Here is a 115,343-nt window from a genome sequence, read left to right on the forward strand (position 1 = left end):
TGATTGCCTGGCAACAGGGGTTAATTTTAGCGTTAGCTCCCAACTTAGCTCTAATCATCATGCTCTACTCCATCACAACATCTTGGCAGTTACTGTCAGAAAATTACAACCGGCAGAAAATTACCCGATTATTTGGTCAATATGTTCCTCGTTCGTTAGTACCCCGGCTCACCGATATCAGTTCAGACCAGCTACTCAGGGGCGAAGAAAAAGAATTAACCGTCTTGTTTTCCGACGTTCGTGGCTTTACCGGCATTTCAGAATCATTGCGTCCTGAACAGCTGACCGATTTGATGAACCGATTGTTAACGCCATTAACGTCGGTCATCTATCACCATCAGGGCACCATCGACAAATACATGGGCGATGCCATCATGGCATTTTGGGGCGCACCGATTGCCATGAGCAACCACGCCAATCAAGCGGTCGAAGCCGCTTTGGAAATGCAGACTACGATAGAAGCTTTACAGGCTGACTTAAGCGATTTCCAGGTTAAGAACTTGGCCATGGGCATAGGTATAAACACCGGTGCTATGTGTGTTGGCAACATGGGTTCTGAATACCGAATGGCCTACACGGTGATGGGGGATGCGGTGAACCTCGGCTCCAGACTGGAAGCGTTAACCCGCCAGTACGGCTTACCGATATTGGTTTCTGAAAGTACCGCAAACGCGGCAAACGATTATCTTTTTTTACCGATAGATCGCGTTCGGGTTAAAGGCAAACAGGAACCCGTGACCATCTTAGCGCCGCTAATTAAACTGAAAAACAAGCATCCAACCGATGAGCTACTCGTACAGCAGATGACCCTATTCCTGGAGGCGTATCGGCAGCAACAATGGGGGCAAGCCAGTGAGATTCTCGAATCCATCCAGGCAAGGCCGCATCTACAAGGATTAGCGTTGCTCTATCGGGAACGTATGGATGTTTTGAGCGAACAAAACCTGCCAGAACAGTGGGATGGCGTCTTTACGTTCACGTCAAAATAAACACATCTATATCCGTAAAACCGCCCGATACAAGGCATCACTCACGACTGAGTGATGCCCATAAATTCAAACCCGATTGTTTCTGTACAACACGGTGGTCCGAAGGCAACATTGAAACCGCAGCGATGGCATCGGCGATTTTTTCTACCTGTTCTACGGTCATCGACGGATGCAGACTCACCCGCACCCAGCCAGGCTTGTTTTCCTGATGATCATCATCCAACTGCTCAGTAATGGAATGAGACGTACAGTAATCTATGCCCAACAAATGGTGCCCATAGGTACCCGCACAGGCACAACCGCCTCGGGTTTCAATATTAAATTCATCACTGAGGATGTTCACTGCACGGCGGTAATCGAGATTTCTAAAGACGATAGAAAAAATACTTAACCGGCGATCGTGCTGCGGTGACAAAATCTTGATATTGGGCATGGCCCTCAGTCGAGAAAACATCACGCGATTCAGTTCATTTTCACGAACCAACATGCGCTCGGTGCCCATTTCCTCCTTCAGTTGAATGGCCAACGCCGTTTTAATGGTTTGCAAAATACCGGGCGTTCCACCGGACTCACGTTGCTCAATGTCAGCGACAAATCTGTGCTCACCCCAGGGATTCGTCCACACAACCGTACCACCACCAGGCTGTTCTGGTACTTTATTTTTGTATAACGCGCTGTTAAAAACCAAGACACCTTGTGTGCCCGGTCCGCCCAGAAATTTGTGTGGCGAAAAATAAATCGCGTCCAACCATTCGTTTTCTGCTGGGTGCATATCAATATTCACATAAGGCGCTGAAGCAGCAAAATCGACAAAACACCAACCTTGATGGTCGTGCATGACTTTGGCTATTTCCCGATACGGGGAGACGATACCGGTGACGTTCGACGCTGCGGTCACTGACGCAAACTTCACGGTTCGGTCGTGCTCTTTTTCAAGATCCTCAGCCAACCATTTTAAATCGATTTCGTCGCCAGCCAAGGCTGGAATAATACGTACTTCGGCCAGGCTCTCTAACCACATGGTCTGATTACTGTGGTGTTCACGATGAGTAATGTAAATCAACGGTCGCTGGGGCAGAGAATGCAAGACCACAGAACGATGATTCTCATGCGTCCACAAACCCAACATACGTATGAACTTGGCCAGTGCTCCGGTCATGCCATTGCCGGCATGAATCAACACATCACCCGTATTCGCGTTAACATGCCTTTTTATAATGTTGTTCGCTTCATGGACCCAGCGCGTCATTTCCCGGCCTGTGAAACTGTCTTCCGTATGGGTATTGGCCATCAAAGATCCAGCGATTTCCGTTACTCGTTGTTCAATTGGTCGATATAAACGGCCGCTGGCCGTCCAATCAGCGTATATCCGATCCGCATCCTGATGAATGGTGTTACGTTGTATGCGTTGCCAAAATTGTTCGTCCCGGTTTAGAGCATCAAGGTTGAAGACAGTCATGAGGTGTTCCAATTAATCTTTAACGCACACAGTACACCCAACAGCCCCCTATTTATTTCCAATTATTTCCCCATATAGCTATTATTATGAAAAATATTACTAAGATTCATAAAAATGAAAGAAATTTCTCTCGACGCAACGGACAAACTAATACTGAACATCGTTCAGGAGGACGCAACCTTATCTGTTCAGGAAATAGCGGACAAAGTGCACCTTACTGTTAGCCCGTGTTGGCGGCGAATACAGAATCTGGAAGCCAATGGCTATATCCGAAAGCGTGTTGCATTGTTAAACCGTGAACGGCTGAACCTGGGTATTGATGTCTTTGTGTTTATCAAAACCAATGAACACAACGATCATTGGCTGGAAACGTTTCACGCGGCGATACAGTCCATTCCGGAAATCTGCGAAGCGTACCGCATGAGTGGCGATGTGGATTATCTGTTACGGGTGGTTGTTGCCAACATTCAAGATTACGACGCCTTTTACAAAAGACTGGTCTCAAAAGTCAAACTGTCGGATGTGAGTTCGAGCTTCGCAATGGAGCGCATGAAATATACGACCGCATTGCCGATTAGCTAGTCTACGCAGACTTTATGATTCAGCAACACGACTCTCGTTTGCGCTATTTAGTGGTAAAGGTAAACACACCATCCCAATCCGGCTCTACCGGGTTTTCGATAAAATGATTACAACGTTGCACGTAAACGTCTGCGGCATAATTGCCCGGTTTCAATTGCTGACATTGCTCAAACGCCTGTTTCGCCTCGGTAAACTGCCTGTTACGGTATAACGTTAAGGCGCTATGCCATGCCTGCAGAAAAACGCTTTCTGCCTCATCGACGTCTCTTCCAATGAGTTCATACAATCCCACCGGCTCTTGCTTGCCCTTCACCCTCACCAAGTCCAGTTCGCGACAGACGAAGTGCTCGCGCACCCTCGTATAGGTGGCCTCACTGATCATGACATCTACACCGTAATTTTTGGTGAGCCCTTCGATACGCGAGGCAAGATTAACCGAGTCACCAATGACCGTGTAATTGAAATGATGGCTGGATCCTAGGTTCCCAACCACAACCGTACCGGTATGCACACCAACGCCGATTCGCACCGGGAACAATCGTTTCAGATCCGGCACGGTATCAACGATAACATCCAAGGCCTTAATCATATCCAGGGCAGTTTGGCAGGCATCGACTGCGTGTGTGTTAAAAGGCACTGGCGCACCGAATATCGCCATGACGGCATCCCCAATATACTTATCGAGTGTGCCATTATTTTTCAAAACGCAATCGGTCATCGGGTCCATGTAGGCTTGTAAAAACCGAGAAAGCTCGGACGGTGTGACGGTTTCGGACAAGTTCGTGAAGCTCCGTATATCACTGAACAGTATGCTCAACTCTTTTTCTTCACCACCGAAATTCAACAAATCGGGGTTGGCGGTCAACTGGTCGACCAGTGCTGGCGAGAGATATGATTTAAAAGCAGTTCGCACATGCGAATAGCGGGCCTCGACCATAAAAGCCTGGTACAACATTAAAAAAACAAAACAAAAAAACAACGCCATGCCGGGGTACAGCAAATACAACCAAACATGAAGTTCACTGAATGCGTAATAATTTGCGAACAAAAGTACGCTGGTCAACATCAGGAAAAACAAAAATCGTGTGGGAGTTCGCTGAGTACGGGGAACAACAACGGCTAACAGCAGGCAAAGGACGTATATAATGACAATATCCAACAGCAGATAAAAATGATCACGGTGAATAGCATCTTCATTGACGATGGTTTCCAACACATTGGCTTGAATTTCCAACCCCGGAAACTCGGCACCAAACGGTGTAGCGTGTGAATCGAACACACCGACCGCAGTTGACCCCAACAACACAACCTTGCCCTGGAAATAACCGGGCGGTAATTGACCGTTCAACACATCCACCGCACTGTGCGTTGGAATGGTACCAGCTGGGCCACGATAGTTGATTGGAATCATGCCTTCTTCGTTGGTTGGGATAATCAAATCCCCCAAGGTTATGCGTTGAATAACAAACTCATCGGCATGAATAACAATCGGTGCATCGTCCAAAAAAAATGCCAATGATTTAAGCGCTAACGATGGATAAAAATGGTTGCCATATTCAGCCACCAACAGCGCATTGCGAACCACCCCATCCTCCGACGGCAGCTGATTAAAAAAGCCTGCGCCGTGTCCGGCTTGCGCCAGGTAAGGAATGTTATGCCGCACAGAGCGAAACGAGAAATGGCTGAAGTCTTCTGTTTTACTCTTAATGGCTTCCACGCGAGACGACAGTAAAACAGCATCGACATCGTCCTGCGACATCGAATTCCTTAAATCGACATTTTCATCCTGATAAAAGAAATGACCATTCACGACATTGTCAGCCATGAATATGCTGGTTGCCAGGGCCACGTCGGGATTAAGCTTCGTGGCCATCTGCTCCAGTTTTTCCCGCTCTGCTGCGGTCCATTCACTCCGCAGTAAAAGCTCATCCACCGGGGAGCGTTGTGGTTCTGAAAAAATAATATCTAAGCCGATGGTCGTAGCCCCAAGTGCACTGACCTCGTCAATCAGCACAGCCAGAACATCGCGTGACCAGGGCCAACGGCCAATCAAATCGATACTTTTCTCATCAATGGATACAAGTTCAACGATACCACTGGTAGCCACCGGACCGCGTATTTTAAACCGAGCATCCAATAGGTTACCTTCCAGATCACGGAACAGACCCGGACTGGTAACGGCCAACAACGAGAATATCGAACTGATCAGAAGCGCTATGCCGTAAGAGACCCACCGATTTGACCGAATACCGCCTTTTAGCAGGGTTCGATTAAAGCGACTTAAAATTCCGGCCATATATTAACAACCGCTGATCGCGTAATTAATAAATACTGATCCAACGCTTATCCCATTTGCATAAAAAAACAACGTTTCGTCGTAAGGCAAAGTGCAACTGTCAGGTGGTACGGTAACCGTAATCTTATATTTTCCGTCACCGATGTATCGCAGAACTGTATCGGCTTGAGATAAGCGCGAACTGAAGTCCATATAGACATCAGCAAAGGCCCCAAAAGACGCGCCGGCTAAACTCTTGGGTTCCACAATGATGTCCACGTCAACCGACGTAGCCAAATCTGAAGCCAAGGTTGCGGGAGTTATCTCACTTGTACTATTGCTCGCGATGATGGCGGGTGCATTGTGATGATAACCAATATCCACCTGTCCGGAATCCACAGTACCAGTACTGTCGGTGGTAGGGTTGGTCAGGCGGCTAAAATAGGCTGGCGGGGCGGCAGTATTAAAACTACCCGCGTCTACGGAAGGCTCACTGACCTGAGAAAGATACCAACCGTCGGTAAATGCAGGATAGATTCCGAATAAATTATTACCGACTGGCAATCTGCTGCTTTGGCCTTGAAAAGCATCTGTAACGTTATAGTCACTGGCTGTGTTCACGGCACCTGCAACACCTTCAACAATATCATCCACGCAACCATCCCCACAGTCGTCGTTATAGTTGAAAATATTGTCAGTCGCCAAAACAGTGTCCGTACCGGAAGCGACATAAACACCATTACCCCCAGCACCCGATACATTGTTGGCAATCGTATTGCCCAATAACGTTAATTTCGAATTGTCGCCTACATACACACCACCTCCATTATTGGTGGCTGTATTCTTGATGATCAGTGAGTTGGTGACACTCACTCCCGCTGTTAAGTCCGCTGCCAACCAAAGACCAGCACCATTACCGAGTGCATCACCCGTGGAATTATCCCGAACAACACTGTTGGTGATTTCCATATCCGCACCGAGCGAAAGTATCTCGACACCAAATGCATTGGCGGTGAACACGGAATCGGAAACAGATGGCGCACCGGTTGAAGTGTCCACACTCAAACCCGATTTTGCCGCCTGGGCAAATGTGGCGTCATCGACGATTGGACTGCCATCACCAATCAACAGTCCCTTGGTCGCATAATGGAACCCGGCGCCGTGTATCTGGCTCAACTCAACAGAGCCCAACAGGACCGTATCCCAATCGCCCGCGGTGGGGTTACCCGTTGCACCAGTCACCGGTTGCCGCTGTACATCCTCAAGTGACGTAAAACGCACATTTAAACTGTCGCTGAGACCACCCATCACAAACAACGACGCACCCGGGGTAATATTCAGCGAGGTACCGGCTTCAAATTTAACGTCAACCCCCTGCTCTATTCGCAATTCGGCGTTACTGGCGACTTGTATACCGGTACCCGAAACCACATAGGGTGACCCCATAATCGTCCAAACTGTATCGACATCAATCTGTCCGGTCACCACCGTTCCGCTAACATCCGCGGTGTCTACGGGTGTAAAGGCCTCGAAGAAATCTGAAAAACCGTCTCCGTCAACATCCGGATTAGCGTCGTCGGCATCAAGCACCGAAGACCCGTTGGTGAGCACGCTGGCGCTGAGCCCGTCCCCATCGCTGTCGGTATTCATCCAAACCAGAACCGACGCTGGACTGGTCAAACCAAAGGAGTCCTGAATGGTGTAGTTGATTGTTGTACCGTCGGTATCGCTGCGTTCACTTTTAAAAAACAGTTTCGTCCTGTCACGGGAGATACGTACTTCGCCAAACTCACTGGTGGCTGATGCGATTGAAAGAGTATCGCCCACGGTCTGGTCAGGATCACTGTCGTTGGCTAACACATCCAACACAATATGAGCACCGGGGGTTGATTGAACATCCGCTTCATCCACCGCGATAGGGGCGCGATTCACCAGCAGAGGGTTATCAACAATATTCACCGTCACCTGAAACGGAGTCGCCTGTTCAGTAAAATTAAAAGTTAAATCTCGGGCTTCGACGGAAAAGGTATCGGTACCGACAAAGTACAAATCTGGCGTGTAACGAATGTCGGTTCCGTTAACCACAACCGAACCGTTTGAGGGAGAAGCCGTCACAACATAGGTCACCTCATCGTTGACATCAGGATCTACAGACTCAGCCGGTAAACTCAAGGTCGTAGCCAGATTTTCGGACGTGGTTACCGTGACATCGGCAATAACCGGCAAGCGATTAGCCACGATGAACATTGGGTAACCGTTGTTGCTGGGTGTCGGGAAGCTGTAGTAATCGTGTGTTTTGTTGTCGTAAGAATCGTCGACGCCATCACCATCGGAATCCAAATCTTGCCGGTTCAGAGTGCCATCACCATCGATATCCGCAATACCGCTTGCATTCAAAAACAGATCTTCGTACACATCACACAGGTTATCACCGTCGGTATCCGTACAACTGGATTGCGTATCGGTGGACGATGTAAAATTCAACACGGGGATGGTGTCGTCAATATCCACTTCTATCGGAACTGCAACCGACACCTTTGGTTTAGCCAAATCGATAACAGAAACCTCTGCACGACCACTGAAAACTTTGTAACCGGCCTGATTAAAGGCTGTGATTTCAATCAATAATGTCTCGGTATTTGGAACGACAAGATCAACCACCGTGTCGGACAGCACGAAAGCTGTTTTAGCGGCGTTCAGGGTGAACTTGCCTCCATTGAATTGTGTGTTGATATCAGACGTGGTCAGAGACCTGGTACTGACCGCCAGTTCAATCAGCTTAAGTGCCGGATAGGCTTCACTGATGGCTGCCCGACTCAGCAGTCGCCCCTGTTTAATTTCCGTGGTATGCACACCTGCGAAGCCAACGGTCAGTTGCGTCGAAACCGGGGTATACCAACCGCAACTGGTAAGGGAGAGGAACACACCAGCAACCCATACCCGATTTAATAATTTCTGAAAAGAAAACATGCTTCACACCTTAGTTGGGTAGTGGAATATCTATTTCAAAATTTAATTTGGCACCGTTGTCCAACGGTTCCGTAATAACATCCAACTGCACATCGCGACCGTTGTCAGTTGTTTTGTTCAGTTCACTGGCGGTGGTCACTCGTGTAATTAACGTTTGAATATTCAGGTCGACCGAGGTATCCAGTTTAAGCAACAGAGCTTGCACCTGTTCAATATCCAAACGCTCATCGTTTGGCAGGTCGAGGTTTTGTTCATTAGACGTCGGCGCTTCAACACCTAATATCTCAAGCAACAATTGGCTACTGTTTATAGCCTTGGGTGGCGACGGAGGCGCCGTTTCTGTCGCCAACGAGTATTGATTCGGCAGAACAACGATTCCAGACGTTTGCGCCAGCAACCCCTGCGCACTGAAGGCCACGGCGCCAGCGAACGTACGTACACCGGTGACCCACTGGCCATCAACCAGAACATGAACCACTTCGAAATCCGTTCCGCGCACACCGGCAACCGCGACCGGCGTATTTACATTGAATTCTCGATTGGCACCCAACTTATTACCAATGACGCTGCGTATGCGGCCTTTAAGCAAATCGACGGTGCTGCGCCCGCCCTCACCAGGACCCGCAATCATGTCTGAAATCGCCAGTTCGCTGTTGGGTGATACCTTTAAAATGGATTCATCGCGCAACAACAGTTTGGCTAGACCGTCCGCGCCGGTTTGCACCACGTCGTATAAATACACCTCACCGTTGGGCTGTAATGCTTCAACGCGACCATCGTCAGCGCGCACCACAGACACAGTGCCCAACACAGCGACTGCATTACCCACTGCGTCAGCCGCCCAACTTAGGGTAAAAACTTGCAGTATCAGAACCAATAGCCATCGTTTGTTGTGCATCACTAAAATCTCCAAACGACAGCCGCCGAAGCAACCGTTCGTGCGTAATTCAAAGTGTCAGGTTTTATCGCAGCACCAATCACATCGATCTTGGTTGACGCGGTTAAGGACTGCGTAATTTGACGAGACGCCTGCAACGTCATTGCCGCATTTAACGCACTATCTTTGTTTCCATCTGGTGCGTAGATAACGTAATCGGTTTGCAGTTCCGCGGACAATTGCCACGGCCCAACGAACCGCATCGCTCGTGCGTTTACGCCAAAAGCCACAGATTGAAAGTCCAGGTTGGTGGCTGTTTGAAGCGTTACAAAAGGCTGCATGGAAATCTGCACCGCAGAGATACCACTCTTAGGTTGCCAATTGGACGCGACATCAAAAACGACATCGTCAGAGTCTGTATATTGTTGATAGGCAGCAGATACGCTGTGTGTGACTACTCCCGCCCGAAACCATGCCGACAGCGAATGCCGGGTTAGCCAAGGCTCTCCACTCAATTGATTTATAGCCAGCTGATATTCAGCGCCCACGGGTTTGTCGGCTACCATCCCCGTTGCCGCAAGCGCAAAGGTATTAATCAGCAGGTCGTAGTCGCTTGCCGTGACGTGTCGGCTCAGGAATAGCTGATATCTGGGTACCAACCAGGGTTGAACGCGATACGACATGTCCGCCTGCAGCGCTGCTCTGCCATCCAAACCGTCACTTTCAGCCAACAGAGCGACATTGGAATCAACCGCGGTTGTTAACTGGATGGACGCCGACAGTTTTTGAGATTGCTTTTGTTCAATGTCTATTGCGGACAACAAATCGCGAGCGGCAGCTTCATAACGGCTACCATTCGGCCAGGTCAACAAGCGATTCGCCTGACGGCTGGCCTCCTCGTAATCATTGAGGTTTCGCAAGGTTGCGGCGTATAAATAAATGGCCTGATCGAATTGAAAATTCTGATCTGCTTTGCCATCGAACCTAGCAACTGCATTTGCCAATAACGTTCGGGCACGGGTGAAGTTTTTCAGATCATATTCGGTTAACGCGAGATAATAGACCCCGTGCAATGATTCCGGATTCTCCGACACCCAGCGGGACAAAGGCTCACGAGCCGCAGCGTATTGCTTTTGCTTCAACCTAAACAGGCCATATTCCAAATCAAATAGCGGGTTCCGATACCCGGCTTTCGCTAACGTCTCAAACTTACTTTCTGCATCCGGCAAGTTCCCTGCCCGCGAAAAAGCAACCGCGGACCAGAACTGCCAATCGAACTCATATGCGGTATTCGAAAACGGATCGCCCACTTCGTTAATGTAAGCAAGGGACTCAGAGGTTTGCTGAGAAGACAGCAGATACAATAGTTTGGTTTTAGCGACTTCAAACTGATCGCCAGTGGAAGCCGCAAAGGCAGTAGACATCAGGCACCATAGCCCAACGAAAATCGGTCTAAACATCCCATTCACCTGATGACATCCTACACAAGAAATGACTCCTAGAGCCGCTAGTAATGTGAGTTTAATCACACTTTGCAAATAATGATAATAATCACTCGAGATTTCTTTATCGCGGGAGCAATGGAAAATGGTTAGTTTCACCTAAGAATGGCAGGAAATTTTCCGCAAAAAAGGCGCTATTTTCGGCGAAAATTGGATATTAGGACTAAAAAAACCGACTCATGGTCGGTTTTAGAAGAATAAACAGGACTCAGTGTGCTGCGGCCAATTTAGACACCGTTTTTGAAAACCGGACCACTTCGTTCCAATTCGTGTATTCAATGGTACTGCGGCCATCGGCACAACCACCGGTAATTGACATGATGAAACGGATCATCTGCTTATCCCAGAAGCGGTATTGCGGATACGCCAGCTTACCGGCAAACATCGCGATATGGTCCGGTAACCAGCCGGTTGCGTGCAAGAACTTCTGAATATAAGGGCTTTTCGCTGGATCATCTTTGCCCGGTTTCCGAGCAGTTAAGTTAACGGAAAAAAAAGCGCTTTGAATAGACGACAACCATTCTGTGTTGGCCGCTATTGTGTTGACTAGTTCACGGTTGAAGTGCCCGTACCGTATCGACGCGCCAATAACGACGGTTTCGATGCCGTCCAACCCAACAAACTCAGCTAATTGGGAAGCGGGCTGCACCTGCACGTCACCTTGCCATTCGCGGGCCATGGTTTCAGCAATTTTTTTGGTGTGACCATCGGTTGATGAGTAAAAGATGATTGCAGACATAGATCGATCTCCAGAATTCGATGGACAAAGTCTATTCAGTCTGTCGACTGATTTTTTGATCTGTGACAAACAAAAATGGCGCTGAATTTTTCATCAGCGCCACGACCTGTCACGAATTATTTACTCGGCGGAAAACCGCACTAAAGGCTCTTTGTCGGGATTAAATCCACTTGTTCAGCCAGTGCAACCGGCTTACCAATTTGCTTGATCAACCCAATGTAGACTGTCACCAGGCCTAACATACCCGCAATCCACAAAACCGAACTGACCGGGTGCAGCAACAAGGTACCTGCTTGGTAAAAGATGGTTGCCGTGGCGTAGGCTAATACCGTACTCCAGCTGATCACAATCCATGACCATTTACCGCCGGACTCACGCACTAGCGCGCCCATGGCAGCAACACAGGGCGTATACAACAAAATAAACACCAGATAACAGAACGCGGCAAAAGGCGACACAAATAATGTGGCCATGGTCAGCAAGGTACCGGTGCGCACGTCTTGCTCCAGTGCGGCCTGATCCAGAGACTCATAACTGCCGACCGTGATGCCCAGAGGGTCGGTCAAGGTGCTGGACAGCGCCGAAGCGTTATCCCAGATGCTCATAATCGCTGCTCCCGTCGAGGCCCACAATCCCGAGGTTTCACTGTCTTCATCGGCCAAACCGGCGACATCGGAATACAGAGAATCTAATGTTCCGACAACCGCTTCCTTGGCGAATATCCCGGTCACAATGCCCACTGTTGCCGGCCAATTATCAGCCTGTACTCCGATAGGGGCCAGCAACGGCGTCGCTTTCTGACTCACCACACTGAGCATCGATTTTTGGCTGTCCTCATTTCCGAAGGTGCCGTCTACACCCCATGAATTCAGGAACGATAACACCACCACCACACCCACGATGGTTTTACCCGCGCGGGCGATAAAACCGCGCAATCGATGCCAGGTGGTCATGAGCACATTGCGCATTGAAGGCACATGATAGACAGGCATTTCCATAATGGAGCTGCCCAGTTCATCCCGATACAGTGCTTTTCGGAATATCCAGCCTGTTAACACGGCCATCGCAATACCGAGCAGATATAAAGTAAACACGACATTTTGCCCACTGTTGCCAAAGAATGCCGACGCAAACAAGGCGTAAACGGTCAAGCGCGCACCGCAGGACATAAAGGGGGTCATGGCGATTGTCACCATACGATCCGACTCGCGATCTAAAGTACGGGTAGCCATGATCGACGGGACATTACAGCCGAATCCAACGATCAAAGGCACAAACGACTTACCAGGCAAACCGATGCTTTGCATCAACCGGTCCACCACAAACGCCGCACGTACGATATAACCGGAACCTTCCAGCAGAGACAAACCAAGATACAAAAAACCTATAACCGGAATAAACGTACCCACTAACTGGATGCCACCGCCCAGGCCATTGGCAATCAACACAGACAACCAAGCCGGCGCGTGCAAGAACGTTAACAGTTGATGCGCGCCATCCACCAACCAGGCACCTAATAAGATGTCAAAAAAGTCAATAAAGACAGCACCGACATTAATCGCGAACGTAAACAGCAGGTACATAGCCAACAAGAAAATGGGGAAACCGAGGTACTTGTTAAGCACAACGCGATCGATCCGATCACTGAGCGACATGGAAAGTTCCTGCTGCATTACGCTGGCGAATACCCAACGCTTTACATCACTTAAACGCGCCATCACTCTATCGCCATCGTGGCTCGGCAAGACCGCTTTGGCCTTTGGTTGGAAGCATTTGGCCAAGGCTAAGGATTCGCGGATTTTAACGGCGCCAGAATGCTTAGACGCAATAATTCCGACCACGGATAACTCAAGGCTTTTGGATAGTTGATCTAGATCGACATCAATTTTGTTGGCTTGGGCAACATCAAGCATATTCACAGCGACCAACATCGGGATACCGTAGTCCCGCAATTGGTGAGTCAGGAGTAATTGCCGATCCAGGCTATTGGCATCGACCAGATTGATAACCACATCAACCTCATTCTGGCTCAGAAAATCCTTTGCGATTTGCTCATCAAGGCCATACTCGTCTTGCTCCAGAGAATAAATGCCCGGTAAATCAACCAATTCAACGTTTTGACCATCCGCCAACGTTAGAAAACCGACCTTGCGCTCAATAGTTACACCCGGCCAGTTACCAACCTTCTGATGCGCCCCGGTTAAGCTATTAAAAAGTGTCGTTTTGCCGCAATTGGGGTTGCCGATTAAGGCGACTTTTAAAGCTGTCATACACTGACCTCCACTAATACTTCCAGCGCTTCGGTCTTGCGGATGCTTAACATGGTGGAACCCACTTTTATCTGCAGCGGGCAACCCAACGGCGCTACCCTCAAAACGCGAATCTTGTTACCTGGGATTAAACCCAGCGACAAGTAACGCGTGTGGTGACGCATCCCCGCGTCACTGAACCCAGAAACCGTAGCGGGTTGACCAACACTTAACTCATTAAGAAGCATTTCATATACTCAAATAAACGGACTAAGAGAATATTAAATGAAAATGAATCTCATTTATGAGTAAATCTCAGTTACTTTGATACAAATCAACAAAAATCTGCCAGTGTTTTTACGGCGATCACATGATAAGCCGGTTCTTCGTATGGATGGCTGTCAAGCATAGCCTGCAAGGCTTCTTTAACCTTTTCTTGTTCACATACCATCTCTACACGAACCTCTTCCACGACCTCCAAAATTCCTACATCGCCAATAAAAGGCTCTGCTCCAGCTTGTGGCTCAAACTGGCCCTGCCCTTTTACTTGAAATGAGCACGCTCGATAATTTCCAATTTCGCCCGCACCGGCATTGGCTAATGCCTGTACAACGTTCAACACATGATCGCTCGGAATATAAACAACAATGACGTACATGATTAACAACTCCCCAACTTAAAAAGTTTTTTGTTAATTTTCAGCAGCTTAGCAACTTTTTTTGTTGACACACAAAAACAAGCCGTTAAGATACGCACCACTCAACGGAGAGTTGGCAGAGTCCGGCTGAATGCACCTGACTTGAAATCAGACGTTGGAGAAATCCAACCGGGGGTTCGAATCCCTCACTCTCCGCCATATTCCAAAGTAGAAAGGCCACCCTATCGGGTGGCCTTTCTACTTTATATCAATTTAGTTTTGGGTTGGATGGGATCGTGGCTCCCGCCAGGGTTCGACCCGAAGAGCCGCGTAGCGTATCGCTCACTCTCCCGCCATACTCCTAGAAAGAGCCCGTCTTGTGCGGGCTTTCTTTGAAATATGATTTTGTAGGCTCAGTAGATTGGAATTTGGTTTTCGCAGGGTTCGACTTGTAGTGCCGCGAAGTGAATCCCTCACCTTCGCTATTTTCTCCTCAAAAGAATAACTACGCTAAAGAGATAACCTTTGCGCATTACCTCGTTTATTGGATGCGTTCTAATTATGGGTCTCGTAACGATTGCACCTGAAAACTGCGATTTGCCCGAAAGTTTTTTCTAACTGCCCACTTAAGAATTCCCATCGCAGATTTAACAACTTTTCTCACTACTTGTTCCCAATTTTTCGTCTGACAGAAATGCGTCAGTTCATCAGACAATTCATTCATAAACCAAAACTTGAACGCCTCTGACTCGAATTGCGAAACTGTCATTTTCGATAATGGCACTCAAAATTACTTTCCTGAAAAATGCAACTCGCAAATGCACCCGTCAACCATTACACAGTGTTCGGAAAGTTCCTTCAGAGATACATACCAAAGTCGAACACTTCAGTGGGCTACTTAAATCCTGCTGCTACCTAGAAAACACTCCGAAAATGTGACATGAATCACAAATACTCCTATGCAATCCATAAAATAGGTATAGTATTGACTATTAAATAATCAGATTTTAAGAATTACTGGTTATGGGTTAGGTATTAAAAGGAGTTTGCCATGAATACCCGTTTCGTCACTGCCCTTGCAGTCATGTTTTCCGTACTATCCTCTTGCACAGCACCATCGCTGCCCACGCCCGATATTTCAGTTACCGATCAATCTGTTAATGCTCCCTACACTATTGTGTCCACTACCCGGTCTGCGAACGTAGACGGTACCGTCTGTCCGGATGGAGGTGTGGTAATAGACACAGGCTTTGATGCGAACGGTAACGGGATACTCGATGATAGTGAGATTTCAGAAAGTTATACGTTATGCAATGGAGCAGATGCCATTGGCAACCGTGTTGAAATCAGCGATGAACTGGCTGGCAATAATTGTTTGTATGGCGGGAAAAAACTAAATGTCGGTACTGACATCAACGATAACGGTACGTTGGAGCCTGGCGAAATTACGGATACACAATACTTCTGCTCTATGATGATGACGTTGGTCGATATCACAACTGAAGCGCCTGGAGCCAACTGTACGTTTGGTGGCAGCAAACTCATTTCTGGCGTTGATCTGAATGGCAACGGAACATTGGACTCAGATACCGATGAGGTACAGTCGGTTGATTTTATTTGCTCTAAACCTAATCTCCTGGTCGCCAGTCATACCTGCCTGGTACAGTTAGGTGTTCAGGACGTTGTCACCGACATTACCGTGCAATATCGTTTGGATGAATATCGCAACGGGGAAATTGAGGTAACCGGGGAGGTTATGTCCCCATTATTGGGTGTAAGCCGCAGTGTAAAATGGAGCCCTTGGATACCAACTCATCAACCTTCATGGGAAGAAGGCGTCGTTAGAGTAAGCTATGACATCGTAAACTCAGGCCAGAATACTGCGAATGGTGGTTACTGGGTTTTCGATCTTGATAGAGACCCAGAAGCGACGTCCGCCTACATTGTTGAAGCCAATACAGACTTAAACATTACTTATACAGACGATGATTTAATTGAGCCATTGAACTGGGGACCCATAAATTTCGCCGCATGCATTGCGGCTATGTAAGCGAATGCTTTTGTAAACACGAAACACCCAAAATTTTTCTTTATCGAATGTTTTGGGTGTTCATGCTAGTAACATTTATTTTCTTTTCGTCCATAAATCTTCCACTTCTATGAAAAGGTTGCTCCATTTTCAGTTATACGAAACAAATCCAGTCAACAATTGCTCATCAGTAAATACTCGAATTACACTCATAATGCGAAACTGAAATATACTCATTTCAGTTAGCAAAACAAAAATGACAACAGCTGTCTTTGAACGATTCAGGCCCTGATTTTCTGAATAGGCACCAAGAAACGCTTAATAAAAAGACTAAAAACGCCCTCATGTCATATTTAAACTAGTACATGAAAATAAGTCTCTATGAAAAATCCGCCTGGTGCCTACAGAACCTAAAACCGGAGTTTCTACCTGTTCCTTTGAATGAATCAAACTGCACGCTTTCGATTATCTCAAAACGCAAAAACATGTGTATTGTATACGTTGACTTTCGATACTCTTCAATTAGGAAACCTTCCCATCTTTATAACATTCATTTCGACCAGCTTTATAAATACTGTTATTTCATGCACCTATTTTAAGTTTCTGAATAAGTTGATCATTGTCATATAAATATTAAAAAGCGCGCCACCTCTCCAACATTACTCACTTTTTATTCGATCCATAGCAATAAAGTATGAATTAGTAGCGATATGCTCCTGTCGACATTTGAACCTACTGGAGTAACGATGGCATGACTGAAGCCATAAAAAAAGACTTGGATGATCCCAACAACTACAAGCAAAAGAGAAAGCCTTCATCTTCTTTTAACAGTCGATCAGAATACCTGGATCACGAACTGACTATTGTCAATTTTAATCGCTGGGGGCGTTACCTTCCTTTTCGTGATTACTCAATCGAAGTAGAGGACTGGGTGCCCGCAATAGCGGCGACTATCGGAAAAGTCGTTATGGTCACCGCGATGGTTGCTGCGTTCGCATCTCAATTTGGCTTGTCTGCTGCATTCGTTGCCGAAAACGTCAGATATGAACTACTTATCGCTGGTGCTCTCTTTGTTATTTTATTTTCAGCCTTTCTCAACCCAAATGCGAACCTGGCAGGAACCCACGGACCAATGATTCCATTGATTCCGCTCATTGCATTGTCGGGAGGCCACCCTCTTGCTCTTGGGATCATGGTCGGCGTATTTGGACTCATGCTAAGCTTTTCAAAAGGTGGTTCGAAACTCGTTAATCTGACCGGTGTGGGAGTTCGTGCAGGTTTACTCATTTACTTGGGGGCCGTCGGCCTGATTGGACAAATAGGTAAACTCACTGCGTGGGCAGAAGCAGGCAATATTGGATCAGTGGCTTTTGTCACAATTTTTATTACCGTAATTGTTTACGCGTATCTAGCGAGGATCAAAAAACGCTGGTTAGCAATACCTCTTTGTTCTGCATTGGCAGGAATAGTGGCGTTTGCAATGGGCGCGGAATTTTCGTTTTCGACCACCCCAGGGTTACCACATTTCAGTCCAACATACTGGTGGGGTGAGAATACAGGTTGGCAAATGGGATGGCCAAATTTAGGACATTTCGTCGCAGTAATGCCTTTTGCGATTTTAGCTGTTGCTATGTGGTCACCTGATTTCTTGGGGCACAGAGTTTTTCAGGAACTTAACTACCCTTCAAAAGCAAAAAAAGCGTTGATGAATGTCGATGATACGATGACCGTTGCGTCTATTCGGCAAATTGTGGGATCGATTCTTGGAGGCGGAAATCTGTCTTCGTCTTGGGGAACCTATATGATACCGGCTGCAATTGCTAAACGTCCGATTCCAGGGGGCGCCTTGCTTACGGGTATACTGTGCATTCTTGCTGCAATTATCGGGTATCCAATGGATTTAGCCATGTGGGAACCTGTACTTCGTACAGCATTGATCGTAGGTGTATTTCTTCCATTGTTGGAAGCAGGCATGCAGATGATTCAAGATAGCGACGACGCTCAATCAGCTGGAATATGCATTTTCTCAAGTGCATTTGTTAATCCTGTATTCGGCTGGGCACTCACAATGCTGCTGGACAATCTCGGAGTCATTGGTAATGTTAAAAGAGCTCAAACCCTTACTTGGACAGATAAGCTCATCATTCCACTAGCCGCCTTTATCATTTGTGTAGGCGCTTTGGCAGCAGTAGGACAACTGCCTGGTATCCCTGCCCTGCTATAGAGTCCCACTATCTATATTTGAGCTAATCAAACTGCCTATTTCGTTTCCTGGAATAGGTAGTTTCGATTCTTTTGTCTGAAGTCGATCTGACTAATTAAAATCAACTCTGCCTTGTCAACACAACGACTATACGAAGCTTATGTCGCAGGGAATAGGACCCCTATTAAAAAACCCAAAATACTCAGCCATTAAACTAACTTTTTTAAAGAGAGGAGCTAACGTCGAGACTAAACCGACTTTGCCCTGAAACAATGCGACAATACGAAGTCACAGACGCTCCAGTACTTCGTTGAATCGCTGACGGCTACATTGCCCAAAACCGGGCAATTGTTTCACTTTAAACCGAGTGAACCACGGCGTTGTTAAACCTACCAAAAATTGAGCTTTCATCTCTGAGGTTAATTGCATCTGCACACCTCGCAAACTCAATTGCTCTCGAACAACAGCCGTGAATTCTTCTATATAGGCTTGCATCTGCTCATAGGACGGCCAAGGTGCTTCATCATAGCGTTTCAACTGTGCAACCTTTCCTCGGCAAACGGAGCAATGCCCACATTGATCCGGCGCTTGCTGGTCATCAAAATACCGCGCCAAGTTGCGGCTCAAACAGGAATCCAGTTCAAAGAAACGAATGAGCTGAGCAATGCGGCTAATTTCTTTCGTCTCTTTTTCACGAAAGTAACTCAGCAGCTCGTCTGCCAACCCGGGGCGGTTAAGTGCGAGCGTATTGACACCAAAAACGTCAACCATGCCTTTCGCCTGACACTCGATGAGTCCTTTGTCTTGCAAGAAATCCAGCGCGTTAACGACACGACCACGATCACAGGGGTACTGTTGGCACAGCGTCTCCATGTCGACGTCGGCCCAGGTTCTTTTAACGGGCGCATGATTCACAATAGTCTGAATAAAGTTCGCTCGCTCCCCTTCGAACATTCCGACAATGTTATCAACGGAACGCAGGTATTTAATTTTGTATTCCGCATAATAGGCGTATCGGGTCTCCAATACATCAAGTAGTTCGAGTTGAACCAAAAGGGTTTTAAGAGTTAACAACCGGATGTTGGTGTCAAAAGATACAGCATTGGCTTGCATTTCCCATTGCTTATTTTTTGTCTCTTTCGCGATTATTGCCAGCAACCGCTCAATACCCCACAACCCAGGAGTGTCGCCAAACACGAAGTTTTCCAATGTCGACAAACCGTCTAGATTGGCAAAGGTTACGCATTGCGCACCTAACCCATCTCGCCCTGCGCGACCAATTTCCTGACTGAAGTTTTCGATTGACTTCGGTAAGTCATAATGAACAACAAAACGAATATTCGCTTTATCGACGCCCATTCCAAAAGCAATAGTTGCCACAATAATGGGGACGTCACCGGTCATGAACGATTGCTGAATGTGTTGTCGCCGTTCGCTTTCCAGTCCAGCATGATAGGCATAGGCATTGAAGCCCTGCATTTGCAAAAACGAAGCAATGTCTTCAGCTTGTTGCTGTAAAGTGACATACACAATGCCACACCCCGGTTGCGAACTCAGAGTCTGAACCAACGCATTTTTCTTTTCACTGTCTGCAAGTGATTCTACGGCAATGTGTAAATTCTGACGATAAAACCCTGTCTGGATAACGTGCTGTGGTTGAATAGCAAATTTTTTGGCCATATCGCGCTTCACTTTTTTAGTAGCGGTGGCGGTCAATAGCAGAACAGTGGGTATCTTTAGCTGAGCACAATAATGCGGCAACTTGAGGTAATCGGGACGAAAATTATGCCCCCATTCTGAAATACAGTGTGCCTCATCCACGACCAACAGTGATATTGGAATGGTCTGAATCAGTTGCCGGAATCGCTCATTTTTGAAGCGTTCGACCGAAACCATCAATATTTTCAGCTGCCCTTGCCTTAATTGAGCAACAACCTGTTGGTATTCATCACCCGTCAGACTTGAATCGAGGCTGGCTGCAGCAAACCCTTTGCGTTGGAGAAAATCGACCTGATCTTTCATCAACGCCAACAACGGTGACACCACTAGAGTCAGGTGTGGAAGTTGTAATGCTGTAAACTGATAACACAGCGATTTCCCTGACCCGGTTGGAAAGATGGCCAATGAGGAATGGCCATCGAGCAGATTGCGGATGCAGGCTTCCTGCCCTGGGCGAAACTCGGAAAACCCAAAATTATGTTGCAGCTGTGCATTTAATGTTGACGAGGGCAAAACGTTATAACTCTTCAACAATGACAATGGCGTTATAAATAATGACGCGCTTGCCATCAACATCGAACAGCACTTTGTTACCAAATTCAGAACTCTGAACGTCAAATTTCCCTTCGTATTGCGCGATCAAATCGCCATCGCTGGAATACACTTTGGCCGTGCGCTTCAAGCCCCCCATGTATTCACTGGTCACATTCTTCATTTCGCGTTGAAAACTCTCGGTACAGCCACCTGTAACTAAAACCGCTGCGCTCAATGCTACTGCTGTTGCTAACTTCTTCATAACACACTCCTTTTACGTAGTAATGTGCGCATACTATACGACAAAGTGGCTCAAAGACGTGCGTCAATGGTCACCTTTTGAGTTTAATCGCAGTTCAACGTACCTCCTTAACAGCTGTTCTGCTCCATGCAGGCCGTAAAACAAAAAAATACCGCCGAAACGCAGATTTCGTCGCGACACCCACTAGTGCCAGTTAACGCTAATGTCCTGAGTTAGAAGTTCGTATGTGTTCAGCATGTCAATCAAGTTCTATAGCGAGGCGTGTCTTGCAGTCAATGGTTATTCCATTGGCAAGAGACAGAGCGACGCTAGAAAGCTTGAATGGCGCGCCCGTAGGGAGTTATTGGAAAACTCTACTACCGCGTTGCTCTTCTTGCAAAGATCCCGTCTACTAAGAGCGCCTTGTACTAGTGTGTTCCATTAGCTCTGAAACTATGCGAACTTCTGACTCAGGACACTAAGGCAACTCGATAAAATTGTCATCAACCTTAGCGGGTACAGAAATTCGCAAATGTCGAGGCAAGTTCTGCAGGCAATATTCGTTATTTTGGCAAAGGACTTAACAAAGAAATTTGTCATTTGCTCATGTAGCTAACTACATGTTGCGCACTCCGCCTTGCTGTCACTGAATTGATCGATGGCAACGCCGTTGAGACTAGTGTTAACAGGCCCAACTCGACATGATCATTCTTCTCCAATGAGTTTCCCCAGCATAGCATGATAAATTTCTCTATCACCAATAAACCCAACGATATTTTCACCATCGTGGACCAAAACCCCATGACCAGACTGATATCGTAACGCCATAATGGATTGCATTTTAGTGCTCAACGGCACCACCGAGACACTGGTTTTGTCAACATGCTCGGTTTCACCTTCGCGCCATTCAACCAACCCGTATCGGGTTTCGCCGTATCGGAAATAGCTGTCTTTTACGGTACGGCCTAAACTCACCCAACTGTCGTCCCGCCTACTCAAACACTGCTCACCTGTTTCAAGGCTGGATTGATCTAGTGGTCGCATCAATGCTCGCGCATTGACCACATTGATCGGGTTAGTGTGGGCAACAAACTCGCGCACATAGTCTGTAGCCGGGTGCATGACGATATTTTCAGGCGTGTCATGTTGGACAATCTCACCGTCTTTCATAATGGCAATGTGATTGCCAAGTTTAAGTGCTTCATCCAGGTCATGACTGACAAATAAGACTGTTTTATTAAGCTGTTTCTGTAGTCGCAGCAACTCATCTTGTAACTGAGTACGGATTAGTGGATCCAACGCTGAAAAGGGTTCATCCATTAGAATAATGTCGGTTTCCATCGCGAAAGCCCGTGCCAGACCAACCCTCTGTTGCATGCCCCCGGAAAGTTGGCTAGGTTTACTGTCCGCCCATTCAGCCAAGCCGACCAAATCAAGCTGCTCCAATGCTTTCGCCCTAACTGTACGCTTGTCCAAACCTTTTTGCTCCAAACCAAACGCAACATTTTCAGCAACCGTGAGCCATGGCATAAGCGCAAACTTTTGAAACACCATGGTGATTCGATTCATCCTCAAATCACGACGTTCATCTTCATTAAGCGCGTGAAAACTTTGTGCGCCTTGCTCGGTTTCTACGAACACTTCACCTCGACAGACCGGGTTCAGTCCGTTGGCCGTCCTGAGCAGACTAGACTTGCCCGAACCAGACAATCCCATCAAGACGCATATTTCGCCCTTACCCACTCTAAGGCTGGCATTACGAACAGCGGCGGTTAATCCAGTCTGATCCTGTATGGCTTGACGGTCTGCACCTTCATCCAACCATGACAGTGCTCGTTCAGGCTGACGACCAAAGACAACATCAACGTTTTTGAATTCTATCATTTTGATTTCGTCTCCTGATTATTCGGTTTTAAATAGGCGATCTAGCATGATTGCAACCAGCACAATCGCCAACCCGGCTTCAAAGCCAGTCGCAATATCAACGGTGTTCAACGCTCGAACAACAGGCTTGCCGAGCCCATCAGCACCCACTAATGCCGCAATGACCACCATGGATAGGCTCAACATGATGCATTGAGTAATACCAGCACGGATATTGGACATAGCCGCCGGAATTTCCACTTTCAACAACAGGCTTCGTTTAGTACAACCAAAAGCCCGACCAGCTTCCAACAACTCTTCCGGGACCTCAGATATGCCCAGATAAGTGAGTCGGATCGGCGCGGCAATAGCAAACACCAGGGTGGAAATCAAGCCTGGCACGACACCGAGGCCGAACAAGGTCAATGCAGGAATCAAGTAAACGAATGGCGGGATGGTTTGCATCAAGTCCAATAGTGGCCGCAGTACTCGATACAGCCATGGACGGTGCGCAGCGGCAATCCCAATGGGTACACCTATCAAAACACACAAACCCGTGGCGTAAATAATCAATGAAAAGGTCTCTATGGTTTCTTCCCAGTAGCCCAAGTTCCAAACCAACAAAAGTGACATAATAAAAAACGCAGTCACGCCTTTATTGCGCTGTCGCCAAAACACCAACGCGGCAACAATGCCAATAAATAGCCAAGGAGGAAGAAACGAAAGCACATTCACCAAGCTTTCGATCATAATTTCAAGCACAACGGACACGGCGTCGAAAAACGAACCACTGACATCAATCAGCCCATCCATCAGACTCTCGGCCCATTGGCCAATTGGTAATTTATGTTCCGTAATAAAACTCATAAGTTAGATATCTTTTTTGAAAATAAGAAAACTCCGGTTGGCGCTAATCACCAACCGGAACCGCAGATCACAAATTCAAGTGAGCTTTAACTGCCGGTAAAGCAGGCTGACCATCAATGGTGGTTACCCCGGCTAACCAGGACACCAAAACATCTTGGTTCTTCTTCAGCCAAGCTTCAGCAGCTTCTTCTGGTTTTTCACCGTCATTCAAGATTGCAGCCATGACTTCGTTTTCGGCTGCCAAGGTAAAGGTGAGATTGGTTAACAGTGCACCAACATTGCTACACTCTTCCGTGTAACCTTTGCGAACGTTGGTGTAAACGCTGGCGCCACCGTAATCTGGACCAAAGAAATCATCGCCACCGGTCAGGTAAGCCAGTTCAAAATTGGCGTTCATCGGGTGTGGCTCCCAGCCAAGGAAGACGATCCAGTTCTCGCGACGGGTTGCCCGCTTCACCTGCGACAACATACCGGCTTCGCTGGACTCGACTAATTCAAAACCCTGCAAACCAAATGCGTTTTGATCAATCATGTCCTGAATCAAGCGGTTACCATCATTACCAGGTTCAATACCGTAAATGCGTCCGTCAAACTCATCCGCAAACTTCGCTAAATCGGCAAAATCTTTAACACCCGCGTCATATACATACTTCGGAACCGCCAGCGTGTATTTCGCCCCCGATAGGTTCTTATGAATGGTTTCCACTGTACCCGCGTCACGATATGGCTTAATGTCCCCTTCCATGGTTGGCATCCAGTTCCCCAGGAAAACGTCAACATCACCATTTTCAATCGACTTATACGTCACAGGTACCGACAACAACTGGGTATCTGTTTTGTAGCCCATACCTTCCAGTAGCGTCGACGCTATCGCCGTTGTTGCAGTAATGTCAGTCCAACCGACATCGGAAAAGCGAACGGTTTCACACTGGTCCGCGTGAGCGGTTAATGTTGCAGACGCGGCGAGAATGGGAAGAATCAGTTTCAATTTCATTATCGTTCCTATCTTTTGAAGTTTTCGTTGTTACAGAGCGTTGGAAAAAAGTGCCTAAAAGCTTTATTTTTCGACGGTCTGATTGAAAGAATGCGCGTGCTTTTGCAAGCACTGACGCACTTCGTGCTGGTTAAATCTGCTGTTTTATGAGTTGGCACTACCGCGCCTCTGCCGCTGCTGCCATTTCGAATCGCCTTTGACCGGCACATTGGCAGGCGGCATAGCATGACCGCGCAATATTAAATCAGCCGCGCGCTCGGCAACCATAATCGTTGGGGCATTCAAATTACCATTGGGGATGGTGGGAAAAATGGATGAGTCTACAACCCGCAACCCGGTAATGCCACGTACTCTCGTGTGTGAGTCCACAACGGCCATATCGTCCTCGCCCATTTTGCAAGAACAGGATGGATGGTAAGCACTTTCCACATGGCTACGGATGAACGCATCAATCTGTTCATCACTTCGAACATGTTCACCAGGTTGAATTTCGCCATCGCGATAATCGTCAAAGGCCGGTTGGGCAATGATTTCACGCGTCAACCGTACACAATCTCGGAAGCCTTCACGATCAGCTGCCGCTTGCAAGTAATTAAATTGGATTAATGGTGCGTGCATAGGGTCAGAAGATTTTGCGCGAACAAAACCACGACTCTGTGGCTTGTTGTGACCAATGTGCACCTGAAAGCCATGGCCATTGAACGCCGCTCGTCCGTCATAACGCATCGCTGCCGGCAAAAAGTGGTATTGCAAATCTGGCCATGCCACTCCAGCTTTTGAACGGATAAATCCACAGCTTTCGAAGTGGTTGGTCGCGCCCAAACCGGTCTTAAACAGCAACCACTGCGCGCCGATCAAACCTTTACTGAATAAGTTTAATTTCCCATTCAAAGTGATGGGCTGTTTGCATTTAAATTGAAAATAGAACTCAAGATGGTCCTGCAGATTCTCACCAACTCCCGGAAGATCGTGCTTCACTTCGATACCGACTGCCGTGAGGTGTTCGGCATTCCCGATACCAGATAATTGCAACAAATGAGGGGACCCTATAGAGCCCGCACTCAAAATGATTTCCTTTGTGGCGGTTACACTGATCGCTTTTCCCTGATGTTCAAACACAATTCCAGTCGCTTTTTTCCCATCTAACATCACGCGATGCACAAGCGCATGGGTAACGACTGTCAAATTTCGACGTCGCATGGCGGGACGCAAATAAGCGTTTGCTGTCGACCAACGGCGCCCATCTTTTACCGTCATGTGCATGGCACCGAAGCCTTCCTGCTGCGCGCCATTATAATCTTTCGTAAATTCGTAACCGGCTTGCTGCCCCGCTTCTATGAACGCCTTATACAGTGGATTTTTCATTTGATTGCCATTATTGACGCCTAAAGGCCCCTGCGCACCACGGTAATCATCTCCACCAAAAGCCCAGCTTTCCGCTTTTTTAAAATAAGGTAGGCAATGCTGGTAGTCCCAGCCATTGGCTCCCTGCTCCGCCCATTGGTCGAAATCCTGAGCATGGCCACGAACGTAAACCATACCGTTAATGGACGAAGAGCCGCCCAACACTTTACCGCGTGGACAATGCATTTTCCGGTTATCCAGATAAGGCTCCGGTTCTGTTTCAAATTGCCAGGCATATTTTTTAGTATTCATCGGTATGGATAACGCTGTTGGCATCTGAATAAAAATGCTTTTATCGCTTCCACCGGTTTCGACTAGCAATACTTTGTTCTCGCTATCTTCACTAAGTCGGTTGGCTAAAACGCAACCTGCCGATCCAGCACCGACAATGATGTAATCGTATTGGGAATTCATAATTGTCCTGTTCATTCAAAATGGGCTTTCGATCGGGTTCATACCGACATACACCGCTTTCAGCTGGGTGTATTGATGCAAGGTCGACATGCCATTCTCGCGGCCGATGCCGGATTGCTTGTACCCACCGACCGCCATCTCTGCCGGACTGTTACCGTAGGCATTAATCCAGCAAATTCCTGCCTTGATCTGGTGAATAACCCGGTGTGCTCGCTGAATGTTGTTGGTGAACACGCCCGCGGCCAGCCCTAGGTGAGTGTTATTAGCGCGCGCTATGACCTCTTCCTCACCGTTGAACGACAGTACCGACATCACCGGTCCAAATATTTCTTCTCGTACGATAGTCATGTCGTCGTGACAATCGGTGAAAACAGTTGGTGCGACAAAATATCCATCGGGAACATCGGTCGGCGACAAGGCAGTGCCACCACATAACAATGTGGCACCTTCAGCTTTTCCTTTTTCGATATAGTTCAACACCAATGTCTGATGTTTTTTTGAAATCAGTGCACCAAAATTTACCGATGGATTCATTGGGTCGCCAATAACGATGTTCTCTTTTACCCGCTGAACAAGTCGTGATAAAAAAGCATCTTGAATGGACTCATGCACAAACACTCGAGTGCCATTGGTGCATATCTCGCCCTGCGTATAGAAGTTACCTAACATGGCTGCGGAAACAGCCTGATCAATATCTGCGTCTTCGAATACGATCAGTGGGGATTTACCACCCAACTCCATCGTGACATCTTTTAATGTTGATGCAGCGGCAGCCATAACCTTTTTCCCGGTGCCGACTTCACCGGTAAAAGACACCTTGGCGATATCCGGATGATGGGTTAACAGCTCACCCACACGATGGTTACCTTGTACCACATTAAATACGCCAGGGGGTAAACCTGCTTCACGAAATATTTCCGCCAATTTGAGTGCCCCCAATGGCGTTTCCTCCGAGGGTTTGAAAATCATTGCATTTCCGGCTGCCAGCGCGGGCGCGGCTTTCCAGCACGCGATCTGTAAAGGATAATTCCACGCACCAATGCCCGCACAGACACCTAATGGCTCACGCCGAGAGTAATAGAAATCGCCCCCTAAATCCTGCTGATTACCCTCTATCGACGCCGCCAATCCGGCAAAAAACTCGATAGAATCCGCTCCGGTTGCGACATCTACTACACTGGCTTCTTGCCAGGGTTTGCCCGTATCAATCACCTCAATCTTAGCTAACTCATCGTTACGATCCCGTAACAGGGCAACCGCTTTTAGTAAAATGCGACCACGTTCTGTGCCCGTCATCGCAGACCATCGTGCAAACCCTCGTAGTGCGCTTTCGACTGCTCGGTTAACAAGATCTTCACTGGCTTGCTCTACCTGATACGCCACATGACCGGTGGCAGGATTAATAACGTTAAAGACTTCTCCTGCTTCGCCGGCAACGTATTGCCCATCAATAAAGGACTGAAAAATGTCGTTAGTCATGTCGTCTTGTTCCTAGCGTTTTGTGAGTTACATTGGCCTGAGTTTGAGACTGTCGAATGACGCCTTGGACATAGGCCATGCAATAATTTCCGCTGTCTGCGACTGAAATGGGATGAGTGCTCAACGCCATCCGCAACCAAAGACCATCGATCAACGCGGCAGTGGTCTGTGCAGCTTCCTCCACCCGTTCTTTCGGCAACAACCGACGAAAGGAGAAGCGCAGATTAGAGAGTAAACGACGCTCATTAACTTGCTGAAGTGCGGAGAATTCCGGGTCATGCATGGCCTGGGACCAGAACGCCAACCAGGTTTTAGAGGCTTTATCAGAGGTTTGAATCTGGGCAAAATTTGCCTTGATAATCGCGCGCAATCGCGCAACTGAATCCTCAGGATTTATCTGGCGCAATTCTTTCATTAACTCATCGTGCAACGACTGCAGCAAAAATCGTACTGTTGCAGCCAACAACCCCTGCTTACCACCAAAGTAATGATTAATAATGCCAGTGGAAACACCTGCCAACTGAGCAATGGTACTAATTGTCGTACCCATCAGACCATGACGCTCAACAGACAGCAGCGTCGCTTCAATCAACTGATGTTGACGCAATGGCTTCATCCCCACTTTTGGCATGCACTTGCCTCCTCTCCGGTCTGATTTATTTTTAATTGATCGTTCAATTTAAAATAAATGATAACCAATATCATGTGGGAACCTCAAGTACACGAAAGAATTCTTCGCGTAATTCTGGCGATTTTTGCCTTATTTATTAGCATAAAAACAATCGAAACAGCCATAACAGGGGATTTCAGCACGATACCAAGAAGTCGATGTTTATTTTATTTTGCTCTCTAATATTTCGTTCTCTTTATATTTTAGAGCCCAATACAACCTAATTTGGTTGAAATGCGAACAACTGAAATAGAGAAGCCATGTCAAAAAGGTGAAGTCTGGTCGGCTGATGAACCACCAGAAATTGAGATACTCAGGGCGTCATATCCCGCCCTGATAAAATGCATTAAGAAGAAAAAGATACCGCAATAAGTGAGAAATGGATGTGATGACCGCAATTCAGGTCCGCGTTACGGCATGCTAATCATCCAGAGACGCGTCACTGTCAGTGTTTACTGCAAGTGATGAGTTTGGGCATCGATCGACTGCAATCGATACCCTAATAGCGAAACCGTGCCGCGATAGCGGTATTCACCGGTTGAGGTGAACTCAAAACAATAAGTCCGTTGTAAATTAATGGCTCCCCTGCTGTTGCGGGCAAACCACAGCTTACGCAATACCAGCGATTCATCCAACAATTGAATATCGTGATCATCACAGTAGCGCTTCACATGCTTCAAAGCTGAAGCTTTGACACCCTGACCGTGCCACCAAAGCCCGGCAATCACAATAAATACGGACAGCCAGACGACATCACTAAGCATTAGGTTCAAATAATCTCCAAAGCACCGTTTACGGTGGCCTGAGTTTCACTAAGTAAGTTGGCATAGGCGCCACCCTTGGCCACTAACGATTCATGATTACCCTGTTCTACGATGCGCCCCTGATCGAGCACGAGAATCGTATCGGAATGGCGAATGGTGCTTAATCGGTGGGCAATGGCGATCACTGTTTTTTCTGCAAAGAATCGACTAATGGCTTTTTGAATCAGGTTCTCGGTAATGGAGTCAACGGAACTGGTTGCTTCATCCAACATAATGACCTGCCCCCCTTGAGCGACTGCTCGCGCAAAGGATATGAGCTGCGTTTGGCCTGCCGACAAATTACTGCCGTTAGCATTCAGCTTAAGGTCATACCCTTGTTCGTGTCTATCAATAAATTCATTAGCGTAAACATACGCAGCTGCGTCGCGGACCTGTTGGTCATCAATCCCTTCTTTACCCAAGGAAATATTGAACCGAATACTTTGTTCAAAGAGAAAAACATCTTGTTGCATCAAGGAAAATAAATGCATGGAATCCTCAATGGCCAATGCAGACAGTTCCAGTCCGTTCAACAAAATGCTGCCTTCATAGTCCTGATATACCTTGGAGATCAATCGCAGAATCGTTGATTTGCCCGACCCCGTTGTGCCTACCAAGGCCAACTGATGCCCCTTTTCCAATTTAAACGACACATCCTTTAATACATACGGCGTTTGGCTGTTGTAGCGGAAAGAGACATTACGGAATTCCAGCGACTCAAAATCGCGCAAGCGGTTGGCTACATCCTCGGACTTCAGTAACTGTCGCCCATCTTCTTCCAGAGTTTCCGTAAACAATTCTTCAATATGATCAAACGCGGCAAAGGATCGCTGAATGGCTGCGATCTGCGACGTAAAATCGCGCAGCGGCACAAACACTTTCTCCATTGTATTGATAAACGCAATTAAAACCCCAAGGGACAATGCCTCTTGCAAGACCAACCCGGATCCATACCAAATGATTAAACCAATGGTAATAGAGGTTACGCCGGTAATGATGGAAAACAACGCGGCGTCGTATTTGTTGGTTTTTAATTGTGCATGTAGAAACTCTGACGTGTGTTCTTTGTATCGCGCTTCCACTTCCTGTTCAGCCCGGTAAAGTTGAACCGTTTTAATCCCGAGCAAACATTCCTGCAAATAACCTGTGCCTTTGGCTAAGGATGAACGGGTAATTTTAAACATAGCGCGCAGCTTATTACGCACGAAGTGCGTGAGGTAAAGTACTGGTGGAAACACAACAAGAACCACCAACGTTAACTGCCAGTCAATCACCAACATTAACACCAGCAAAGCAACGGTGTTGATGGAGTCCCGCACCAGAGATAGAAAACTCAAAACAAAGGAGTCGGATATGGCTTCCAGGTCGCTGGTTAACCGCGAGAGTGTCACACCGGTCGGTGTCCGATCAAAATAACTGCGCGGTAATTTCAAAATGCGACCAAACAAGGCCATGCGCATATCAAAGACGGTATACTGCCCCATTTTCCGCAAGAAATAAGAATAACTGCTTTCCGAAATGTAATTTAAAAGAGTAACGATCACCATCAGAAAAATTAAAACAGACAAACCCGTCAGTTCCCCGATGGCCAGGTGCTCATCGATCACTTTAATGGTTAACCAAGGAAACGCTAAACTGGTCGCAATAGATACAGGCAACATCGCAATACCAATAAACGCAGGTACTTTGTATTTGCGAGCGAACAGCAAAAAGTGCTTCAGATAGTTGAGGTCAATTACATTTATCATGCCACCGCCTCCGCTTCATTTTGCTGCAATAGCCAAGTTTGTCGGTAATAGTCTGATGATTCCAACAGAGAATGATGCGAGCCACGGGCGATTATTTCGCCATGATCGAGAACGAGAATTTCGTCCATAGACTCCAGTGCACTAACGCGATGCGATACAATCAATACCGACTGATCTTTTATTCTATCTAACATGCCGGCCAGAATTTTACGTTCCGTGTCGTAGTCCACCGCCGACAACACATTATCCATAATAATCAAGTCGCTCGGACTCAATAGCGCACGAGCGATACTCAGGCGTTGTTTTTGCCCGCCAGATAACATAATCCCCTTCTCACCGACTATGGTTTGGTCGCCTTTTTCAAACCGAGCCACATCGTCTGCGAATTGGCTCAATTGAATCACCTTTTCGATGTCGGCTTGCTTATAGCCCTGCTGACCACTGCCAAAGCGAATATTCTGTTCAATCGTATCGGAAAACAAATAAGGTTCTTGGGTGATGGTCCGGATTCTGGCTCGCCAATCCTGTCTCGGCATCGTTGCAACATCATCATCACCCCAAAATACCTGACCCTGTTCAATATCCAGATGATGATTAATGCAGTTCACCAGCGTACTTTTGCCCGAACCGATACTGCCCAGAACGCCTACCTTTTTACCGGGTTCTATAACGAAACTGATATTCTTTAATACGCTGTCGTCAGCATCCGAATACCGATAACTGAGATTTTCTACGCGCAGAGTTTGACTCTTTCTGGAACCACCCTCTGCAGATGCCTGTGCATCTTGTTCAGGTATTTCGCTGTTCAGGATGGTTAAAACACTGTCGATGCTGACCATCCCCATTTGGAAAACAACGGCGATACGACCCAACTGCATTAACGGCAGTGCCAACAACACGGAGTAAGACAGAAAGGCGGTAATTTCGCCCAAGGTCAGGTTCTGTTGTAACAGGTAAACACCACCGAGCCCCAGAATCACCACTTTCATCAGGTTATTGGCATGATCTAACACTGGCATGACAAAGGTTTGTATTCGGGTAATTCGCATGGTTGTTTCAAGTAGCGACTGGTTCACGCGATCAATCTCCTGGCTGACCCATGCACCCATTTGCTGGTTTTTAATGAGATCAATTCCGGCCAGATAGTTCATCAGCTGCTCGGATACATCTTGCAGGCGTTTTAATCGCTCCGTGTGCATAGAGCGCATCTTCTTGAAACCTTGGCTGAAAATCACAAAAGCAACCAAGATGGGGACAACAGAATACAGTGTTAGCGCGGGAGAGATGCGCCACATCCAGATCGGCGTTAACGACAATGCGAAAATAACGTTAACCAATTGAAGGAAGCCTATGCCATAAAACAACCGGATACCGTTCAGGTCGTTGTTGATGATGGAAATCAGTTTTCCGGACGCAAACTTTTTGTGGAAAGCGTTAGGCAAGCGGTTTAATTTGTAAAACAAGTCATTTTTTAATTCGGCTTCGGTGATACGCCCAGGGTTTAACGCATACATGCGTGACAGAATTCGTATACCTACCATCACAACCGCAAGCACAATCACAATCCAAACATTTCTGACCAATTCGGCGTGGGAATCACTGCTGTTTTCGCCCAACAAATCTATCGCCAGTTTAATGTAGTGCGGTATTTCGACCTGAAACCAGTTCACAGCAAAAATGCAGACAGTCGCAAACAGATACGAATATTTATTGAGCAAGAAATAATGAATAATAAATCGGGATTTAGTCATTGTTACCTTCAGAAGGGTTCGGGCATTTCAGGTTGAAGTGATGCACGCAGGCATGAACGATGGCATGGCGGGCATCGCCCTGCTCCTCTAACGCATCCAGTAGCCATTCCGGCAAGCGTACCGGACGGGTTTTAACGCCTGGTTTTCGACCACAACCGGGACGTGAGCCGCCTCGACCACAACATTCGTCTTTCTTTGAAAGGCTGTTCATTTGGGAACTCGGTGAAATTTTGATAAGTGTACACTTTTCAAAATATATGTATAGACGAGTTTGACGATTGTCAGGTGGGGCGACGGGAGAGGTAATGACTGGGTGTGTACATAAAACGAAGAGTGACGACAACTGCCATCACTCATTTGAATGTCTATCGGTGCCCTACATAAAGCTATTCGGCTAAAGCTTGTTCCGCCAGTTTGTCAGATCCAAACTGCAAATCCGCCAAACGCTTATACAAAGGCGATGTGGCGACCAGCGAGGCATGCGTGCCTTCAGCGACCACTTCACCATGATGCATCACTATCGTACGGTCGGCCCCCAGTACAGTGGCCAGACGGTGTGCAATAATTATAGTCGTACGGTTTTTCATCAGTTCCTCGAGCGCTTTCTGCACCTGGAACTCACTTTCAGCATCCAGCGCACTCGTGGCTTCGTCCAATAGGAGGATATCGGGATCATTCAATATCGCGCGCGCAATGACCACCCGCTGCTTCTGGCCTCCACTCAAACGGACACCGTTCTCACCCAAGTCACTGTCGAAACCGTTTGGTAAGTCCATGATAAAGTCATAAGCATGAGCAGCTTTGGCTGCGGCTATTACTTCTTCGTCACTGGCATCTGGGCGACCGTAACGAATGTTGTGCCAGACATTATTACTGAACAACACCGGTTGCTGAGGCACCAAAGCCATCGGCTTGCGCAGCTCATCGAGATTCAGTTCGCGAATATCAACATCGCCTATTTTTACTCGCCCCTGTTGAGGGTCGTAAAAACGCAGCATCAATTCAAAAAGAGTCGACTTACCGGCGCCGCTGGGTCCCACCAGCGCAACCGTTTCACCACGCTTTATGTGAATATTCAGGTCTTTCAACGCCGGCTTATCTGGCCGACTCGGGTAGAAAAAGCTTACGCCTTCCAAGCGGACATGATCCTCTGAATCTGCACGGGGTTGCTTTGCCACTGCAGGGCTTTGAATCAGCGACGTTTCATTGAGCAATTGCATCAAACGTTCAGTGGCTCCGGCGGCGCGTTGAATTTCACCGTAGACTTCAGAAACACCCGCTACGCCGAATGCCACCATGAGCGCATAGAAGACAAAGGCGGCCAGTTCGCCACCGGACATTTTACCGGTCATCACATCATAGCCGCCAACCCAAACCATGGCGGCAATGGCGCTGAATGCCAGCATCATCACGATACCCAGTAAAAAGGAACGCGTTCGAATGCGTTTTTTGGCCACATAAAAGGCTTTGTCCACTTCCCTGCCAAACGCCAAGGTTTCGAACCCTTCACGCGCATAAGACTGGACAGTTTTAACTTGGCGGATAATTTCCCCGGCGTAGGAACCAACGTCGGCGACCGTATCCTGACTCTCCCGGCTTAGGCGGCGAACTCGTCGCCCCATCCAGATCGCCGGAATCAACACGGCGGGCACCCCCAACATCACTACGGCGGATAGTTTCAAATTGGTCACGAACAGCATAATTAAGCCGCCCGTTACAGTTAATGCATTACGAAGGGCAAATGAAAGGCTTGAGCCGATGATGGATTGCAACAGAGTAGTGTCGGTGGTCAGACGCGACATGATTTCGCCACTTTGATTTTCTTCAAAGTAACTCGGGTGCATATGCACGAGATGATTGAAAACATCGTTACGCAAATCGGCCGAGATGCGCTCGCCCAACCAAGTCACAAGGTAGAAGCGAATGAAGGTTCCAATCGCCATTGCAATGACCAAGACCATGACAAACGCCAGCATTGAATTCAATGAAGACAGCGATTGCGACAGAATACCTTCGTCGATCACCAGTCGAACGCCCTGCCCGAGCGCGAGGGTGATCAACGAGGTAAAAATTAAAGCAGTGGCGGCACCAGCCATCACTTTTTTATACCGAGACAAATAAGGCCACAATTGCGCCAGAAACGAGATGGGTTTTACGGGTTTTGGCGAATTCGGTTCGGGTTCTGCTGTATTTGACACAGCTTCAGCTTCTGACATGACGGTTTCCTTTTTTGCGATTAGGCCATAATCGGGACTCCACTAGGTTTATCCAAGTTATTTTTCTGAATCAGTTACTAATGGCTAATGAATTTGCCGACGACATCCCTACTATTTAACTAATTAACAAAACGGTTAAATAGTTATGAACGAGGCGTACAAAGCGTTAAGCGATCCGACCCGCCGGAAAATTTTGCAGTTATTGCGTCGTTCAGATATGACCGCCGGTGAAATTGGCGAGCATTTTATGATCAGTGCGCCGGCGCTTTCGCGGCACTTTTCAATACTAAAAGCGGCCAACCTGATTACGAGCGAAAAACAAGCCAATTTTATTGCTTACCAACTGAATGTTAGTGTTTTGGAAGAAACGCTACTTGAACTAATGAGCTATTTCGACTTGGGGAAAAAAGATGACGAATAAACCCACTATCAGCCTGAACCTAACCCTTTTTACAGCGGCTTGGGTCATCATCGCAGTTACATCTTTTTATGTGTGTCTTTCTTTACCCTCTGATCTGCAATTACCCATTCACTGGAACATTAATTTAGAGCCTGACAGTTACGCAAATAAGTGGTTTGCCTTGCTCATGCTACCCGCCGTGTCGGTTCTAATTGCACTGGTCATGACAATATTGCCCATGTTTGAACCACGCAAGCAAAACCTGATGATGTCCAGTCGTGCTTACCAGGGGGTGTTTTGGGCAGTTCAGTTGTTCTTTCTGACATTGCAATTGTTCATATTGAGTGAAGCTTGGCAATGGCACTGGCCGCTCGCCCGATTTATCTCGCTCGGCATGGCCATGCTGCTATTGGTAATGGGCAATTATATTGGCAAAACCCGCTCTACTTTTCTGTTTGGCATCCGCACCCCCTGGACCCTAAGTTCGGAGCAGGTATGGCGCAAAACACATCGCTTGGCGGGTTTCGGGCTGGTTACAACCGGTTTGTTCAGCCTTTTCAGTACGCCTTGGGCAAATCAGCTCACACTAGGCATCAGCCTGATCATCATGGCAGCAGTGTTAATCAGTGCGACGGTGTATTCGTACGTACTGTGGCGTAAAGAGCCAGATCATAGGTTGAACTGAAACTGCAAATTACGGCCACCGCTCAGGGTAAAAAAATCACTCAGGGTTGCCGAGGTTAAGAGATGCTGCTGGTATACCCTGCAACCAGGCAAGCGACGAATATCGTTTAATCATGCGCTCCATTTCTTGAGGTTTTGCTGTGGTGCGCAGAGAAACCGTCACTGCATCTTTAGTCAGGAGTAACGGTGCCGCACGGCGAGCCACTTCCTGGGCTATGGCATCACTTGTGTCGACGATATTTATTGCCGCCGGTAAAACGCGCTTCAGCTCTTCGATGATTAATGGATAGTGGGTACAACCAAGCACGACCTGGTCAACACCTTCGGCCTCGAAGGCACTTGTGTATTTGTCCAACAACGCAGGGATTTCAGTAGGTCTGAATTCAATCGCATCCGCCAGGCCTGAACAGGCCTGGTTCAGCACGGTCACATTAGGCAGAAACCCAGCCATTAGCCGACGATAACGCTGTGAAGCCAAGGTGTTTTCAGTCGCTAAAATAGCCACTTTACCGGTTCGTGAGCTTAACGCAGCCGGTTTAACGCCCGGCTCGACCCCCACAATCGGAATAGAAAATAAGGACCGTAACTGATCGATGGCAATGGCCGTCGCCGTGTTGCAGGCGATCACGATGACCGCACAACCTTGTCCAATCAGCCATTGGGTAATCAAACGACTACGCTCAAAAACTTGGGCTTCACTAAGATCACCGTAAGGAGAATAGGCCTGATCAGCAACATACAACAATGCTGCATCGGGTACCCGCTGTCGGATCTGAGTTAATACGGTTAACCCACCAACACCGGAATCAAAGACACCTATCATAACCGCTCTACACCGATAAAAACGGCGAGTTTACCACGCGTCTCGCAATAAAAAATGCGTAAGCTTTGCAGCGTACGCATTTTTATGAAGAGCAAACCAGCTTACCGAGCATCTACCACAAGAAGCGACAACAATGATCTAATTACAGTCGCCTGCAACGCATTGAACTCGCGCGCTGTTTAGATCAATTCGAGTGCATCTGCTGGCGATACGTATGGTAGACCCTGATCGTCAGCGACACTCTTATAGGTCACTTTACCTCGACAGACATTCAAACCATTCAGCAGATGCGCATCATCCAGCATAGCTTGTTTTGCACCCTTGTTTGCCAGCGCCAGAACGAATGGCAAGGTTGCATTGTTCAGAGCTATCGTTGAGGTACGCGCCACGGCACCAGGCATATTTGCCACACAATAATGAACCACATCGTCGACGACATAGGTTGGTTCGGCGTGCGTAGTTGCTTTGGAGGTTTCAAAGCAACCACCCTGGTCAATGGCGACATCCACCAGAACAGCACCCTTCTTCATTCGGCCAATCATTTCACGAGTCACCAGTTTGGGCGCGGCTGCCCCAGGGATTAACACTGCTCCCACCACCAGATCAGCCTCAATCACATGACGATCCAACGCTTCTTTGGTTGAGTAAACCGTTTTAATTCGGTTGCCATATTGCTTGTCCATTTGACGCAATACGTCGGTGTTTTTATCGAGCACGACAACGTCAGCGCCGGTACCCACCGCCATCGCGACTGCGTTTTGACCAACAACACCCGCGCCGATCACGACGACCTTAGCCGGCTCCACACCGGGTACACCACCCAGCAGTAAGCCACGCCCACCCTGCGCTTTTTCAAGCGAATGCGCACCAGCCTGTATAGACATACGTCCTGCGACTTCAGACATTGGTGCCAACAGCGGCAGGTGGCCGTTGCGATCCGTTACCGTTTCATAAGCAATGCAGACCGCTTGAGAGTTAATCAGGTCTTGGGTTTGCGGGACATCCGGTGCCAGATGCAAATAGGTAAATAATGTGTGAGATGGCTTCAGCATCGCACGCTCAACAGCCTGCGGTTCTTTGACTTTCACGATCATGTCAGCCCAGTCAAAAACGGCACTTGCCGTACCTAAGATATCGGCACCGGCATCGATATATTGCTGATCACTGAAGCCAATTGCGTCGCCAGCCAACGTCTCCACGGCAACCTGATGTCCATTGTGAATGAGTTCCACTACAGCCATTGGCGTTAAGCCTACGCGGTATTCGTGGTTTTTAATTTCCTTAGGGACGCCTATTTTCATTGTTTTCTCCAGATTCAGTTCAATGGGTAGCGCTGTGCAAAACGATGTTACTAAACGGAGCCTGTTACTTAACGGAGCCCGTCACTCAGTATCGTTGTGCGGAATAGCCGTAAATACCCGGCTCTTTGTTGTGGAGAACAGTATAGGAAGAAAATGAAACCAATGGCCGCTGAAGTGCGGCCTAATTTCAGGACATTAAGAAGAAAATAAATGAAAATCCAGAATCAAACCCTGCAAAACCACGAACAAACAGAGCAATCGCCTGCGACAACGAATGGCCGTTATCTGGAATACACGGACTGACGCTCAATCAGCCTTGGCGTAAAGCGCAGAGGCTGATCGATTTTTTCATACTTATCGTCCAACGCGTGCAAAACCAATCCGGCCGCCAGTGCCCCCATTTCATTCACCGGGTAACGAATGGTCGTCAGGTGAGGCTTTAATATGCGTGCCAAAATAACATCGTCGAATCCGACTATAGAAATTTCTTCAGGGATCTGTCGCCCAGAATCCTGCAGCATGACCATTGCCCCAGCGGCCATAGCATCGTTGTATGCAAACAGCGCTGTAACACCGAGGTTTCGGGACATCACTTCCGCCATCGCATAATTACCGCCTTCTTCATCGGGAAAAGCTTTTACCAACTTGCGATCATCGAATTCAATTTCGGCTTCGGTCAATGCCCGACGATAACCGGCAATCCGACTTTCACCATCTTCAATAGCGATGTTGGTACCGATATATGCAATATTGCGGTGCCCTTTGCTGATCAGATGGCGGGTCGCGAGATAAGCGCCGTATTCATTGTCCAGATATACACAACGGTCTTCCCAACCAGGGATTAATCGATTGACCACCATCACAGGAGTATCACGCTGGAATAATTCAATGATCTCATCATCTGGAATGGCTTTAGAGTGAATAATCAAGCCGTCACAACGACGTTCCTGCAAAAACCGAATGGCGCCACGCTCCTGCTCGGACTGGTGATAACCTGCCGTAACAATGACATGCTTACCAGCGGCCATAACAACGCGGTGTACCCCAGCCATGAGCTGCCCAAAAAACGGGGCTTCAATTTCACCAACCAGCAAACCGATGCAATCACTGCGATTACTGACCAACGCTCTGGCTAAGGTATTGGGCTGATACTTCAACGTGTCCATTGCACTCAGCACGGCCTGCCGCTTTTCAGGCACCACGGACGCCGAATTGTTTATGACCCGCGATACTGTTGAAACCGAAACACCCGCCGCCCGAGCGACATCCTTAATGTTAGCCACGCTTATTTCTCTTTCTTGAAACAGGTTTCAGATACTGAATCATTTTTTGACATTAAACAAGAACTCAGGGCTTGAAAACGTTTTCAAATTCGCTAAACTCTGCTAAAAAAGACAATTCAGGATTACGCCGTGCCAAACGTCCGCTTCGACCCTTCTGTGCACCCACATAAACGTTTAAACCCTCTGACAGCAGAATGGGTTCTGGTGTCACCCCATCGCGCAAAACGACCTTGGCAGGGGCAACAGGAAACAGCTGAAACAGAGCAAATGCCAAGCTATGATGCCCATTGTTACCTGTGCCCAGGGAATGAGCGGATTTCGGGCGATATCAACCCTGACTACACGGCGACGTTTGTGTTCGAAAACGATTTCGCGGCATTGCAGAAAATCACCCCCGAAACCGAAAGTTCACCCGACCCTCTGTTCACGCTCAAAGCAGAACGAGGCGAAGCACACGTCATTTGTTTCAGCCCAGACCACAGCAAAACATTGCCCGAACTGTCACTGGAATCGATTCTTACGGTCATAGACACCTGGGCGTCAGAATTTACTCGGTTAAGCGCAAGCTACGAATGGGTACAGCTGTTTGAGAACAAAGGCGCGGTAATGGGTTGCTCCCAACCACATCCGCACGGTCAGATCTGGGCAAACTCGACGGTACCGACCTTGCCAGCCAAAGAGGACATTGAGCAGCGACGTTACTTCGATCAACATGAACGCCCTATGTTGCTCGACTATGCCTTTCGCGAAAGTAAAGATGGCACACGCACCGTGGTTGAAAATCAGCACTGGATAGCGGTCGTACCGTATTGGGCAGCCTGGCCATTTGAAACACTGTTGCTGCCGAAATTTGCCTGCCAACAAATAAATCAATTAGACGATACTCAGAAAGCCAGTCTGGCAGACGCATTACAACAGCTAACCACCCGCTACGATAACCTGTTTGCAACCTCGTTCCCTTATTCCATGGGTTGGCACGGTGCACCAACAAGCAAAGCCAACGACCCTGCTTGGCAGCTACACGCACATTTTTATCCGCCCCTGTTGCGCAATGCATCTGTACGGAAATTTATGGTTGGCTATGAAATGTTAGCAGAACCACAACGGGACCTTACGCCCGAACAGGCAGCGAAACGATTACAGGAAACCAGTAACATCCACTACAAGGTAGCGCAACGGTGACTTTACACGAACTGGCCACAGCAGCCTTTACCAAACGCTTCAACTACGCTCCCAGCCATCAATTTTATGCACCAGGCAGGGTTAACCTCATTGGTGAACACACGGATTACAACGACGGCTTCGTGCTTCCGGCAGCCATAAACTTTGGGACGGCGATCGTTGCTCATAAGCGAGAAGACACCATTGTTAGGGTCTGTGCCGTCAATTTTGACGAAGAAGTGGTTGAATTTGACTTTGGGCTGCCTCTATTCCCAAGCGCAGAATCCACGTGGGCAAACTATGTTCGCGGCGTTTACGACATTCTGCTAAAGCAGAATCATCGTGTCTGCGGGCTCGATATCGCCATTGCCGGGGACGTACCCTATGGCGCAGGACTCAGCTCTTCTGCTGCGCTGGAAATTGTATTGATTCGCACCGTGTCGGCCCTGGCGGAGGAATCCATTGACCCGACCCAAGCGGCACTTCTTGGCCAACAAACCGAGAATGAGTTTATCGGCGCGCATACCGGAATTATGGATCAGCTCATTTGCGCAAGGGGCGAACAGGATCATGCCTTACTGATTGACTGTCGGGACTTAACCAGCAAACCAGTCAGTCTGGACCCAACCTTCCGAATCGTCATTTTCAATTCCAACGTCAAACGTGGGTTGGTCGACAGTAAATACAATGAACGACGACAACAGTGCCTTCAGGCTGCTCATGTATTGGGTGTTGGCGCCCTCCGTGACGCTACCATGCCCTTACTCCAGTCCCACCAGGACAGCATGGATGACTTGCCCTTTCGACGAGCCCATCACGTCATTTCTGAAAACGATCGCACTTTGCGAGCAGCAGAAGCCCTGGGGAAGAAAGACTGGGTAACCATGGGTCAACTCATGGCCGAATCACATCAGTCCATGAAACAGGATTTCGACATTACAGTCGCGCCCATCGATGGTTTGGTTGGCCTGATCAACGAAGTTCTACCAGCTGGTGCTGGGGGCGCGCGAATGACCGGTGGTGGTTTCGGTGGTTGCGTGGTGGCCTTGATTGCAGAGCAATACGTTGACGCTGTTGTTGAGCATGTCGCCAAACACTATGAAGAAACTTTTGGGATACGCGAATCAGTTTATATTTGCCAAGCAGTAAATGGAGCGTTTGTGGCATAATACCAGCCACTCTATTCGTCGTATTGGTATGAGAAAGCCATGAGAGCAAGTATTTCGGAAGTCGAGTTCGGCACACTGGATGATGGATCCGTTATAAAGAAATTTTTACTGCGCAACAGTCATGGAACTGAAGCCAGCTTTCTGAACCTTGGCGCGTCCTGGATTGGCTTTAAACGTCAACGAGACAGTCAGAGTCTGGTTCTCGGCTGTGATGATGCGCAAACCTTTGCTCACCAGCACGCCTTTCTGGGCAGTACGGTCGGTCGTTGGGCCAACCGCATCGGACACGGACAAGCCCAGCTGAATGGTGAACGCATTCAAGTTGAAGTTAACCTACCTCCGCACCACCTGCATGGCGGCAGTCATGGTTTTTCCTTCAAATTGTGGGAAAGCAGAATTGAACTTGCCGATGATGCAACCCCAACGTTGACCTTCTCTCACTTTTCCCCCGATGGTGAAGGTGGCTTTCCCGGAAATCTGAAGACGACGGTCAAAATCACGCTCACAGATGATGACACCGTGCGGTTCGAGTATCACGCCAGCACCGACGCACCGACTCTTCTGAACTTGACGAATCATGCTTACTTCAACCTCGATGGCGAAACCTCAGGTTCTCTACGCGACCATGAATTTAAACTCGCCAGTCACCAGTACCTTGAAGCCGATGACGATGCGCTGCCTACCGGCCGCGTATTGAACAGCAGCGGCACTGTATTAGATTTCGCAAACTGGACAGATGTACTCACAAAGCTAACCCCACTGTGCGATGAGCAACTTATCCGCGCTGGCGGCATTGATCACTGTTTTTGTTACCCTGATGACCAGCAACTTAAGATACTGGCACAGGCCCGACATACAGGATCAAACACCCAATTAACCTGCCGTTCAACTCTTCCAGGCATGCAGTTCTACACCGGAAATTTTTTGGGGGGCACACCCAAGAGCGACGATACACGCTTCGCAACCCATGGCGCATTCTGTTTTGAACCGGGCTATTGGCCAGACTCGCCAAACCACGAACACTTTCCAGACTGCACAATTAGCCCTGAGAAAGATTTCTCCGCTATAATCGAATACTCGTTTGACTCAATGGAATAAAAATATGTTAAAGCGCTTTGCAATCGTATTATCTCTGATCACTGCAGCCTCCTCATTTTCGTTCGCCGGTGGCAAAGGCGGGACCGAATTGGCTTTAGCAAGTTATGGTGGCCTGGGAGTTGTCGCTTCTCGGGGTATCCCACTGAATATCAAATTTTTGAGCTCTAATGGCATCGGTACCTTTGGTGAAATCGAACTCGGCGCAGGTTTTGGTAATGAACTGGCGTTGGGTGCCGAATTGTCGGGTGGCATCTTGATCGGCGTCGCACAGGGAATCAGCGTCTATGGCAGCCTTGGTCCAGCGATTGGGGTTGGCAATGGTACTAATTTCGGACTTGGTGCGGAAATCGGCTTTAATATTGATGTAAACAGCAGTTCCATCATCATCGAAGCTGGCTCACACCCTTCGGCGGGTTACGTTGCCGTTGGTTTGCGATTCTAAGCAATGAGTAAAATCCTGATCGTCGAAGATTCAGCCTCCATGCGTCAGCTCGCAAGTTTCACGCTAAAAAGCGCAGGTCACGACGTAACGGAAGCAAAGGATGGCGTTGAAGGCTTGGCTATGGCATCAGCAACACAATTCGATGCGATTTTAACCGATAAAAATATGCCCAACAAAAACGGTTTGGACATGGTTAAAGAACTTAGGCAAAAGCCCAATTATCGAAGTACTCCGATCATCATGCTGACAACAGAGTCATCTGATAAAGAAAAACAAGAAGGGAAAGCGGCAGGCCTGACTGGCTGGATGGTGAAACCATTTCAACCGGATAAACTGCTCACCACCTTTAAGCGTATCTTATAAAAAGGGGCTAGAGCCCCTTTTTTTATTTTACCAACAGCGACCAGGCATCTATATCGGTATTCATCGGGTATTCCTCCCCCGTTGTCATTAACACCGTATTCTTGAAACCACCAAAGGCATCCGTTGATGTCCAGTAGAAACCGCTTTCGATCGCCTTCCAGCTTTTATGAACCGCAGGCTCACCACAGTCATACGCAACGATAGACAAAAGCTCAGTCAACGTCGGCAAACGATACCCCTGCCCTACTTTCTTTACATTTGCCGAGGTTTCGTCAAAGGTATACTTGGCACTGTTTCCCGTACATTGACTGCCTTGCCATTCCTGCCCCACATTGCACCTCGACCAGGTTAACCCTGTTTTGGTATCCGACACGGTTCCGTTCGCATTGAAAACCAATCGGTTATTCAGCTCCGAACAGGACTCGGCAGCGATAGCCATTGAACCAGCACCGGCGGCGGCAATAAAAAACAAACCCAAATATCGTTTCTGTGTCATACACCTATTCCATCAATTTTTAAAAAATCACTAGTTACGAACACACCTGTGATTGTTTTTATGGTGTATGTTGCGAAATAGAGTTTGTCCAAAACGGACTTATAAATTTTTCATGATCAAACCATAAGTTTGCGCATCTTTTGCCATTGATTCGGGTAGTCGGATCTTAACATCGTACCCGGCGCCGGGTACTTCCGTCATATCTTTGTTATTTTTTGCATTTTGCACATGTTCTAATGTGAACGTGTGATTGCCATTCGGTGTCATCAGTTCCACAGAATCGCCCACAGCAAACTTATTTTTTGCGCGCAGGTAAATTTCTTCACCATTCCGATCAAATACTTCTGCGACAAATTGCTGATGCACGCCCACCGAGCGGCCCGTTTCATAATTTTGATATTCATCGTGAACGTGTCGGCGGTAAAAACCTTCGGTATAACCGCGGTGTGCCAGATTCTCCAACGTATTCATGAGCCCCTTATCGAAGCTTTCTCCTGCCACCGCATCGTCGATCGCCTTGCGATACGCCTGTGCCGTACGCGCGACATAGTAATGACTCTTTGTACGGCCTTCAATTTTCAGGCTATGTACACCCATCTTGGTCAGACTCTCGACGTGCTGGATAGCGCGCAGATCTTTTGAGTTCATAATGTAAGTGCCATGCTCATCTTCATAGGCTGGCATAAAAGTACCGGGGCGCTGCTCTTCTTCCAAAAGAAAGATTTGATCTGTGGGCGCTCCCTCTCCCAACGTCGGCGCGTCTGAGGCAATCTTGTTTTCTGGTGGCGTCCAGATTTTAGGATCAGTCGGAACAAAATCACCGCTGGCGTCCTCTTTGGCTTCATGCGCGTTGTATTTCCAGCGGCAGGTGTTGGTACAGGTTCCCTGATTTGGATCGCGTTTGTTGATATAACCGCTCAATAAACAACGGCCCGAATAAGCAATACACAATGCGCCGTGAACAAAGGTTTCAATTTCCAGGCCAGGGCAATTCTGCCGAATCTCCGCGATTTCATCGAGTGATAATTCACGGGACAATATTATTCTTTTTATACCCTGACGGTACCAGAATTCCGCTGATGCATAATTCACCACATTGGCCTGTACCGACAAGTGGATTACCTGATCAGGAAAGCGATCACGTACCAGCATGATCAAGCCTGGATCAGACATGATCAATGCATCCGGTTTCATCTCAATCACCGGCTCAATATCACGCATGTAGGTTTTGATTTTTGCGTTGTGCGGTGCAATGTTACTGGCCACATAAAACTGCTTGCCTTGGGCATGCGCTTCATGAATTCCCGTTTCCAGGTTCGCAAGCGTAAAATCGTTATTTCTGACACGCAGAGAATACCGTGGCTGGCCGGCATAAACGGCATCGGCACCGTAAGCAAACGCATAACGCATGTTGCGGAGTGTTCCGGCCGGACTCAATAGTTCAGGTTTGAATGTCATGACGAAGCTTTCACCTTTTTTAAACTCTGCTGTCTTTGCTTGCGGCGTTGCTCCAATTTTTCACGACGACGCTGATCGTTTGTTTTTGCGGCATCTTTTCCGATATGGTGCTCACCCCGACTTCTTGCAATCTGCAGTTGCCGCTGACGCTCCGCGTATCGTTGTCGCTGTCTATCTGAAACCTGATCATGACAATGATGACAGCTGACACCTTCTTTAAAATACTCATGTTGACGATCGGCTGCGGACAGTGGCTTGCGACAGGCATGACACAACTCATAATCACCCACCGCTAACTCATGACCAACAGACACACGATTATCAAACACAAAGCATTCACCATCCCACATTGAGGCGTCCGCTTTTACTTCCTCGAGGTATTTCAGAATGCCACCTTCCAGATGATATACCTCATTAAAGCCCTGCTCTTTCAGATACGCAGTTGATTTTTCGCAGCGAATACCACCGGTACAAAACATAGCCACTTTCTTGTGTTTAGCAGGATCGAGATTTTCTTTTACGTAGTCCGGAAATTCGCGAAAGGTCTCGGTCTTAGGGTTAACGGCGCCTTTGAAACTACCTATCTGGTATTCGTAGTCGTTCCGCGTGTCGATCAACAAAACCTCAGGATCGGAAATCAGTTCGTTCCACTGCGTTGGCTTCACATAGGTGCCGACAACCTCTTTCGGGTCGACACCCTCAACGCCCATGGTGACAATTTCTTTTTTGATTTTGACTTTGGTTCGATAAAACGGCTGACTGTCGTGAAACGACTCTTTTGCTTTAACGCCCGCTAATTGGGGATGTTCTTTAAACCACTGGTAGAGTGCATCGATACTTTGGCGCGTACCTGACACCGTGCCATTGATACCTTCTTCGGCCAAGATTAACGTGCCACGAATATCGTGCTGATCCAGAAATTTTAAAAGGGGGTCGCGCTGTTCAAGCGGATTATCCAAGCGCACAAAGTGATATAGCGCCGATACGACGATAGTGTTCATAGAGACCTCTGCTGGCTGCATCGTAAGTGCAGTGCCGGGACATTTCTACCCCGTCTGAATTTTTAAGGTCGCGAATTTTAACAGAAGGCCGCAGGACTGCAACCGATCGTTTTTTAATCAGATCAAACGATATATTGCTTTAAAAAGGCGAGAATATCCTTCGTAAACTGCTCGGTTGCTTCGGGTCGAACGATATCGCCGGTCACCACGTGATTGTTGTCTGCGGGTTTGGGCGGTATAGCGATCCGATGCTTAATTTTAGAACCCCAGCGTCGAACGGCCGCATCCGTACGACGAGCACTGACAACCTTATCGTCGTCAGCATATAAAAACAGAGTTGGAGTCTCTATTGTCGTTAAATCGGATTTAACAACAGCCTTTACGGTTGCGGCCATGGTATGAATCGCTGAAATGGGATAACGGTATGTCCAATATTTTGCCCCACCCTCGTTAGCCGGTTCCCAGCCATAAGTCTTTCCTGCAATCAAAGGCATCCAATATTTTGCCCATGGCCATAAAAACAACGGCATTGCCCAATGGTAAGGTCGGAAGTTAGGTGACACCATAATCAACGCCGCCAAGTGCGGTTTGACATCGTCCTGTTGCGCCAACCAGGTGGTCAGCGTACCACCGGTGGAAGTCGAGATAACGATAACCTTTTCACCTAGCTGGCGGGCGACAGACCAAGCCTCAGCGAGGTCAAACAACCAATCACTGGGTTTCGCGGCGGCTAATCTTTCGCCATCAATCCCATGCCCAGTTAAGCGTGTTGCGTAGTAGTTAGCGTGAAGAGCTTGGGCAATATTTTCTGGTACGGGTGATATTTCCTGGCGGCATGCCGAATAACCATGAATATAAAGCACACAGAATTTCGTTCGTTTGGGGCGGGATTCAGATGAGAAGGCAATGTGCTTTTCGGCGCCATCAACAACATCAGGGACATACAACTCAGCCTGAGTAATTCGCTCTTTGAGCGCTTTTAAGTCGGCCGCGGTTAAATCCTCAAAATTTTTATCCGTATGCACCCGCTCGGTTCGGTGACTCCAAAACAGCTCTACTTTGGCGCGTGGGCCCATTAAAAAGACAATTACTGCCACGAAAACCAAACTGAATGCGACCAACGCTACTTACCTGTCTTCAAAAAAAGTGAACCTCAAGTATAAATAGCCCACCCGTTTGCAGCAATCCCTAAAGATAAGTCCATCATAAAGCTACCTTTCCACCAAAAAGTGACAATTTTCCACTTTTTGCTTCTTTCATTCATTCTTTTGACACAGAATGCAGTTTTACTTGGACTAATATGTGCTAATAACTCATCGGTGCCGAACATCGAATTGAGAACACTCTTTTTGCGGTATCAAAAGAGCGACATGGACATTTACCGTTAGGAGTCTAACTATGGCGATCAAAAAGAAATTTCTGAAATCCAAACCCGTCTGCAAATGTACCTTTACCCTACCTAAGGATGCTGCCCCAGATGCCGAAAAAGTCACCCTGGTCGGCGACTTTAATGACTGGGCACCTGAAAAACATGTGCTTAAAAAACTGAAATCCGGAGAGTTTAAAATCGATCTCGACTTAGAAACAGGCAAGTCCTATCAATACCGCTTTCTGATCGATGATGAAACCTGGGAAAATGATTGGCAAGCGGACGATTACATACCGGTACCGGAGTTCTCGACAGATAACTCAGTTGTTTGCTGCTGAAGTACGATAAGCATTTTTCGACGTAAACGCCTTTCCGGAGAAACATCGTTTTACTGTTTTGCTATTTTTGAAAAGGCAGCCAAGTCTGCGCTGCCTTTTTAATCCCACCAGCCTGCCAAAAGAATGACCCAGTTGTAAAAAACTCTAAGGGTTATTTGCCGAGCCAACTTAGTGCGCAAATACCCTAAACGCACCATTTTTTTGCATTTTTTATTTGCAGAGACAACCCAAAAGATACTCCGCACCATCAAGATAAGGCCTGACGCACCAGAAAATCGCACCAAGGCGACCAGCTGCACACATTCGGCACGATTCTCGCTACACCCCGTAAGCAATACTTAAAATTCAATTATCTAGCACCAATTTGGTGCCATCTCTAACGGCGGAGGCAAACTTGGACACCATTTCAAGCGCAGTGGAAACCTTAACCACGGGTACCAACACATTATTTATCTTATTAGGCGCCATTATGGTGCTGTTCATGCACGCAGGTTTTGCGTTTCTGGAAGTCGGCACGGTTCGGCACAAGAACCAAGTCAACGCGCTGGTTAAAATCATCACAGACTTTGGCGTTTCGACGATTGCGTATTTCTTTATTGGTTATTGGGTTGCCTACGGGTCGTCTTTTTTTGGCAGTGCGACAGAATTAACGCAAAACAACGGTTATGAGCTCGTTAAATTTTTCTTCCTACTGACCTTTGCGGCCGCTATACCAGCCATTATTTCAGGCGGTATTGCTGAGCGGGCACGCTTTAATCCTTTTCTACTCGCTTCGTTCCTAATAGTTGGGCTAGCCTACCCATTTTTTGAAGGACTCATCTGGAACGGAAACTACGGCTACCAAGCGTGGTTAGAAAATTCGTTTGGCGCGCCATTTCATGATTTTGCCGGTTCTATTGTGGTTCACGCGTTTGGCGGCTGGGTTGCCTTTGCAGCAATCTTGCTATTAGGTTCCCGAAACGGACGATTTCGCAACGGACGTTTGGTGGCCTTCGCCCCTTCCAGCATTCCATTTCTGGCTTTAGGCGCCTGGATCCTCACGGTAGGCTGGTTTGGTTTTAACGTTATGTCTGCGCAGACCATAGATTCCATTTCCGGATTAGTGGCGGTGAACAGCCTGATGGCCATGGTTGGCGGAACGCTGGTCGCTTTATTCGCTGGCAAAAACGATCCAGGCTTCATTCATAACGGCCCGCTCGCGGGATTGGTGGCGGTATGTGCAGGCTCCGACCTGATGCACCCCATCGGCGCGCTCGTCACCGGTGCTATTGCCGGTGGATTATTCGTGTTTGTATTTACCTGGGCACAAAACAACCTCAAAAAATTCGATGACGTACTCGGTGTCTGGCCACTGCACGGTCTGTGCGGTTTGTGGGGTGGTATCGCGGCTGGAATTTTTGGCTTACAGGGGTTAGGAGGTTTAGGTGGCGTTAGCTTTATTTCTCAAGTTATCGGTTCAGTGACCGGTGTATTGGTCGCCGTTATCGGTGGTTTTATAGCCTATGGCTTGATAAAACAGTTCACACCGTTACGTTTGGACCAGGAAGAAGAATATAAAGGTGCAGATTTGTCTATTCACAAAATTGGTTCAACCAGTGTTAGCATGGACGACTAACAAATCAAATCTGTGACACCAAAACTAAAAAAGGCGAACAAATGCTCGCCTTTTTTTGCTCAATGATAATTATTTATCCTTTGATGCATTCATTGCTTCAAACTGCCGCACCAAAAAGTCTTCTGTTGTCTTAAGCTGACTGATAAGTTTGTCATTAAATAAAAACTTCGCTCGCAAACGCTCTTCAAATGCTGCAATGCGCGAGTCAATCAGACTTCTCTCTTCTGTGATAGCGTCCTGATCGTCAATAAGGTTGTCTTCTTTTTCAGTCAATAACCCTGAATTCCCCAAAATACTGTCCAGTAGGGAATCAAACTTCGACATAATTCCTTGCACGTAAGAAACAGACCCACGATCTCCAATCCGGGTACCTGTGACTCTTAACAATAAGCCTGCTGCGTCATCAATGGATCCTACGGCATCTTTACCATTCACACCCGGTGTCGACGTGGTAAAGCCGAAGATATCAATCCCACCTGTGGTAATTTCGCTGACACTGACGGTAGATTCTTTACCTTTACTCACCGAAAAAATCCCGAATGTGTTTGTTGCCGGGTCAAATTGCACGTCCACTGACTTCTTAGCGGCTTTCAACTCGCTGTCTGCGTTAATCTTTGCTTTCAACTCAGCGGCCAGCGTCAAGCCACTGGAGTAGGCCCCAGTCGCCAACGTGATAGTGCCCGATTCGACGCCATCAATTTCGACCTTTAAGGTGTTATTAGTCCCTGTGATAACCGCAGCTGTTGAAAAATCCCAACCTGTTGCACCGAGCAGATAACCATTCGTGGCTGCCTGGCTACCCTCAGAGGCAGTTAAATACTGACCACGACCTGTTGCTTTCACACCATTGATTGTGCCTTCGACGTCTTTACCAGTCGTAACACTCGCTGGCGCGCCATTGCCATCCGCCAAACCAAGTTGGGTAATGGCTGTTAATGAAACATTCGAAAGAGTAACGTCCGTAGAGTTATCAAAGGCAATGACAAAACGTCCATTTCCGCTTTCGTTCTGCTCATAGGTAACCGTCGATTGAGAATCAAACCCGGTATATTGCCCCTTCGATAAACCAAAACCGTCAAATCCATTAATATTGATGGCGCCTGCGGTCAGGCCAAGAGCAGTGGTCGCGTTGGCGTCGGCTGCTGATATCTGAATGGATGCGTCGGCACCAAAAGTGGCTTCAGTTGCTAAACCATTTTTTGAAACAGTTTCAAAATATAACTGATTACTTCCATCTAATTTTGCAACGATATCGCCGGCTGCAAATTCACCACCTCCGTTAGCTGAAAGAAGTGCTGAATCCAGTGCTTGTTGAATGACAGTCAGATTAGACTCGCTATCGTTCGTGCCAAGAGTACCGTCACCTGTCACAGATACATCGATATCTATGCCATCAACTTTTAAGGTAAAGGTCGCAGGAGTCGCTGAGAAGTCAGTACCTGTTGACAGGTCGACAGATCCGGCGCTGGTCGTTGCCCCGATACCATCCCGTTTTATCTCCAATTCTTGGGTACTGCCCGAAGCAACAGTTTTAAGCACTAAACCATTGTTTTCCATACTCGCGGTAATGACACCAGCACCCACAACAGAATCTATGGCGGTTTGAATAGAATCAATGTTATCGACACCGTTTCCGACAACATCTATGGAGTATTCGGTACCATTCAAGTCGATAACAAACTGAGCTGCATCAGTCGTAAAATCGATTGCATTTGAAATATTGCGTGTTCCCCGCTCTGTTAATGCACCTTGTGCACTGGCGGCAATCGTTGGATCGGCATTAATCTGATTCTGGATCTCAAGCGCCAGGTCATCAGCCGTTTCGTAGGTTGCTGCAGTCAGCGTAATCGTGGAACTGTCTACCGTTCCATATCGATTTGTATATGAGATTTCGAACTCTGTGCCCGCGGCAATTGTGACACCACTGTTTGCCACGCTATCTGTCATACCAAGATAGTCGGCCCCGGTTGTGACGGTATTGGCTATCGTCAGAGTCTGAGAACCTGTGGCAGGTTCAGTACGAAACACCAAACGATCGCTGGCATTGAATTCTGCGGTAACAACACCCGCAAGTCCGGCATCATTCAATTCTGACTGAATGTAGGTCAGTACATCTGAACGGTCTCGATCGATCGTAACATTACCATCGGCGTCCAAGACGTCAGACCAGTCTTCATCAAAAGTAATGTTATATGTACCATCGGCACCTGTGCCTGCCAACGTAAGATCGAAATTAACCGGGTTTGCTGAAAAATCAAAACTGTCATCCTCGGTAACTGCCAACACACCAGGAGAAGATGTTGCTGCAAAGGCTGCATCGTTAAGCGTACTGAAATAACTGCCAACGGCCTGTCCGCTTCCCAGCGCCGTCAAACCTAACGTATTAGCAACCATCGTATCCGCAGATACCACGGAAACCTGAGACGTTGAACCAAATTTACTGGATGTAATATCAAAGCGCTGATTGGCCGCATCAAACGCGACAGACACACTTTGACCAACAAAGGTATTATTGATTGAATTTTGCAGCATCAACGCAAGATCGTCGCCACTATTGTAAGAGCCTTGCTCCAAAAACACAGACTTGGTGGTTCCATCTATATTGAATTTAATCTTATCATTAACATCACTGATAACGACATCGGTCGCAAAGTCTAGCGCTTGAGACGATAATCCCTGATACGTTCCCTGCGTCGCAACCTGAGTGACATTTACATCATAGGTACCCGGTTTTGTTTTGGGTCCAACACTTACAACTTTAATCTGAGCGTCGGAAGCGTCTGTATCGGTGGCTAATAAGCCGACGATCGAACGAGCATCTGCTGTCATTGCCGCTTCGAATTTACTGCGATTGAACGCAAGCTTGAAGTTATTGTTTTGATCGGTACTGATTCCCAGCTCAATCAAACTTGAGTATGTTGAGCCGGTTAATCCAGTGATGACTTCCGACAAACCTGAACGTAACTGGCTTTGAACAGATCGCAATACATTGTCACCCAACAAAATACCGCCTATCTCTTCAGCCGGATTGTACTTGCTCAGTTCGTCATAAATTGTTTTATAGTCATTATATTTTTCGATAAAGCCTTCTATTTTATCGGCAATATCAGAAACATCGCGGGCAACGGTTAAAGTTACTGCAGAATCACTCGTTTCGGTCAAGTTAATTGAGACACCTTTAACAACTTGATCCAGCGTGTTTTTTGAACTCGTTACCGAAAGGCCATTGATTCGTAACGCAGCGTCGGAACCCATTTGAGTTTCGGTCATATTATTCGCTGGGTCATTTTGAGCAGCGTTATACGCAAGCGTCTGCAAACCGGCATCGCCGGAAACGGTAATTTCCATTGAAGTTTCTTCGCCCGTTTCTTCACTGGTTAACAATAATCGATAACCCGTACCATCGTAGACTACCGATGCACTGACCCCGAAGTCGGCGTTATTAATGGCATCTCGAATACCACCGAGCGTATTGTTTTCAGTTGTGATTTCGATATCGGTACTGGTTGTGTCTTCGTTCTGCGCAAACGCCAGATAGTTATCGCTTCCATCGTAAGTCGTTGTACCGAACTTGAAGGTTAATGTCCCAGTGCCCACGGTATCGTCAACTGACGTATATTGCTTACTTGCTAGGGAATGCGCTTTGGCGACCTCATCAACTTCAATCCGATACGTACCAGGTTCTGCGGTACTGTTTGTTGTCGCCGTTAATACCGATTCATTGGATGACCGCGCAGAACTGCTCTGGATTGTCGACGCTAATGCTAGGGATGAGATAGACGACTGCATACCTTCAAGCACTGTACGAAGCTCTCCGTAGGCGGAAATCTTCGCCTCAACCCGGGCGGTTTTTCCGTCAAGGCGGAGATCACTTGCCGCTCTCTCAGCAGCCACCAGTTGATCAACCAACTCTGAAGTCAGCAATCCTGAGCCTACACCTAACGATTGAATACCCGCCATGTTCGCACCTAAGTTATTTCTAACACTATATCAAAGCAATGTTTGCGCCAGTGCCTATAAGATAGACCAACCGCTAAACTTTATATCGGCGGAATACCCAAAAACTTTAGGGATGTTGAACTGCAAGCTGCAAGTAACCAGCGTTAGTCTTGCAAATGTATCAAAGGAGTTAGCGGAACCTTGTGAACCTAGAGGTGCAAAAACGCTCCAAAAGGTTTCGCTCAGAACTATCTTTTTGAGTTACCAGACGTCAAAAGCTGTAGGTTTAGGGAACAAACTAACAGGTCGTATTTATCGCTACCGTTTATTTTTTACCGAGCGAATGAGATGAAGTGGCGGCTGCCCCAAAGTCCGATTGGTTAACATTACTCTTGGCTAAACTACAGAGATCAATACTCAATTCTGGACTGGGAGAAACTTCGGTTACATTGGCTCCGAATTAGGCACACGATGACAAGCGATATCAACGATATTTGTGCAATGCATATCGGTCTGCACCGAAGCCTCGAATAGTCAGGCTGATTGCTTTTTATCGCATGTGATTAGCTTAATACTCTCATCTCAAAAAAAAACCGCCCGAAGGCGGTTTTTCTATCAGACCTGTGCACTAAACAACATAAGTGGCTCTTCCTGATTCAACCTCTTCGCTAACTCTAAGGCTTCCTCGTTGGGTATTTGACGTATCAACTCTTCAGAGTGTTTGTCATAGACCCGAACCACGGTCTCTCCTGAATCATCGTCTATCTGAAATTCAAGTTTTCGTTGTGTGTTTTGTACATAATCGTTCAGTTTAGCAACGGCTTGCTCTACCTCACTATTATTTGCTTCTTGATCTTGTGCTTTTTCCAGCAACGAGCCAATAGGCGTGTTTTCGGTCTTGCGAGCTTCTGCCTGTGAAACCGTTGATACCAATGTTTTTCCAGTATCGTTTTCGTTTGCTTTAACAGCATCGCGAACCGGTGCGGAAGCTTTAGCATTCAGCTGTGGCTGCATACTAATTTCATTCATAAACACCTCCGTTCACCATTCAGTTATTCTCATTAAGAGAAACCTTTCGGTCAAGCCGCTAAGCGGCTCGACCGATTGAGGTTATTAACCGAGTAGTGACAACACCTGCTGTGGTCGCTGATTGGCCTGAGCCAAGATCGAGATACCAGCCTGCTGCAGTACCTGAGTTCGTGACAGTTCCGCAGTTTCTGCTGCAAAATCCGCATCTCGAATTCGAGAGTTCGCAGCTGCCAGGTTTTCAGATGTAATCTGAAGGTTGGCAGTTGTGGACTCGAATCGGTTCTGCAATGCACCTAACTCGGCACGCTGACTAGATACGGTCTTCAGCGCGTTATCGATTGCTGAAATTGCATCCTGAGCACCCTGGAAGGTCGAAATATCGATATCCTTCAAGAACGTACCGTCCGATGCACCGCCATATGCACCCTCTTGGAAGCCCAGTGCAGCCAACTCATCAACACCTTCAGTACCCAGAGCAACGGTGAACTCGCCTGCGGACTCAAGAGTTATTGTTCCGTAAGTTGTTTCATATGTTGCGCTCTCAGCGCTAATGCCATTGTTGGCAGCAGCTGGGGAATCACCAAAGGTTGACTCGCCAATACCATTTACATTGGCATCCATACCAAACATGGCACCGATGGAAGCGTCTGCACCAGAACGGTCATCAATAGCGATTGACACGTTACGACCATCCGCCGCAGACATGGTTAATGACACACCATTATCCACCGCTGTCACACCAGTCTTACCGGAGATACCATTGATCAGGTCGAGTGCATCGGCCTTTGCTCGGTCGGTATCGATAGCGCCCGCACCGTCATCTTGTAACGTTACGACACCAGCTGAATATCCGTTGATGAAGATTTCTGCTGTATCACCGATAGCGAACTGTCCAACGGTTGGAGATGAACCAGTAATCGCTGATCCGTCACCGCCCACCACTTCGGTCGCGTTTACTTTAGCGCTCACACCTGTCTCATCCGCAACTTCATTAATAGAAGCGGCTACGGCAATAGCAGACAACTCTTTAGAGCTTGACAAAATCCGGGTACCGTCGGACGCGTATTCTGCGCTGGCGGTATCTTCACCTACCTTCGCTGCACCGATGGATACACCGTTAATCAGAATATCGCCATCGTCTAAACCGTTTACACCACTATATGTGCTGTTCACTGCATTACCGGTATACAGATCACCTGATGATTCAGGATCTGAAATACTCAGACTAACAGCCTGCGTGCCAGTCGCTGCGTACGCCAATGTACCAGAGAGTTGTTGCTCAACACCTCCCACGATATCCCCACTGGTCAACTCAAGTGCCCGACCCTCTGCATCTGTTTGCATAGTGACTTCGTTACCAGAGAAGTTACGAATGGTCAGCGTCATTTCAGTACCGGCAGCGTTAAGCGTTGCGCTGACATCCATGTTTTCACCGCTGAAGTCAGTCGTATTAATGCTCTCAGCAATATCGGCAATGGTCACACTACCGCTGCTGTCCTGATCACTAATAGCAACCGCAATACCAGATGTGGCTCCCAAGGCATCCGAACTGATGTATAGCGAATCCCCAACTTCCAGATTGGTGTTATCAAAGGTGAGACTGATCTCTTCCCAAGCGTTAACGTCATCGTAAGTTGAGTTAATTGTGCTCGCGAGTTCCGCTACGGTTGAATCCGTTGCAATAGTGGTATCTGCCTGAGCGACACCGTCAACGGTAACACTTACAACGTTTTTGGTTGTCGTAGACAATTGCTGCGAGCCAGTAGAAGTTGCATCGCTAGAAACACCTACGAAGAAATCGTTCGATGCTGTAGATCCAGCAGTACCTTCCATTGCTTGAATGGTTAATGGGACCCCGGCAGTAGATACAAATGCGATCGCACCCATGATTACGTGCACGTCTGCAGGAGCACTGACTGACATATCCAAGCCCGCATTACCCAGTGCTGTTACGCCTGACCCTTGCGCCACTGTGCCTGTAATGGAGCCCGTGCCGTTAACAGAAGATCCAACACCCAAGGTAACAGTACCGGCGGTTCCACGGTTATCAATCTTAACCGTTAAGGAGTTACCGGACATATTCAATTCTGCGGTTAAGGTGATATTTGCACCATAAGTCGCATTATTCAACGCATCAGACAAATACTGTAATCGCTCGGTTTGTGTATCGTAGTTCGCACCAGAAACGTCGGGCAAATTAATAGTCTGCCCAGCGATGTACAGCTGGTTACCACCCGTAACGGCTGAATAATCCTGGATTGTAAACTCAACACGTTCAAATGCGTCAACACCTGCAATAGCATCCAGACCATCGATAGCTGAGGTCATAGTACCGCCAGCACCCATGGAGAAAATGCCTGCTGAGCCGCCAGCAGAAGTCACGCGGAAAGTAATCGCACTTTGAGCCGTCTGACCCGCCGCTGATGCCGCTGATGCAAAGACTGCATTCTGCAAGTCAGAACCGGCACCCAGAATGGTCGCCACGTCTCCGCTATCGGCGATAGTATTAGTCAAGCTACCGCCAGCAGACGCAAGACTGCTGGACGTCACAGTACTGGTTTGAACCTGGTTAACGCTGGTAGCGACACCTCGTTCATAAGTCCCCGCGGTCAAACCAGCATTTGCCAGGTCCCCTCGTCCAGTGCCATTACCACCAGTAATTTCGATACTGCCAACATCGGGGTCGGCAACCAAGGTGAAGCCACCGGTCTTGGTAATGCTATAGACATTTTCGCCGCCGGCACCGTCAACATCGGTTAAGCCTCCAGTCAAACCAGACGCAGCAAGGAATGCTTCGGTTGCCGCAGCTCGCTCAGCGTCTGTTGTTGTTGAACCGTATCCACTCAAATCACCCGTATCAAGCGACAATTGAATGTTACGACCATCTGCGGCCACCAACTGAACACCACCGGCATCAGTGTTGGTATTAATTGCCATAACACCGGTCTGATCAGAAACCGCGTTAATTGCTTCGATAACACCCGCACGAGTCTGTGCCGTGTCGCTGGACGTAGAAAGGTTAATTTCAACGCCATTCAATTCAATCTTAGCCGTACCAGCAGTAGCCGACATTTCTGAACCAGAAGCGACGTTTTTATCGACGTAAGCCGTTACACCAGTTTCGTCACTGACTTCGTTGATGGCGGCAGCTTTTGCGATGGCGGAAGCGCCTGCCAAACTGGTTGATGCAGTATCTGAACCTGCTTTTGAGGCTGAAATAGCGACGCCGTTAATGGTTAAGTCACCGTTGGCAATCGCCTGGTTTGTGCCGATTGCACTAACACCCGCGGTTGCGGATGAACCCAGCTTCTCGGCAGTCAGTTCTGAGATTTTCACATCTACAGTCTGGCCCGCGTCGGCACCAATTTGGAAGGTGCCTTGGAAGGTACCATCCAGAAGATTTCGGCCGTTAAAGTTCGTCTCAGAGGCTGTACGAGATACTTCAGACAGCAACTGGGTAACTTCCTGTTGCAATGCAACCCGGTCGTCATCAGAGTTCGTTGCGTTAGAGGACTGAACCGCCAACTCACGAATACGCTGCAGGTTTTCGGTCATCGCACCCAGTGCACCTTCAGCTGTCTGTGCTAACGAGATACCGTCACCCGCATTTCGTATAGCGACATTAAGGCCTTTTACCTGGGATTCGAACTTAGTGGAAATAGCCAAACCGGCTGCATCGTCTTTCGCGCTGTTAATCCGCAAACCAGATGACAAACGCTCAAGAGCCGTACTGTTAGCGCTTTGTGAACTGTTTAAGTTACGCTGCGCCGTCAGGGAGGCAATATTGGTATTAATAATTTGAGGCATGATTTTCATCTCCTTCGCTGGATTTCAGTAGCGCCCTATTGCGATCTGATAACAGCGATTTGCTCATCTACGAACCTTATGTCGGCCGCACTCATACAACCTTTAGATTTTTTTTTTAGTTTTTGACTATTCTTTGCTTACCACGTCATAAATAGACCACGGTGGGTTGGTAGCCAATATAGGCAAGCGAAAAGACAAAAGGCCCATATTTTGCTTTATGTAACAGGAAGATGAGATTTAGGCGGAAAAATGACGCAAAATAACAATAGAATAAATACCAAGCTGCAACGTGCGGAAGAGAAATATCAGCGAAATCTCCAGCTCTTTAAGGAAAGAGCCCCGGCTTTGTACCAGCAGATTTCAAAGTCAGCGCGGCCTCGCCTTTCTGTCGACCCTGAATCTCTAGAAATATGCCGTTTAACTGCGGATGGGCGTCAAATATATGGCACCACGCCAGTTAATCACGCGGTAAAGGAAGTCGAGTTCTTCCAAAAAGTGATGAGTGGTAAAATATATGCTCCGAAACCTTCTAATCTTGATCTTACCTTTTTAATTAAAGAAAAAGCTTTTTACGCAACAGCTAAAAAATATGCTGAATTCATCGGCAGCAGGCCGGAGAAAAGGAACAATTTATTACCTGCAAACCTTGACTTGGTTGTATTTGGAATAGGATTGGGCTTGCACTGTGAAATGCTGGTCAACAGCCGCCAATTCACTAACATTACCATTATTGAGAACGACATCGTAAACCTGATTGCAAGCATGTACGTTGTTGACTGGAACGCTATGTTGGCGGGCTTGGATGATAAATCCACTATCACTTTCCATATACACCAGGGTGAAGGTCACGATGCACAGTTTGAAAAGTCTCTTAGAGAGCACTTTTTAAGGCTCTATCCTTCGATTGGCGTTTCAACGCTGATTTATAACCACGAGCCATTTGCTCGCGAATACGATAAAGCAAAGCACATAATCGAAGAATACGCATCACACGTTAAAGTGTCCTCTGAGATGATAGGGCCTGAAGCCCAGCGACTATTCAATGCTAACGAAAATATTCTTCGCAATTTCCCGGCGATTAACTTCGAAAAAACCCGAGCATCTCATGATCGGATACTGGCTATTGTCGGTGCGGGTCCGTCTCTTGACAACTACGCGCCAATCATCAAAGAACAACGTGATAAATTCTATTTGATATCCGCGGGAAGCGGCTTGTCTTCCCTGGTAAGGATGGGTATCAAACCGGATCTCCATTTCGAATTGGAATTTCAACACCTGGCCACCTCACTGCTGACCCATCTAAATCAGGAAATTGATTTAAAAGAACTCGACCTCATTTGTACGTATGAAGCACACCCAGGATTCACAGGTTTATTCAGAAAAACGTACATGTTTATTCCTGAATCTTCAGAGCTCCAACCGACTATTGGAAACTCTCATACTTTGCGAAGAGGCGGTATAACCTGTACCAATGGAGCCACAGCCTTCGCTTCCACAGTTTCAAATCACGACATATACCTCATCGGCTTAGACTTTGCGCATACCGGAGGCGCGCATCACTCCAAAACCAACATATCGAATGATGAAACGTTACCTGACAATCTAATGAGGCTCAAAACGGTTTCTGAATCAAGGTCTGCAAATATAAAATTAAAGGACACCAGTGGTGGAGAAGTTTTCACTTCAGTGGGGCTTAATTCGGCTAGAATTACTATGGAAACATTGTTAACGGCAATTCCAAATAAAGTGTACAACTGTTCCAAAGGTGCACATATAGAAGGAACTGAGTATGTATCTGAACACAGTTTGCAAGACACAATTTTAAAACTACCGGATGTACCTGACTCGGATAGCACAATTGCCTTCGAATGTGACAGCATTGACATTGAAAGCGTCGTTCAGAGAACGAAGGATGTGTTGGAATCTTCATTAAATATAGCTGAAGAAATTTACCAGACAGTCTCCACATTCGAAAACAATGCCAAAAACAATGCCATCAAAGTCCGCGAAATATTCAACTCTATTGGCTACAAAGTAGGAGGCGATATCGGAAAATACAGAAATGCAATGAGTGTTTCCAAGTACCCTCTCTATCAACTTTTTGTCGTAAGCAACTTTACCAGTGATGATTACCAAAAGGAATTAGTGAATACTTGGCTAACAGACTATCGAAACTACTTAGAATTTCTAAAACCGCTTTTCTTCAATATGATCGAAAATAGAAACTTCGTTACAGATAAAGACTGGATGTTCTGACAACTATACAAGAGACCACATTATGGCAGGTACTGAACAGGAAAAATTTTGGACAAGCAATTTCGCAGAGGGCTATATCGAACGAAATCAAGACTATGCTTCAGATATACCTTCTCGAATTAAATTTTTTGGTGACATTCTACAACGAACGAACTTGGTTTCCAGTGTCACTGAATTCGGAGCCAATATTGGCTTAAACATTCATGCCATTAAAAAAACAAAAGCGAATCTGGTCTTGAATGCCATTGAAATCAACCCAGAAGCATGCCTGCACTTAACAGGTATCGATGGTCTAAATGTGATTAACAAAAGCATTTTGGATTTAGATAAGAAAGATATTCCCAATGCAGATTTAACATTTACTTCCGGTGTCCTTATTCATATCAACCCCGAGCATCTCAATACTGTCTACGATGCGTTATACAACTTTAGCAATCGCTATATTCTCGTTTCAGAGTACTACAACCCCACACCGGTCATGATCCCATATCATGGCAAGGATGACATGTTGTTTAAACGTGACTTTGCTGGTGAAATTCTTGATCGGTTTCAAGATCTGGTTCTGATAGATTATGGTTTTAAATACCGACGTGACAATAATTTCCCTCTGGGCGATGTCACCTGGTTTCTAATGGAAAAACGCCGCTGACTGCGGCGTACCCATTCATACGCCTTTCACACCAAACTGACTCATATAATCAGGCAATTCGTCTTTTGAAAAACTACTCACTTTTTTGCCAAAACTCGCCGCCATCGGCAATACCATCGACAGGTAGCCAATTACCCACTTTGATTCAGACAGATCTTGCGCTAAGGATGCTTCTGAAATAACCACGGTTTTGAATCGATTCCGTAACCACTTTAATTGCAGCTTTCCAAAATCGTCCAGCCCACTCGGATGCGGTCTAAAGCGTATTGTCTCAGAGTCACCTTGCAGAGCCAGGCAGCTTTCAAATCTTTGCAGCAGGCTCTCTTGTTTTTTTAACGAGCCCCTAACGGGTTCGTGAACCACTAGGATAGTTTTTTCTGTGGCCAAGGAAAGTTCACGACGAACCGAAGACCAATAATAGTTCCCGACAATTTTAACGGGCAATGCATTAAATTCCGTGCAGCGTCTAGCCTCACTTCGTGCCAACTCGTCCGCACACCAAATACCATCTGGCAAAACTAACGTATCAAGGGCTTTGAATCGGGCTACGTAGTTCACCCAATGGTCTAAATATGCGTATACCTTTACGCCCAACGTCTTTGCTTCTGCAATACAATCCAGTTCGAAGCTGCTTTGCCAACCGGTGCCGGTTAACACGGCGTCAACTTCTCGAATATCGTTATTAGATTTAAATTGGTTATTAAAAATCTTTATTGCTGGTCCAAAAACACGTTGCTCTACATTGATATGCTTAGCCGCATTGATCGCCCAATGGTACAACAGGTTTGCTCCACCCGCGTCGTGTGCACAGACCAATACCGTCCGTCTATTTGGTTGCATTTTTTCCATAGAGAGCGACATCCCGAAACTCACCTTCATGCCAAAGAGCCTGATTTAAAGTTCCTTCTCGCGTAAAACCAAGCTTTTCCGCTAATCGAATCATCCCGTGATTGACAGTCAAACACCCTAAGGTAAACCGACGAATCGCCAAGTACTTTTGAGCATGTTGCATCAAAGTTTCGGCAGCTTCGTATGCGATTCCTTGCCCCCATAATGCCTTGTCCCCGAACAAAAACGCGAGTTCGGCGCTGCGATTAAAGTGATCGATCTGCTGCAAACTAATATTGCCTACGTGACTATGTGTGGCCAACCAAAACACAGCGAGTACCAAGCGCGATTTATCATTTTTTAGACTACTCACAAAGGCACTGACTGCATCCGAACTGGAAGGCAGCCGAAAATGGCTGTTGTATTGATTCACTTCAGCATCAAGAAACCAACTGGGATAGGGCCCGTTTAACTCTTGAGAAGATAAGGGGCGTAGGCCCAGCCGCGTTGTTGTATATAGATACTCCGGCTCACTCATGTTGCACCTCAGCTGACAATTCTTGATAAGCAGCGATCATCTGGTTTGCAATCCAAGTGCATTCGTCTTCATTCAGGTCGAACATGCTTATCAACAAGCCTATAAACGTTTTGGTATGCAATGTCTCGGCTATAGGGAATTGTCCGATATCATAGTGATAATGGTCTGGTTCGCTGTGCGCCCAAGGAAAAGGACCAAACGCTATCTTTTGTTGGTACATTGGTAACCGATGAATATTGACATAACCGCAGACGATACCTGGCACTCCTCGTTCACGAAGTTTTTCTGCGAGTTGAGAATTAGTAATTCGATCATCCGTTAGCCGGAAAGGTAACACATAATAGGCATGTTCCCCTGGCTTGCCGACGGGAGTGGTGACCAACCAAGACTCACCCGCCAGTGTCTCGATAATACGACTGGCTTTCTTTTGATTTTGTTGCAGCAACATTGGAAGCTTTTTAAGCTGCTCCCGCCCTATTGCTGCTTCCATCTCACCCAGCCTAAAATTAAAGCCCACCATATTGGTAAGATCATCTATAGGGCTTCCAGATACCGCACTTTCAGCATGATTACGAATCAATCGCATTTTCATGGCAATATCGTCCCGATGACATATACAAAAACCACCCTCCCCAGTATGGATGTGTTTATGGTAGTTCAGACTAAATCCACCGACATCCCCCCACGTCCCCAGAAACTTTCCGTCCAATTGGATACCCGGAGCCTGTGCAACATCTTCGATTAAAAACAAATGATGCTGATCAGCCAGTGCTCTTAGCTCATCTAACCGAGCGCCATGGCCGAATATATCTGCGACGATAATACCTTTGGTTTTTCTTGTTATTTTTTCGACAATCCTATTTGGATCTATCCCATAAAAATCTGGTTCTATATCCACGAAAACCGGAATGCCACCCCAAATTAAAATTGCTGTCGCGGTGGCACTCATCGACCATGGAGTCACCAGAATTTCATCTCCAGGCTGAACTCCCATAGCCCCCATAGCCGCGATTAGTCCTGAAGTGAGGGAATTAAACACCACTGCATGGGGTACCCCGAAGTATTCCGCGAGCTCATGCTCAAACGCATTTACTTCAACACCGCCATTAAAGTCTTCATGCCAGGCCCCGATATATTTGGACAGAACCCCACTGTCCAACACTCTATTAACGGCGGCTTTCTCTTCAGCACCAATCGGATTGTATCTATTCCAATGTTTCATAGCGGAACCTGCTCCAGTACTTTATGTATAATTCGCTGTGCTTTAACGGTCAGTTTAAAACTGTCTTCGCGGGCACCATGAATACACTTAACTACTTGATGAATGACATTTTCTTGGTAATTTGCCAAACGATTAGACAGAAAGATTTCCGGTGTATTCTTCCGTTTAATGACCACGACCCGCCCTCCATCTTTGAAATTGAGACGACCGTCCGATGACAAAACAGTCAGTTCATTTTTCGTGTCTGTTTCACAAGGTTGAAACCGAGCTGTTCCTTGTGGAAAAGAAAATAAAACTGTTGGTTTTGTAACGTCGTATTTTTCCACATTAATTTCTGTAACGTCGCCATACACTTTTAACAACAGCGCCAAAAAGTGTATGCCGTTGTGAATCAAGGCTTTGCTATACGTCACCGTCACATTGAAAGTACTCGTTATTTGGGACAATAAGCTCAACGATAACGGATCAAAATTACGGATAACATTCGCCATCATATGTATCGAAGTTGCCTTAAGTAGACCTTCCACCTTGTTCAGTTGGGCGACTGTCGAGGAAATTGGTTTTTCAACCAGAACTACCTTAGGATTTTGGTCGACAGCCCATTTAATGTGTTCAAAATGGTATTCTGTGTTGCTGGCTATGATGACAGCATCAATTTCTCCTGGTGCATTGAACGCGTTCAAAGACGCAAGTCCCTTGAAGCCATAGGTCGATGTTGCCAGTTTTCGGCGATTCTCATCAGGGTCTATTGTCAACACCTCAGCGCCTATTAAGGCAAGAGCCTTAGCGTGTGTTTGCACACAATCAGGCTTGTCCACATCATACATCAGACCAATATTACCAAGTCCGATCAAAATAGCTTTCATGATAGTTTTCCGGATGCTTTAAGCACTTGAAACTGGATTTCAGCCACCTCCCAATCTTCTGGCGTGTCTATATCCACCACACGGTAACGCGGTAAAACCACGGCCATAGACCGATTACCAAAGAAGTTCATTTTCTGAGCAAAGGCCTCAACCCGCCCCCAATAAAATTGCCCGGCGTCATGAAAAATGGGTTCCAGATCTTGTGAGCGTTTCAACATGTTTTCTGGAAAACACGGCGTGACAAAACCATTATTTTGACGAACACTGCGTTGAATCGGAAATGGAAATTCGGTAATTGAATAAACATAATCGGCTTCCTGATGTTGACTTAATAAGTCATAACCTTGTTGCAAATCACCGACTTCAACAAAGGGAGCGGTAGCGTATAGACAACACATGACCTCCGATGAAACATCATTGGTCTGAATCCAACGAGCCGCGTGTTGTAATAGGTCAAAAGTATTAGCATGATCATCGGCCAACTCTGCAGGGCGCATAAAGGGGACTTCCGCCCCAAAACTAATGGCAACCTCGGCAATTTCTGAATCATCCGTACTGACTACGACACGGTTAAACAGGCCACTCGCTAGTGCATTCTCTATTGAATACCCAATCAAAGCTTTACCATGAAATGGTTTAATATTCTTTTTTGGTATTCGCTTTGACCCACCGCGGGCGGGAATAATACAAACAGTCATCAAAAGTATTCCTCTAACACTTTTACCACTTCATCCTGCTCAGCATTCGTCATCCGAGGAAACAGTGGCAACGAAATTATCTGCCGATAAAAGGCTTCGCAGCGTGGCCAATATTGCGAGGACTGCGCATGGTATGGCTGCTGATAAATAGGGATATAGTGAACCTGACAACCAATGTTGTGTTGACGTAACCAATAAAACAAGGGTCTGCGGTGGTCAGGCGACACTTTAATTACCGCAAGATGGTAACTGCAAAGACGTTGCTCATCGACAGTTAACCATTCTATTGGTAGCTTCTCGGTCATTCTCTGGTAGCGCGTAATCAGTTGATTACGACGCTCTACCCAATCCGCCAACTTTGTTAACTGTGAAATACCGAGGGCGGCTTGTATATCCGTCATGCGATAATTAAACCCTAAGCTATGTTGTTCATACCACCAAGGGTCAGCTTCGGTTTTGTTGAACTCATCTGCCGATTTAGTAATTCCATGCGACACCAATAACCGCGCCTTTTGCTCCAACTTTTGATCATTCGTACACAGACAACCGCCTTCGCCGGTCGTGATCATCTTAACCGGATGGAAACTGAAAACAGTGATTTCAGAATATGAACAATCACCGACGATAGTTTCACCGTATCGTGCTCCCAACGCATGAGAAGCATCCTCAATAACCGAGATTCCATAGCTGCGTGCCAACTGGGAAATCTCTCTCATATCACATGGCGCTCCTGCAAAGTGCACAGGAATAATGACTTTGGGCAACCGGTTTTGCGGCTTCGCCAACGCTAATTTTTGTTGCAGTGCATCGACAGACATGTTCCCGGTAGACGGTTCTATGTCGACAAAATCTACCGATGCACCACAATACAAAGCGCAATTAGCGGACGCCACAAAAGTCAAGGGTGACGTCCATACCAGATCGCCCGGACCAACTTCCAGCGCCAAACAGGCCACATGCAATGCCGAGGTTGCACTGTTGGTCACAACCGCGGCTCGACATTGAACCGCCGCAGCCAGCTTTTGCTCGAATTTCGGGGTTTGTGGTCCTTGAGTTAAAAAATCAGACCGCAATACCTCTACGACTGCGTCTATATCCTGATCGTTCAGCCATTGGCTGCCGTATGGAATCATTCCACTAACTCCCATGTCAGCGCTGTACCGGGTTCGGCATCTACTTTAAAACGCTTGCCGATCAACTGTTGATAATATTTAGGCGCTAACCCGAAACCAGGACGGATACGTCGAATGTTTTTTTCACTGATCAACTCCCCTTTCTTTACCGACGCCGAGACATATATGGAACGACGGAATTTCAGATTTCCCTGCTCGGCCGGTTTCAACTGAAAACTAGCTCTCCCCATACTTGCATGAACTTGCTTCACCAGTGTTGTCAGCTCCGACAGTTCATTGGGTTCCAAGCTGAAAGAAGCGTCTGGCCCGCCCATGCTCCGATCCGTAATAACATGTTTTTCAATCACGCAGGCACCTAACGCAACCGCAGCGCAGGCTGCAGCAGGGGATAGAGTATGATCGGATAAACCGGGGGTTACCTCAGGCCACAACCGCTGAATTTCAGTCAGCGTTTTAACATTCGCTTGGTCGACGGGTGTGGGATACCCACTGATACAATGTAAAACACAGAGTGCGGACGTACCCGCGTCTCGCAACGTGGAAATGGCCTCGCTGATTTCAGTTTGATTGGCCAGACCCGTCGACAAAATAACTGGCTTTCCAGTTCGACCAATCGCTTGCAATAATGGAATATCGATAGCCTCAAAAGAAGCCACCTTGTAGGCTGGTGTTTGTAATGACTCGAGTAATTCAATGGCTGTTTCGTCGAAAGGTGTACTAAATAAAGTAATGCCGATTTCACGCGCATAGCGGAACAACTCAGCGTGCCATTCATAGGGTGTATGAGCATCTTTGTACAGTTCATAAAGACTGTATCCATCCCAGAGACCACCCTCAATCATAAACTCGCCACGGGCAATATCCAGCGTCATGGTATCTGCGGTATAGGTCTGAATTTTAACGGCATCCGCACCACATTCTTTTGCCATCTTAATCGTTGCTTTTGCGATGTCGATATTGCCACCGTGGTTTGCAGAAACCTCTGCTATAACATAAGGCGGATGATCAAGCCCTATCCACCGGTCATCAATTTTAAAGTCGTTCATAAGTGATCTTCTTTAGCTGGCAACTCAGGCCAATAGAACCAGTTGTTTTTTTCCTTGAACCCGACACGCTCAAATAAACGTCGGGAAGCGGTGTTCTCAGGCATCACATATCCGGCTAATAACGGCGATTGCTCTTGAGCAAAACGTAATAATGCGTTCCCGATGCCCATGGCATGGAACTCTGGGTGAACAAGCAGGGATATTTCGCGAAAATCCGCCGCACCAGGAGCACTCAATCGTAACCACGCGACTGGTCTTTCTTGAAAATGGACCAACCAACCAGACTCTGCATTGTTGCTCAAAAATGACGCACACCAAGATTCGTGCTCAGCGAAAGTTGGAATTTGTGGATTCCTGGAAAATCTCCGAACACCCGGCACGCTTTGCAGGCTATAAAGCGAGTGAATGTGTTCTTGAGAAAAGGGTATAAACTGAAGGTTCTGATGAACACAAAACCTCTTTGGAATAATCGCTTGCCAGACTCGGTTTGCGCCATAAACATCCAAATGCTCCGACGATATTTGAGAGCCTTTGCGCAAGGAATGCAAAGCCTGCATCCATTGCGTAGTTGTTGTTTCTGGCAACCCTGGTTGTGCCCATATTCCAGGAAATTTGGAAGCATAACGAAAATTATCGGCCTGATTATCAGCAGCCTGAAAAACAATCGATGGTAAGCCAACGGCCTGCCGTTCCCAGACGGACACACCAGCGGCACCTATCGCACAGTCAACGGACAGATATAGTAAAGCCACATCCGCGCAGTGTTCCAGAACATCAACAGTCAGATCCTGGCGTTGCCAAAAATCAAGCAAATCTCGCTCACCCTGCAACCAGACGATTGTCCCGGTCAAGTTTGCGTCGGCGTGTAACGCCTGTAACACAGGTACATCGTAGGAATTTCGATCGGCCCCACCAAACTGAATTAGTATCTTTTTTAGACCAGGTTGCCGCGATGCAATTCTCTGTTGCCTGAATTCGGACCGCAGCAATAAATACCTCAGACCCAACAGGCAGCGCTCCTCATTCAGCGCATAGTCTAAAGAGCGCCGTCCCGGGAAGTAATCGATAAGCCAGACAGCCGGATCGTGTGTTCTGCAAATATCGTCAATCACTGCTACAGGGCATTGATTAAGGAGTTCACGCTCCCATTGCTGAGCCAATTCATAATGATCCAACCACACAACCGTTGGTTTGTGTGTCGCTGTGCACATTTCGAGGCTTTGGTTTGCGTCGTCTTGTTCCGTTTCCGATAATGCAATTAAATGGCGCCAAGTCAGCGCTGAGTGCTCGATGGGTAGATGCGGTAACGGATCATCCGTCACTACAACAACTTGCCACCCGTCGCGAAGTGCGCATTCGATAATAGACAAACTACGATATACATGACCAGCACCACTGGAGGCAGAAAAGGAAAGTCTGGCAAGTAAAACTGGCGTGGTCATACAGTCCCCAATTAAATTCCAGCCTCTTTGTTCATAGTCAGAATACCTTCAACATCCAGGAAGTCTTTGTTCGTTCCCGACTCATAACAGAATTCCGCGTCAACCGGAACTCCCTTCTCGGCCAAAAGATTGTGTGCGTAATCGACGGTTTGATCTGTAAATCGGATCGAGGGGGTAATGACATAATGATCGGAAAATTCAAACGTGCGGTAAGCGTCGTCTCTTGTCACCATCATTTCGTGTAGCTTTTCACCTGGTCGAATGCCCACAATCTTCTGAGGAATATCAGGCGCGATCGCGGTCGCCAAGTCGGTAATTCGGATAGACGGTATTTTAGGCACATAGATTTCACCGCCATACATTCTATAAAACCCTTTTAACACTAAGTCGACCCCATCTTGTAACGTAATCCAGAATCGGGTCATTCGATCGTCGGTAACCGGTATTTCGGCGGCGCCATCGGCTACCAACTTTTTAAAAAAAGGAACCACCGAACCTCGTGAACCAACAACGTTGCCATAACGAACCACTGAAAATCTCGGCTGACCACTGCCCACCATGTTGTTGGCAGCAACGAAGAGTTTGTCCGAGGCCAGTTTCGTAGCGCCGTACAGATTGATCGGCGCAGCTGCCTTGTCAGTCGACAAAGCAATGACTTTGCGAACATCATTTTTAATGGCCGCATGAATAACATTCTCAGCGCCATTGATATTCGTACGGATGCATTCTGTCGGATTGTATTCCGCTGCTGGAACCTGTTTCATCGCAGCTGCATGAATGACAAAGTCGACACCATTCATCGCCTGTACCATGCGATCACGATCGCGCACATCACCTATAAAATATCGCATGCAAGGCTCGTCGAAAACCTGCTGCATTTCGAATTGCTTTAACTCATCTCGAGAATAGATAATGATTTTACGAGGCTTATAACGCTGCAATAGGGTTTCGGTGTATTTTTTACCAAACGACCCGGTGCCGCCGGTAATTAATATGGTTTGGCCGTCAAACATTCTGCTTACCTCTGTTTTTTTTAATTAAATGCAAGCAATGCGCCAACTTAAACACAACTTATTACATTCAGTTACATAAAGGTAGCTGATTCCACGTGCCTTGCAAGGTACAGGCCCTAACCCGGAAATTTCACCATATTTCTGTATCGCTGCGTCACCATGACATCCGGACAAATAAACGGTGGCATCAATCATATGACCGCATTTCGCAGGGTTAGCGTTTGAATTTTTCTTGGATTTTCTGAGCAGATACCTTGGGTTGGCCTTTTCCCAACTTAGATTTCAAGCTTTTTTGATGTTCCAACAACAATTGTCGGTTTTCAGCAAGCACGGTTTCCCACTTGATCATATAGCGTTCAAACTCAACCAGGAATTCTGGGTTAGGTTCAGTTTGAGACAGGGTTTCGCTGACCAACTCTTGCCATTTTTCCAGCAACGTCGGCAGCTGTTCCGGATGCACCCAAAGCATTTGAAAAGCTTTATCCAGATCGGCAAGTGACGGCAATGATTTTCCTCCCAGGAAAGCTAGCGGATAAAGTCGAACAGATTGGTTTGTGTTACTTGAGCAAAGCTTTGTTGCGCGGCTTGTAAAACGAACCCTTCTAATTGCAACCGACTGATCGCTTCAGCATAGTCCAAGTCCCGAATATCTGCGCGGATATCCTGCGCCGCCAATTTATTGTCAGCGTGTTGATTCATGGTTGTTTCAGAGGTATTCAGACGAGCACCCAGTCGTGCTCTGATCTGTGATACGTTATCGATGGCAGCGTCCAGGTTCTCAAGCGTATTGAATATGGCATCGTCATATAAATCAGAAAATTCTGGCGCATCGCTGTAATTGTTCAGCGCGTATTCCAATTTTTCAGTCGTTGTCAGTACCCCCTGTTTCTGGCTGGATTCCACGACGAACTTATCACCCGGTGCGGGCGAACCGGTAATGGCTATTTCCATTCCCGCGAACTGAATTTTGGATCCAGGTGAATAAGGCTCATTTTGAAATCCTTCAATGATTCGGCCATCGGATTTCCGTCGTATCGTGAAGTTTGGACCTGCTGGATCAATGTCTAATTCATTTTCGAAGGTGATAACGGCGTTGTCAGGGAAAAAGTCATTCAACGCTTGTTGGTCCACCGTGATACCAGCAGAAATCACACCCATAGGACGGCCTCTGTTTTCTGGATTACCATACGTAAAAAATGACGGTTGATTGGCAGGAATATCCAAAAAAGCATCTTTTCCTGAGTCACTGGAGGCCAGGGTTATGGTTCGGCTGATCTGCAAATAGCGCACACCTTCGTCACCTTGATAACTGTAACCACCGCCCGGGCTTTCAACGAACGGTTGCGTGTTTCCGCTGAAGCCAGAGAAAATATATTCACCACTGCCATCCTGGCTGTTCATCAAATCGTAGAGTTCTTTTACCCGTTGTTTGACCTCTTGCCCTATCGCCTGACGTTCGGTGCTGGTGTACAGCGCGGCATTACCGGCCTGTACCGTTAATTCCCGTACCCGTTGCAACACTTCAGTCACACCTTGCAAAACGCCCTCTTCTGCTTCCAGACGGCTTTCGACCAATGAAATATTGCGCTCATATTGACTGAGCAAGGCAATTTCCTGATCCAATTGCAATACCCGCGCGGAACCAACCGGATCATCCGCTGGGCTAAGTATTTTTCGACCGGTACTGACTTGTTCCTGCGTTCGGTTCAGTGCCGACTGCAGGCTCAACATGTCATTGACCGGGCGCTGATATATCCAATAGGTTGATACGCGATCGACCATGGTGTCTCTCCTTCAGCGTTGCTGAAGCCTCCAAAAAGTTTCAACTCATTGACAGTTTTTAAACCATCAACTGAAATGCGATAAGGTTAAAAAGCTGCCAGTAAGGAATCGAATAGCTCCTGTGCAACGGCTATCACTTTTGCGTTAGCGTTATAGGCAACCTGAAATTCAATCAGTCGAGCGGCCTCTTCATCAAGGTTCACACCTCGGATATCGGTCAGTTCTTCCATGGTTCTATCGAGAACCGCTTTATTGGCATCGCTGCGGACCTGCGCGAGGCTCGTCATCGTACCGATACGCTCCACCGTTTGACTGTAACTCTCGGTAATGGTCATGCCACCATCTTGATTATTGACGGTATCTTTGGTTTCTATCGCCACCAGGTCCAGAGCATTGCGGTTATCGGATACACCGTTATTATTCCAGGTGATACTGAACTCATCGCCCGCGACAGGACGCCCGCTGATGTTAAACTGGAAGCCCTTGTAAGTATTCAACGCTTCTGGCGTACCATTGAAAATCCCTCCGGTTATTGGGTCTGTTTCCATGCGTATGCCACCGTCCATGGTTACATCCACCTGGCCACCAATATTCATGCGGGCGACGTCGAAATTGCCGGTTCCATTGACCTTGGTATACACCTGATACTCGATGGTACCGCGCTCAGTTATGAAGGCTTCCACCTGTCCAGGACTGTCGAGCAAACGCTGTATCTTACTGGCGATTTCCAACTTAACATCTTCCGCGGTTGCGTGGTTACCCGTCAGCTCGATCACTCCAGTTCGCCCGTCGGGTAAATACATTTCAAATTCATAAGGACCATCTTCGGTAAAGTCATAGCCGCTTAAATTGTTCAGCAAACCCTGTGTATTACCGCGCAGCGCATCAACGGGGTAACGAGTCCCGGTCGAAATCAGAAAGGTATCGCCTGGATCGATATAACTATTCACATTAGCGGGGTCGTTGACCGGCAAAGGCGGCATGCCGGTTATGATGGGCTGCGGTTTATCACCGCGCATCTCGATTAAAATGTCCCTTCCCTGCTCATCCACAATGGTTAACGTCACGCCATCGCTTTTGGCACGAATACCCATCTCCTGCAAATCGCGATGATGGTTAATTCGATCCGCCAGAAAATTTGGATCCAAGTCATTCGGCACTTCTTCGGGATAGCCATCCAGGTACACCGTTTGGTTCACGTTATTCAAGGTCTGGGTCAATTCAAAACCGTTAACCCAAATTTCAAAATCATTGTCCGGGTCATACGGAGTGCCAGAATTGGTGAAACGGGATAACTGAACCTCCGTGTAGGCTTTGGCTTCAACGCCATCAACCACATTCAGCGCTTGCGCAATTTCAGCGGCACTGGCACCCCGCGGCGTGCTGATTTTTGGTAATTCGGTCTCTTTACCGGTTGTTTCATCCATAACAAAAAAATGAAAGCGTTCGGAGTTGATGCCGTTATACAAAGATGCCGTTGAAGGACCGCCAGCACTGATATCTGCTTGACGGGGTAAGCGCGCCCGCCAGCTATTGACCAAGGTCTGCCCTGGGTCATCTGTAAAAATGGTGTTGCTTGCACCGGGAACAAACGTCATGTTCTCCAACGGTGGCTTCAAGGGAATCGGATTTCCCGGATCGGAATTATCGAGCACTGAGTAGCGATTTTCGCTTTCAAATTGAATCAGTAACGGTGGTGTGAGCTTTCCGTCAACAGAGAAAGAGGCCGAATCACGGCTCAGCATAACGCCTTGGTCGATAAATCCACTGCCCTGATTACTTAAACTAGTGGTTGCCTTCATGGGATACCCGAGCGCGATCTGTGTCGGCTGCGTCAGTTTCATCTCCATTTGCGACGCGGCATTGCGCAACGGTGCAATGGTAAAACTATCCCCCTGACTGAAGGTTCCCGCTTCCAACACAAGCTCCAAACCATCAAAGAAGTAGCTTTGAGGGTAATCGTTGCGCAACGCCCCTGAGCTGACGACTTCGCCGTCGTCTTTGCGAATAATTTCGTAGCGGCTGTTTTCCGGGCCCGGGACATTGAGAATATAGTCGCTGGTGGTAATTTCAGAGCTGTCAGCGAATTTAACCTGAAATAGATTGTCATTCGGCAGACTGTTACTTTGATAAGCAAACACCCGCTGACGCGTCAGCGATGGATCATTCAGATCTTGAAAGAAATCCTTTCCGAACCGGCCTTCAAGATCTATACCCAGTTTATGAGTTGCATTGGTTTGCTCGGTAAAAGCGACAGCAATGCGTCCAAGGCTGTTTATGGCAAGCGATAAGGCTTCATTGCGGAAATCCACCAGGCCTTTCAGACTGCCGCCATTAAACGCCTCCGTAATTTCAGCGGTTTCAGTTTTACTGACATAACGAATACCCAACCGGAAAGGATCGGTCAACCCTGGCGTTGCTTCCAGTCTGGCGGCATCGTACTTCAACACCAAAGGCTGGCCATTACCAATTGAGATGTTGTAGGTGTCATCAATCTTAAGAACATCGACATCGACATATTCTGCGAGCGCACGCACCAGCTCATCTCGCTTATCATAGAGATCGTTCGGTGGCTCTGAACTGGACGACCCTCTTGCAGTGACAATTTTTTCGTTCATTTCCGCGATGCTTTGTGCAAGCGCGTTTACCTGATCGATCGTCGTCTCTATTTTTCCATTTACGATTTTTTCCTGATCATCCAGATACTGAGCAATGGTGGCGAAACGATCCACCAGCCCTTGCGCCTCGCCTAAAACAACGTCTCGGGATGGGACATAGGCGGGGTTATCTGCAGCGCCTTGCATTGCAGCAAAATACCGGTCAAATTGGGGTTGCAAACCCGTTCGGTCATCCGCCAAGATACGATCAACCTGTTCGATCTGTTCGCGATAGGTTTGTAAATTGAAATAGTTGGACGAATCCGTATTCAACTGACTTTGCAGAAACTCATTTTCAATGCGACGTACGGTTGTTATGTCCACACCCTGGCCGATATAACCGAACCCGCGGTACAAAGGATTGGCCGAGTTCATCACCACTTCCTGACGAGAATAGCCAGGGGTGTTGGCATTGGAAATGTTGTGCCCGGTGGTATTAAGTGCCTGTTGATGCGCTTTTATACCGGTGATGGCGGTATCCAATAAACTCATTTACGTCACCTCAGACTTGTGAAAACCATTCGCTGTTGGCAATTCGGATTATCTTCTCTGCATAATCCGGATCTGTAGCATATCCGGCCTGCTGCAGCGCCTTCGCGTATTGTTCAGGTTGATCTGCCGATTGTGTAGCCGCAGCATAGCGTTGAGAATTCTGAATGAAATCCACATAGTCGGAAAAGGACTCTTCCGCACTGCGATAAGCGCGAAACGGTGCCGTCACAGTTAGGCGCTTACCTTCGATATATTCATGGGTTTTGGTCAGCGCAGAATCGCCTTGCCAACGGCTGTCTGCTTTGATGCCAAAAAAATTATTCGACGTTTTTCCGTTTTCATCGTGAATAACAAAGCGCCCCCAACCGGTTTCCAAAGCCGCCTGTGCAAGCATAATTTTCGGGTCAAGATTCAGAGGTTTGGCCACCTTTTCCGCGATAGGCATCAATGTATTGATAAAGTCTTCGGGAGACTCAAATACCGCTGCTTTGCCTTTCGGATTAATTGTGGCCATGTCTGCTGTCATTGAATCGTCAACCGCAGCACTTGAAAAACCGGACTGGTTTAACGATTTCTCAACCTTCACTGCATTGACATTTTCCACTGGAAGATCCGCTGCATTGGCTGACAATTGATCGATCATCGCTTGTGTCTTAGCGTCCAATTGATTAACAGGCAGTATCGGCCGAATGGATTCCTTCAGAGATTTAACATCAATATTGTATAGATCTGGCCGGGCGGGATGTTGCGATTCCATCAATTGCTCATACAGCACATCGGCCAAACCAAACCCGCCTTCCTGCGAGACGGTCAACGACATTTGTTGGTCGTACATGTCTCGGTAGAACTTGGTTTGGTAGCTGTTTTCAAGGTCCGATTCCATGACGTCGGTCGCATCACGCATCGACTTCATGATCAACGAGATAAACATGGATTCAAATTGCTGTGCGACGGCCCGCAAGGCTTTCGGGTCGTCTTTACGAGCGCCGGACTTCAGAACTTCCAGGCCCTGAATATCGTTATAGTTAAAAGCGGCATCTAGTTGCACAGCCATAGTCTTCTCCGGTGATTCATTGCCGGTTTCCTAACGGATATCCGGCGCTTAGAGAATATGTATCAAAGGGTGTGCCAAGTTTTTCTTAATGAGTTTTCAGCCATCGGTAAGCCTGTTTTTCAGACTACCCTGGTTCAATCGCTTCCCGACAACGGACAGCTGTTGATGAAAGGCTAATATTAACAAGCGGTGCCAATCTTCAGATTACGATCAATTCAGCCTTCAATGCGCCCGCCGATTTCAAGGCTTCGAGGATCGCCATAAGATCTCCCGGTGCAGCCCCTACCTCATTGACGGCATCGACCAAATCGCTCAGGGTGACCGTAGGACCAAACAGAAACATGGGGTCTTTCTGTTCTTCAACGTTCAACTGAGTATCGGGTACCACCACGGTTTCACCAGCGGACAGACCTTCGGGTTGAACTGCTTCCAAGTCATTGGTGATAGTCACGGTAAGGTCACCGTGTGTTATCGCCACCGGCTCGATACGAACATGTTGCCCGACAACGATCGTTCCGGTTCGGCTGTTGATAATGACCCTGGCTGCCTCTTCTCCAGGCGATACTTCGAGATTTTCCAGCACACTTAAAAAACTGACCCGCTGATTGGCATCACGAGGGGCACTGACGCGAACGGAGGCCGCATCCACTGCGTAGGCGGCCTCCGGCCCCAGCAATTCGTTGATCACTTCTTGCATACGTTTCGCCGTAGTGAAGTCTGGGCGATGCAAATTAAAGGTCAGGTAGTCACCTTGAGAAAAGGCATTCGGAACCGCGCGTTCAACAATGGCTCCATTAGGTATTCGCCCCGTACTTTGAAGATTGACTTTAATTGAAGATCCATCTTCGCCTTCTGCACCGAAGCCGCTGACGATCATACTGCCCTGGGCAACCGCGTAGGTATTGCCGTCTGCACCGCGCAATGGTGTCAGAAGCAGGCTTCCGCCGCGAAGGCTTTTTGCATTACCCAAACTGGACACGGTTACGTCAATTTCCTGTCCGGGTTTGGCGAAAGGCGGCAAGGTTGCGTGCACACTGACGGCGGCTACATTCTTTAGTTTCGGGTCCTCGCCTTCGGGGATGGTCAGACCGAACTGTTCCATCATGTTGCGAAACGTCTGGTCGGTAAACGGGGCTTTGTCTCCAGAGCCGTCAAGACCAACCACCAGACCATAACCCACAAGTTGATTATTCCGTACGCCCTGTACCGCTGAAAGGTCTTTGATACGGTCCGCCCAGACAGCCGATACACTGATGGCAAGCAGGAAAATTAGTCGTCGCTTCATAACTGTCATCTCATTGACGTACATCGAAAATAATCAGTAACTGAGCAAAAGCTATGCCGGTATTTTTTATAACTTACCCGCACCGCTATTCGGTCACACCACCTTTAAAACGGAAATATGGCGGAATTAAAGAATGCACTCAGCCAACCTTGCTTACTGGAATTGGCAACCGCCCCAGACCCACTGTAAGCGATTCTGGCATCGGCCAACTTCTGACTCGATACGGTGTTATCCAGATTAATGTCGTCGGGTCTGAGCATGCCCTGAATCCGGATGAATTCCGAGCCGGTGTTTAACGTGATCCACTTTTCACCCCGAACGCGCAGCACACCGTTGGGCAATACTTCTGAGACGGTGACGGTTATGTTGCCGCTTAAGGAGTTGGATTGGTCCGCATCGCCTTTGCCCGAGAAAGATCGGTCGCCCTGCAACGTCGCGCCCAATTGGTCAACAGTGAAGTTGCCGCTGTTTAAACTCGGCGCGGTTAGTGACGCTTCCGACGTTTTGCTGGTTTTGGATGCCGATGATTTTTTGCCTTGCGTACTTTCATCCAACAATACGGTTATGATGTCGCCGACCCGACGCGCTTTCTTGTCGCCATATAGACTCATGCCATAGGCATCTGCAAACAACGAGCCTCCAGAATTTGGTGGCGGCATCAAAGAGTCCGACGGAACCGGTGCAAATTCCGGATCACCCGGCTTGGGAGCCGAAGGTAAAGAGGCAACCTGCATACCGGCGCAGCCATTTAGAATCATCAGCCCAAGCAACAGGGCTATCCATTGGTAAATTTTCATGCCACTCTCCCCCTCAATACTCCACCAGGTTTTAAACATCGTTATTACAGATTTGACGTGATAAAACCAAGCATCTGGTCAGCGGTACTGACCACTTTTGAATTCATTTCGTACGCGCGTTGCGTGGAAATCATGTCCACCATTTCTTCAACAATGGTGACGTTCGAGTTTTCCAATGCGCCCTGAATAATGGACCCGAATCCATCCAGGCTCGGTACGCCTTCTGCCGGTGCTCCACTGGCTGCGGTTTCCAGGAACAGATTGTTGCCGATGGCTTGCAAGCCCGCTGGGTTAACGAAATCCACCACGTCAATATTGCCGATTTCGACCGGTGCGTTATCACCCGCGCTGACTGCCGTTACGATGCCATCTGTACCAACCGTAATGGTTTTGGTTTGTTCCGGAACCTGAATATTAGGCTCCAGCAAATAACCATTGGCGGTGACAATATTGCCTTCGGCGTCGATATGAAAGGTGCCGTCCCGGGTATAGGAAATGTTGCCATCCGGCATCAGGATCTGGAAAAAGCCTCGACCATTAATCGCCATATCCAACGGTTGCTCTGTCATATTCAAATCGCCTTGCACAAATTGCTTTTGTGTGCCGACTGTTCTAACCCCGGTACCTAACTGCAACCCGGAAGGTAATTGCGTATTCTGTGAACTTTGTGCGCCTGGCTGGCGCTGCACCTGATAGATCAGATCTTCAAAAACAGCCCGCTCTTTTTTGTAGCCGGTTGTTGCGGCATTGGCGAGGTTATTAGAGATAGTCGCCAGAGCGATATCTTGTGCTTCGAGTCCGGTTTTGCCGACCCAGAGTGCCTTATGCATAATCCTGTCCTCTTTAACTTAATTGCAGAATTCGCTCAGATGAACGGGAAACATCATCGGCGGTTTTCATCATTTTTATTTGTGTTTCGTATTGTCGATTGAGTGATAGAAGATTGGTCAATTCAGCCACCGAATTCACATTACTGCCTTCTACGAAACCAGATACCACGGAAAGTAAAGGGTCATCCGGCAACACCGCAGGACCGTTAATTGGCCGGAACAAACCATCCGTTCCTTTCTCGAAGTTCTGAAAATCCGGATTGACAATTTTTAACGCGTCAACCACTACCATCTGATTCGGTCCCGCACCAGGTGGTCGAATGGAAATGGTGCCATCGTTGCCGATTTCGACCTTTTCATAGGGCGGCAACACAATCGGTCCGCCTTCACCGATGACGGACTGGCCGATTCCGTTGATTAACTCGCCTAATGGCGTGACCGAGAAATCCCCCCTTCTGGTATAAGCTTCCTGGCCATCGCCATCGATTACGGCAAAAAAACCATCACCGGCAATAGCAGTATCCAATTCATTACCGGTTTCAATAAGCGCACCGTCGTTGAAATCAGATGCTGGCCGTTCGGTGAGTGCAAAGGCGCGAGATGGATGATGTTCACCCCAAACAGGAATAGCGCGAGCCTGCGCCCAGTCTGCCTTAAAACCGTAGGTGCGAGCGTTGGCAAGGTTATTTGAATGCGAAGTCTGCGAGAGCATATTATTCTTAGCTCCGGTCATCGCTATATAGACGGCACGATCCATTTCGCACTCCTGACTGATGATTGTTCAGTAGTACTAAGCGAAAGCTATGCCAGCTTGACAAAGACTGCGTCTGTTAGCTTTAAGCCTCTATATACGGTCTTTTTAGAGCATCTGGCAGATTGTGGCAAGGGTCATGGACGGCAAGAATTTCCCAGTAAACAGAAATAGCGGCAACCAGAGTTGCCGCTTATGTCGGACCTTTTGAAACAAACTGGTCGTCATTACCTCAAGTTGATAATGGTCTGCGTAACTGCGTTCGCGGTTTCGATGGTTTTTGCACTGGCCTGATAATTCCGTTGCGCAATAATCAGGTGAACCAGTTGCTCAGACAGATCAACTGTCGAGTCTTCCAACGCGGCCGATTGCAGCGTTCCCAACAATCCTGTACCAGGCTCGCCGATGGTGGCATCGCCAGATTCAAAACTCTCCTGCCACTCGGTTTGACCGATCGGCGTCAAGCCCTCCATGTTTGCAAAGGATGCGAGCGCCACCTGCCCCAGAATCTGCGCTTCACCATTGGTATACCGTGCGTAGATAGTACCGTCATCTTCAATTTCCAGATCCTTCAGACGGCCACTGGCATACCCATCCTGTTGGAAGTTATAGCGAGCGAACGGACCACCATATTGCGTCGTTCCCCCAAAAGAAATGGAAAAGTTCGAGTTGGTGTTTGGATCCGGAATCGGCAAACTGCCCCCTTCAGCAACATTCAATGAAGTGTAAGCGCCGTTTAAATCGCCGGTGTCATCGACTGGGTCCCAATTCGAAATCAGGAACTCACCGGTGTTTTCCTCATCCAACGTGCCGTCTGCGTTAAAATACAGTTTAAATGAGGCATGCGTCGGCGCAATGTTATCCGGGAATGGCAAGCTCGCATCAGGGTCACCAATATCCTCACCGTCAATTTGCGCGTAAACGGTCCAGGAGTTTAACGCGCCAGGGTTCGCTGGGTTATCAGGATCTTTCACATAAAACAATTGCAAGCGGTGCTGGTTACCCAATGAATCGTATACGGTCAACGACGCTGCTTCATTGTAAGTTTCAGGGTCATCTGGATCGAAGGCATTAATCACATACTCTTCAAAACTGGACTGCGTCAGCCCGTTAAACAAGCCAGAAACACGCGGATCCGGTTCAATGAGTGTGTAACCTTCGTTAATAACGATATCCACATAGCCGCCCATACGGGCATTGGTTTCACCATCGACACCACGACCCAATGTGACTGGTGGTGTGCCGGTGTAACCACGAACGGTCAGGCCGTCGAGTTCATTAGGTGTTTCAATGGACACGGAAATATCAATACCGATACTGGAGGTAATGAGAATATCACCCGTCTCGTCGTCCAGATCGGCAGATATGCTGTTCAGCGAAGTACCGGAATAGCTGTTGATTTCGTCGACGATGTCTTGGAAAGAATTCGCGGTAATTACCTGACCGTTGATGTAGATATCCATGTCGCCACCATTGACATAGTCCTCACCAAGAATCCGAACTTCGGTTTCGGCTGACGCGGTAACACCCGGATAGGAAGCCAATTGCGATGCGATTTCGGACGCTTGTGTACCTTCGGCAATGGTTATTTGATTACGAACATCGTTTTCCTCGTCGTACAACACCAGCGTCTGTTCCGGATAACCATTGGTGACGGCAGCCTCACCTACCTCAAGCAGTGTTGATTCATATTGGTCCGTTTGCAGTAACGCATAGAGTTGATTTACTTCCAGATCATCACCAGGTGCCTGTATATTGGTAATGGAAATCTGTGACGCTTCCCCGCCTTGTGTTGCTTCAAACACTAACACTTCGTTGTCGTTTTCATCACGACCGACTACGGCCCGAACTCCGATGTATTCATCTTCAGGAACTGCCGCCAACTCACGATTAATAGCCGATGCCAATTGATCGATCGAATAAATAATTTCATTTAACGAAATCGCCACGGAACCCGAACGGCCTTCTTCATCTGGCAGTGGAACTGTCAGGTTAATCCGGAACGAGTGCGTACGGTCGATTTCATCTTCACCCAAGGTTTTGGTGGTACTGGTTAACCCCAGATTAGCCAGCGATGTTGCCGTTCCGGTCACATCGATATCCAGCGGGAAAGCACCAGTCTCGGCGCGTTCAAACACCAGTCGCCCATTGATGTGACTGACATTGACTTCGCCAGCAAGATTCGGGTTAGACAAGATGAGATTATTAATCTGAGTGACCAACTCATTGTTGGTTGTGTAGGTTCCGGACGGAATCGTCAACGTTTGTACTGTGCCGCCATCAATCGATATTTCAATCTGATTATCAAATGGGATATCCGCGTCACCCAAAACAACCGTCGGCAATGGTAACGAATTAGTGGCAATACCCAAAGTTGTAGGATTCGTCGCAGACGGACTTCCAGCGAAACTGGTGAGGTCTGTGATGCTGATGGAGTTCGGACCAATACCCATGTCGGCCGATGAGATCAACATTCGGTTGGTTACCGGGTCTGCCGTTACGTTTACGGAATTCGCACCATAGGCTGCGGTAAAGGCTGGCGATGCATTAACCGCCCCTTGAAAGGCACCCAGAAACGCGGCGTTGGTCGCCCAACCACCACCAGGAACGGCAATGGTAATATTGTCAGTCACACCGCCTAAGTTCATGGAAAAGTTCATCACGGTGCCACCGGGTTCGGTACCGGCAATGGGTAGCGCTGGCAAGGCGATAGAGCTGGTCATTTGCGTAGGTGTACCGGGTACGAGATCCGTGAATTCCAATCCGGTGGCATTGTTACCCTGAACAGTCGCTTTCTCGCCTGGATCGGACGTCAGGTCGATAAACCCATTATTAGCAAAAAGATCGGTGCCCGCCACTGCTGCCACAGTTTGTGGCGTATTATAGGTAACCGGAGCATCCATCCCCATATAGCTTTCCGCCAGAGGGTCGGCTGCAAACACTGCGTCCACAAAGTCGACGTTCAGAGTATCGCCAATCGCAGGGTTATCGATTCGGGCAAAGTGCAGCACACCGCCCACATGATAGGCCACCACTTCATTCACCAGTGGCGCACCGAACGCGGCTATCTGACCGTTAATATCGGCCACCAGTGCATCTGCGTCTGCATGCGTAGCTGGGTTAAGGTTCAGGTTGGTAATCACGCCATCCACATCAAACTCAATACGGTCATTTCGTACTTGCCCCAATGTGACAATAGGATTGAAAAGAGAGGCGTTTGTCATGCCCATTTCAGTCATGGTCACAGCACTGGTCGTACCGGTGGAAACAGCGGTAATGGACACATTATTGGGTCCCAGACTGCCGGCACCTGTAACCACAAACTCAAGCCGGCCACCGGTAATCTGAAACGCCCCTTCTGCGGCCAAACCAGCAGAAATCTGACCGTTTAAATCTGCCGCAAACGCGCCCAGTGTCGCGTAACCGGCTGGGTTAAACGTAAAGGTTTCATTGGCGAAAACAGTGCCGCCTACATTAGCGTTAAATACCATATCCAGACCGGCCACGGCAGCACCATCAAAAAAGTTGACGGCAGAATCAATTGAGTTGAGATCCCGTCCACCAGTTAACACGGTACCGGTATTCACGTTGGTTATATTCAAACCAGCAACAGCATTACCTGCTTGCGTAACCCCCACAGAACCGAAGTTCAGAAACTCAGGATCGGACAAATTGTTGACGTTATTAGCAATGGAAATGATAGAAGTACCATCGGTCGCATAAGTACCAAACGTTTCAAACGTAATACCACCGAAGTTGTTAGCGACCGCCTGCACTTTACCGGCAAGATTTGGGTCGCCATTAATATTGGCATTGATCGAGGACACCAAATCGTCCACGTCATTATAAATCACGGTGTCGGTAAACGGTTGAATCGTGACCGTCAGTGGTGACAACCCACCATTAATGTTCGGCCCCTGCACGGTAAAATCCAAAGTCGATGACGCTTCACTAGCATTCGGCTGCCAAGGGAATGTTATGCCCGGAAGAATTCCGGAAAAACCAATCGGACCACCCACCACCTGAGAAGGCGTGCCTTCCGTGGTTGGGTAGCCAATGGTATTTAATGTGGTGATGGTGTCTTGTGCCGGACCAACCTGAGCAACGCCAATAGCCAAGCCGTTCGTTCGGGTTGTTGAACCAATCGATTGCAGAACACTGGCACCGGCAGGAACATTGACCTGAGCTTCAATAGCGTGCGTGCCTCTGGGAGGTTGGTTCCCAGCGTCGATCCGCAAGTCCTGAAGTATCCCTGACACAATACCGTTCTGATTCACGCCAAACCCCTGAAGCGTGGCCCCCTGATTGCTGACAATATAGCCATCTTTGTCGATACCGAAAATGCCTGAACGGGTATAGCTTACCGCGTTGTTCGGGTATTCAGTCACGAAGAAGCCATTGCCATCAATGGCTAAATCAAGGACGGAATTGGTCTGGGAAATATTTCCCTGATCAAACTTCTGGCCCACGTTAGTGACATTTACACCAGAGCCAATCGGGTCCTGCCCCATACCCAGGATGGATGTGGTATAGGCGTCACCAAACTCCGCACGACTGGCTTTAAAGCCCGTTGTACTGGCATTGGCGATGTTGTTACCGGTGATTTTTAAATCTTTGTTAGCTGCGGCAACGCCGCTTAAACCAGAACCAAAGCTCATACTTATCTACCTCTTGGTTTGCCATCCCCACTGCTGGGGTCACTATTCCCTCACAGGGGAATGACATTTCAATTTTTTTGCTCAGGCATCACGCCCGTGCGCTTTAGATGCATCAATACACGGCGTTAATTTGTCTTACATCGGCCATGGTCGCGGTTTTGCCCCCGGCCAGGTTCAGTTGTATGTCGTTGCTGCTTAAAATCGTGACCGAATCAACTCGCTGTGACATCGCCACGTCGAGAGACTGCGCCTGACCCAACACACTACCTTGAATACGGAAGGTATATTCACCGGCCGGGTGCGGAATAATGTTGCCGTTTTCGTCGGTTTCGAATTTGCTGTAGTCGATGTCCATTAATTCGCCGTTGACTTCAAGATTGGCGCCATCCCACTTAAAGGTCAGCTCACCATTGCCCTGATAACCCAATGGAACGTCTTCAACAATCTGGCCGAACTCGTCCTCAATTTGCAGATACAATTCATCCGCACCGGCGGGCACGTCAGCCATGCCAAAAACCAATTCACCGTAACGCAATTGGCTGCTGTCATTGCCGTCGATGGTGACAGCCCCACCAACCAGTGCGCTGGCTTGCAGTGCCTGTGACGATTTATAGGATGTGGCCAGTTCGGCGAAACCATCACTCATATTCTGAATCCCCTCTACCGTGGAGAACTGCGCCAACTCCGCAATAAACTGCGCATCGTCCTGGGGCTTCAGAGGGTCTTGATTGTTCAGCTTAGCAATCATCAGTTCGAGGAATTCAGTCTTGCCCAGATCATTGCTTTTGTTTTCCTCTGGCTTCTTATTGCTAATGTCATATTGGCTGAGCGAACTGTTAACACCGGAAACATCAGTCATGTTCTTGCTTCCTTATTTACCCAACGTTAAGGTCTTTTGCATTAACGTTTTTGCCGTATTAAAAACTTCTACATTGACGGTGAAGCTGCGTGACGCAGACATCATGTCAGCCATTTCTTCCACCACATTGACGTTCGGGTAATAGACGTATCCTTCTTCATCGGCCATCGGATGTGTGGGGTCGTAGCGAATCTCCAACGGAGCATCCTTCTCAACGATTGCCGCCACTTTGACACCGTTACCAACGTCATAATCCATATCCACAGGGACTAGTCCTCGATCGATATAGTGCGATTGAATATGTTGAAAAACAGGTTTCCGCGCACGGTAAGTTTCATCGATACTTGAACTCACACTCTGTGCGTTAGCCAGGTTACTGGCGGTTGTATTCAGGCGAATGGACTGTGCATTCATACCAGACCCTGAGATATTGAAAATATTACCTAAACTCATGATTACTCTCCTCGCAGGGCGCCGGTAAGGCCTTTAAATTTGCCATTCAGAAATTCAAAACTAGCGTTGTAGGCCATGGCATTTTCCGTGAACTCTTTGTTTTCAACATTCTCTTCCACGGTATTGCCATCGATGGACGGTTGCAGCGGATGACGGTAAAGCTTTTCCCACTCATCGTGAGCGCGCCCAGGAATGTGACGGTCATTGGTTTCATTCATATGCAGACTGCTCTGTTTGGCCACTTCACCGCGCAGAATCGCTTTAAAGTCGATATCCCGTGCCTTAAATCCTGGGGTGTCTGCATTTGCCAGATTATTCGCCAAAACAGAGGAACGTTCAGAGCGCACAAGCAAGGCGTTATCGTGTATACCTAAAGAATTCTGAAAACCAAGTGCTGACATCTGTTATCCCCTATTGCCGCTTTTTAATGACTTACATAGCTAGAGCAATAGCGATGCCAATTTTATTTTTCTATATATTTCAATGACTTACGAATCACTGAAGAAGGGAAAAGCGGAATTTCAAGGTTTAGCGGCAATGGGGTTCCGCTGCCCATTTCAGCGCCCTGTGCTAAACAATCATAAATAGGTTTTGGGTCACAATCCCAGTCCGGGTGTAGTCGGCATTTTGGATGTATTAAGTGGGAAACAGAATCCGGTCATAGAAGTTAAAAAGTTGGTCCTCATGAAAAATACCTGAGTAGTCCTCAACAATGACAGCCATCACCAAAACGCGTGATCACTCTCAACAAGTCCGTCTTCGACAACTCGTTCGCGACGGCCACCGAAACGTCGGACCGCCATTTGCGGCTCACTTATTCAAGCTTCATGCTTGAACAACCTGTGAGACTTAAATTGTTTCGTGTGGTCGTTTGAAGAGCAGGAAAACAGCATAAGCCGCCTTCTCGATAACCATTGCAATCCAGTAAATGATGTACAACCCAATCAGGTGTAGATAATCCTACCGTCGCATCTGCTTTGGCTGACTTAATTGACACGTCGCAGCGGATTCAAGGGCATGGATGCCCCTGGAAGCGCCGCGCGTGAAGGGATGCACGCTCAAGCGACTGTTTTCTGAGGTGATTTGAATTAATCAGAATTGCCCTAAGTAAGCTTAAGAGAAGTACCATGCAGGGTCTCCCCTCAGTAAGAACGCCTCTTTGAGATGCTTTCTTCAAGAATTGAACCTAAACGGTCAGATAAGTTGGAGTCCTTAACGGAAGAAACCGAATCAAGTAAAGTTACGGAATCACCTTAGAGTCAAACTTGAATTGTGCCATTCGAAAGCCACTGGCTTTTTTCGTGAGCAAATCACTGGCGCTAGAGAAATCTGAAAATTAGTTTTATATTTTCCGATAGATAATGCCAGGTCGGCAATGCACCATCTCATAAAGATCGGACAACCCATTCACCGCTTCCGATGCACCAATCATGAGATACCCACCCGGATTCAGCGTGGCGTGTATGCGGGTTAGAATGTCGCGCTTAAACTCCGCCGTAAAGTAAATCAAAACATTGCGGCAAAACACTATGTCAAACTTACCTAACAGCGAATAACTGTCCTGTAAATTCAGTAACCGGAATTCGATGCAGGAAGCTATTTTAGGACTTATTTTAAAGCGGCCACCTTCTATTTCCGTGAAATGCTTTTTCAGGTTAGCCGGATCAAGCCCCCGCCCAATCGCCAAAGTCGCGTATTCTCCCGATTTAGCCTGCGCTAAAGCTGACGGGGAAATATCCGTCGCAATGATTTTTTCTCCGGAGGAAAACACTCGTTTCTTCTCTTTAAATTCATTGATCACCATGGACATCGAATAGGGTTCTTGCCCTGTCGAACAGGCAGCGGACCAAATGCGCAAAGGGCGCGAAGGCTTTTGCTCGTAAAATTCCGGCAGCAATTTTTCAGACAAAATTCGAAACGGGTGATTGTCACGAAACCACAGGGTTTCGTTCGTTGTCATGGCATCGATCACCGCTGTTTTGAGCTTTGAATTGGACAACAGCTGGATCTTACTCACCAGTTCGTGCAGGTTGGCAAGATTGTTGTCCGCCATTAACCGACGCAAGCGGCTGGAGACCAGATATTGCTTACTCGCACCGAGACAAATCCCACTGTGCTTTTCCAAAAAACTACAGAATTCATCATAACCAGCGGTCATGTCTGTCATGAAGCAGTCAACCTATTCATTGCAAAGGGCACAGGTACGGAAGACCTGTCTATTCAAAGTACTAAACCTCACCTTCCACTGGCGGTAACTCGACCCCGATAGTGGTTAAGCGATCTATGACCAATTGAGCGAGCATATCCGGCTGGAACTTAGCCAGAAAGTCATTCGCACCAACTTTACTCACCATGGCTTTATTAAAAACACCGCTGAGAGAAGTATGCAGCACTACGAACATATCACTCAGTTGGTTATTGGCACGAATTTCCGCAGTTAAGGTGTAGCCGTCCATTTCTGGCATTTCAATATCCGAAATAAGGATCGGATATTTTTCTGCGGGTCGCACTCCCTGTTCCAACAGGCTCATCAAATGATCATAGGCTTCTTTACCATCATTGAACTGAACGACTTTAAAACCTACGCGTTCCAGAGTTTTGGTAATTTGTTTCCGCGCGATTTTCGAGTCATCCGCGATCATGATTTCGACTTCAGACGCTCTGCGCGTAATGTCCTCAGTCACTATATTGTCTGAAATATCATCGTTAACAGGCGATACTTCAGCCAGGATTTTTTCCACGTCAATGATTTCAACAAGTTCATCATTGTATTTGGTGACAGCGGTTAGATAGTGTTCGTGACCGGTCCCCTTTGGTGGCGGTTGAATATCTTCCCAATTCATGTTGATTATTCGTTCGACGCCTTTCACCAAAAAACCCTGAACCCGGATGTTGTATTCCGTAATAATCACAAAGCGATCCGTCAGGTCTTCAATCGGAGTATTACCGGTTGCCATGCTCAGGTCCAGAATCGGGATCGTACCGCCGCGAATGTGTGCCACACCGCGTACAACAGAACTACTCCCCGGAAGATTCGTCAGTTTGGGACACTGCAACACTTCTTTTACCTTGAAAACATTGATGCCATAAATCTGCGGACCATCCAAGCGAAACAGCAACAGCTCCAAACGGTTTTGTCCCACCAGCTGCGTACGCTGGTTAACGCTTTCCATTACTCCGGCCATAATTAACTCCGTATCTCAGGCATGGCTATTGCAGTCATTACCCAACTACAACACCAATGCCAGAAAACTGACTCTACTATGAAAACTAAGCATAGACGGCTATTTGGGCAGAACAACCGTATTGCCTTACATTTTTTTCTCTTATCGGCCGGGATCGACAAGTATTTAAGTATTAGCGTCAAAATCGCGTTGACCGGCATAAGCAGTGCCACGATTGCATCGGCGGTAAACGCCGCGACATTGTCCCTGGAAGCTCAGATTGATGATTATGTTGCACATGCCTTGGCCCAACAGTATCCGGAGATCAAAAGCGAGGATTTACAATACACGGTTAACCTGGTCATCAGCCCGCAACAACAGAAACAGTGTTCAGAAGAACTGGCTTTTGACTGGCGAGGAGACCTGAATGCGGGTGCGAACACATTGAATGTATCTTGCAGTCAGCCTTTGTGGCAGGTATATGTTCCGATATCGCTAGAGGTCTATAAACAAGTCGTGGTAGCAGCCACACCCCTTAGCCGCCAAAACCGGATTGTTCCGAGCCAGCTTGCCACACAACGCATGGACATTGGCACCCTGCGTATGGGTTATTTCACAAAACCGGAAAGCCTTGCAGGTTTTGAACTGCAAAGAACGGTAAAATCTGGCCAGGTGATAACGCCATACATTGCCAAAGCCCCGGCTCTTGTCCAGAGGGGCGACTGGGTGACGATACTTTCTGGTAGAGGCGCGTTAACCGTGTCAACAACGGGAGAAGCACTGAAAGATGGTGTTCTCGGAGAGCAGATCCCCGTTCGCAATCTGCGGTCAGAACAAACCATCCGCGCCTGGATTATTCAAAAAGGTGTGGTTTCAACAAAGAAAGGACAAATCTGAACACCGGTTCAAAGCTCATGAATACTAGGCTTTGAAATTTTTTAATGAAAAATTAAAATAAATTCTAAAGATTCTGGTGTTAGGGCCGCTAACACCTACAGATAAGTTTAATTAGAGAGGACAGCGTCATGGCTATCAATATTAACGGTCCAACACCTAACCAGGTAGGCACCAACAAAACGCAAAAAAACGTCGGCAATGAAAGCGTTGGTAAAGCGAATAACGGCAATGGCACAGAAACTGCTAGTTCTGAAGATGTGGTAGAACTTTCCGATCGTGCTCGCGTACTAAAGGCCGTAGAAAGCCGGGTACATCAGATGCCGGATATCGATCAGGAAAAAGTTGACCGCATACGAAACGCAATTTCGAATGGCGAGTATAAGATCGATTATGACAAGCTCGCGGCGGCGTTCCGACGTTTTGAAACTGGATTGTAACTAGTGTTCACTGCGTTCGGACCGCTCCGCGCGGCCCGACAAGAAGGCAGTGACCATGAACGCTCAACAATTGGTTCAGTTTCAAGAAACGCTCCGTGCGTCTATTCTCCTCGCGCAAGACTTCAGTGAGTTACTGGTAAAAGAAAAAAAACAACTGACATCAACGCAACTAGAACCTGTAACCGCCCTCCTTGAACAGAAAAACCTCTTGATTAAACAATTGTCTGGCTATCAGGCAAAAATCCTCGAATTCTGCAGTCAGGCAGACATTGAACCCAGTTACAGCGCCATGCGATCTTTACTCTATCGCAGCGCCGTCGCAAACGCGGAATCAATATTAGCGGATTGGACACTGCTCAGAAACGCTTTGATTAAAAACGAAGCCCTGAACAAAACAAATGAAGCTATTCTTAATGAATTACTAAGGCGCAATCAAATCAAGCAATCTATTATTCATGGTTTAGGCCGAAAATCGGACACTTACACCGCAACCGGACAAACGAACAAGCACTCAGAGCTCGGTTGGGTCGAACAGGTTTAATATGTATATAGATCCGCTCACGCTGTTTATTGTTGGAGAAATATTGGTGGTGTATATCATCATCAATGTTTTTTTGTTTTACAGAAGCAGACTTTACAACGTATTACTCGCATTACTAAAAGAAATGCGCTTTGAAAAACTTCGTCGTGAGCAGGAGAAACAAAAAGAACTGGCCGCACTCCGAGCATCCAATAAAGGCCTCTTGGATAAAACAGAAATATTGCAAGCGTCGGTAAAGTCGGCTGGCAAAACCATTCCGGAGCAGTTAACCGAACGTATCCAACAGCTGGCAAACAAATTCCCGAATGCAAAAGACCTGACCAACAGCGTCGAACGTAACGAGTCCGCTCAGTGGCTTCGTATGCGCATGCTCGAATTAGAAAAAGAGCTGCTCAGTGGCAACATCAATGAAGAACGCTGGCAAGAACTCGCCACTGAAGCGATTAGCCGCTTGCAGGAAACCCAAGAAGCGGAAAACCAGGCCGTTGCAAAACGAAAAGAAGGTGCAGAAGGTGATCGCTATGTTGGTCAACTAGAGATCGATCTCGAAGAAGCTCAAAGACTGTTTAATGACGCGAAAATTCGTATTCGTCAATTAGAAGGTGAACTGGACGAACTTAAAACCATTTCTACACCCAGCCAGAACCACTTGGAAGTTCCAACCCGTGGACTGTATGAAGATGAAATATATCGACTGAAATGCGACAACTTTGATATGCATGAAGCAATCAATAAACTCAAACTGGAATTGCAACAAGCAGATCCCTCTATTGACAGTAACACCTACGTCAATTTGCTGGAAAACCAGGTTTCCAACATGGAGCAATACATCAAGAGCGCGGATATTGCGACCGGCCTGATGGAAAAAGAACTCATCGCCGCACAGAAACTGGCAGATGACCTACAAGCGAAACTGTCAGCGGGCAGCCAAACAGCCGGTCCTGTGAACCTCAGTACGTTGACTTCGCTGGCTGAGCAACAAGAAGCAAAAAGTGATACGTTAGGCTCTATCAAAGATACCATTAAACGGCTCAAGAACGGTGAATCGTCGGAGCAAATCGCCGCTGAGCAAGAAGCGCATGTCGCGCGCCTGGAACAGATCATTAAGGAGAGCGAACAATGTATCACCATTTTAGAAAGCGAATTGTCGCAATCCGGTCAGGACATTCATGAACTAAAAGGCGAGCTAGCTAAGAAGAAGACAGAGTTGCTGAATGCAAAATTCTCCGGTTTAACCGAAGCGCAACAGGGTCAGAAAGATGGCGTCGACACCATGAAGTCCATCATCAGTGAACTGCGCGGTGGAGGTGATACCGATAGCTTGTTGACACGCCATGAAGAAGAAATCGGTAAACTGGAACGTTTTTTAAACGAATCCGATATGATCATTGGCCAACTGGAATCTGAAATCGAAGAACTAAACAGCAAACTGGCCGCAGCAGAAACGGCACCTTCTGCCCCAACACCCAGTGACCGCCCCGACAGCAGCGAAGATATGGAAGAAATGGAAACGTTGTTGCAGCAGTTCATCGGAGACATTCAAGGCTTGATGCGACAGATCAATGGGTTAGAAGACGAAAACAAAAAACTGAAAGAAGCGCCCCTTAATACAGCTATTCAAGCGCCTGCTGCTTCACAGTCAGAATCCGTGCCGGAATATAAGACTGCTTCAAACCCAGAACCAAAGTCGCAGCAAGAACCCGCGACAACATCAAAAATTCAATCTGAATCAAAGTCTGACGCGGAGTCAGAACCACCAATCATGATTGATATTGAACCAGATGAATCCGATTTCGCAGACGATTTCATGCCGGAACAAACCAAACCTTCCTCCTAAAGAAGGAGCCCTTGGTCCCCCCCCTTTTTCAACACGGCTTTTAAAACCACGCAATATTTGTTACAAGTATTTCTCTATAACAACAAAGTGCTCGATGGTACCGTTGCCTAGCCCAATACGATTCCCGCAACGATCAGAGCCACACAAATCCGGTATACATATGACAGCCAATGTATTTTCTGACCAGATTAATGTCCTGGTTGCAGATGACCATCCCTTGTTCAGACAGGCCTTGTCAGAAGCGCTCTCGCAGACAGAACACAATATTCACATTCGTCAAGTGCAAACACTCGCCGATACACTGACGGTCGCTGATGAAGGCGACATCGACCTTATATTGCTGGACTTAAAAATGCCCGATTGTGTCGGGTTGATGGGTCTTATAGAAATACGGGAAAAACATCCTGAAATTTCGGTTGCCGTCGTTACCGCTAACGAAAGTGGACAAACGATGCGCAAGGTTCGGTCTGCTGGTGCGGTGGGATACTTGATTAAATCGATGGAATTAACCGCGTTGGTAAACGCGCTCGATGCTCTGTTGAAAGGTGAACGGTTTTTCTCCCTTGAAGGGTCCGACGACCAACAAGATATCAATGACGATATCGATGCTATGAAAAAACTTGCCTCCCTGACACCAAAACAACAGCATGTGCTGAGTCTAATCAGTCGAGGCTATCTGAACAAACAAATTGCTTATGAATTGGATATCAAAGAGACCACTGTTAAAACGCATGTCTCGGAAATTTTTCGAAAACTGGGCATATTCAATCGCACACAGGCTGCTATTTTTAATCAATATCTGAATGTACCGGAGTAATGACACCTAGGGCATATATGCCCTAGCCCTTTAAAAGACATCGTATTTGGCGCATTCAAGTTATTCAATCTACTGTCACCCCTGGTTGCTGAAAGCAATGACGGCGTTTCAAAAAAGTCAGCAAGTCACTAAACGCTGACGCCAATCAACAAGCCCTACCCAAAGAGGGTTAGCAGAGTGTTATGATGGCACCATCTCCCATTCCAAACCTGTAAATTGAGTGCCCTATGCAAGACGTTAGCAATGAGAATCGTTATCAAACTATCAGTCGGGTTAACTGGGTCTGTACCTGGGTTGATGCAGTATTAACCGTTTTCAAACTGGCGATTGGTTTCATTGCCCATTCACCGGCTCTGGTTGCCGACGCCTTGCACAGTCTGAGTGATCTCGGGACGGATATCCTTGCCTTGGTACTGGGAAAGTTGGCGCAGCATGGACCCGATGAAGACCACCCATACGGTCATGCGAGGTATGAAACCATGGGCACGGCGGTGCTCGGTACCGCGCTTATCATGGTGGCATTTGGCATAGGCTACGAAAACATAAAAGCCTTGATTCAAGGTGAAACCAGTTCGCCCCATTGGATCGCCTTGATTGCAGTCGCTGTATCCATCATTAGTAAAGAAGCGTTGTTTCACTACACCATGAAATACGCCAAGTTAACCCGTTCCAACCTGTTGGAAGCAAATGCCTGGCACTCCCGATCCGACAGCTTGTCGTCTGTTGTGGTCTTCGTGGGCATCATCTGCTCTTTATTGGGCTACCCGATGATTGAATATTTAGCGGCGTTGGGCGTTGCCGCTCTGATCGCGAAAATGGGTGGCGAACTCGCCTGGAATGCCATGCAAGATTTAATTGATCGTGGTGTTTCGCCGGATCAACAACAGGCCTATCTGAACACACTTAACAGTGTGGAAGATATTCTCGACGTACACCTGTTACGCTCACGTATTATGGGTACCGATGTGTTCATCGATGCCCATGTTCAGGTGGCACCTACTCTGACTGTATCGGAAGCGCACCAGATCAACGACTTTGCGACCGCCTTATTGAAACAGCAGCACGACGAAATCAGTGACGTTACATTGCACATTGATTTTGAGCCGGATCACCGTGTTAAGAAAACCGTTTTGAAACCCATGCGGAGGAAATTGGAAGCCTTATTGAGGGATCGCAAACTGCCTGAATACGAACGGTTGTATCTGCATTATTGCGACAATAAACTGAATATCGAAATTGTTTTTGCTAACCATCACGAAATGTCAGACGTTAAATCGCGTTGTGAGTCACTCGTTGAGGATCACGATTGGATCAACGCAATAGAAATACAACAGAAGATCTAAAGGGCCGCGCAAACTGAAGTGCCATAAAAGGCCTGCAAAAGCAGACCTATTTCAATACAAATAAACGGCGTTAGTCGACATTAATCGCGATAGTGTCACTGGTGAGCACTTTGCCCTGCCAATCCACTACTTCTACTGTCCATTCACCGTCCCATTCAGGCAACAGTTGCTTTGAAGAATAGACTCTCCAACGGGGTCCACCAACACTGAAGTTCACTTCGGCCATCACCTTACCCTCGTATATCCAACGATGGGTTACGGCTGAATTCTGAAAGCCTTTTAATTCCGTGAAGAAATACAGCGGATTCACATTCATTGCATCTGTCAGAGCATCGACCGGCTCACGGTCGGCAATATTAGATGTAAATTGGTGTCGGGCAACGTCTTGTTCAGCGAAGACCAGGCTTGCAAACAGCAATGCGGAGAACGCCATCAGTTTTTTCATAGTGCTTGTCCTTTTCGAGCGTGGATTAAACTTTTTTATATCGTGTTTCTAACTGCAGCTGAACGGCTAATTGCCACCCTCACCTGCAACGGGGTCCTTTGGTCGTGTCAGCCAGCGATCGGGGAAATCGGCGGAACTACACCCGCATTCTGCGCTCGATGCCGCAAACAATGATCCATCAAAACCAGTGCCAACATGGCCTCAGCAATGGGTACCGCACGAATACCCACACAGGGATCATGACGGCCTTTGGTGACCACATCGATGTTCTCGCCTTTGCGGTTAATACTGCGACCGGGCGTGGTGATCGAAGACGTTGGCTTCAGCGCAATGTTGACCAGAATATCTTGCCCGGTGGTAATACCACCTAATATGCCACCGGCATGATTGCTTTGGAAACCTTCCATTGTCATTTCATCACGGTGTTCTGTGCCTTTTTGCGCCACAACGTCGAAACCGTCGCCTATCTCTACGCCTTTCACCGCATTAATACTCATCATCGCGTGGGCAATCTCCGCATCAATGCGATCAAAGATTGGTTCTCCCCAGCCAGGTACCATACCACTGGCCTTGACCGTGACTTTGGCACCGACAGAATTTTCCTCGCGCCGTAGTTGAGTCATGTATTCATCCAACGCGGTCAACTGTGCCGGATCGCCACAAAAGAAAGCATTATTTTCAATTTCATCAGGTTGCGGACAGCCGAGTTTAATGGGACCCAATTGGCTCAGGTAGCCCTGAATCTGTACGCCGAATTGCTCCTTCAGATACTTCTTGGCTATAGCTCCAGCTGCCACCCTCATAGCCGTTTCACGAGCAGAACTTCGACCACCGCCACGGTAGTCGCGGAATCCGTATTTTTGGTCGTAAGCGTAATCCGCGTGCGCAGGTCGATAAGTATCCGCGATATTTGAATAATCTTTACTGCGCTGATCCGTATTCTGAATCAACAGTCCAATAGGGGTTCCGGTCGTGCGACCTTCAAAAACACCTGATAAAATCTGCACTTCATCGGCCTCTCGACGTTGCGTGGTGTGCTTGCTAGTGCCGGGTTTCCGGCGATCTAGATCTACCTGCAGATCCTGTTCTGATATTTCAAGACCTGGCGGGCACCCGTCTACAATAGCGCCTAAGGCTTTACCATGGCTTTCACCAAAGGTAGTCAAGGTAAATAAACGACCGTAGGTATTTCCTGACATATTCTGACTCTTCGTTGAATCGCGACGCCAAACACGGCGCGAGATTTTATTTTATTGTAAAAAAACGTGTTGGTGAGCTTTTAAATCCTGTGCGGAAATCACAAAGACACCGTGCCCACCCGCGGTAAATTCTGGCCACTGAAATGGTACATCCGCAAATGTTTCCATCAACATGACAGCACTGTTACCAACTTCGCAAACAAGCCATCCATCCTCAGTTAAGTAATTCGGTGCATCCAGCAAAATTCGACGCACAATATCAAGACCATCATCTCCGGCTGCGAGCCCTAAACGGGGTTCATGCGCAAATTCCGCGGGCATATCATCGATATCTTCTGCGTCAACATAAGGCGGATTACTGACAATCAGGTCGTAACGAGTATCTGGCAGTGCCTGGAACAAATCGCCTTGGTACACATCAACCTGATAACCCAGGTCCTTGGCGCTGACATTATCAATGGCAATATCAACCGCCGCTTCGCTCAGATCACTGATGTCCACGTGACTTTCCGGAAATGCCCGGGCCATGGCAATGCCAATACAACCACTGCCGGTGCACAAATCCAGCAGTTGTCTGGGTTGCTGCACCAGCCAAGGCTCGAATCGGGTTTCGATGAGTTCAGCGATTGGCGAGCGGGGAATCAACACATCCGGCGTCACCCGGAACGGTTCATTGCAAAACCAGGCTTCCTGCAGCAAATACGCTGCGGGGACTTTAGCCACGCAACGCTGCTCGATATTGGCTAGAATCTGCGCTTTTTCATCCGGCAACAACGTCGATGAATAAAAGATTTCTGGAGTGTCCCAGTCTAGTTGCAATGTTCTGAGAACTAAATATTGCGCTTCACTGATGGGATCGGCAAACCCATGTCCGTAGAAACATTCATGACGCTCCATCTGACTGGCGGCGTATCGGATCCAATCGGTTATCGTGGTTAACGGTTGCAGTTCCTGCAACGACGGAAATGCTTGTAAGGAGACCGGAGCCATAGTCGCTTCTTTTTGTTGAAAGGCGCAAGTATAACGATGATGCGTTCGATGCAAAAGCCAACAACCCGAGGTAATTTTTAGGAATGGCTCCGAAGTATCTTCACGAAAGTGGCCTTAGCCGCTCAATCGCCCAGCCACTGCTCGTTCACCCATTGGGCTACCACATCGGGGGATTCCAAATGCAAATGGTGAGAACCGGACAGAACCGACGTAGACAATCTCGGAATAGCGGCTTTACGCTCTTCCATCACCGTTTGATAGCTGGGCCATAAATGCGCATTGAACAAAGCAAGGGACACAGGGCACTGAATACGCGCGAGCCAAGCCTGAGCGTCGGCTTCGGATAGTCGCCAAAGGCTTTCCTGCCGCAATCGCCGATCATAACGGTGGTACCACCCCTGCTGGCTGTACCCCACCGCTCGTTTTGCCATAACGCTTGCCGCAGACGGCGATAATGGAAACGTACCCTGTAAGCGGGAATCAACTAAGGCTGCATAACTGTCGTAATAACGCATAGGGAAGCACTTGCGCCGGTTATCGTAGATGCGCTGAAATCGTTCCAGGTTTTCACTTTGCTCAGACACGATGGGCCCAAGTGCGTCTAGCGAAAGCAATTGAGAAATGCGTGAATCGACCCCGGCCAGCAACTGAGAAATCACCGCACCCAGGGAATGCCCGAGTACCCGGTATTCCGCCCAGTCTAGTTCGTCCAACGCTCGGCCGAGTGTTGGCAGCCAATTCAGTAAAAAAGTACCATCTAACTCCGGCAACGGTGCTGAACAACCATGACCGGGTAGTTCCAGACTCCAGATTTCAAACCCAGGCAGCGCATCTGCCAGTAGTTTGAATGTCATGGCGTTATCTAGGAAACCATGAAAAGCGAGGATTTTACGGCCCTGCCCAAACCGAATACCCCCCAATTGACCATTGAGCAGTTCAAAAGGTATCAATCCCGTACTCCCATTTTGATTAACAATTGCCGGATATCACGGGCAGTTTCCACCGGATATTCGAGCGGAAACATGTGACTACCTGCAACCACACAACTGGTGAATCCGAGTTTGTGCTTCATTCGTCGATATTGATGTTGACGCACCGTATCGGTATCCCGTCCTACCAACACGCCCATAGGTACCTTCATCTGCCGTTTCGACAGCACCATTTTGTGAGGTAGGGTTCGGTATACAGCCAACTCAACCTCCAGACGATAGCCTAAATCGAAAGAACCTTGTTCATTTGCGACCAGCGAATGGGTGACATAGTCGGCTAAACATTGAGGGTGAAAATTGGCGAACATTTTCCGCTGCGCGAAATATCCGATCGCATCCTCGCGCGATGGCCATTGCGTTCGTCTATTTTTTGATTTCCGTGCCGGCGTGATGTGATCGATCAATCCTGTGGATTTGGCCATCCGGACCAGCCAGGATTCCGCAATATTGAACGTTGGAACATCTAGCAATATCACGGCTTTGAATAGTTCAGGCCGTTCCAGCGCAGCCATCAACGTCAATGCGCCCCCTAAAGAATGACCGACACCAATAACCGGTTGCTGATGTTCCCGCTCGATGGTGTGAATCAACTGTCGTTTAAGATGTGTCCAGTTATTGGTAACGGGGTAAGCTGGGTCATGTCCCAGCATGGGGATTGTTTTAATCTGATAATACGACTCCAGTTGCGACAGCAGCAATTGATAGGTTGCCGAAGGCAATCCGTTGGCATGAGCAAAGTGCAGTTCTGATTTCATGAGAGCGATTATTATTGTCGATTACCCCAACAGTACCAGTAATCGACATTTTTTCAAACGGCCGTTTGAAAAACTCAACCCCAAATTCGATGCAAAGGGTTTATTTTGCGAAGGAGTGTCATAGGTGACATGTGCTGGTCAATACAGTCCGCACCCTACCGGACCCAGAGCAACTGGGCGCATCCCGGTTGAAAATCGTCTGCTTCCAGGCAAGCTATGTCGGCGGTATGCAGATTAATCGACTGGGCCTGATTCCCACACAACAACCGAACCAAACGCGATAATAATGGGTTATGCGCTACAATAAGCTGGGTTTTCAAGGTTGGATTTATCAGCTCATCAATAATCGGGTCGAGCTCGCAGTCGGGCGTGACTCGTTCATCTACTGTCCGATAGGACACTTGAAGCCCCTCACCTACAAGTATGTCGGCAGTTTGAAGGGCTCTCAGATAAGGACTGACAACCATCAGATCAATCGTCGGGAGCAGCGTCTGCTTACTGGCCACGGAGGCGCGCCCTGTAGCCGTCAAGGCACGCGAAGCGTCATCCTTAAGATAGGGTTCAGCTTCGCCATGGCGCATCAGGAACAATTTCACGATTCTTGATCCGATGGCCAGTCCGCGAATGGATAGACTTTCTCTTCTGTTTGGAATGTCAGATAAGCCAATATCTGCGCCTGATAAGTCTTTAAAGAGCGACTGAAATTCAACAATGACTCAATAGGTTCATCCTGAAACCAGAGAGTTAGCCACTGCACAAAGGCCATTAAGCCTGTCACAATTAAACTAACCCGTAGAAACAGCCAAAACAAAATCATATAACCGAGTCGGAAAATATGGTGTTCACGTTGTTCTTTTTGCATGGTGAGATCCTTTTTAAATTCCGGCAGACATAAATTCAACGTCCTGTGCCAGATCACCTGACATGAGTTTCTTGGCAATGGCTTCAACCGGCAAGTTTTCATAGATAATGCCGTAAAGACCTTTTACCAAGGGCATATATATACCCAATTCTTCTGCCTTGTCATTAACCATTCGTAACGTATTGATGCCTTCAGCAGTTTCACCGATCTTCTTGATCGCCTGTTTAAGTGTCAGTCCTTCACCAATGTAATAACCGACCCGATAGTTACGACTCAACTTGGAGGTACAGGTGACGATCAAATCGCCAACGCCGGCCAACCCCAGAAATGTCATGGGGTTGGCACCCAAACGCACGGCAAATCGTGACATTTCCGCCAAAGAGCGGGTAATAATGGCCGCCTTGGTGTTGTCAGCCATGCCCAAGGCTGCTGCCAACCCGGCAACGATGGCGTAAATATTTTTAATGGCACCGGCCATTTCAACCCCATAAATATCTGGGTTGCCATATACTCGGAAGGAACTGCAACTGAGCATTTCCTGCACATTTTGCCGCAGTGCCTGGCTGTAGGAAGCAATAACCGTCGCAGATATCTGATGATCGGCGATCTCTTTCGCCAAATTAGGCCCTGAAATAACACCAATTTCGTGTGCCGGGGCAACATCGTGCAATATCTGGCTCATTAACTTAAAACTGTGCGGCTCGATGCCTTTAGTCAGGCTAATCAATTTAGTATGAGCGGGTAAATGAGGGACGGTTTCTTCGACCACTGCGCGAAAGGCTTTACTGGGCACCGCCACGAAGACGTAATCCGCGTTGCTGACCGCTGACTTCAAATCCAATGAGGGTTGCAGGTTGTCCAGAAGTTTATAACCGGGCAAATAACGGGAGTTTTCCCGATTCAGGCGGATGTCATCGGCTTGTTTTTCGCTGCGCATCCACAACGTAACCTGATGCATGTTCATGGCGGCAATATTGGCAATCGCAGTACCAAAACTTCCGCCACCCAATACTGTTACCTTACTCGCGGTAAGCCCTGGGGTGTCAGACACGGTATTTCCTTAATTAATTTGATTTTCGATACACTCGACCAGTTCTTTAAAGGCCTGGCGATTGTTTTCATTCAGAGACATGAGGATTTTGTGAGCTTCGAGCACGCGGTCCCGGGCTACGTCTTCATCTAATGGCGTGATATCAGCTTCGACCAACTGCGTTGCCTCGGTCATTTCACTCTGCGTAACCATGGTGTACACGCGGTCTTTAAAGCCCATCGATTCAACAATACGGGTGATATCAGGGTGAGACGAAATCAACAATGGTATGTGGCCCATTTTAGGCGTGGCCAAGCGGGATATTTTGGCCAGTAACCCCAGGCTGGTGCTGTCTATCCCCTGAGCTTCGGTGACGTCAACGGTAACAGAGCTGAACTTAGGGTCCAGGAACATAGTATTCAGGCAGCTATCAATAGTGGTACACAAGGTCATTCGAACATCACCTGTCAGCTTAATAACATACTGACCCTGACGATTGGCCATCAAAACACGACCGTTACTCATTGCTCTAACCTTCGTTAAGATTTCTCAACTGTTAAGACTGTAATATCGTCCGGCGCATCGACAGTTTTGCCCTTCGCGCGTAGCCGGTCTAAAAAATCGTGCATAGTATGGGTTGGGTCGCTACCTAACTCAAGCAACCGTGTCTCTTTTTCAGATAAAGTTGACTCATCCATCAATTCAAAGATCCCATCAGACAAAAGCGTCAATTGTCTGAACCCGGTTAAATCGAGCGTACGGGTCTCATAACCCGAATCGTCAAATAACCCAACAGCCAGGCTTTCGGGTTCAATTAATTTGTTTTCGGTTTCAAAACAAACGATCGGCGCCGGAAAATGCGCAGCAACGGAGTAGTCCATTCGATTTTCCAGTGTATCGATCACGCCATAGAACATGGTGGCATGTTTACCGGTTTGGGTTTTCAATAGTTCGAGGTTAATCTGCCGCAATACCTGTCCTGGGTTAGTGACGATATCGGAAGTATTGTTTTCCAACTCATCCCGATAACGGTCAATCTGAGTTTTAATCAGCAAGGTGATCAAAGCGGAACTGGCGCCGTGGCCGGACACATCGGCAATGTAAAAAACGAGCTGGTTTGGTCCCAGCTCAAAATAATCGACCAAATCTCCGCTTAAGTAGGTAGAAGGCTCCATGTCATGCCATATTCTGAAATCGCCCTGAGACAATGGAAAGCGCGGCAAGAGACGCTGTTGTACCGCCCTGCCAGCCTGTAAATCCAGCTTCAACCGATCCACATGATCTTGCAGTTCCTGATTGCGTTTTTCAAGCTCTTGACGGTAACGGTAATTCTCTTTAAACAACAAGGAACGCTCTAAGGCCCGTTCGACCGAATGCTCCAGAACGCTCAGGTCCACAACCGGTTTCATCAGATAATCCGCCGCGCCCAGTCGTAAGGCTTCGACAACGTCGGTCATTACACCGGCACCGGACACAACGATAACCGGCGTCTCATCGGTTGTTTCCATGATGCGATTAAGTAAATGTAACCCATCCATACCGGGCATGCGCAGATCGCAAATGACCAGATCCGGCTGTTCTGCTTCGAAGATGGCAAGACCTTCCGTGCCATTGGCAGCTTCCAAAATGTGATAACCGCTGTCTTCGAAATAGGCAACGATCGAGTCTCTGACGGCTTTTTCATCTTCAACAACCAACAAGGTCGCGTCATTCAGGGCCATAGCTATCTTCATCTTTACTGTGTAATTCTGCCAAGTTAGCCGTACTGCGTTTTAAACGCAACTCTTTGACAGCCGTCTTAAAATGAGATTAAGGTAGTCGGGATGAGTCATCTCAATAAAACGCGCACGGCCGATGCGTTCGACACTGACTGCCGGCAGACTACCAGATGACCCACACACAGCCTTGTCTGAGTCAGAATTCGTGGCTGTTCAGTGTGTTTTAACTCAAGCCAGCAAGCAGCATTGTCCAAATACGATACTGCGTTGCCTTTACAACATAAATCAGAGGTGAGTTATGGTATTGAATGAGCGAGACTATGAAGAAAAGCGTAATTACATTCGGATGACAATGAATGCGTCGGCGACGTTGTCCATTAAAGAAGGTGACGCCATCGAAGTCACCTGTATCGACCTCAGCGCCACAGGGATGTCGATCCGAGCGAATCGCGCCGTCAAAAAAGGCACATCGGTCCACGTAAATATTCAATCCCCTAATGAACAGTTCCGCTCTATGGATGCCGACGCCGTCGTTTTGCGCTGTGAGCCCCATGACAATGGCGACTATGAGCTTGGGTTGGAAATTGAAGTCATGAAATAGCTTGAACCTATAAAAATGGCTTTGATGTTAGTCAAAGCCTTTGCGATGAACAAGGCCTGACATGGCCGGCCCTCTGTTTCAGTTCTTTGAACCTAAAGGCAAACAGCGGTCAAAACGCTTCGTCAAGAAAATCTTCACCCTCAAACACTTCAACCGGATCATCCTCAATAAATTCGTCGTTTAGAATCAGACCATCGTTAACGTCATATTCCCGCTTGGATAAATACGCCTGTCGATACAAGGTGTACTTGTCACCACTCAAGAGCCCCTCCGCAGACAACAGATCCGCTCGGGTTTGCAACCCGCTGGTGAGGCCGACGGCCAGCCGTTTAGGCACGTCTAGCGGTGCATAAGTCAGCGGGCTCATGAAGGGGTCGACCACTACACCGACGCCATCTCGCAAACTTGAAGGCCCGAGTATCGGCAATACCAGGTAAGGACCGCTGTTTAACCCCCAAACCCCCAAGGTCTGCCCCAAGTCTTCTCGCGCTGCATCAATGCCAATTTTGCTGGCAACATCGAACAACCCACCAATACCCACCGTTGTATTAATTAAAAATCGACCGGTCGAACGGGCTGTTCCATCCAGTTTGCCTTGCAACGTATTGTGAACCGCGTTACGCACTTCACCCAAGTTGGAAAAGAAATTCCGTACCCCACGCTCCGCAAATTCCGGCATAACCGCTTGATACACCTTGGCCATGGGTCGCAGCACAACGGTGTCTACGGTGTCGTTCACGGTAAAGACGACCCTATTAACAGGCTCCAAAGGGTCATCGTCGCTGGCAATCGCCAGATTGAAACAAAAGCTTAACAGTAATGATGCTGAATATATCAGGCCGATTGGTGATCGTTTATCCATGCTGAAAGTGCTTGCTCTGCGCGAGTGGAAGATGTTGCCCTGACGGGTTTATGGCGGTCTGGTTTGCTATCCACCTCGGGTTGAATGGCAGAAACCACCTTCTGAAAGGAGCTCGCTGCGCGTCGCGTCTCCTTCGCGGCCTCAAAACTAGCGACATTTGCTGATTTTTTCAAATTTTTCTCGATTACTGCAAAGCGACGACCTATGCCGATGGCCCCTTGGTTAACCATTTTAATTTCGCGGGCGGTGGTCAATTGAAGCCTTTGCAATCGGTCCTCTACCGAGCTCAGTCGCCTCATCGTCAAGATCGTGGTCACCGCCAACATCATCAGCATGATGGACAGTGCAATTTCTAAGAAGGTGAACGGTATTCCTGCAAACATAGTCATGAGCCACGGGCCTCCATTTTCTTGACACTGAGACACGGTTAGCAGGAATCAGGCCAATACCCTTTCACACCCCTCCGTACTATTCGCGGATACGGTAACGCAACTGTGCCCCTGTCAACTCAAGGTTAGCTTGACCGATAAAAAAAAGATTAAAAAGCTAATACGGAGAAAACGTGGTTACACCAAAAAAGATCAGAAAATGGTTATTCGCGCGATCATTGCGTGAAGCCCTGAGTCCGCATCAGGATCAGGGCTCGTCAATTAGAAGTCGGACAATTCAGCCCATTCAGAATCGGTTAGCAGGTTCTTGATCTCAATAAGGATCAACAGCTCGTCATTTTTGTGGCTTACGCCCTGAATATAGCGCGCATTGTTTTCGTTACCGACATTTGGGGCTACTTCAATTTCAGATTGTCTCAGATAAACGACCTCGGCCACGGCATCCACCAAAATGCCGACCACCTGATTGTCGGTTTCCAGAATCACAATCCGCGTGTTGTCGGTTATTTCACTACCCGGTAACCCAAATCGTTCACGGGTATCAACCACCGTAACGACATTACCCCGCAAGTTAATAATCCCGATCACATAGGAAGGTGCGCCCGGAACGGGTGCAATCTCACTGTATCTCAGGACTTCACGAACCTGCATGACGTTTATGCCATAGGTTTCGTTTTCAAGTCGAAAAGTTACCCACTGCAGTATTGGATCTTCCCCTGCTTTTGCAGTCTGAGCGGTCATGTTACTTCCTCCACATCTAGAATCTTCTAACTATAGTTCACTATTTATCGGCTTGCGCTACGCATTCTTTAACAGGACCGTATAACCGCTCAGGCCGTCAGAATTTTGGAAAAGGCATCGAGGTCGATTAAAGCACACATTTCAGAAATCACCGTTCCTGCCAGCCAGGGGCGCGCTGTTCGCAAACTTCGCCACTTAACCGCGCCAGGCTCAAGACTGATTGACCCTTCAATGGTATGAGCACCGAACGCCCAATCTGAATCGTGCACTCCAACGGCGAATTTTAGCAGGCTTGCCGTTTCCGGATCGTAGCGTTCAGGCATCACCAACTGACCAGTGTCGACGACACGGATATTACGATCCTGCTGAATGGGCAATAGACCAAGAAACCACTTTGGCTGATCAAACAGCGGTGTCAGCTCACGGTCCAGTTTATGAATGTTACCGAGTAACAATAAAGGGACAGCAAGCTTAAGGCCATCGACCGAGAAAACCAGACAATCAAAACGCTCCTGCGCCCAGGTGGGGCGCCCATTCTTTTGCCAAACCGGAGGCTGATCTCTCTGCGGTTGAGGTGCATCCAGAACGGTTTCAACGACACTTGGTTCAATGACCGGTTCGGCGGCTCTGATCTGTATCTCTGGTTCTGGCTCTGGTTCTGGTTCTGGCTCTGGTTCTGGTTCTGGTTCTGGTTCTGGTTCTGGTTCTGGTTCTGGTTCTGGTTCTGGTTCTGGTTCTGGTTCTGGTTCTGGTTCTGGTTCTGGTTCTGGTTCGGCCAAAATATCCAAATCTTCGGGCAGTTCCAAAACCTGCTCGGCCGGTTGAACACTTTCTACTGCCACAACAGTCTCTTCAACGGGTGCGACAACGACATCAACTTCTGCCTCAACCGTCGAAGTGGCCTCATGTAACATTTCATCCAGATAAGACATGACCGCCAATTTGCTGGTAATTGCGGTTTTTGTCTTTGTGGGTTTTGACTCGGTCATATCCGGTTACTGTTTAACGTCTGGATTGAATTGAGCAGCGCTACTCTCAGTCTGGGTCCGCTGCACTGTTGCAACATGGCCAAGATCATGAAGTCTTGGCATCTCTGCTGAGCTGGTGTCATAGGACTTCGCCATATAGCCGTAAGTTCAAAGCCCGGCTTGACCAGTGCAAATCGCAACACCGGTGTGCTGCCGGAATCCGCGGCATCCATCTTCTGGGTATCCAAAAGCAAGGAGCTGAAATAGTCCTGCACTGCGGTTTGGCTGTTTATGGTTGAGTTCGACATATCAAGCTTCCAACAACGTTTTTAACAGCAACTTGTAGGCTCTCGCGCCTCTGGATTCGGCATCCATTTGGCTGATCGCCAGTCCCTCGCGACTGGCATCCCGCAACCGGGTATCCACTGGTATAGCCATATTCCAGATATGCCCCTGATACTGTTCGCGCAAAGTTTTCAGACTCTTGATGGACGCCTGCGTTCGGCGGTCAAACATGGTTGGGATCACCAGATAATCCAGATCACGCTGTTGCGAATGCATAACCATTTTGATGGTGTGCACCATGCGTTCGAGCCCCTTTAATGCCAGAAATTCTGTTTGCACAGGCACCAGTAATTTTTTACAGGCGGCCAAAGAGTTGATGAGCAGCACACCCAACAACGGCGGCGTATCGATCAGAGCGTAATCAAAATCGTCCCACAACTTTGCCAGCGTCTTTGACACAACCAACCCCATGCCATCCTGCTGACTGACGTTTCGCTCTAATGTCGCCAAAGCTGTTGAAGCTGGAATCATTTTCATCGAATCGATAGATGTATCAATTAACACGTCACTGAGAATATCGTCAGGTATCTTGCCGCCATGCATAAAAAGATCAAACGCACTGTGAGGAACGTCATCCGGGTTGTATCCGAAATAACTGGTCAGAGATCCCTGTGGATCCAGATCAAACAACAAAACCCGTTTGCCCTGCTCTGCCAACATGGCCCCCAGAGATACAACTGAAGTAGTTTTTCCGACACCACCTTTTTGGTTTGCTATCGACCAAACATGCATATAAAAACCTCTTTTGTTTACCGGCTCTGGGGTTGACGTTCAAAACCGGCAACGACAATGGCGATTCGCCCAGAATTCAACATTTCCGTATCTGAAAACGACGGCTGATAATGTGAGAACGCGACAGCAGACAATCGCTGACCTCCGATACCAGCACGCTGCAAATAACGCAGTACATTGGTTGCCCGCTGGGATGTCAGATCCCAACCGTCCACTGTTTCTGTTTGCTCTGACGCCAGACTGTACCCTTCAACCGAAACCGGTAGCGACATCGAAGACAAAAGTTTCCCGACCTCATAAAAAATGGCTTCCGCGTCATTTGTTATATCGGCGGAGCCTGGCAAAAATGTAACGGAATCTGCGATTTGAATTTCGATCCATGATTCATCGCCGCTGACACTGAACAGCTGGTTTTCGATGAGCTGTTGATACGCCTCACTAAGTTGTTTCTGAATGTCGAGTAACGTCGATTCCAGCGAATAGCGTTCACTGTCAGCAATATCGATATTCGTACCCGGCAACGGTTCTGGCTGAAATAACGGGTTAAACACATCCGGTCCTTGTGGCGTAGTAAGCAACTCTATGGGCTCAACACTTGAGGGCTGAACATCAAATAATTGCAGCAAAGTCTCGCTGACTTGTTGAAATTTTTCAGTTTGCAAAGAGCTGATGGAAAACAGGAACGCAAAGAAAGCAAACAACAAGGTTAAAAAATCTGCATATGAAATGATCCATCGATGCTCACGATCCGCATTTCCCGCGTATTTTTGCCTTCTCAATTGATTCACAAACGATACTCCCGTAAACGATGTTCCAATACCCTGGGGTTCTCGCCGTCAACAATCGACAACAGCCCATCCAAAGCCATCTCTTCAAACTGAGAACGCTGCAAGGTATCCGCCCGCAACCTTCCTGCCACGGGCAAAAAAAACAGATTGGCCAACCCAACGCCATAGATCGTGGCCACAAAAGCGGTGGCAATTCCTACGCCTATCGCTTGGGTATCTTCAACCTGCGTCATCACCTGTATCAACCCTAAAATCGCGCCGATGATTCCCATGGTCGGCGCATAGCCACCTAAGGAGTCAAAAAATTCAGCAGCACGCAACCACTCGCCTTCCCGCGCTTCGGTGGCAACATTCAAACTTTTCTGAATTTTGCTTTTTTCCGATCCATCAACAATGAGTTGCAACCCCAACCGAAGATAAGGGTCCGGCTCTTTTCCCGACTCCGGGTCAAGGCTCAAAGGTCCATTGCGGCGAGCAAATTGGCACCAGCGAACGAGCTTTACAACGGCTAAATCACATTGCGTCGGATTACGCCAGAAGATCGTTGGAAAAAGCTTCCAAGCAGACTTCCAGGTTCCAGCATCGGCTTGTATCATCCCCGCGGCCAGCGTACCGCCCAACACAATTAAGGCAGCGGGCATGTTCGATAAAGAACCGGCCTGGCCGCCTTCCAGTAAATGACCACCAAATACAGCAAACCATGCCAATAGCAGCCCGGCGAGTGCAATCATGAGGTTTCCCTGTCACAAAGAGTTAGTGTAAGCGTAGACGGAATGACGATAGTTATCACATGAGGTTGAGTCCTGCACTGGACTCAGTTCAAGGTAAGATTTGTCCGCTTATCGGACAACTTCTGCCATTCGTTTCGCCACATCCAACAGAGGAATCACTTCATCTGCGAGATTAGCTTTTACTATTGCAGAAGGCATGCCATCTATCACACAGGTACTTCCTTCCTGAGCCCAAACGACACTGTTTGCTTGTTTCAATAATCGGGCACCATCTCGACCATCCGCTCCCATACCGGTCAGCACGATTGCCAAGGCGTGATTACCATAGTGTTTTACGGCACTGCCGAAGGTTAAATCCACACTGGGTTTGTAATTCAACCGAGCATCACCTTCGAAAATCTTTATTTTACCTTTCGCCGTCAGCATCATCTGCATACCACCTGGCGCCAGGTAGGCAACGCCTGGTTTCAGAACATCACCGTCTTCGGCTTCTTTCACGCCGATACGACATTGACTATTCAGTCGTTCTGCGAAGGCACCGGTAAATGAGCCAGGCATATGCTGGATTAACAGAATAGGAGAAGCAAAATTAGCCGGCAATTGGGTCAAAACTTTTTGCAAGGCAACAGGTCCGCCGGTTGAGGTGCCGATCAGAACCAGTTCAAATTTCTGCGTATACTGTTTTGCCTGACTGACCCTCCGAGCCGGAGCAACCGGTGCTGCCGTTGTTAAACCAACTTTGGGTTTTGCCACCGCAATGAGTTTTTCCACCAACACCTGTTTCAAGCTTGAATTAGCACCAGACACCCGCTCATAACTTTTTGGCAGGAAGTCAACGGCGCCTGCGTCCAACGCATCCAAGGTGACCCGGGCGCCTTTCAAGGTAAGAGAAGAAAACATCAAAATGGGCGTCGGTTGCTTATTCATGATCTCACGAACAGCGGAAATACCATCCATCATTGGCATCTCGTAGTCCATGGTAATGACGTCAGGTTTTAATCGAAGGGTTTTATCGATGGCCTCGCGACCATTACTGGCTTCACCGACAACTGTTAATTGCGGGTGCGCATTAATGATGGATCGGATTTGTTGTCGAAAGAAGGCTGAATCATCAACAACCAGAACCCCAATGGACATGCACGACCCCTTATTTAGTGACTATCCAATATATTTAAGCAGACCGACAGGAAGCCCGCCATGTCATCTGAAGGCAAACCTGAACATTTCAGGCCAGCATAAAAGACCTCAATAGAATATCTCACAAGAAAGGAATGCCCTGTGAACTTATAACCCAGCCAAAACAACAATCATCCCGCTCACTCGCAATGCTCTATTACGTATTCAGAATTGAGCGGGCCATTCCCATATCACTCGCCGCTCAGGGCTTATCGCTGGACAAAGATAATCGATCAGCAAAAACAAAGTGGTTTCGGCTAGGTATGCGCTTTCAGCAAACTTGGAATATCCAAAATCAACGCAATTCGTCCATCGCCGGTAATTGTCGCGCCTGCCATACCATCAGTTCCCTGCAACATTTCACCCAGGGGCTTAATAACAACTTCCTCCTGACCGACCAATTGGTCGACCACGAAACCAACGCTTTGCGTACCCACAGTAACGACCACCACGTGACCGGTCTTGGTCTTTTCCGAGTGGGCGCCATAACCTTTAATCAACCAATGCTTGAGATAATAGAGTGGTATAGGTTGACCTCGCACCAGCACAACTTCCTGCCCATCGACAACGTTGGTTTTAGACAGGTCTAGATGGAATATCTCATTCACGCTAACCAAGGGCAACGCAAACGCCTGATCCTCCAGCATCACCATAAGGGTGGGCATAATCGCCAACGTCAAGGGTACTTTTATGCTGATGGTCGTACCGACATTCAAAGCCGATTCAATATCGATAGTTCCGTTAAGCTGGGAAATTTTCGTCTTCACGACATCCATCCCGACACCCCGACCGGACACATCGGATATTTCGGTCTTGGTACTGAAGCCGGGCGCAAAGATCAGATTAAAACACTCTTTATCGCTTAACCTGTCCGCAGAATCTTGATCCATAACACCGCGTTTGACAGCAATCGCTCGCAGTTTGTCTGGATCCATTCCGCCACCGTCATCCATGATCGTCAACAGAATATGATCCCCTTCCTGTTGCGCAGACAAAACAATGCGCCCGGTTCTGGGTTTGCCATTGGCTTCCCGAACATCCGGACCTTCCACACCATGGTCAACAGAATTGCGCACCAAGTGGACCAGAGGATCGGCCAACGCATCGACTAGATTTTTGTCTAAATCAGTTTCTTCACCAACCAACTCCAAATTCACTTCTTTCTTTAAATTCCGCGCCAAATCTCGAACTACCCGAGGAAACCGTCCGAAGACCTTCTTAATCGGTTGCATCCGGGTTTTCATCACGGACGTTTGTAGATCTGCAGTCACGACATTCAGGTTGCCAACTGCTTTGGTCAACGTTTCATTTTCCAGTTCAGCACCCAACCTCACGAGCCGGTTGCGCACCAATACCAACTCACCCACCATATTCATGATGTCGTCTAAACGCTGAGTGTCCACGCGGACTGTCGTGTCCTGGGAAGACTGTGGTGCTTTCGCAGGCGCCCCAGTTGTGGCTTTGGTGGCCGGCGCAGCAGTTGAAGCCGGTGCTTTTTCTACCTCAGGTTTAGCCGGTACTGCCTGACTGGCCGGTGCAGCTGGCACGGGATCGGTTTTTTTCGCCGGTGCAGATTCATCGGCGATTGCGTCAATTTTGAATTTACCCTTCCCATGCAGTTCATCCAACAGGGCTTCAAATTCATCGTCAGAAATTTCATCCGACGATGATTTCTGCTCCGGTTCGGATGCAGGTGTCTCCGGTTGAGGGGATGCGGAAGCGCTGGTTTCTGGCGCAGCACTGTTTACGGCAAAGTTACCCTTGCCATGCAGTTGATCCAATAATGCTTCAAATTCTTCTTCGGTAATTTCATCTTCACTGCCACCGGCTGCAGTCACAGGTTCAGGTTCTATGGCGGACTCTGCGCTTGGGGTTTCACCTCCATCTGGCGCGATGGCGTCTAATAACTGTTCAAATTCCGAATCAGTAATATCATCACCTGGCGCCCCAGAGGCGACGGATTCATCAACCACTGTTTCAGGCTCGGGTTCCGTCGTCACCTCAATTTCCGCCGCTGGTTCTTCAAGACCTTCGGTTTCGGATGCAGGCTTGGCGTAAAAATGAAGCTTCTCAATTAACGCGGGGTCAGCGGCATTCAGCGGTTCTCCGGCATTGACGGACGCAAACATCTCGTTAACGGAATCCAGTGCATTGAGCACGTAATCCATCAGGTTGGCATCAATAGAACGTAAACCATTTCGCAGCGTATCAAACACGTTTTCAGCGGCGTGACAGCAGTCAACCAGTTCAGTGAGCTGTAAAAAACCTGCGCCGCCTTTTACTGTGTGGAATCCACGGAATATCGCATTCAGTAAATCTTTGTCGTCTGGCGAGTTTTCTAACTCAACCAGTTGCTCTGAAAGCTGTTCTAGAATTTCACCGGCTTCAACTAAAAAGTCCTGGAGAATTTCGTCATCTGCCTCGAAGCCCATACGTGTGCCCCTTAAAAACCTAAACTAGATAAAAGATCGTCTACATCGTCCTGGCTGGCCATTACGTCTTCTTTCGTGCTATCGATCTGAGGACCGTGACCTTTCATATTCATATCGGCAGCTGAAACTTTTTCTTCACCTTTTGTGACAATTCCGGTTATGGCTTCCACCTGGCTGGCCATAAACACCAGATCCACAAGGCTGGCTTCCACTTCTTTCACCAAGCCAGTCACCTTGTTAATGACCTGTCCGGTTAAATCCTGGAAGTCTTGAGCCATCAGAATTTCGGTCATGTTACCGGATAATTTGGAAGCATCTTTATCCAGCCGTTTAAAGTAATCGTCGAGTCGCCAGTAGAGTTCCCGGAATTGATCTGGCGTCATATCACGCTGTACTAAACGCTCCCATTCGCTTTTAAGTTCATTGGCTTCTTGCCTTAATGCGTCTGCAACCGGAAGGCTCTCTTCGACGAGATCAAGTGTTTTGTTGGCAGCCTTATCCGTCAGCTCTACGACGTAACCTAACCGATCCGTGGCATCAGTCATTTCAGAGACATCTTTATCTTTGGCGGAATCAATATGGAAGTTTGTGATGGCATCATGCAAGGCTCGGGTCAAGCGTCCGACTTCTTGGTACAAACCGCGATCACGAACGTTTTGCATATCCTGTAATGTCAGCAAAGCGGAATCGAACTGACCGTTACTGATGTTGTCATGCAGTTCCATGGCCTTTTCACGCAACATAACCATGACGTCCTTGTGACCGTCAATAAATGGTGTCCGTGCATGTTGCAACTCAACGAGTACATTGATGGCTTCTTCGATATTTCCCGAGTCAACATGTTGAAGAAGCACTGGTGCTTGCTCTTTCAGCATTGCGGTAAACTCATCCGGTGTCGGATTCTGTTCACTCATAGCTACCCCCGCAATTTAAAACGACGTATTTACCATCAACCCACACGTTCAAATATTTTTTCAATTTTTTCTTTGAGCGCGGCAGCGGTAAATGGCTTCACCACATAACCATTCACGCCAGCTTGGGCAGCGGCGACAATTTGGTCACGTTTCGCTTCAGCAGTTACCATCAATACCGGGACTGTCTTCAGGCGGTCATCGGATCTGATTTTTTGCAAAAGCTCGATCCCTGTCATACCGGGCATATTCCAGTCGGTCACCACAAAATCGTAATCACCACTTTGCAACATAGGCCAGGCGGTTGAGCCGTCGTCAGCTTCATGCGTATTGGTAAAACCCAGGTCCCGCAACAAGTTTTTAACGATTCGACGCATCGTTGAAAAATCGTCGACTACCAGAATTTTCATGTTTTTATCCAAGATGACCTCCTATAGCCTTATCCGGACATGTGCTACTTAATTCATAATAGACCGTGCTAGCGGCCTATCCAGTTTTTCGCGGATTTAACCCCGTATCTGGAACGATTTCAATCCACTTTCTCCGCTAGCGTAGCATTAATGATCCGTTACAACTTTACGTTGTATCGACCATTGATAAAGAAAGTTAACCGTTATTGAAAAATAAAATCAGATACCGACTACTAATTGAACAGTTTGATTGAGAGTGGGAGACGGATGTACTCAGGAGATCCAATCCCGCATTTTGGAGCGCAGACGCAACGTTGCCTGAGAGTGGATTTGACTGACTCTGGACTCACTGACACCCAACACCGCACCAATCTCTTTTAAGTTCAGTTCTTCTTCGTAATACAGAGATAAAACAATCTGTTCCCTTTCCGGCAACGCCTTCATTGCCTCGATCAACTGATCATTCATTTGATCATTTTGATGACCTGTATGCGGTGCAATACCATCGCTGAGGTCCGCCCGACTGTCATGTTGATCCGCATGGGAATTTTCAACCAACTCTTCGAAACTAAACAGACGAGACCCCTGCGTATCTTTAATCAGGGCATAATACTCATCGAGGCTGATATTGAGTTCTTGAGCAATTTCACTGTCGCTAGCATCCCGGCCTTCGCGCATTTCAATAGTGTGTATGGCGTCTGAGATACGCCGGGAATTGCGGTGTACTGAACGTGGGATCCAGTCCCCTTTGCGAATTTCATCCAGCATTGACCCGCGGATCCGAATGCCAGCGTATGTTTCAAAACTCGCCCCTTTGGATTGATCGTAATTAGACGCAGCTTCAAAGAGTCCAATCATGCCGGACTGCACCAGGTCTTCCAATTGTACACTGTCGGGCAACCGCGCCAACAGATGATGTGCAATACGCTTGACC

At 47.7% G+C, this 115,343-nt stretch carries 100 protein-coding genes and 1 tRNA gene (2 of these 101 cut by a window edge); 23 read left to right on the forward strand and 78 right to left on the reverse strand.

What is annotated here, in order from left to right; all coding sequences use genetic code 11:
- Window positions 1-989 carry the 3' end of a CHASE2 domain-containing protein gene (locus IYN85_RS06885; protein ID WP_196158075.1) on the forward strand. Its footprint begins 1,210 nt before the window's first position, so only the last 989 of its 2,199 coding nucleotides appear in the window; its start codon lies off the left edge, out of view; its stop codon occupies window positions 987-989.
- Between the two features lie 37 nt (window positions 990-1,026).
- On the opposite strand, the gene IYN85_RS06890 is transcribed toward IYN85_RS06885, so the two are convergent.
- Window positions 1,027-2,448: an aminotransferase class V-fold PLP-dependent enzyme gene (locus tag IYN85_RS06890; RefSeq protein ID WP_196158076.1), complete on the reverse strand. Its 1,422-nt coding sequence runs from the start codon at window positions 2,446-2,448 to the stop codon at window positions 1,027-1,029.
- 114 nt (window positions 2,449-2,562) lie between these two features.
- Between IYN85_RS06890 and IYN85_RS06895 the strand changes: the two genes are divergently transcribed.
- On the forward strand, window positions 2,563-3,030 hold the full coding sequence (locus IYN85_RS06895; RefSeq protein ID WP_196158077.1) for an Lrp/AsnC family transcriptional regulator: 468 nt from the start codon (window positions 2,563-2,565) through the stop codon (window positions 3,028-3,030).
- A 43-nt stretch (window positions 3,031-3,073) separates the two neighbouring features.
- Here IYN85_RS06895 and IYN85_RS06900 read toward each other — a convergent pair whose 3' ends face one another.
- The 8 genes from IYN85_RS06900 to IYN85_RS06935 form a co-directional block, all read right to left on the reverse strand.
- Window positions 3,074-5,326: a CHASE2 domain-containing protein gene (locus IYN85_RS06900; RefSeq protein ID WP_196158078.1), complete on the reverse strand. Its 2,253-nt coding sequence runs from the start codon at window positions 5,324-5,326 to the stop codon at window positions 3,074-3,076.
- A gap of 3 nt (window positions 5,327-5,329) precedes the next feature.
- Complete coding sequence (locus tag IYN85_RS06905) at window positions 5,330-8,275, reverse strand: Ig-like domain-containing protein (RefSeq protein ID WP_196158079.1); 2,946 nt, start codon at window positions 8,273-8,275, stop codon at window positions 5,330-5,332.
- Window positions 8,276-8,285: 10 nt separating this feature from the next.
- Window positions 8,286-9,173, reverse strand: a complete 888-nt coding sequence (locus IYN85_RS06910; protein ID WP_196158080.1) for a FecR domain-containing protein — start codon at window positions 9,171-9,173, stop codon at window positions 8,286-8,288.
- A 2-nt stretch (window positions 9,174-9,175) separates the two neighbouring features.
- Complete coding sequence (locus IYN85_RS06915; RefSeq protein ID WP_196158081.1) at window positions 9,176-10,612, reverse strand: hypothetical protein; 1,437 nt, start codon at window positions 10,610-10,612, stop codon at window positions 9,176-9,178.
- Between the two features lie 250 nt (window positions 10,613-10,862).
- Window positions 10,863-11,393, reverse strand: a complete 531-nt coding sequence (gene hemG / locus IYN85_RS06920) for a menaquinone-dependent protoporphyrinogen IX dehydrogenase (protein WP_196158082.1) — start codon at window positions 11,391-11,393, stop codon at window positions 10,863-10,865.
- 140 nt (window positions 11,394-11,533) lie between these two features.
- Window positions 11,534-13,663 carry a ferrous iron transport protein B gene (gene feoB / locus IYN85_RS06925; protein ID WP_196158083.1) on the reverse strand — a complete coding sequence of 710 codons (2,130 nt, stop codon included), beginning with the start codon at window positions 13,661-13,663 and terminating at the stop codon, window positions 11,534-11,536.
- Complete coding sequence (locus tag IYN85_RS06930) at window positions 13,660-13,890, reverse strand: FeoA family protein (protein WP_196158084.1); 231 nt, start codon at window positions 13,888-13,890, stop codon at window positions 13,660-13,662. The genes feoB and IYN85_RS06930 overlap by 4 nt, the downstream gene beginning before the upstream one ends.
- Before the next feature lie 86 nt (window positions 13,891-13,976).
- Window positions 13,977-14,300 (reverse strand): hypothetical protein, encoded by a 324-nt coding sequence (locus tag IYN85_RS06935; protein WP_196158085.1) that lies wholly within the window; start codon window positions 14,298-14,300, stop codon window positions 13,977-13,979.
- 106 nt (window positions 14,301-14,406) lie between these two features.
- On the opposite strand from IYN85_RS06935, the gene IYN85_RS06940 reads away from it, so the two are divergent.
- The 3 genes from IYN85_RS06940 to IYN85_RS06950 all read left to right on the forward strand — a co-directional run bounded on the left by IYN85_RS06940 (window position 14,407) and on the right by IYN85_RS06950 (window position 18,532).
- Window positions 14,407-14,498, forward strand: a tRNA-Ser gene (locus IYN85_RS06940).
- Between the two features lie 832 nt (window positions 14,499-15,330).
- The gene (locus IYN85_RS06945; protein WP_196158086.1) at window positions 15,331-16,329 is read left to right on the forward strand and encodes a hypothetical protein; all 999 of its coding nucleotides are present in this window, start codon (window positions 15,331-15,333) and stop codon (window positions 16,327-16,329) included.
- 730 nt (window positions 16,330-17,059) lie between these two features.
- Window positions 17,060-18,532, forward strand: a complete 1,473-nt coding sequence (locus tag IYN85_RS06950) for a DUF3360 family protein (RefSeq protein WP_196158087.1) — start codon at window positions 17,060-17,062, stop codon at window positions 18,530-18,532.
- Between the two features lie 267 nt (window positions 18,533-18,799).
- Here the strand turns inward: IYN85_RS06950 and IYN85_RS06955 are convergent, their stop codons facing one another.
- The 13 genes from IYN85_RS06955 to IYN85_RS07015 all read right to left on the reverse strand — a co-directional run bounded on the left by IYN85_RS06955 (window position 18,800) and on the right by IYN85_RS07015 (window position 35,214).
- Window positions 18,800-20,806, reverse strand: a complete 2,007-nt coding sequence (locus IYN85_RS06955) for an ATP-dependent DNA helicase RecQ (RefSeq protein ID WP_230390511.1) — start codon at window positions 20,804-20,806, stop codon at window positions 18,800-18,802.
- Entirely contained in the window at window positions 20,748-21,026 is a 279-nt protein-coding gene (locus tag IYN85_RS06960; RefSeq protein ID WP_196158088.1) for a hypothetical protein, read from the reverse strand. Before IYN85_RS06960 ends, IYN85_RS06955 begins: the two co-directional genes overlap by 59 nt.
- Before the next feature lie 684 nt (window positions 21,027-21,710).
- Window positions 21,711-22,889 carry a choline ABC transporter ATP-binding protein gene (gene choV / locus IYN85_RS06965; protein ID WP_230390512.1) on the reverse strand — a complete coding sequence of 393 codons (1,179 nt, stop codon included), beginning with the start codon at window positions 22,887-22,889 and terminating at the stop codon, window positions 21,711-21,713.
- 18 nt (window positions 22,890-22,907) lie between these two features.
- Window positions 22,908-23,735, reverse strand: a complete 828-nt coding sequence (choW, locus tag IYN85_RS06970; RefSeq protein WP_196158089.1) for a choline ABC transporter permease subunit — start codon at window positions 23,733-23,735, stop codon at window positions 22,908-22,910.
- A gap of 67 nt (window positions 23,736-23,802) precedes the next feature.
- A complete protein-coding gene (locus IYN85_RS06975; RefSeq protein WP_196158090.1) occupies window positions 23,803-24,729 on the reverse strand; it encodes a choline ABC transporter substrate-binding protein in 927 nt (308 codons plus the stop codon).
- Between the two features lie 144 nt (window positions 24,730-24,873).
- Complete coding sequence (betA, locus tag IYN85_RS06980; protein WP_230390513.1) at window positions 24,874-26,547, reverse strand: choline dehydrogenase; 1,674 nt, start codon at window positions 26,545-26,547, stop codon at window positions 24,874-24,876.
- 15 nt (window positions 26,548-26,562) lie between these two features.
- The gene (gene betB, locus IYN85_RS06985) at window positions 26,563-28,026 is read right to left on the reverse strand and encodes a betaine-aldehyde dehydrogenase (protein WP_196158091.1); all 1,464 of its coding nucleotides are present in this window, start codon (window positions 28,024-28,026) and stop codon (window positions 26,563-26,565) included.
- On the reverse strand, window positions 28,019-28,657 hold the full coding sequence (gene betI, locus IYN85_RS06990; protein WP_196158092.1) for a transcriptional regulator BetI: 639 nt from the start codon (window positions 28,655-28,657) through the stop codon (window positions 28,019-28,021). The genes betB and betI overlap by 8 nt, the downstream gene beginning before the upstream one ends.
- A 491-nt stretch (window positions 28,658-29,148) precedes the next feature.
- Window positions 29,149-29,460: a DUF3301 domain-containing protein gene (locus tag IYN85_RS06995; RefSeq protein ID WP_230390625.1), complete on the reverse strand. Its 312-nt coding sequence runs from the start codon at window positions 29,458-29,460 to the stop codon at window positions 29,149-29,151.
- A 5-nt stretch (window positions 29,461-29,465) separates the two neighbouring features.
- The gene (locus IYN85_RS07000; RefSeq protein ID WP_196158094.1) at window positions 29,466-31,247 is read right to left on the reverse strand and encodes an ABC transporter ATP-binding protein; all 1,782 of its coding nucleotides are present in this window, start codon (window positions 31,245-31,247) and stop codon (window positions 29,466-29,468) included.
- Complete coding sequence (locus tag IYN85_RS07005; protein ID WP_196158095.1) at window positions 31,244-32,998, reverse strand: ABC transporter ATP-binding protein; 1,755 nt, start codon at window positions 32,996-32,998, stop codon at window positions 31,244-31,246. The genes IYN85_RS07000 and IYN85_RS07005 overlap by 4 nt, the downstream gene beginning before the upstream one ends.
- Window positions 32,991-33,209, reverse strand: a complete 219-nt coding sequence (locus IYN85_RS07010; protein ID WP_196158096.1) for a hypothetical protein — start codon at window positions 33,207-33,209, stop codon at window positions 32,991-32,993. The genes IYN85_RS07005 and IYN85_RS07010 overlap by 8 nt, the downstream gene beginning before the upstream one ends.
- Before the next feature lie 175 nt (window positions 33,210-33,384).
- Window positions 33,385-35,214, reverse strand: coding sequence for an ABC transporter transmembrane domain-containing protein (locus IYN85_RS07015; RefSeq protein ID WP_196158097.1), 1,830 nt, complete (start codon window positions 35,212-35,214; stop codon window positions 33,385-33,387).
- Between the two features lie 145 nt (window positions 35,215-35,359).
- Between IYN85_RS07015 and IYN85_RS07020 the strand changes: the two genes are divergently transcribed.
- The gene (locus tag IYN85_RS07020) at window positions 35,360-35,635 is read left to right on the forward strand and encodes an autorepressor SdpR family transcription factor (protein WP_196158098.1); all 276 of its coding nucleotides are present in this window, start codon (window positions 35,360-35,362) and stop codon (window positions 35,633-35,635) included.
- Complete coding sequence (locus IYN85_RS07025; RefSeq protein ID WP_196158099.1) at window positions 35,625-36,299, forward strand: SdpI family protein; 675 nt, start codon at window positions 35,625-35,627, stop codon at window positions 36,297-36,299. Before IYN85_RS07020 ends, IYN85_RS07025 begins: the two co-directional genes overlap by 11 nt.
- 36 nt (window positions 36,300-36,335) lie before the next feature.
- On the opposite strand, the gene murI is transcribed toward IYN85_RS07025, so the two are convergent.
- The 3 genes from murI to IYN85_RS07040 form a co-directional block, all read right to left on the reverse strand.
- Window positions 36,336-37,121 (reverse strand): glutamate racemase, encoded by a 786-nt coding sequence (gene murI, locus IYN85_RS07030; protein WP_196158100.1) that lies wholly within the window; start codon window positions 37,119-37,121, stop codon window positions 36,336-36,338.
- 179 nt (window positions 37,122-37,300) lie between these two features.
- Window positions 37,301-38,422 (reverse strand): alanine dehydrogenase, encoded by a 1,122-nt coding sequence (gene ald, locus IYN85_RS07035; RefSeq protein WP_196158101.1) that lies wholly within the window; start codon window positions 38,420-38,422, stop codon window positions 37,301-37,303.
- Window positions 38,423-38,703: 281 nt separating this feature from the next.
- Entirely contained in the window at window positions 38,704-39,705 is a 1,002-nt protein-coding gene (locus tag IYN85_RS07040; RefSeq protein ID WP_196158102.1) for a substrate-binding domain-containing protein, read from the reverse strand.
- Window positions 39,706-39,834: 129 nt separating this feature from the next.
- On the opposite strand from IYN85_RS07040, the gene IYN85_RS07045 reads away from it, so the two are divergent.
- Genes IYN85_RS07045 through IYN85_RS07065 form a run of 5 tightly spaced genes read left to right on the forward strand, consistent with a single transcriptional unit; the run spans window position 39,835 to window position 43,938 of the window.
- Window positions 39,835-40,887 carry a UDP-glucose--hexose-1-phosphate uridylyltransferase gene (locus IYN85_RS07045; RefSeq protein ID WP_196158103.1) on the forward strand — a complete coding sequence of 351 codons (1,053 nt, stop codon included), beginning with the start codon at window positions 39,835-39,837 and terminating at the stop codon, window positions 40,885-40,887.
- A complete protein-coding gene (galK, locus tag IYN85_RS07050; RefSeq protein WP_196158104.1) occupies window positions 40,884-42,035 on the forward strand; it encodes a galactokinase in 1,152 nt (383 codons plus the stop codon). The genes IYN85_RS07045 and galK overlap by 4 nt, the downstream gene beginning before the upstream one ends.
- 39 nt (window positions 42,036-42,074) lie before the next feature.
- The gene (locus tag IYN85_RS07055; RefSeq protein WP_196158105.1) at window positions 42,075-43,133 is read left to right on the forward strand and encodes an aldose epimerase family protein; all 1,059 of its coding nucleotides are present in this window, start codon (window positions 42,075-42,077) and stop codon (window positions 43,131-43,133) included.
- A 4-nt stretch (window positions 43,134-43,137) separates the two neighbouring features.
- Entirely contained in the window at window positions 43,138-43,575 is a 438-nt protein-coding gene (locus IYN85_RS07060) for a hypothetical protein (protein WP_196158106.1), read from the forward strand.
- 3 nt (window positions 43,576-43,578) lie between these two features.
- Window positions 43,579-43,938, forward strand: coding sequence for a response regulator (locus IYN85_RS07065; RefSeq protein WP_196158107.1), 360 nt, complete (start codon window positions 43,579-43,581; stop codon window positions 43,936-43,938).
- Between the two features lie 22 nt (window positions 43,939-43,960).
- On the opposite strand, the gene IYN85_RS07070 is transcribed toward IYN85_RS07065, so the two are convergent.
- The 4 genes from IYN85_RS07070 to IYN85_RS07085 form a co-directional block, all read right to left on the reverse strand.
- Window positions 43,961-44,434 carry a DUF1566 domain-containing protein gene (locus IYN85_RS07070; protein WP_196158108.1) on the reverse strand — a complete coding sequence of 158 codons (474 nt, stop codon included), beginning with the start codon at window positions 44,432-44,434 and terminating at the stop codon, window positions 43,961-43,963.
- 99 nt (window positions 44,435-44,533) lie between these two features.
- A complete protein-coding gene (yegQ, locus tag IYN85_RS07075; protein WP_196158109.1) occupies window positions 44,534-45,892 on the reverse strand; it encodes a tRNA 5-hydroxyuridine modification protein YegQ in 1,359 nt (452 codons plus the stop codon).
- The gene (locus tag IYN85_RS07080; RefSeq protein WP_196158110.1) at window positions 45,889-46,893 is read right to left on the reverse strand and encodes a rhodanese-related sulfurtransferase; all 1,005 of its coding nucleotides are present in this window, start codon (window positions 46,891-46,893) and stop codon (window positions 45,889-45,891) included. The genes yegQ and IYN85_RS07080 overlap by 4 nt, the downstream gene beginning before the upstream one ends.
- A 122-nt stretch (window positions 46,894-47,015) precedes the next feature.
- Window positions 47,016-48,014, reverse strand: coding sequence for a carboxylesterase (locus tag IYN85_RS07085; RefSeq protein ID WP_196158111.1), 999 nt, complete (start codon window positions 48,012-48,014; stop codon window positions 47,016-47,018).
- 277 nt (window positions 48,015-48,291) lie between these two features.
- On the opposite strand from IYN85_RS07085, the gene IYN85_RS07090 reads away from it, so the two are divergent.
- Together IYN85_RS07090 and IYN85_RS07095 are read left to right on the forward strand one after the other, a co-directional pair.
- The gene (locus IYN85_RS07090) at window positions 48,292-48,600 is read left to right on the forward strand and encodes an isoamylase early set domain-containing protein (protein WP_196158112.1); all 309 of its coding nucleotides are present in this window, start codon (window positions 48,292-48,294) and stop codon (window positions 48,598-48,600) included.
- Window positions 48,601-48,994: 394 nt separating this feature from the next.
- On the forward strand, window positions 48,995-50,215 hold the full coding sequence (locus IYN85_RS07095; RefSeq protein ID WP_196158113.1) for an ammonium transporter: 1,221 nt from the start codon (window positions 48,995-48,997) through the stop codon (window positions 50,213-50,215).
- A 69-nt stretch (window positions 50,216-50,284) separates the two neighbouring features.
- Here the strand turns inward: IYN85_RS07095 and fliD are convergent, their stop codons facing one another.
- The 3 genes from fliD to IYN85_RS07110 all read right to left on the reverse strand — a co-directional run bounded on the left by fliD (window position 50,285) and on the right by IYN85_RS07110 (window position 58,990).
- Complete coding sequence (gene fliD, locus IYN85_RS07100; RefSeq protein WP_196158114.1) at window positions 50,285-54,175, reverse strand: flagellar filament capping protein FliD; 3,891 nt, start codon at window positions 54,173-54,175, stop codon at window positions 50,285-50,287.
- 594 nt (window positions 54,176-54,769) lie between these two features.
- Window positions 54,770-55,183, reverse strand: coding sequence for a flagellar protein FlaG (locus tag IYN85_RS07105; RefSeq protein ID WP_230390514.1), 414 nt, complete (start codon window positions 55,181-55,183; stop codon window positions 54,770-54,772).
- 84 nt (window positions 55,184-55,267) lie between these two features.
- Complete coding sequence (locus tag IYN85_RS07110; RefSeq protein ID WP_196158115.1) at window positions 55,268-58,990, reverse strand: flagellin; 3,723 nt, start codon at window positions 58,988-58,990, stop codon at window positions 55,268-55,270.
- A 249-nt stretch (window positions 58,991-59,239) separates the two neighbouring features.
- Between IYN85_RS07110 and IYN85_RS07115 the strand changes: the two genes are divergently transcribed.
- Both IYN85_RS07115 and IYN85_RS07120 read left to right on the forward strand, forming a co-directional pair.
- A complete protein-coding gene (locus IYN85_RS07115; protein ID WP_196158116.1) occupies window positions 59,240-61,246 on the forward strand; it encodes a 6-hydroxymethylpterin diphosphokinase MptE-like protein in 2,007 nt (668 codons plus the stop codon).
- A 22-nt stretch (window positions 61,247-61,268) separates the two neighbouring features.
- Window positions 61,269-61,895: a pseudaminic acid biosynthesis-associated methylase gene (locus tag IYN85_RS07120; RefSeq protein WP_196158117.1), complete on the forward strand. Its 627-nt coding sequence runs from the start codon at window positions 61,269-61,271 to the stop codon at window positions 61,893-61,895.
- Window positions 61,896-61,910: 15 nt separating this feature from the next.
- Here the strand turns inward: IYN85_RS07120 and IYN85_RS07125 are convergent, their stop codons facing one another.
- From IYN85_RS07125 to IYN85_RS07235, 23 genes are all read right to left on the reverse strand, one after another.
- On the reverse strand, window positions 61,911-62,744 hold the full coding sequence (locus IYN85_RS07125; protein ID WP_196158118.1) for a hypothetical protein: 834 nt from the start codon (window positions 62,742-62,744) through the stop codon (window positions 61,911-61,913).
- Entirely contained in the window at window positions 62,722-63,261 is a 540-nt protein-coding gene (locus tag IYN85_RS07130; protein WP_196158119.1) for a GNAT family N-acetyltransferase, read from the reverse strand. The genes IYN85_RS07125 and IYN85_RS07130 overlap by 23 nt, the downstream gene beginning before the upstream one ends.
- On the reverse strand, window positions 63,254-64,483 hold the full coding sequence (locus tag IYN85_RS07135; protein WP_196158120.1) for a DegT/DnrJ/EryC1/StrS aminotransferase family protein: 1,230 nt from the start codon (window positions 64,481-64,483) through the stop codon (window positions 63,254-63,256). The genes IYN85_RS07130 and IYN85_RS07135 overlap by 8 nt, the downstream gene beginning before the upstream one ends.
- Window positions 64,480-65,349, reverse strand: a complete 870-nt coding sequence (locus IYN85_RS07140; protein ID WP_196158121.1) for a Gfo/Idh/MocA family protein — start codon at window positions 65,347-65,349, stop codon at window positions 64,480-64,482. The genes IYN85_RS07135 and IYN85_RS07140 overlap by 4 nt, the downstream gene beginning before the upstream one ends.
- Window positions 65,346-66,047 carry a pseudaminic acid cytidylyltransferase gene (gene pseF, locus IYN85_RS07145; RefSeq protein WP_196158122.1) on the reverse strand — a complete coding sequence of 234 codons (702 nt, stop codon included), beginning with the start codon at window positions 66,045-66,047 and terminating at the stop codon, window positions 65,346-65,348. Before pseF ends, IYN85_RS07140 begins: the two co-directional genes overlap by 4 nt.
- Entirely contained in the window at window positions 66,047-67,180 is a 1,134-nt protein-coding gene (gene pseC, locus IYN85_RS07150; RefSeq protein ID WP_196158123.1) for a UDP-4-amino-4,6-dideoxy-N-acetyl-beta-L-altrosamine transaminase, read from the reverse strand. Before pseC ends, pseF begins: the two co-directional genes overlap by 1 nt.
- Complete coding sequence (gene pseI, locus IYN85_RS07155; RefSeq protein ID WP_196158124.1) at window positions 67,177-68,226, reverse strand: pseudaminic acid synthase; 1,050 nt, start codon at window positions 68,224-68,226, stop codon at window positions 67,177-67,179. Before pseI ends, pseC begins: the two co-directional genes overlap by 4 nt.
- Window positions 68,223-69,668 (reverse strand): bifunctional UDP-2,4-diacetamido-2,4,6-trideoxy-beta-L-altropyranose hydrolase/GNAT family N-acetyltransferase, encoded by a 1,446-nt coding sequence (locus tag IYN85_RS07160; RefSeq protein WP_196158125.1) that lies wholly within the window; start codon window positions 69,666-69,668, stop codon window positions 68,223-68,225. The genes pseI and IYN85_RS07160 overlap by 4 nt, the downstream gene beginning before the upstream one ends.
- Window positions 69,669-69,679: 11 nt before the next feature.
- Complete coding sequence (gene pseB, locus IYN85_RS07165; protein WP_196158126.1) at window positions 69,680-70,681, reverse strand: UDP-N-acetylglucosamine 4,6-dehydratase (inverting); 1,002 nt, start codon at window positions 70,679-70,681, stop codon at window positions 69,680-69,682.
- A 214-nt stretch (window positions 70,682-70,895) separates the two neighbouring features.
- A complete protein-coding gene (locus tag IYN85_RS07170) occupies window positions 70,896-71,186 on the reverse strand; it encodes a hypothetical protein (RefSeq protein WP_196158127.1) in 291 nt (96 codons plus the stop codon).
- Window positions 71,187-71,206: 20 nt separating this feature from the next.
- Window positions 71,207-72,463: a flagellar hook-associated protein FlgL gene (flgL, locus tag IYN85_RS07175; RefSeq protein ID WP_196158128.1), complete on the reverse strand. Its 1,257-nt coding sequence runs from the start codon at window positions 72,461-72,463 to the stop codon at window positions 71,207-71,209.
- A gap of 86 nt (window positions 72,464-72,549) precedes the next feature.
- A complete protein-coding gene (gene flgK, locus IYN85_RS07180) occupies window positions 72,550-75,612 on the reverse strand; it encodes a flagellar hook-associated protein FlgK (protein WP_196158129.1) in 3,063 nt (1,020 codons plus the stop codon).
- Window positions 75,613-75,622: 10 nt separating this feature from the next.
- Window positions 75,623-76,666 (reverse strand): flagellar assembly peptidoglycan hydrolase FlgJ, encoded by a 1,044-nt coding sequence (flgJ, locus tag IYN85_RS07185; RefSeq protein WP_196158130.1) that lies wholly within the window; start codon window positions 76,664-76,666, stop codon window positions 75,623-75,625.
- Window positions 76,667-76,865: 199 nt separating this feature from the next.
- A complete protein-coding gene (locus tag IYN85_RS07190; protein WP_304627147.1) occupies window positions 76,866-77,960 on the reverse strand; it encodes a flagellar basal body P-ring protein FlgI in 1,095 nt (364 codons plus the stop codon).
- Window positions 77,961-78,055: 95 nt separating this feature from the next.
- Window positions 78,056-78,748: a flagellar basal body L-ring protein FlgH gene (flgH, locus tag IYN85_RS07195; protein ID WP_196158132.1), complete on the reverse strand. Its 693-nt coding sequence runs from the start codon at window positions 78,746-78,748 to the stop codon at window positions 78,056-78,058.
- Between the two features lie 44 nt (window positions 78,749-78,792).
- Window positions 78,793-79,578 carry a flagellar basal-body rod protein FlgG gene (gene flgG / locus IYN85_RS07200; protein ID WP_196158133.1) on the reverse strand — a complete coding sequence of 262 codons (786 nt, stop codon included), beginning with the start codon at window positions 79,576-79,578 and terminating at the stop codon, window positions 78,793-78,795.
- Between the two features lie 13 nt (window positions 79,579-79,591).
- Entirely contained in the window at window positions 79,592-80,335 is a 744-nt protein-coding gene (locus tag IYN85_RS07205; RefSeq protein WP_196158134.1) for a flagellar basal body rod protein FlgF, read from the reverse strand.
- A gap of 221 nt (window positions 80,336-80,556) precedes the next feature.
- On the reverse strand, window positions 80,557-84,987 hold the full coding sequence (locus IYN85_RS07210) for a flagellar hook-basal body complex protein (RefSeq protein ID WP_196158135.1): 4,431 nt from the start codon (window positions 84,985-84,987) through the stop codon (window positions 80,557-80,559).
- Window positions 84,988-85,099: 112 nt separating this feature from the next.
- Window positions 85,100-85,846, reverse strand: coding sequence for a flagellar hook assembly protein FlgD (locus IYN85_RS07215; protein ID WP_196158136.1), 747 nt, complete (start codon window positions 85,844-85,846; stop codon window positions 85,100-85,102).
- A 12-nt stretch (window positions 85,847-85,858) separates the two neighbouring features.
- A complete protein-coding gene (flgC, locus tag IYN85_RS07220; RefSeq protein WP_196158137.1) occupies window positions 85,859-86,299 on the reverse strand; it encodes a flagellar basal body rod protein FlgC in 441 nt (146 codons plus the stop codon).
- 2 nt (window positions 86,300-86,301) lie between these two features.
- Window positions 86,302-86,700 (reverse strand): flagellar basal body rod protein FlgB, encoded by a 399-nt coding sequence (flgB, locus tag IYN85_RS07225; protein WP_196158138.1) that lies wholly within the window; start codon window positions 86,698-86,700, stop codon window positions 86,302-86,304.
- Between the two features lie 941 nt (window positions 86,701-87,641).
- Window positions 87,642-88,466 (reverse strand): protein-glutamate O-methyltransferase CheR, encoded by an 825-nt coding sequence (locus IYN85_RS07230; RefSeq protein ID WP_196158139.1) that lies wholly within the window; start codon window positions 88,464-88,466, stop codon window positions 87,642-87,644.
- 61 nt (window positions 88,467-88,527) lie between these two features.
- Entirely contained in the window at window positions 88,528-89,484 is a 957-nt protein-coding gene (locus tag IYN85_RS07235; protein WP_196158140.1) for a chemotaxis protein CheV, read from the reverse strand.
- A gap of 78 nt (window positions 89,485-89,562) precedes the next feature.
- Between IYN85_RS07235 and flgA the strand changes: the two genes are divergently transcribed.
- The 6 genes from flgA to IYN85_RS07265 all read left to right on the forward strand — a co-directional run bounded on the left by flgA (window position 89,563) and on the right by IYN85_RS07265 (window position 95,335).
- Window positions 89,563-90,360 (forward strand): flagellar basal body P-ring formation chaperone FlgA, encoded by a 798-nt coding sequence (flgA, locus tag IYN85_RS07240; RefSeq protein WP_196158141.1) that lies wholly within the window; start codon window positions 89,563-89,565, stop codon window positions 90,358-90,360.
- Window positions 90,361-90,488: 128 nt separating this feature from the next.
- Entirely contained in the window at window positions 90,489-90,797 is a 309-nt protein-coding gene (gene flgM / locus IYN85_RS07245; RefSeq protein ID WP_196158142.1) for a flagellar biosynthesis anti-sigma factor FlgM, read from the forward strand.
- A gap of 55 nt (window positions 90,798-90,852) precedes the next feature.
- Entirely contained in the window at window positions 90,853-91,338 is a 486-nt protein-coding gene (gene flgN / locus IYN85_RS07250; RefSeq protein WP_196158143.1) for a flagellar export chaperone FlgN, read from the forward strand.
- Between the two features lies 1 nt (window position 91,339).
- Window positions 91,340-93,175 carry a hypothetical protein gene (locus IYN85_RS07255; RefSeq protein WP_196158144.1) on the forward strand — a complete coding sequence of 612 codons (1,836 nt, stop codon included), beginning with the start codon at window positions 91,340-91,342 and terminating at the stop codon, window positions 93,173-93,175.
- 160 nt (window positions 93,176-93,335) lie between these two features.
- Window positions 93,336-93,992 (forward strand): response regulator transcription factor, encoded by a 657-nt coding sequence (locus tag IYN85_RS07260; RefSeq protein WP_196158145.1) that lies wholly within the window; start codon window positions 93,336-93,338, stop codon window positions 93,990-93,992.
- Between the two features lie 227 nt (window positions 93,993-94,219).
- The gene (locus IYN85_RS07265) at window positions 94,220-95,335 is read left to right on the forward strand and encodes a cation diffusion facilitator family transporter (protein WP_196158146.1); all 1,116 of its coding nucleotides are present in this window, start codon (window positions 94,220-94,222) and stop codon (window positions 95,333-95,335) included.
- Between the two features lie 70 nt (window positions 95,336-95,405).
- Here IYN85_RS07265 and IYN85_RS07270 read toward each other — a convergent pair whose 3' ends face one another.
- From IYN85_RS07270 to IYN85_RS07315, 10 genes are all read right to left on the reverse strand, one after another.
- Window positions 95,406-95,780, reverse strand: a complete 375-nt coding sequence (locus IYN85_RS07270) for a DUF2914 domain-containing protein (protein ID WP_196158147.1) — start codon at window positions 95,778-95,780, stop codon at window positions 95,406-95,408.
- 107 nt (window positions 95,781-95,887) lie between these two features.
- Complete coding sequence (gene aroC / locus IYN85_RS07275) at window positions 95,888-96,979, reverse strand: chorismate synthase (RefSeq protein WP_196158148.1); 1,092 nt, start codon at window positions 96,977-96,979, stop codon at window positions 95,888-95,890.
- Window positions 96,980-97,030: 51 nt separating this feature from the next.
- A complete protein-coding gene (prmB, locus tag IYN85_RS07280) occupies window positions 97,031-97,969 on the reverse strand; it encodes a 50S ribosomal protein L3 N(5)-glutamine methyltransferase (RefSeq protein WP_196158149.1) in 939 nt (312 codons plus the stop codon).
- 122 nt (window positions 97,970-98,091) lie between these two features.
- The gene (locus IYN85_RS07285; protein ID WP_196158150.1) at window positions 98,092-98,919 is read right to left on the reverse strand and encodes an alpha/beta fold hydrolase; all 828 of its coding nucleotides are present in this window, start codon (window positions 98,917-98,919) and stop codon (window positions 98,092-98,094) included.
- A complete protein-coding gene (locus IYN85_RS07290) occupies window positions 98,916-99,713 on the reverse strand; it encodes an alpha/beta fold hydrolase (protein WP_196158151.1) in 798 nt (265 codons plus the stop codon). The genes IYN85_RS07285 and IYN85_RS07290 overlap by 4 nt, the downstream gene beginning before the upstream one ends.
- Before the next feature lie 155 nt (window positions 99,714-99,868).
- On the reverse strand, window positions 99,869-100,309 hold the full coding sequence (locus tag IYN85_RS07295; RefSeq protein ID WP_196158152.1) for a histidine phosphatase family protein: 441 nt from the start codon (window positions 100,307-100,309) through the stop codon (window positions 99,869-99,871).
- Window positions 100,306-100,575, reverse strand: a complete 270-nt coding sequence (locus IYN85_RS07300; RefSeq protein WP_196158153.1) for a DUF4389 domain-containing protein — start codon at window positions 100,573-100,575, stop codon at window positions 100,306-100,308. Before IYN85_RS07300 ends, IYN85_RS07295 begins: the two co-directional genes overlap by 4 nt.
- 13 nt (window positions 100,576-100,588) lie before the next feature.
- Window positions 100,589-101,626, reverse strand: coding sequence for an NAD(P)H-dependent glycerol-3-phosphate dehydrogenase (locus IYN85_RS07305; RefSeq protein WP_196158154.1), 1,038 nt, complete (start codon window positions 101,624-101,626; stop codon window positions 100,589-100,591).
- Between the two features lie 9 nt (window positions 101,627-101,635).
- Complete coding sequence (locus tag IYN85_RS07310) at window positions 101,636-102,130, reverse strand: anti-anti-sigma factor (protein ID WP_196158155.1); 495 nt, start codon at window positions 102,128-102,130, stop codon at window positions 101,636-101,638.
- Between the two features lie 14 nt (window positions 102,131-102,144).
- Window positions 102,145-103,326, reverse strand: coding sequence for a response regulator (locus tag IYN85_RS07315; protein WP_196158156.1), 1,182 nt, complete (start codon window positions 103,324-103,326; stop codon window positions 102,145-102,147).
- Window positions 103,327-103,621: 295 nt separating this feature from the next.
- Here IYN85_RS07315 and IYN85_RS07320 point away from each other — a divergent pair, with 295 nt between their 5' ends.
- Complete coding sequence (locus IYN85_RS07320; protein ID WP_196158157.1) at window positions 103,622-103,924, forward strand: PilZ domain-containing protein; 303 nt, start codon at window positions 103,622-103,624, stop codon at window positions 103,922-103,924.
- A 109-nt stretch (window positions 103,925-104,033) separates the two neighbouring features.
- On the opposite strand, the gene IYN85_RS07325 is transcribed toward IYN85_RS07320, so the two are convergent.
- The 13 genes from IYN85_RS07325 to IYN85_RS07385 form a co-directional block, all read right to left on the reverse strand.
- Window positions 104,034-104,786, reverse strand: a complete 753-nt coding sequence (locus tag IYN85_RS07325) for a VacJ family lipoprotein (RefSeq protein WP_196158158.1) — start codon at window positions 104,784-104,786, stop codon at window positions 104,034-104,036.
- Complete coding sequence (locus IYN85_RS07330; protein ID WP_196158159.1) at window positions 104,759-105,175, reverse strand: hypothetical protein; 417 nt, start codon at window positions 105,173-105,175, stop codon at window positions 104,759-104,761. The genes IYN85_RS07325 and IYN85_RS07330 overlap by 28 nt, the downstream gene beginning before the upstream one ends.
- A gap of 261 nt (window positions 105,176-105,436) precedes the next feature.
- The gene (locus IYN85_RS07335) at window positions 105,437-105,916 is read right to left on the reverse strand and encodes a chemotaxis protein CheW (RefSeq protein ID WP_196158160.1); all 480 of its coding nucleotides are present in this window, start codon (window positions 105,914-105,916) and stop codon (window positions 105,437-105,439) included.
- 89 nt (window positions 105,917-106,005) lie between these two features.
- Window positions 106,006-106,905 (reverse strand): chemotaxis protein CheW, encoded by a 900-nt coding sequence (locus tag IYN85_RS07340; RefSeq protein ID WP_196158161.1) that lies wholly within the window; start codon window positions 106,903-106,905, stop codon window positions 106,006-106,008.
- Window positions 106,902-107,192: a hypothetical protein gene (locus IYN85_RS07345; RefSeq protein ID WP_196158162.1), complete on the reverse strand. Its 291-nt coding sequence runs from the start codon at window positions 107,190-107,192 to the stop codon at window positions 106,902-106,904. The genes IYN85_RS07340 and IYN85_RS07345 overlap by 4 nt, the downstream gene beginning before the upstream one ends.
- 1 nt (window position 107,193) lies before the next feature.
- Window positions 107,194-107,961: a ParA family protein gene (locus IYN85_RS07350; RefSeq protein ID WP_196158163.1), complete on the reverse strand. Its 768-nt coding sequence runs from the start codon at window positions 107,959-107,961 to the stop codon at window positions 107,194-107,196.
- Window positions 107,962-107,978: 17 nt separating this feature from the next.
- Complete coding sequence (locus tag IYN85_RS07355; protein ID WP_196158164.1) at window positions 107,979-108,749, reverse strand: flagellar motor protein MotB; 771 nt, start codon at window positions 108,747-108,749, stop codon at window positions 107,979-107,981.
- On the reverse strand, window positions 108,746-109,480 hold the full coding sequence (locus tag IYN85_RS07360; protein WP_196158165.1) for a flagellar motor protein: 735 nt from the start codon (window positions 109,478-109,480) through the stop codon (window positions 108,746-108,748). The genes IYN85_RS07355 and IYN85_RS07360 overlap by 4 nt, the downstream gene beginning before the upstream one ends.
- A 108-nt stretch (window positions 109,481-109,588) precedes the next feature.
- A complete protein-coding gene (locus IYN85_RS07365; RefSeq protein WP_196158166.1) occupies window positions 109,589-110,617 on the reverse strand; it encodes a chemotaxis response regulator protein-glutamate methylesterase in 1,029 nt (342 codons plus the stop codon).
- 296 nt (window positions 110,618-110,913) lie between these two features.
- On the reverse strand, window positions 110,914-113,088 hold the full coding sequence (locus IYN85_RS07370; protein ID WP_196158167.1) for a chemotaxis protein CheA: 2,175 nt from the start codon (window positions 113,086-113,088) through the stop codon (window positions 110,914-110,916).
- Between the two features lie 11 nt (window positions 113,089-113,099).
- Entirely contained in the window at window positions 113,100-114,002 is a 903-nt protein-coding gene (locus tag IYN85_RS07375; protein WP_230390515.1) for a protein phosphatase CheZ, read from the reverse strand.
- A gap of 35 nt (window positions 114,003-114,037) precedes the next feature.
- A complete protein-coding gene (gene cheY, locus IYN85_RS07380) occupies window positions 114,038-114,421 on the reverse strand; it encodes a chemotaxis response regulator CheY (protein WP_196158168.1) in 384 nt (127 codons plus the stop codon).
- Between the two features lie 261 nt (window positions 114,422-114,682).
- A protein-coding gene (locus IYN85_RS07385) for an RNA polymerase sigma factor FliA (protein WP_230390516.1) crosses the window boundary here: on the reverse strand, window positions 114,683-115,343 show its 3' portion. Its footprint extends 59 nt past the window's final position; only the last 661 of its 720 coding nucleotides appear in the window; the start codon falls outside the window, past its right edge — the gene reads right to left on this strand; its stop codon occupies window positions 114,683-114,685.

Origin of the sequence: Reinekea sp. G2M2-21, from assembly GCF_015687175.1 — a bacterium.
Lineage (GTDB): Bacteria > Pseudomonadota > Gammaproteobacteria > Pseudomonadales > Natronospirillaceae > Reinekea.

Bases quoted from the DNA above. Each gene is read 5' to 3' on its own strand.
- IYN85_RS06890 (WP_196158076.1), bottom strand. From the start codon at position 2,448: ATGACTGTCTTCAACCTTGATGCTCTAAACCGGGACGAACAATTTTGG.
- IYN85_RS06895 (WP_196158077.1), top strand. From the start codon at position 2,563: ATGAAAGAAATTTCTCTCGACGCAACGGACAAACTAATACTGAACATC.
- IYN85_RS06900 (WP_196158078.1), bottom strand. From the start codon at position 5,326: ATGGCCGGAATTTTAAGTCGCTTTAATCGAACCCTGCTAAAAGGCGGT.
- IYN85_RS06905 (WP_196158079.1), bottom strand. From the start codon at position 8,275: ATGTTTTCTTTTCAGAAATTATTAAATCGGGTATGGGTTGCTGGTGTG.
- IYN85_RS06910 (WP_196158080.1), bottom strand. From the start codon at position 9,173: ATGCACAACAAACGATGGCTATTGGTTCTGATACTGCAAGTTTTTACC.
- IYN85_RS06915 (WP_196158081.1), bottom strand. From the start codon at position 10,612: ATGTTTAGACCGATTTTCGTTGGGCTATGGTGCCTGATGTCTACTGCC.
- hemG (WP_196158082.1), bottom strand. From the start codon at position 11,393: ATGTCTGCAATCATCTTTTACTCATCAACCGATGGTCACACCAAAAAA.
- feoB (WP_196158083.1), bottom strand. From the start codon at position 13,663: ATGACAGCTTTAAAAGTCGCCTTAATCGGCAACCCCAATTGCGGCAAA.
- IYN85_RS06930 (WP_196158084.1), bottom strand. From the start codon at position 13,890: ATGCTTCTTAATGAGTTAAGTGTTGGTCAACCCGCTACGGTTTCTGGG.
- IYN85_RS06935 (WP_196158085.1), bottom strand. From the start codon at position 14,300: ATGTACGTCATTGTTGTTTATATTCCGAGCGATCATGTGTTGAACGTT.
- IYN85_RS06945 (WP_196158086.1), top strand. From the start codon at position 15,331: ATGAATACCCGTTTCGTCACTGCCCTTGCAGTCATGTTTTCCGTACTA.
- IYN85_RS06950 (WP_196158087.1), top strand. From the start codon at position 17,060: ATGACTGAAGCCATAAAAAAAGACTTGGATGATCCCAACAACTACAAG.
- IYN85_RS06955 (WP_230390511.1), bottom strand. From the start codon at position 20,806: ATGTTGATGGCAAGCGCGTCATTATTTATAACGCCATTGTCATTGTTG.
- IYN85_RS06960 (WP_196158088.1), bottom strand. From the start codon at position 21,026: ATGAAGAAGTTAGCAACAGCAGTAGCATTGAGCGCAGCGGTTTTAGTT.
- choV (WP_230390512.1), bottom strand. From the start codon at position 22,889: ATGATAGAATTCAAAAACGTTGATGTTGTCTTTGGTCGTCAGCCTGAA.
- choW (WP_196158089.1), bottom strand. From the start codon at position 23,735: ATGAGTTTTATTACGGAACATAAATTACCAATTGGCCAATGGGCCGAG.
- IYN85_RS06975 (WP_196158090.1), bottom strand. From the start codon at position 24,729: ATGAAATTGAAACTGATTCTTCCCATTCTCGCCGCGTCTGCAACATTA.
- betA (WP_230390513.1), bottom strand. From the start codon at position 26,547: ATGAATTCCCAATACGATTACATCATTGTCGGTGCTGGATCGGCAGGT.
- betB (WP_196158091.1), bottom strand. From the start codon at position 28,026: ATGACTAACGACATTTTTCAGTCCTTTATTGATGGGCAATACGTTGCC.
- betI (WP_196158092.1), bottom strand. From the start codon at position 28,657: ATGCCAAAAGTGGGGATGAAGCCATTGCGTCAACATCAGTTGATTGAA.
- IYN85_RS06995 (WP_230390625.1), bottom strand. From the start codon at position 29,460: ATGCTTAGTGATGTCGTCTGGCTGTCCGTATTTATTGTGATTGCCGGG.
- IYN85_RS07000 (WP_196158094.1), bottom strand. From the start codon at position 31,247: ATGATAAATGTAATTGACCTCAACTATCTGAAGCACTTTTTGCTGTTC.
- IYN85_RS07005 (WP_196158095.1), bottom strand. From the start codon at position 32,998: ATGACTAAATCCCGATTTATTATTCATTATTTCTTGCTCAATAAATAT.
- IYN85_RS07010 (WP_196158096.1), bottom strand. From the start codon at position 33,209: ATGAACAGCCTTTCAAAGAAAGACGAATGTTGTGGTCGAGGCGGCTCA.
- IYN85_RS07015 (WP_196158097.1), bottom strand. From the start codon at position 35,214: ATGTCAGAAGCTGAAGCTGTGTCAAATACAGCAGAACCCGAACCGAAT.
- IYN85_RS07020 (WP_196158098.1), top strand. From the start codon at position 35,360: ATGAACGAGGCGTACAAAGCGTTAAGCGATCCGACCCGCCGGAAAATT.
- IYN85_RS07025 (WP_196158099.1), top strand. From the start codon at position 35,625: ATGACGAATAAACCCACTATCAGCCTGAACCTAACCCTTTTTACAGCG.
- murI (WP_196158100.1), bottom strand. From the start codon at position 37,121: ATGATAGGTGTCTTTGATTCCGGTGTTGGTGGGTTAACCGTATTAACT.
- ald (WP_196158101.1), bottom strand. From the start codon at position 38,422: ATGAAAATAGGCGTCCCTAAGGAAATTAAAAACCACGAATACCGCGTA.
- IYN85_RS07055 (WP_196158105.1), top strand. From the start codon at position 42,075: ATGAGAGCAAGTATTTCGGAAGTCGAGTTCGGCACACTGGATGATGGA.
- IYN85_RS07060 (WP_196158106.1), top strand. From the start codon at position 43,138: ATGTTAAAGCGCTTTGCAATCGTATTATCTCTGATCACTGCAGCCTCC.
- IYN85_RS07065 (WP_196158107.1), top strand. From the start codon at position 43,579: ATGAGTAAAATCCTGATCGTCGAAGATTCAGCCTCCATGCGTCAGCTC.
- IYN85_RS07070 (WP_196158108.1), bottom strand. From the start codon at position 44,434: ATGACACAGAAACGATATTTGGGTTTGTTTTTTATTGCCGCCGCCGGT.
- yegQ (WP_196158109.1), bottom strand. From the start codon at position 45,892: ATGACATTCAAACCTGAACTATTGAGTCCGGCCGGAACACTCCGCAAC.
- IYN85_RS07080 (WP_196158110.1), bottom strand. From the start codon at position 46,893: ATGAACACTATCGTCGTATCGGCGCTATATCACTTTGTGCGCTTGGAT.
- IYN85_RS07090 (WP_196158112.1), top strand. From the start codon at position 48,292: ATGGCGATCAAAAAGAAATTTCTGAAATCCAAACCCGTCTGCAAATGT.
- fliD (WP_196158114.1), bottom strand. From the start codon at position 54,175: ATGGCGGGTATTCAATCGTTAGGTGTAGGCTCAGGATTGCTGACTTCA.
- IYN85_RS07105 (WP_230390514.1), bottom strand. From the start codon at position 55,183: ATGAATGAAATTAGTATGCAGCCACAGCTGAATGCTAAAGCTTCCGCA.
- IYN85_RS07110 (WP_196158115.1), bottom strand. From the start codon at position 58,990: ATGCCTCAAATTATTAATACCAATATTGCCTCCCTGACGGCGCAGCGT.
- IYN85_RS07115 (WP_196158116.1), top strand. From the start codon at position 59,240: ATGACGCAAAATAACAATAGAATAAATACCAAGCTGCAACGTGCGGAA.
- IYN85_RS07120 (WP_196158117.1), top strand. From the start codon at position 61,269: ATGGCAGGTACTGAACAGGAAAAATTTTGGACAAGCAATTTCGCAGAG.
- IYN85_RS07125 (WP_196158118.1), bottom strand. From the start codon at position 62,744: ATGGAAAAAATGCAACCAAATAGACGGACGGTATTGGTCTGTGCACAC.
- IYN85_RS07130 (WP_196158119.1), bottom strand. From the start codon at position 63,261: ATGAGTGAGCCGGAGTATCTATATACAACAACGCGGCTGGGCCTACGC.
- IYN85_RS07135 (WP_196158120.1), bottom strand. From the start codon at position 64,483: ATGAAACATTGGAATAGATACAATCCGATTGGTGCTGAAGAGAAAGCC.
- IYN85_RS07140 (WP_196158121.1), bottom strand. From the start codon at position 65,349: ATGAAAGCTATTTTGATCGGACTTGGTAATATTGGTCTGATGTATGAT.
- pseF (WP_196158122.1), bottom strand. From the start codon at position 66,047: ATGACTGTTTGTATTATTCCCGCCCGCGGTGGGTCAAAGCGAATACCA.
- pseC (WP_196158123.1), bottom strand. From the start codon at position 67,180: ATGATTCCATACGGCAGCCAATGGCTGAACGATCAGGATATAGACGCA.
- pseI (WP_196158124.1), bottom strand. From the start codon at position 68,226: ATGAACGACTTTAAAATTGATGACCGGTGGATAGGGCTTGATCATCCG.
- IYN85_RS07160 (WP_196158125.1), bottom strand. From the start codon at position 69,668: ATGACCACGCCAGTTTTACTTGCCAGACTTTCCTTTTCTGCCTCCAGT.
- pseB (WP_196158126.1), bottom strand. From the start codon at position 70,681: ATGTTTGACGGCCAAACCATATTAATTACCGGCGGCACCGGGTCGTTT.
- flgL (WP_196158128.1), bottom strand. From the start codon at position 72,463: ATGGTCGATCGCGTATCAACCTATTGGATATATCAGCGCCCGGTCAAT.
- flgK (WP_196158129.1), bottom strand. From the start codon at position 75,612: ATGAGTTTATTGGATACCGCCATCACCGGTATAAAAGCGCATCAACAG.
- flgJ (WP_196158130.1), bottom strand. From the start codon at position 76,666: ATGGCTGTGCAACTAGATGCCGCTTTTAACTATAACGATATTCAGGGC.
- IYN85_RS07190 (WP_304627147.1), bottom strand. From the start codon at position 77,960: ATGACAGTTATGAAGCGACGACTAATTTTCCTGCTTGCCATCAGTGTA.
- flgH (WP_196158132.1), bottom strand. From the start codon at position 78,748: ATGAAAATTTACCAATGGATAGCCCTGTTGCTTGGGCTGATGATTCTA.
- flgG (WP_196158133.1), bottom strand. From the start codon at position 79,578: ATGCATAAGGCACTCTGGGTCGGCAAAACCGGACTCGAAGCACAAGAT.
- IYN85_RS07205 (WP_196158134.1), bottom strand. From the start codon at position 80,335: ATGGATCGTGCCGTCTATATAGCGATGACCGGAGCTAAGAATAATATG.
- IYN85_RS07210 (WP_196158135.1), bottom strand. From the start codon at position 84,987: ATGAGCTTTGGTTCTGGTTTAAGCGGCGTTGCCGCAGCTAACAAAGAT.
- IYN85_RS07215 (WP_196158136.1), bottom strand. From the start codon at position 85,846: ATGACTGATGTTTCCGGTGTTAACAGTTCGCTCAGCCAATATGACATT.
- flgC (WP_196158137.1), bottom strand. From the start codon at position 86,299: ATGAGTTTAGGTAATATTTTCAATATCTCAGGGTCTGGTATGAATGCA.
- flgB (WP_196158138.1), bottom strand. From the start codon at position 86,700: ATGTCAGCACTTGGTTTTCAGAATTCTTTAGGTATACACGATAACGCC.
- IYN85_RS07230 (WP_196158139.1), bottom strand. From the start codon at position 88,466: ATGACAGACATGACCGCTGGTTATGATGAATTCTGTAGTTTTTTGGAA.
- IYN85_RS07235 (WP_196158140.1), bottom strand. From the start codon at position 89,484: ATGGCCGGAGTAATGGAAAGCGTTAACCAGCGTACGCAGCTGGTGGGA.
- flgA (WP_196158141.1), top strand. From the start codon at position 89,563: ATGAAAACTAAGCATAGACGGCTATTTGGGCAGAACAACCGTATTGCC.
- flgM (WP_196158142.1), top strand. From the start codon at position 90,489: ATGGCTATCAATATTAACGGTCCAACACCTAACCAGGTAGGCACCAAC.
- flgN (WP_196158143.1), top strand. From the start codon at position 90,853: ATGAACGCTCAACAATTGGTTCAGTTTCAAGAAACGCTCCGTGCGTCT.
- IYN85_RS07255 (WP_196158144.1), top strand. From the start codon at position 91,340: ATGTATATAGATCCGCTCACGCTGTTTATTGTTGGAGAAATATTGGTG.
- IYN85_RS07260 (WP_196158145.1), top strand. From the start codon at position 93,336: ATGACAGCCAATGTATTTTCTGACCAGATTAATGTCCTGGTTGCAGAT.
- IYN85_RS07265 (WP_196158146.1), top strand. From the start codon at position 94,220: ATGCAAGACGTTAGCAATGAGAATCGTTATCAAACTATCAGTCGGGTT.
- IYN85_RS07270 (WP_196158147.1), bottom strand. From the start codon at position 95,780: ATGAAAAAACTGATGGCGTTCTCCGCATTGCTGTTTGCAAGCCTGGTC.
- aroC (WP_196158148.1), bottom strand. From the start codon at position 96,979: ATGTCAGGAAATACCTACGGTCGTTTATTTACCTTGACTACCTTTGGT.
- prmB (WP_196158149.1), bottom strand. From the start codon at position 97,969: ATGGCTCCGGTCTCCTTACAAGCATTTCCGTCGTTGCAGGAACTGCAA.
- IYN85_RS07290 (WP_196158151.1), bottom strand. From the start codon at position 99,713: ATGAAATCAGAACTGCACTTTGCTCATGCCAACGGATTGCCTTCGGCA.
- IYN85_RS07300 (WP_196158153.1), bottom strand. From the start codon at position 100,575: ATGCAAAAAGAACAACGTGAACACCATATTTTCCGACTCGGTTATATG.
- IYN85_RS07310 (WP_196158155.1), bottom strand. From the start codon at position 102,130: ATGAGTAACGGTCGTGTTTTGATGGCCAATCGTCAGGGTCAGTATGTT.
- IYN85_RS07315 (WP_196158156.1), bottom strand. From the start codon at position 103,326: ATGGCCCTGAATGACGCGACCTTGTTGGTTGTTGAAGATGAAAAAGCC.
- IYN85_RS07320 (WP_196158157.1), top strand. From the start codon at position 103,622: ATGGTATTGAATGAGCGAGACTATGAAGAAAAGCGTAATTACATTCGG.
- IYN85_RS07325 (WP_196158158.1), bottom strand. From the start codon at position 104,786: ATGGATAAACGATCACCAATCGGCCTGATATATTCAGCATCATTACTG.
- IYN85_RS07330 (WP_196158159.1), bottom strand. From the start codon at position 105,175: ATGACTATGTTTGCAGGAATACCGTTCACCTTCTTAGAAATTGCACTG.
- IYN85_RS07335 (WP_196158160.1), bottom strand. From the start codon at position 105,916: ATGACCGCTCAGACTGCAAAAGCAGGGGAAGATCCAATACTGCAGTGG.
- IYN85_RS07340 (WP_196158161.1), bottom strand. From the start codon at position 106,905: ATGACCGAGTCAAAACCCACAAAGACAAAAACCGCAATTACCAGCAAA.
- IYN85_RS07345 (WP_196158162.1), bottom strand. From the start codon at position 107,192: ATGTCGAACTCAACCATAAACAGCCAAACCGCAGTGCAGGACTATTTC.
- IYN85_RS07350 (WP_196158163.1), bottom strand. From the start codon at position 107,961: ATGCATGTTTGGTCGATAGCAAACCAAAAAGGTGGTGTCGGAAAAACT.
- IYN85_RS07360 (WP_196158165.1), bottom strand. From the start codon at position 109,480: ATGATTGCACTCGCCGGGCTGCTATTGGCATGGTTTGCTGTATTTGGT.
- IYN85_RS07365 (WP_196158166.1), bottom strand. From the start codon at position 110,617: ATGTCCATTGGGGTTCTGGTTGTTGATGATTCAGCCTTCTTTCGACAA.
- IYN85_RS07370 (WP_196158167.1), bottom strand. From the start codon at position 113,088: ATGGGCTTCGAGGCAGATGACGAAATTCTCCAGGACTTTTTAGTTGAA.
- IYN85_RS07375 (WP_230390515.1), bottom strand. From the start codon at position 114,002: ATGAGTGAACAGAATCCGACACCGGATGAGTTTACCGCAATGCTGAAA.